The organism is Paenibacillus tyrphae, from assembly GCF_024158745.1.
In the GTDB taxonomy this organism is placed as follows: domain Bacteria; phylum Bacillota; class Bacilli; order Paenibacillales; family NBRC-103111; genus Paenibacillus_G; species Paenibacillus_G tyrfis_A.
Map to the genome: position 1 here is coordinate 173,014 of NZ_JAMZAW010000010.1, position 113,464 is coordinate 286,477.

99 protein-coding genes and 2 pseudogenes (1 of these 101 cut by a window edge) are annotated in these 113,464 nt (G+C 52.7%); 22 read left to right on the top strand and 79 right to left on the bottom strand.

Annotation, left to right across the window (positions count from 1 at the left end; all coding sequences use genetic code 11):
• Positions 1-126: pseudogene (locus NI000_RS37320) on the top strand (IS4 family transposase) (its annotated part extends 10 nt beyond the left edge of the window); the annotation flags it as partial.
• A 293-nt stretch (positions 127-419) separates the two neighbouring features.
• On the opposite strand, the gene NI000_RS16760 reads toward NI000_RS37320, so the two are convergent.
• From NI000_RS16760 to NI000_RS16830, 15 genes are all read right to left on the bottom strand, one after another.
• Complete coding sequence (locus NI000_RS16760) at positions 420-1,211, bottom strand: hypothetical protein (RefSeq protein WP_253412434.1); 792 nt, start codon at positions 1,209-1,211, stop codon at positions 420-422.
• Positions 1,212-1,334: 123 nt separating this feature from the next.
• Positions 1,335-1,625, bottom strand: a complete 291-nt coding sequence (locus NI000_RS16765; protein ID WP_253412435.1) for a hypothetical protein — start codon at positions 1,623-1,625, stop codon at positions 1,335-1,337.
• Between the two features lie 36 nt (positions 1,626-1,661).
• Positions 1,662-4,475, bottom strand: a complete 2,814-nt coding sequence (locus NI000_RS16770) for an RHS repeat-associated core domain-containing protein (RefSeq protein WP_253412437.1) — start codon at positions 4,473-4,475, stop codon at positions 1,662-1,664.
• A gap of 42 nt (positions 4,476-4,517) precedes the next feature.
• Positions 4,518-6,722, bottom strand: coding sequence for a DUF6531 domain-containing protein (locus NI000_RS16775; protein WP_253412439.1), 2,205 nt, complete (start codon positions 6,720-6,722; stop codon positions 4,518-4,520).
• A gap of 188 nt (positions 6,723-6,910) precedes the next feature.
• Positions 6,911-7,420 carry a DUF6630 family protein gene (locus tag NI000_RS16780; RefSeq protein ID WP_253412441.1) on the bottom strand — a complete coding sequence of 170 codons (510 nt, stop codon included), beginning with the start codon at positions 7,418-7,420 and terminating at the stop codon, positions 6,911-6,913.
• Positions 7,421-7,438: 18 nt separating this feature from the next.
• The gene (locus tag NI000_RS16785; RefSeq protein WP_253412443.1) at positions 7,439-8,293 is read right to left on the bottom strand and encodes a hypothetical protein; all 855 of its coding nucleotides are present in this window, start codon (positions 8,291-8,293) and stop codon (positions 7,439-7,441) included.
• 64 nt (positions 8,294-8,357) lie between these two features.
• Positions 8,358-13,928, bottom strand: a complete 5,571-nt coding sequence (locus tag NI000_RS16790) for a DUF6531 domain-containing protein (protein ID WP_253412445.1) — start codon at positions 13,926-13,928, stop codon at positions 8,358-8,360.
• 75 nt (positions 13,929-14,003) lie between these two features.
• On the bottom strand, positions 14,004-14,405 hold the full coding sequence (locus NI000_RS16795; protein ID WP_253412447.1) for a DUF4280 domain-containing protein: 402 nt from the start codon (positions 14,403-14,405) through the stop codon (positions 14,004-14,006).
• Positions 14,406-14,682: 277 nt separating this feature from the next.
• A complete protein-coding gene (locus NI000_RS16800; protein WP_253412449.1) occupies positions 14,683-15,174 on the bottom strand; it encodes an imm11 family protein in 492 nt (163 codons plus the stop codon).
• Between the two features lie 29 nt (positions 15,175-15,203).
• Positions 15,204-16,370 carry a pentapeptide repeat-containing protein gene (locus NI000_RS16805; protein WP_253412451.1) on the bottom strand — a complete coding sequence of 389 codons (1,167 nt, stop codon included), beginning with the start codon at positions 16,368-16,370 and terminating at the stop codon, positions 15,204-15,206.
• Between the two features lie 9 nt (positions 16,371-16,379).
• On the bottom strand, positions 16,380-17,861 hold the full coding sequence (locus tag NI000_RS16810; RefSeq protein ID WP_253412453.1) for a hypothetical protein: 1,482 nt from the start codon (positions 17,859-17,861) through the stop codon (positions 16,380-16,382).
• Positions 17,862-17,864: 3 nt separating this feature from the next.
• Positions 17,865-18,497, bottom strand: a complete 633-nt coding sequence (locus NI000_RS16815; protein WP_253412454.1) for a hypothetical protein — start codon at positions 18,495-18,497, stop codon at positions 17,865-17,867.
• 240 nt (positions 18,498-18,737) lie between these two features.
• Positions 18,738-18,863, bottom strand: a complete 126-nt coding sequence (locus NI000_RS16820) for a helix-turn-helix domain-containing protein (protein WP_301292550.1) — start codon at positions 18,861-18,863, stop codon at positions 18,738-18,740.
• Between the two features lie 12 nt (positions 18,864-18,875).
• A complete protein-coding gene (locus NI000_RS16825) occupies positions 18,876-19,199 on the bottom strand; it encodes an AraC family transcriptional regulator (RefSeq protein WP_253412456.1) in 324 nt (107 codons plus the stop codon).
• Positions 19,200-19,293: 94 nt separating this feature from the next.
• Positions 19,294-19,908, bottom strand: a complete 615-nt coding sequence (locus NI000_RS16830; RefSeq protein WP_253412458.1) for a superoxide dismutase — start codon at positions 19,906-19,908, stop codon at positions 19,294-19,296.
• 237 nt (positions 19,909-20,145) lie between these two features.
• On the opposite strand from NI000_RS16830, the gene NI000_RS16835 reads away from it, so the two are divergent.
• Positions 20,146-20,628 (top strand): nitroreductase, encoded by a 483-nt coding sequence (locus tag NI000_RS16835; RefSeq protein WP_253412459.1) that lies wholly within the window; start codon positions 20,146-20,148, stop codon positions 20,626-20,628.
• Positions 20,629-20,918: 290 nt separating this feature from the next.
• On the top strand, positions 20,919-21,422 hold the full coding sequence (locus NI000_RS16840) for a fascin domain-containing protein (RefSeq protein WP_253412461.1): 504 nt from the start codon (positions 20,919-20,921) through the stop codon (positions 21,420-21,422).
• A 197-nt stretch (positions 21,423-21,619) separates the two neighbouring features.
• On the opposite strand, the gene NI000_RS16845 is transcribed toward NI000_RS16840, so the two are convergent.
• The 12 genes from NI000_RS16845 to NI000_RS16900 form a co-directional block, all read right to left on the bottom strand.
• Complete coding sequence (locus NI000_RS16845; RefSeq protein WP_253412463.1) at positions 21,620-22,252, bottom strand: GNAT family N-acetyltransferase; 633 nt, start codon at positions 22,250-22,252, stop codon at positions 21,620-21,622.
• 394 nt (positions 22,253-22,646) lie between these two features.
• The gene (locus NI000_RS16850) at positions 22,647-23,834 is read right to left on the bottom strand and encodes a 2OG-Fe(II) oxygenase (RefSeq protein ID WP_253412465.1); all 1,188 of its coding nucleotides are present in this window, start codon (positions 23,832-23,834) and stop codon (positions 22,647-22,649) included.
• Positions 23,835-24,001: 167 nt separating this feature from the next.
• Complete coding sequence (locus tag NI000_RS16855; protein WP_309247907.1) at positions 24,002-24,514, bottom strand: DUF4358 domain-containing protein; 513 nt, start codon at positions 24,512-24,514, stop codon at positions 24,002-24,004.
• Positions 24,515-24,534: 20 nt separating this feature from the next.
• Positions 24,535-25,683 carry a DHHW family protein gene (locus NI000_RS16860; protein ID WP_253412467.1) on the bottom strand — a complete coding sequence of 383 codons (1,149 nt, stop codon included), beginning with the start codon at positions 25,681-25,683 and terminating at the stop codon, positions 24,535-24,537.
• A gap of 16 nt (positions 25,684-25,699) precedes the next feature.
• Positions 25,700-27,106 (bottom strand): MBOAT family O-acyltransferase, encoded by a 1,407-nt coding sequence (locus NI000_RS16865; RefSeq protein ID WP_253412469.1) that lies wholly within the window; start codon positions 27,104-27,106, stop codon positions 25,700-25,702.
• A gap of 27 nt (positions 27,107-27,133) precedes the next feature.
• Positions 27,134-27,784, bottom strand: coding sequence for a GDSL-type esterase/lipase family protein (locus NI000_RS16870; RefSeq protein ID WP_253412471.1), 651 nt, complete (start codon positions 27,782-27,784; stop codon positions 27,134-27,136).
• Positions 27,785-27,833: 49 nt separating this feature from the next.
• On the bottom strand, positions 27,834-28,625 hold the full coding sequence (locus tag NI000_RS16875) for a polysaccharide deacetylase family protein (protein ID WP_253412473.1): 792 nt from the start codon (positions 28,623-28,625) through the stop codon (positions 27,834-27,836).
• A 118-nt stretch (positions 28,626-28,743) separates the two neighbouring features.
• Entirely contained in the window at positions 28,744-30,567 is a 1,824-nt protein-coding gene (locus NI000_RS16880) for a sensor histidine kinase (protein ID WP_253412475.1), read from the bottom strand.
• Positions 30,564-31,241: a response regulator transcription factor gene (locus NI000_RS16885; RefSeq protein WP_253412476.1), complete on the bottom strand. Its 678-nt coding sequence runs from the start codon at positions 31,239-31,241 to the stop codon at positions 30,564-30,566. The genes NI000_RS16880 and NI000_RS16885 overlap by 4 nt, the downstream gene beginning before the upstream one ends.
• Before the next feature lie 127 nt (positions 31,242-31,368).
• Positions 31,369-32,487 carry an FtsW/RodA/SpoVE family cell cycle protein gene (locus NI000_RS16890; RefSeq protein ID WP_253412479.1) on the bottom strand — a complete coding sequence of 373 codons (1,119 nt, stop codon included), beginning with the start codon at positions 32,485-32,487 and terminating at the stop codon, positions 31,369-31,371.
• A 148-nt stretch (positions 32,488-32,635) separates the two neighbouring features.
• Positions 32,636-33,016 (bottom strand): DUF1634 domain-containing protein, encoded by a 381-nt coding sequence (locus NI000_RS16895; RefSeq protein ID WP_253412481.1) that lies wholly within the window; start codon positions 33,014-33,016, stop codon positions 32,636-32,638.
• Positions 33,013-33,843, bottom strand: coding sequence for a sulfite exporter TauE/SafE family protein (locus NI000_RS16900; RefSeq protein ID WP_237763141.1), 831 nt, complete (start codon positions 33,841-33,843; stop codon positions 33,013-33,015). Before NI000_RS16900 ends, NI000_RS16895 begins: the two co-directional genes overlap by 4 nt.
• Positions 33,844-33,986: 143 nt before the next feature.
• On the opposite strand from NI000_RS16900, the gene NI000_RS16905 reads away from it, so the two are divergent.
• On the top strand, positions 33,987-34,442 hold the full coding sequence (locus NI000_RS16905; RefSeq protein ID WP_253412483.1) for an Lrp/AsnC family transcriptional regulator: 456 nt from the start codon (positions 33,987-33,989) through the stop codon (positions 34,440-34,442).
• A 30-nt stretch (positions 34,443-34,472) separates the two neighbouring features.
• On the opposite strand, the gene NI000_RS16910 is transcribed toward NI000_RS16905, so the two are convergent.
• The 4 genes from NI000_RS16910 to NI000_RS16925 are packed head-to-tail and all read right to left on the bottom strand — an operon-like array spanning position 34,473 to position 38,459.
• A complete protein-coding gene (locus NI000_RS16910) occupies positions 34,473-34,676 on the bottom strand; it encodes a hypothetical protein (protein WP_253412485.1) in 204 nt (67 codons plus the stop codon).
• The gene (locus NI000_RS16915; protein ID WP_301292534.1) at positions 34,673-35,725 is read right to left on the bottom strand and encodes a GerAB/ArcD/ProY family transporter; all 1,053 of its coding nucleotides are present in this window, start codon (positions 35,723-35,725) and stop codon (positions 34,673-34,675) included. The genes NI000_RS16910 and NI000_RS16915 overlap by 4 nt, the downstream gene beginning before the upstream one ends.
• A 38-nt stretch (positions 35,726-35,763) precedes the next feature.
• On the bottom strand, positions 35,764-36,963 hold the full coding sequence (locus NI000_RS16920; protein ID WP_253412486.1) for a Ger(x)C family spore germination protein: 1,200 nt from the start codon (positions 36,961-36,963) through the stop codon (positions 35,764-35,766).
• 5 nt (positions 36,964-36,968) lie between these two features.
• Complete coding sequence (locus NI000_RS16925; protein ID WP_253412488.1) at positions 36,969-38,459, bottom strand: spore germination protein; 1,491 nt, start codon at positions 38,457-38,459, stop codon at positions 36,969-36,971.
• Between the two features lie 214 nt (positions 38,460-38,673).
• On the opposite strand from NI000_RS16925, the gene NI000_RS16930 reads away from it, so the two are divergent.
• Complete coding sequence (locus tag NI000_RS16930; RefSeq protein ID WP_253412490.1) at positions 38,674-40,386, top strand: alkaline phosphatase; 1,713 nt, start codon at positions 38,674-38,676, stop codon at positions 40,384-40,386.
• Positions 40,387-40,393: 7 nt separating this feature from the next.
• Here the strand turns inward: NI000_RS16930 and NI000_RS16935 are convergent, their stop codons facing one another.
• Complete coding sequence (locus NI000_RS16935; protein ID WP_253412492.1) at positions 40,394-41,203, bottom strand: DUF817 domain-containing protein; 810 nt, start codon at positions 41,201-41,203, stop codon at positions 40,394-40,396.
• 316 nt (positions 41,204-41,519) lie between these two features.
• Here NI000_RS16935 and NI000_RS16940 point away from each other — a divergent pair, with 316 nt between their 5' ends.
• Positions 41,520-42,434, top strand: a complete 915-nt coding sequence (locus tag NI000_RS16940; protein ID WP_253412493.1) for a class I SAM-dependent methyltransferase — start codon at positions 41,520-41,522, stop codon at positions 42,432-42,434.
• Between the two features lie 93 nt (positions 42,435-42,527).
• On the opposite strand, the gene NI000_RS16945 is transcribed toward NI000_RS16940, so the two are convergent.
• From NI000_RS16945 to NI000_RS16955, 3 genes are all read right to left on the bottom strand, one after another.
• A complete protein-coding gene (locus NI000_RS16945; protein ID WP_253412496.1) occupies positions 42,528-42,806 on the bottom strand; it encodes a DUF2277 domain-containing protein in 279 nt (92 codons plus the stop codon).
• Between the two features lie 172 nt (positions 42,807-42,978).
• Positions 42,979-43,395, bottom strand: coding sequence for a VOC family protein (locus tag NI000_RS16950; RefSeq protein ID WP_253412498.1), 417 nt, complete (start codon positions 43,393-43,395; stop codon positions 42,979-42,981).
• A 104-nt stretch (positions 43,396-43,499) separates the two neighbouring features.
• On the bottom strand, positions 43,500-43,835 hold the full coding sequence (locus NI000_RS16955; RefSeq protein ID WP_253412500.1) for an ArsR/SmtB family transcription factor: 336 nt from the start codon (positions 43,833-43,835) through the stop codon (positions 43,500-43,502).
• 203 nt (positions 43,836-44,038) lie between these two features.
• Between NI000_RS16955 and NI000_RS16960 the strand changes: the two genes are divergently transcribed.
• From NI000_RS16960 to NI000_RS16970, 3 genes are all read left to right on the top strand, one after another.
• Positions 44,039-44,449, top strand: coding sequence for a VOC family protein (locus NI000_RS16960; RefSeq protein ID WP_253412502.1), 411 nt, complete (start codon positions 44,039-44,041; stop codon positions 44,447-44,449).
• Positions 44,450-44,770: 321 nt separating this feature from the next.
• On the top strand, positions 44,771-45,049 hold the full coding sequence (locus NI000_RS16965) for a hypothetical protein (protein ID WP_253412504.1): 279 nt from the start codon (positions 44,771-44,773) through the stop codon (positions 45,047-45,049).
• 145 nt (positions 45,050-45,194) lie between these two features.
• The gene (locus tag NI000_RS16970; RefSeq protein WP_253412506.1) at positions 45,195-45,482 is read left to right on the top strand and encodes a hypothetical protein; all 288 of its coding nucleotides are present in this window, start codon (positions 45,195-45,197) and stop codon (positions 45,480-45,482) included.
• A 104-nt stretch (positions 45,483-45,586) separates the two neighbouring features.
• Here the strand turns inward: NI000_RS16970 and NI000_RS16975 are convergent, their stop codons facing one another.
• Together NI000_RS16975 and NI000_RS16980 are read right to left on the bottom strand one after the other, a co-directional pair.
• Positions 45,587-46,219, bottom strand: coding sequence for an HXXEE domain-containing protein (locus tag NI000_RS16975; protein ID WP_253412508.1), 633 nt, complete (start codon positions 46,217-46,219; stop codon positions 45,587-45,589).
• A 21-nt stretch (positions 46,220-46,240) separates the two neighbouring features.
• Entirely contained in the window at positions 46,241-46,825 is a 585-nt protein-coding gene (locus NI000_RS16980) for a TetR/AcrR family transcriptional regulator (RefSeq protein ID WP_253412510.1), read from the bottom strand.
• Between the two features lie 231 nt (positions 46,826-47,056).
• On the opposite strand from NI000_RS16980, the gene NI000_RS16985 reads away from it, so the two are divergent.
• Positions 47,057-48,574: a M36 family metallopeptidase gene (locus NI000_RS16985; protein ID WP_253412512.1), complete on the top strand. Its 1,518-nt coding sequence runs from the start codon at positions 47,057-47,059 to the stop codon at positions 48,572-48,574.
• 68 nt (positions 48,575-48,642) lie between these two features.
• On the opposite strand, the pseudogene NI000_RS16990 reads toward NI000_RS16985, so the two are convergent.
• Both NI000_RS16990 and NI000_RS16995 read right to left on the bottom strand, forming a co-directional pair.
• A pseudogene (locus NI000_RS16990) lies at positions 48,643-48,900 on the bottom strand (NUDIX hydrolase); the annotation flags it as partial.
• 150 nt (positions 48,901-49,050) lie between these two features.
• The gene (locus tag NI000_RS16995; RefSeq protein ID WP_253412514.1) at positions 49,051-51,843 is read right to left on the bottom strand and encodes an endo-beta-N-acetylglucosaminidase; all 2,793 of its coding nucleotides are present in this window, start codon (positions 51,841-51,843) and stop codon (positions 49,051-49,053) included.
• A 444-nt stretch (positions 51,844-52,287) separates the two neighbouring features.
• On the opposite strand from NI000_RS16995, the gene NI000_RS17000 reads away from it, so the two are divergent.
• Both NI000_RS17000 and NI000_RS17005 read left to right on the top strand, forming a co-directional pair.
• A complete protein-coding gene (locus tag NI000_RS17000; RefSeq protein ID WP_253412516.1) occupies positions 52,288-52,569 on the top strand; it encodes an ArsR/SmtB family transcription factor in 282 nt (93 codons plus the stop codon).
• A 74-nt stretch (positions 52,570-52,643) separates the two neighbouring features.
• Positions 52,644-53,834, top strand: coding sequence for an MFS transporter (locus NI000_RS17005; RefSeq protein WP_253412518.1), 1,191 nt, complete (start codon positions 52,644-52,646; stop codon positions 53,832-53,834).
• A gap of 57 nt (positions 53,835-53,891) precedes the next feature.
• Here NI000_RS17005 and NI000_RS17010 read toward each other — a convergent pair whose 3' ends face one another.
• The 3 genes from NI000_RS17010 to NI000_RS17020 all read right to left on the bottom strand — a co-directional run bounded on the left by NI000_RS17010 (position 53,892) and on the right by NI000_RS17020 (position 56,580).
• Positions 53,892-54,656 carry an SDR family oxidoreductase gene (locus NI000_RS17010; RefSeq protein WP_253412519.1) on the bottom strand — a complete coding sequence of 255 codons (765 nt, stop codon included), beginning with the start codon at positions 54,654-54,656 and terminating at the stop codon, positions 53,892-53,894.
• A gap of 118 nt (positions 54,657-54,774) precedes the next feature.
• Complete coding sequence (locus tag NI000_RS17015; RefSeq protein WP_253412521.1) at positions 54,775-55,968, bottom strand: hypothetical protein; 1,194 nt, start codon at positions 55,966-55,968, stop codon at positions 54,775-54,777.
• 105 nt (positions 55,969-56,073) lie between these two features.
• Complete coding sequence (locus tag NI000_RS17020) at positions 56,074-56,580, bottom strand: DinB family protein (RefSeq protein WP_253412523.1); 507 nt, start codon at positions 56,578-56,580, stop codon at positions 56,074-56,076.
• 382 nt (positions 56,581-56,962) lie between these two features.
• Here NI000_RS17020 and NI000_RS17025 point away from each other — a divergent pair, with 382 nt between their 5' ends.
• Complete coding sequence (locus NI000_RS17025) at positions 56,963-58,933, top strand: hypothetical protein (protein WP_253412525.1); 1,971 nt, start codon at positions 56,963-56,965, stop codon at positions 58,931-58,933.
• 98 nt (positions 58,934-59,031) lie between these two features.
• On the opposite strand, the gene NI000_RS17030 is transcribed toward NI000_RS17025, so the two are convergent.
• Both NI000_RS17030 and NI000_RS17035 read right to left on the bottom strand, forming a co-directional pair.
• Entirely contained in the window at positions 59,032-62,337 is a 3,306-nt protein-coding gene (locus NI000_RS17030) for a DEAD/DEAH box helicase (protein WP_253412527.1), read from the bottom strand.
• Between the two features lie 24 nt (positions 62,338-62,361).
• Positions 62,362-63,048 carry a serine/threonine protein kinase gene (locus tag NI000_RS17035; protein WP_253412529.1) on the bottom strand — a complete coding sequence of 229 codons (687 nt, stop codon included), beginning with the start codon at positions 63,046-63,048 and terminating at the stop codon, positions 62,362-62,364.
• Between the two features lie 245 nt (positions 63,049-63,293).
• Between NI000_RS17035 and NI000_RS17040 the strand changes: the two genes are divergently transcribed.
• Positions 63,294-63,599, top strand: a complete 306-nt coding sequence (locus tag NI000_RS17040; RefSeq protein ID WP_253412531.1) for a hypothetical protein — start codon at positions 63,294-63,296, stop codon at positions 63,597-63,599.
• Positions 63,600-63,686: 87 nt separating this feature from the next.
• On the opposite strand, the gene NI000_RS17045 is transcribed toward NI000_RS17040, so the two are convergent.
• From NI000_RS17045 to NI000_RS17100, 12 genes are all read right to left on the bottom strand, one after another.
• Positions 63,687-64,340, bottom strand: coding sequence for a FusB/FusC family EF-G-binding protein (locus NI000_RS17045; protein ID WP_253412533.1), 654 nt, complete (start codon positions 64,338-64,340; stop codon positions 63,687-63,689).
• A gap of 313 nt (positions 64,341-64,653) precedes the next feature.
• Positions 64,654-65,100, bottom strand: coding sequence for a DUF6376 family protein (locus NI000_RS17050; protein ID WP_253412535.1), 447 nt, complete (start codon positions 65,098-65,100; stop codon positions 64,654-64,656).
• Positions 65,101-65,165: 65 nt separating this feature from the next.
• Entirely contained in the window at positions 65,166-65,636 is a 471-nt protein-coding gene (locus NI000_RS37135; protein ID WP_253412537.1) for a CPBP family intramembrane glutamic endopeptidase, read from the bottom strand.
• A gap of 650 nt (positions 65,637-66,286) precedes the next feature.
• Positions 66,287-66,856, bottom strand: coding sequence for a YdeI/OmpD-associated family protein (locus tag NI000_RS17060; protein ID WP_253412539.1), 570 nt, complete (start codon positions 66,854-66,856; stop codon positions 66,287-66,289).
• Between the two features lie 115 nt (positions 66,857-66,971).
• Positions 66,972-67,487 carry a DinB family protein gene (locus NI000_RS17065; protein WP_253412541.1) on the bottom strand — a complete coding sequence of 172 codons (516 nt, stop codon included), beginning with the start codon at positions 67,485-67,487 and terminating at the stop codon, positions 66,972-66,974.
• Between the two features lie 82 nt (positions 67,488-67,569).
• Positions 67,570-68,487, bottom strand: coding sequence for a helix-turn-helix transcriptional regulator (locus NI000_RS17070; protein WP_253412543.1), 918 nt, complete (start codon positions 68,485-68,487; stop codon positions 67,570-67,572).
• A gap of 208 nt (positions 68,488-68,695) precedes the next feature.
• Positions 68,696-68,974, bottom strand: a complete 279-nt coding sequence (locus NI000_RS17075; protein ID WP_253412545.1) for an acyl carrier protein — start codon at positions 68,972-68,974, stop codon at positions 68,696-68,698.
• Positions 68,971-70,029, bottom strand: coding sequence for an HAD-IIIC family phosphatase (locus tag NI000_RS17080; RefSeq protein WP_253412547.1), 1,059 nt, complete (start codon positions 70,027-70,029; stop codon positions 68,971-68,973). The genes NI000_RS17075 and NI000_RS17080 overlap by 4 nt, the downstream gene beginning before the upstream one ends.
• A 19-nt stretch (positions 70,030-70,048) precedes the next feature.
• A complete protein-coding gene (locus NI000_RS17085; RefSeq protein ID WP_253412549.1) occupies positions 70,049-70,534 on the bottom strand; it encodes a GNAT family N-acetyltransferase in 486 nt (161 codons plus the stop codon).
• Between the two features lie 14 nt (positions 70,535-70,548).
• Positions 70,549-71,712: a bis-aminopropyl spermidine synthase family protein gene (locus tag NI000_RS17090; RefSeq protein ID WP_253412551.1), complete on the bottom strand. Its 1,164-nt coding sequence runs from the start codon at positions 71,710-71,712 to the stop codon at positions 70,549-70,551.
• 5 nt (positions 71,713-71,717) lie between these two features.
• Positions 71,718-73,703 (bottom strand): endonuclease MutS2, encoded by a 1,986-nt coding sequence (locus NI000_RS17095; RefSeq protein WP_253412553.1) that lies wholly within the window; start codon positions 73,701-73,703, stop codon positions 71,718-71,720.
• A gap of 438 nt (positions 73,704-74,141) precedes the next feature.
• Positions 74,142-75,857 (bottom strand): ABC transporter ATP-binding protein, encoded by a 1,716-nt coding sequence (locus tag NI000_RS17100; protein WP_253412555.1) that lies wholly within the window; start codon positions 75,855-75,857, stop codon positions 74,142-74,144.
• A gap of 282 nt (positions 75,858-76,139) precedes the next feature.
• Here NI000_RS17100 and NI000_RS17105 point away from each other — a divergent pair, with 282 nt between their 5' ends.
• The gene (locus tag NI000_RS17105; RefSeq protein ID WP_253412557.1) at positions 76,140-77,123 is read left to right on the top strand and encodes an ABC transporter substrate-binding protein; all 984 of its coding nucleotides are present in this window, start codon (positions 76,140-76,142) and stop codon (positions 77,121-77,123) included.
• Between the two features lie 124 nt (positions 77,124-77,247).
• Complete coding sequence (locus NI000_RS17110) at positions 77,248-78,909, top strand: ABC transporter substrate-binding protein (protein ID WP_253412559.1); 1,662 nt, start codon at positions 77,248-77,250, stop codon at positions 78,907-78,909.
• A 103-nt stretch (positions 78,910-79,012) separates the two neighbouring features.
• Here NI000_RS17110 and NI000_RS17115 read toward each other — a convergent pair whose 3' ends face one another.
• From NI000_RS17115 to NI000_RS17190, 16 genes are all read right to left on the bottom strand, one after another.
• A complete protein-coding gene (locus tag NI000_RS17115; protein ID WP_253412561.1) occupies positions 79,013-79,855 on the bottom strand; it encodes an alpha/beta fold hydrolase in 843 nt (280 codons plus the stop codon).
• A 430-nt stretch (positions 79,856-80,285) separates the two neighbouring features.
• The gene (locus NI000_RS17120; protein ID WP_253412563.1) at positions 80,286-81,251 is read right to left on the bottom strand and encodes a helix-turn-helix transcriptional regulator; all 966 of its coding nucleotides are present in this window, start codon (positions 81,249-81,251) and stop codon (positions 80,286-80,288) included.
• Positions 81,252-81,437: 186 nt separating this feature from the next.
• Complete coding sequence (locus NI000_RS17125; RefSeq protein ID WP_253412565.1) at positions 81,438-83,174, bottom strand: ABC transporter ATP-binding protein; 1,737 nt, start codon at positions 83,172-83,174, stop codon at positions 81,438-81,440.
• Positions 83,171-84,976 carry an ABC transporter ATP-binding protein gene (locus NI000_RS17130; protein ID WP_253412566.1) on the bottom strand — a complete coding sequence of 602 codons (1,806 nt, stop codon included), beginning with the start codon at positions 84,974-84,976 and terminating at the stop codon, positions 83,171-83,173. Before NI000_RS17130 ends, NI000_RS17125 begins: the two co-directional genes overlap by 4 nt.
• Positions 84,977-85,749: 773 nt before the next feature.
• A complete protein-coding gene (locus tag NI000_RS17135) occupies positions 85,750-86,388 on the bottom strand; it encodes a rhomboid family intramembrane serine protease (protein ID WP_253412568.1) in 639 nt (212 codons plus the stop codon).
• A gap of 153 nt (positions 86,389-86,541) precedes the next feature.
• Positions 86,542-89,049 (bottom strand): excinuclease ABC subunit UvrA, encoded by a 2,508-nt coding sequence (gene uvrA, locus NI000_RS17140; RefSeq protein ID WP_253412570.1) that lies wholly within the window; start codon positions 89,047-89,049, stop codon positions 86,542-86,544.
• Between the two features lie 448 nt (positions 89,050-89,497).
• Entirely contained in the window at positions 89,498-90,343 is an 846-nt protein-coding gene (locus NI000_RS17145) for an SDR family oxidoreductase (RefSeq protein WP_253412572.1), read from the bottom strand.
• A gap of 28 nt (positions 90,344-90,371) precedes the next feature.
• Positions 90,372-91,523: a GNAT family N-acetyltransferase gene (locus NI000_RS17150; RefSeq protein WP_309247911.1), complete on the bottom strand. Its 1,152-nt coding sequence runs from the start codon at positions 91,521-91,523 to the stop codon at positions 90,372-90,374.
• Positions 91,504-92,847: a F390 synthetase-related protein gene (locus tag NI000_RS17155; protein WP_253412576.1), complete on the bottom strand. Its 1,344-nt coding sequence runs from the start codon at positions 92,845-92,847 to the stop codon at positions 91,504-91,506. Before NI000_RS17155 ends, NI000_RS17150 begins: the two co-directional genes overlap by 20 nt.
• The gene (locus NI000_RS17160; RefSeq protein WP_253412578.1) at positions 92,847-93,731 is read right to left on the bottom strand and encodes an MBL fold metallo-hydrolase; all 885 of its coding nucleotides are present in this window, start codon (positions 93,729-93,731) and stop codon (positions 92,847-92,849) included. The genes NI000_RS17155 and NI000_RS17160 overlap by 1 nt, the downstream gene beginning before the upstream one ends.
• Positions 93,721-94,725, bottom strand: a complete 1,005-nt coding sequence (locus NI000_RS17165; RefSeq protein ID WP_253412580.1) for an NAD-dependent epimerase/dehydratase family protein — start codon at positions 94,723-94,725, stop codon at positions 93,721-93,723. Before NI000_RS17165 ends, NI000_RS17160 begins: the two co-directional genes overlap by 11 nt.
• The gene (locus tag NI000_RS17170) at positions 94,722-95,993 is read right to left on the bottom strand and encodes a hypothetical protein (RefSeq protein WP_253412582.1); all 1,272 of its coding nucleotides are present in this window, start codon (positions 95,991-95,993) and stop codon (positions 94,722-94,724) included. The genes NI000_RS17165 and NI000_RS17170 overlap by 4 nt, the downstream gene beginning before the upstream one ends.
• Complete coding sequence (locus NI000_RS17175) at positions 95,983-96,981, bottom strand: beta-ketoacyl-ACP synthase III (RefSeq protein WP_253412584.1); 999 nt, start codon at positions 96,979-96,981, stop codon at positions 95,983-95,985. Before NI000_RS17175 ends, NI000_RS17170 begins: the two co-directional genes overlap by 11 nt.
• Positions 96,982-97,207: 226 nt before the next feature.
• Positions 97,208-97,771 carry a DUF1700 domain-containing protein gene (locus NI000_RS17180; RefSeq protein ID WP_253412586.1) on the bottom strand — a complete coding sequence of 188 codons (564 nt, stop codon included), beginning with the start codon at positions 97,769-97,771 and terminating at the stop codon, positions 97,208-97,210.
• Positions 97,768-98,109 carry a PadR family transcriptional regulator gene (locus tag NI000_RS17185; protein ID WP_050900535.1) on the bottom strand — a complete coding sequence of 114 codons (342 nt, stop codon included), beginning with the start codon at positions 98,107-98,109 and terminating at the stop codon, positions 97,768-97,770. The genes NI000_RS17180 and NI000_RS17185 overlap by 4 nt, the downstream gene beginning before the upstream one ends.
• Positions 98,110-98,263: 154 nt before the next feature.
• Positions 98,264-100,909, bottom strand: coding sequence for a metallophosphoesterase (locus tag NI000_RS17190; RefSeq protein WP_253412588.1), 2,646 nt, complete (start codon positions 100,907-100,909; stop codon positions 98,264-98,266).
• 200 nt (positions 100,910-101,109) lie between these two features.
• Here NI000_RS17190 and NI000_RS17195 point away from each other — a divergent pair, with 200 nt between their 5' ends.
• Positions 101,110-101,976, top strand: a complete 867-nt coding sequence (locus NI000_RS17195) for a helix-turn-helix domain-containing protein (protein WP_253412589.1) — start codon at positions 101,110-101,112, stop codon at positions 101,974-101,976.
• 27 nt (positions 101,977-102,003) lie between these two features.
• On the opposite strand, the gene NI000_RS17200 is transcribed toward NI000_RS17195, so the two are convergent.
• The 3 genes from NI000_RS17200 to NI000_RS17210 form a co-directional block, all read right to left on the bottom strand.
• The gene (locus NI000_RS17200; protein ID WP_253412591.1) at positions 102,004-102,555 is read right to left on the bottom strand and encodes an RICIN domain-containing protein; all 552 of its coding nucleotides are present in this window, start codon (positions 102,553-102,555) and stop codon (positions 102,004-102,006) included.
• Between the two features lie 572 nt (positions 102,556-103,127).
• Positions 103,128-103,469 carry a hypothetical protein gene (locus tag NI000_RS17205; RefSeq protein WP_253412593.1) on the bottom strand — a complete coding sequence of 114 codons (342 nt, stop codon included), beginning with the start codon at positions 103,467-103,469 and terminating at the stop codon, positions 103,128-103,130.
• A 236-nt stretch (positions 103,470-103,705) separates the two neighbouring features.
• On the bottom strand, positions 103,706-104,638 hold the full coding sequence (locus NI000_RS17210) for a VCBS repeat-containing protein (protein ID WP_375540979.1): 933 nt from the start codon (positions 104,636-104,638) through the stop codon (positions 103,706-103,708).
• A 303-nt stretch (positions 104,639-104,941) separates the two neighbouring features.
• Between NI000_RS17210 and NI000_RS17215 the strand changes: the two genes are divergently transcribed.
• Complete coding sequence (locus NI000_RS17215) at positions 104,942-105,397, top strand: hypothetical protein (RefSeq protein WP_253412595.1); 456 nt, start codon at positions 104,942-104,944, stop codon at positions 105,395-105,397.
• A gap of 3 nt (positions 105,398-105,400) precedes the next feature.
• Here the strand turns inward: NI000_RS17215 and NI000_RS17220 are convergent, their stop codons facing one another.
• Positions 105,401-105,871, bottom strand: a complete 471-nt coding sequence (locus NI000_RS17220; RefSeq protein WP_253412597.1) for a hypothetical protein — start codon at positions 105,869-105,871, stop codon at positions 105,401-105,403.
• A gap of 852 nt (positions 105,872-106,723) precedes the next feature.
• Here NI000_RS17220 and NI000_RS37140 point away from each other — a divergent pair.
• A complete protein-coding gene (locus NI000_RS37140) occupies positions 106,724-106,861 on the top strand; it encodes an FDLD family class I lanthipeptide (RefSeq protein ID WP_375540980.1) in 138 nt (45 codons plus the stop codon).
• A 322-nt stretch (positions 106,862-107,183) separates the two neighbouring features.
• A complete protein-coding gene (locus tag NI000_RS17225) occupies positions 107,184-107,510 on the top strand; it encodes a hypothetical protein (protein ID WP_253412599.1) in 327 nt (108 codons plus the stop codon).
• A gap of 166 nt (positions 107,511-107,676) precedes the next feature.
• Here NI000_RS17225 and NI000_RS17230 read toward each other — a convergent pair whose 3' ends face one another.
• Entirely contained in the window at positions 107,677-107,916 is a 240-nt protein-coding gene (locus tag NI000_RS17230) for a hypothetical protein (RefSeq protein WP_253412601.1), read from the bottom strand.
• A 138-nt stretch (positions 107,917-108,054) separates the two neighbouring features.
• On the opposite strand from NI000_RS17230, the gene NI000_RS37145 reads away from it, so the two are divergent.
• Positions 108,055-108,336 (top strand): tyrosine-type recombinase/integrase, encoded by a 282-nt coding sequence (locus tag NI000_RS37145; RefSeq protein ID WP_375540981.1) that lies wholly within the window; start codon positions 108,055-108,057, stop codon positions 108,334-108,336.
• Positions 108,337-108,631: 295 nt separating this feature from the next.
• On the opposite strand, the gene NI000_RS17235 is transcribed toward NI000_RS37145, so the two are convergent.
• Complete coding sequence (locus NI000_RS17235) at positions 108,632-109,837, bottom strand: MFS transporter (RefSeq protein WP_253412603.1); 1,206 nt, start codon at positions 109,835-109,837, stop codon at positions 108,632-108,634.
• 439 nt (positions 109,838-110,276) lie between these two features.
• Here NI000_RS17235 and NI000_RS17240 point away from each other — a divergent pair, with 439 nt between their 5' ends.
• Positions 110,277-111,728, top strand: coding sequence for a DUF5050 domain-containing protein (locus tag NI000_RS17240; RefSeq protein WP_253412605.1), 1,452 nt, complete (start codon positions 110,277-110,279; stop codon positions 111,726-111,728).
• A gap of 91 nt (positions 111,729-111,819) precedes the next feature.
• On the opposite strand, the gene NI000_RS17245 is transcribed toward NI000_RS17240, so the two are convergent.
• Positions 111,820-113,274 (bottom strand): MFS transporter, encoded by a 1,455-nt coding sequence (locus NI000_RS17245; RefSeq protein ID WP_253412607.1) that lies wholly within the window; start codon positions 113,272-113,274, stop codon positions 111,820-111,822.
• Positions 113,275-113,464: the final 190 nt, after the last annotated feature.

Here is a 113,464-nt window from a genome sequence, read left to right on the forward strand (position 1 = left end):
ATTTGCGTTGCGATGAAGTTGGCATCATCGATTGGGATTTAGCATTGCAGTAATTTGGTCGATTGGATCTGCGAGGTCGCTAAGAAAGCTGGAAAGCGATTCGCGATACTTATCCAACGTCAACTCTAGCAATGGATCGCCAGTTTGCCCAATTATATCAAGGCTTATGCTGCGAAAGTTGAGTTATTAAAATTACTACTACCAAATTCTTCCATGGGATTATTTTGAGATTCTTTAAGATGTCATCACTTGTATCCATCCCATACTCCACCTTTGTACTAGGTAATATCATCAACAAACTAATCAGGGACTACGTTCAAATCTCCCATTCATCTAATTCAAAAAACAGGTCTATTTCATGCAAATGCATAAAATAGACCCTCCCTTGTAATTTTTATTTTAGGGATTTAAAAATTATACTACTCTGGCAAAGTAAAAATAACATCTATCGGATCCTTATCTTCAAAAAACTCTGAATACAGTTTCCTGATTTCTTCCAATTTTGTATTCGTATCACTTCTTAATAATTTTCCTAATTTAACCAATACTTCAGCCTCTTTGGGAGTTATTATTTTTTTTTCTACTATAATTTCTGTGCTTTTTGAAGTCACCCACGCCCAATCATTCACAGCTGCTTCAGTAAACGGATACCCAAAAGATAACGAACTAATATGAGCATATTCTGAACACAAAGGGTGGACAATTAACAAAAAAGAGGCTATTATTCCTGAACGATATCTTATTCTTTGTGCTATTTGAAGCTCCTGAGCGAATGACTTTAGGTGGTTTGGTACATCCCCCCATTTAGAGCGTCCCATTGAAACTAGTACTTCAATGGCAAATTCTTTATCTAAGTTTTCGGTTATTTTTAAGAATATTTGGTGGTCAGTAATGCCGGAAGCAGTAAATGCACCCAAACATCTTGCTGCTTCTTTAACGCTTGTCGCACCTTGTGATAATAGTTTTACATATTCATCTAACAGTACATTATCGTAAACATACTCCGGAGACTCAACAATAGTCTCGATTAAAAGCGCTTTTGTACTTTCGTCCTTAACCAAAGGAAGCATATTCGCAAGCTGAATATAGCAATCTCCTTCCAATTCTTCTAAGTTACAATCATTCTTTAATAACTTTAAACCGGCTACTAAAATTCTATTATCTTCATTTAACAAAGCAGTCATTATTAGTTCAATAATTTTTTTAACCACGTATTCTTTCTCCTCTTATTAAACTATCTCTGTCAGATATTATGAAGAAAGGTCTTTCTTTAATTCTTTTTCGCTAATCTTAACATAAGGCATATCACTTTATTTAATAATTCGTCTTACACTTTAATGATTCTGAATAACTATCCACTCTATACCGTCAATTACTTCCTTATAAAGTAACCTCATTTTATTTGATATCCCTGAATTTTCTTCAACGAGATCAAGGCTCATCCATCCATCCTCACGAGGATGCTCTCTAAAGTTAGATAATCTTTGTGCTGCGGCAGAATCTCCACTCTTGCGAGCTGCAAGGTCATTTAGATGCTGATGAGCTAATCTCTTTTCATCCCTAGTAAGATGTCTACGTTCAGGATTCTGTGTCTTTTTAGCAATTCTTTTGTCTAAACGAATCAAATCATTAAGTGACCCCCTCGGACTCACATTAGCATGCTAAATTCCTAGCAATTGTTCAGGTGAAGGATTTCCGATCTCCTCGATGGGATTACAACCTTGTCGACGACGGTTAAGTCCAAAGATGTCTACCCATGCATTCGGGTCAGAAACATACCCATACAATCGTAATCCGCCAGCTAAGCGAATCGGATCCTGCTGCGTGTACATCCCTTCATCTGGCGAGTAGTATCGGAAACGGTTGTAATACAGCCCCGTCTCCTCGTCCTCATACTGCCCCGGATACCGGAATGGGCATGCGCTGCGCTCACCTAAAAGATCTTGCCGCCGAACCTTCCCGTAAATGTCCAGTTCACACGACCACACCTTTTCCCCTGTATCGTCGTACATCTCAACAGGCGTACTCAAATGGTCTGTTATGATGCTGTACGAGCCCTCTGGTGTAATCTTCGCGGTCGGATGAAACGTTCCGTCTTCAAAGATCCATGTGATCAAGCCGCCAGGATTCAGCGCTTGTCCCAGCCGCTGCTTCTCCTTCGGCTGTTCGCCAACCCATTCTGCACCGTTTTCAGCTTGGATTTTCTCCGCTTTCCACTCATGCAGGATGGTATTTCCATCCCATACATAACAGTGTACTACACCGTTAAAATGCTTCTCAATCCTGCGACCGAGGCTGTCATACGTAAACGTTACTTCCTGCCCGTCCGGCCGCACAACCTTGCTCATCATATTGTTGCCATAGTACTCATAGCACCAATGCGTGCCGTCCGGTTCTATTTTCTCCGTGAGATTTCCTTCTTCGTCGTAGCTGTACTTCGTCCCATTGAACTCCAGCAGTCGCCCGCCGGCTCCGTACGTCCGGTCCGTCTTGTGTCCGTCGCTGTACAAATTCCCGACATTGTCAGCCATGCGGAAGATTTTGCCGAAGTCGTTCGTGGCCCCGATCAAGGTTCCAAAATCGTCGTATCCATACTGCGTTTTCTTGCCTGTCAGCTCGTTGAGCACGGATTTTAGACGGTTATTGACGTCCCACGTATACTTTCGTTTGCGCGTTTCCCGTCCGCCTGCTTTTACACTGTGCCGTTCAGGCCGTCCTGCGACATCGTACTGCCAACTACTGATTACGCCGCCGGGCAACAGTCTCTCGATTTCCTGTCCAAGCGCATCGTACTTCATCTGCGCCATCCATGGCGTGCTATCGTTCTGGGCTGCGTCGCCTCCGCGCTGCTGCTGCGCCTGCATCTGGCTAACTTGCCCCAAGATATCGCGCTCCATCGTCACTTGAGCGCCAAGGCTGCTGCTTACTTCCGTCCGGTTGCCCATCTCATCGTATTGGCTTGCTACCCAGTACGCATCCCGCCATTCCTTAATGACACGACCAGCCCGGTCATAATCCAGCTTCACCGCCGCAAAAGGATTGGCTGTCTCCAGTAATTCCCCCATCCGGTTATACCTAAACGTCTCCACAAGACCATCGTTGTATTCCACTTGCGTTACGCGTCCCATGACGTCATGGCTGTAAGCCGTCCATCGTCCGCCCGGGCGCCCTACCTTCTGTAGCAAACCCGCGGGGCTTCGCACGTATTCCCGCACGATTCCGTCAAAGCCCGTCACGCGAACGATACTTCCGTTCGCATCGCGTTCCAGCACATACCGCTCCCCGCGCTCGTTGATGACTTCGGTCAGTTCTTCTTCCTTGTTATAACTCAACTGGACACGTTTGCCCCGTTCTTCACGCCAGGTCAGCTTCCCAAGCGGGGTATAGCCGAAAGCGACGCGATGCTGGTTGTCTTCTGCGAGGATCACTTCGTCGTAGGCGTTATACTTCAGCTTAATTACATTGCCATCCGGCAGCTCGGAGCGCACGACTCGGCCGAGCGCATCGTAGACCAGCACTTGCTTCGCTCCAAGCGGATTCGTCTCCTGCAGGCATTCTCCCCGGTGGTTATACGCCCACTTTCCACTCGTCCCGTCAGGCAGCGTGACCTCGATCAGGTTATCCTGATCGTCGTAAGCGAGCCGCGTTACCGCGCCTTTCGGATCGTGCACTTCACTGATCCGATGCCGTTCATCGTAAGCAAAACGCGCCGTCACCGTCTGATCGGGTCCGACAATTCCCTTCACCCGGCCCTGCTCGTCAAATTGCCATGCCCGGATACCGCCTTCCGGGTCGATCACCTGCTCCAATCTTCCGTCTTCACGGTACGTATACTTCCATACGCCTCCATCCGGATGCACTTCCTCGACGCCCCGCCCGAACTCGTCGTACGCATACCGCGTGACCCGGCCTTCCTCGTCCGTTTCGCTCAGCAGCTCGCCCAGCTCGTTATATTCATACTGCACAACGCCGCCCAGCGGATCGACAATCCGAGTGCAGTAATACTCCGGGTTATATTCGTACGTCTTCATATGCCCCTGACTGTTTGTCACTTCGTTCCAGCCGTCGTTGTACGTGATGCGCCCTTCCAGCAGCCCGTCGTCCCCGTACGTATGAACGCAGCGCGCTCCGGTTGTCTGGCCGTCATAATGCCAGTGGAAGCTGTACCCGTTGCGGTCCGTCTTCTTGAGCATCAGGTGACCTTCATAAGACATGCGGGTCGTCTGCCCCAACGCATCCGTTACCGTTATTAGGTCCCCTGCCTCGTTGTAGCCGTACTGCACCAGCACCTCGCGCTGCTCTCCGCGGTAGACATGGGTCACTTTCGTGATGCGTCCAGCTTCGTCCGTCTGGATATCCAGCCTCCGGCCTACACTGTCCGTCACCTGCTGCAAATATCCGCGGTCATCGTACGAGAGCACGATGGAATGCCCCCATTCCTGCCCGATCCGCTTCAGATGGAATTTCGTTTCCATCCCAGTCTTTTTTCCAAAATGATACGTCAGACGGCTGTCTTCCTAGAAAAGCGCATACCCGTTTCCCTCCCGGCGTAAAACCATCCGTTCCTTCGGGTTTCGCGTTTCCATCAGGCCCCGATGCAAACGTTCGAACGAAACCGCCCGCCCGTCCGTGAGCAACACACCGATGCCATCATCCAGCACTTCCAGCCGCATATCCAGATTGTGATGCACACCATGGCCCAGCAACCCTCGATGACCGCTATCGCTGATCCAGCGCCGATTCCATTGGAGCGGCAGCGCACCTGGAAATGCGAAGTCGGTCGCTTCGCTCATCATCCGTCCGGTGATCGGATCGACCGGTTCAAAGCCCCATTTACAGAAACGGTCGCTGAGGCCTTTTGTCCGATCAAAGTTTTTTAGCACTTTATGGTTCAACCACGTGAGCGCTTTGTGTGCACCGGATTTCTCCAGCGCTTTCTGGAGCAGCGCCTTCCCCTTCTCCGCCAGCTTCTGCTGCATCTCCTGCAGCTTCTTCTGCAGCAGCTCCCGCAGCTCCTCGGCCTTCTGCTTCAGCTTCCGGGCTCCCGTCATTACCTTGTTGAGCGTATTTTTCCCGAACTGTACCGCCTTCTTCGCCGCGGCCCGGCCGATCTTCCCGGCCATCTTGCTGCCTGCCTTCGCCGCCGCTTTGGCTGCGACCTTCGCTGCGCCGAACGCCGCGCCCCCGATCGGCAGCATCGAACCGATAGATAAGGCCGCACCGAGGAAGTCTCCACGGCAAATGCTCACGACCGCGCTCGCCGCTCCCGCGATAATGCCAAGACCCGGCACCATGCTCAGCACATCCAGCGCCGTCCCCAGCTTTTCCAGGAAGCTGTCCTTCTCCTTGTCGCTCTTGGCCTGCTCCGCTTCCGGGTTGCTGAGCGCCTCGAACGACTGCCGCTCGCTGCCCGTCATCATCACCTGCTGGCCCGTCACATCGGTCATGTCGGTCAGCATCATGCTGCTTTTGCCGCCTGCGAGCCACAATTCTTCTTCAGCCTCGGCCCGGAACGTTTTCAGCTCGCTAAACGATAGTTCCTGCTCCGCCATCAGCACGAGGTCTTTATCGCTCTGCAGGGTGATCCCATCTTCTTCGCCGATGGTGATAAACAGAGCGCCTTCCTTCGCCGTGAACGAAATATCTTTCGTCCCCAGCTCGAATTCCTTGCCTCCGCCCGTGGAGAACGACTTTACGGTCGTATCGGCCATTTTCTTGTTCGCCTTTTCCGCCGCCTCGCCCTGCGGGGAAAACGGTGTCCGCACCGATTGGATCAGCATCGCTTCCGCTTCGTCATGCGTCGGAAAATACAGCTTGATCCGCGATCCGACCGGCGGCATGGCATGGAAAATATGGCTCGTCGGCGACGAATACGGGAACCAGACCGCTTCGTGCTCCGGCTGGTTTTTGTCGATATCCAGATGTACTTTCGCCTTCTTGACGCCGATCGCTAAAATTTTCCCATCCATCGCCAGACCCGGCAGGTTCTCATTATACCGCTTGTTTTGCCGCAGCCCTGCGGGGGTGGTACATAGGTATTCGAATTGCAAAATGCCGTGAACCAACGCTCCCTGAATGCCTGCAACGACAAACAGACGGCCGTTTCTCTCCACCTCGGCCCCGAGCTCCAGCCATTGGTCCTTCGCAACGATAAAGCGCGTAAAATCTTCCTCCTGGAAGCGTTCGACCTTCGTTTCCACCGCGGTCAGAAACGACTGCACGTCATGCCGGATGCGGTAGGCGCCCTCTTCTAGCTTCACATGCTGCCTGCCCGACGGCGTTCCGATCCATAGACGCGGGGCATGGGTGCTGACGTCCGGCGTCACCACCGCGCCCGCATGGGAAGCGATCCGCTGAATAAACTCCCAGTCGGTCTCCTCGTATTGGAGCACCAGATCGCCGAGCGAAGCCCCGCGCTTGAACGCGTCGGTTTCCAGAAAATTTCCACCCGGATACGCGTGGATCACTTCAGACAGCACATCCGTATAAAGCATGCCCGCATGCTGGAAGGAACGGCTTTTGCGCTGCACATCCAGTTGATATGTATGCGAGATGACATCCACTCGGACGTTGTATACGCCATGGATGCGGTCGAGTTGGATTTCATGCAGTTGACCGAGGAATAACGGCTCCTCCGGCTGCCCTTCCCGAGCCGCATACAGGCCGATCGGGTCGCGGTAGCTGCCTTGCCGCACTAACGCTTGGCTGTCTTCCTCGCTCATAATGCCCCCGAGCTGCATGCAAACATAATCTAAGATGAACTTGTTATATCATTTGATTGGCCAAGTCTATCACTTCGTTTATCTATCCTCTTGCAAATGCTTTTCAAAAAGATAACCACAACGCTGAAGGTTGTGGTTTCCTAATCGTTGCCTATATTTTTTTACTGGAATAAAAATTATACTTGCTTTTAAAAATAATCGCTAATTACTACTCCGGCTTCTTCCGATAACCGTTTAATCTCATCAAGATCTGCAGCAGGGACCGTTATCAATACATAACTATCACTATCAATGTCCATGTAAGCCAAGGATACGCCAGCTTCTTTCATTTTCTTAGCGATATGATTCAAAAATTCATCTGTCGGCATTTCGCTGTAATGATCGCTTTCGAACTCTTTCCAATCTATTGGTGCTAGTTTTTTTCTATCCAATAACTCATCTATTACGTCACAAACATACAGTCCTGTCTCTTTCCAGTCGATCTCAAATGCTAATTGATGCTCCAGTAGGACATCTACTAGCGCAATCCAAGCTAACTCCTCTATCGGCTCGTTTATGCATCTTTCGTCAAGACGATCCTTGTATTTCTCGAAATAAACTAGTGGCTGCTCGATCGCTAAGGCAACATCTTCAAGAACTATTCCTTCTACATCAAAAGATAACTTTCGGCTAAGCTCCAGTAATGCCGAGTTATTCATTCTTTTCGTTCCTCTCAATTAGCGTATGATACGTTGCCAGTCTGGCACTTTCTCGTTCTTCAACACATATTGAAGAATCTCGTCCGATTCCGGATCATACCCGGGTCGATCTTTTGGAATCTGCCCCAATGGATTTTGTAGCAACGGGTGCTCTATATTCGGTGTATCTAGCCCTTCCTTGTCTCTGACCAGTTTAATGCAGTAATAGTCATAAGGAATATAAACAAAAGATAATATTTCTTTAGACTTTTGAGGAGTATCACTTGCGCTATAAATATGAAAATCACATACCTCGTATAAAAGCTCCTTCAAATTCTCTGAGCTACGCCAATTGTTCATTAACCTTACGTATACGTTATCCTGCGGTAATATTTTAAATAACTCGGGCATTTCTCCTGTCTTCCACTTGTGAGATAAACAAGCCATAAACACGTGATGTGTTTTGTTTTCCGAATAATAGTCCGGATCTTTAGAGAACATTTTAGCTGCATACTCGGTAACGAGTTCAGCAATATCATAATGATTCCAGTGCAAAGATAACCCTATAAGACCTCCTAATTGCCAATGCATTACGCTCCCACTGTTCGGAACACTTTTAATGATTTGAGCGAGCCAAAAAATCTGTTTCTCTATCAAAATCCAAGCTGTCGAGTCCCCATTTAATATTTTATTTTTTGCATTTCGTTCCAGTTGAACACCCATTTGATATTCAAGACCTAAAGCTAGCTCGTTCTTTTCTTTATTTTGAATCATTTCGTCAATATCTTTTTTTACCTCATCTAATATCTCTTGTACTTCTTCTTCTGTAATCACTTTTTGCGTGTACTCTTTAATATTTCTATTAAAATATTTCATATACTTTGAATAATCCATATATTTCTTAATCTCTCCTTTGTCCAACTGTCACCTTACTTGGTAGTTAATCTCTTAGAACAGACTATGGCCTCGCTTGACACCATTTTTTTATAGTATCATAAGTAGCATTTAAAGCACTGTCTACTTTATAACGCACTTCATAACTTGACATACCATAATTTTTAATTGCTTTATTTATATCTTTCACTGTATTTTTCATTTTAACATCAACAGTTTGTCCTCTTAACTTACCATCAAGTAGAATTTCTTTAAATATTTCTTTGATATAATCCTGTCCTTTTTGTTTTAAAGAGAGCCTTGATGAATTTGCTTTTATTTCAAATATTAAAACTTTTTTTGTAAGAGGGTGCTGTGCAATAATATCAGTTCCATGATTAGAATTATTTTTTATAGTCATAAAAATATTATATCCATATTTTTTTAGAACATTTTCATATGCTAGCTCAGCAGCATCTCCTTTTAGAGTATTTGAGGATACAAGTCCAAAAACATCAACCCAAGCAGTCGGATCATGTACATACCCGTACAATACGAGACCACCATTGAGCCCAATCGGGTCCTGCTGCGTATAGATTCCTTCATACGGCGAGTAGTAACGGAAACGGTTATAGTACAGCCCTGTTTCCTCATCTTCATACTGCCCCGGATACCGGAACGGACACACGCTGCGCTCACCTAAAAGATCTTGCCGCCGAACATTCCCGTAGATGTCCATCTCGCACGACCAAACTTTTTCCCCTGCATCGTCGTACATTTCAACAGGTGTACCCAGATGATCCGTTACAATACTAAAAGAGCCCTCGGGCGTAATCTTCGCTGCGGGATGAAACGTTCCGTCTTCGAAAATCCATGTAATCAAGCTGTCAGGATTCAGCGCTTGTCCCAGCCGCTTCGGAGACTTTGACCACTCCTCATTCCATTCTGCCCCACTCTCGGCTTGTGCCTTCTCCGATTTCCATTCATGCAGGATAATGTTTCCATCCCACACATAACAGTGTACCACACCGTTAAAATGCTTCTCAATCCTGCGGCCGAGGCTATCATACGTAAACGTAACTTCCTGTCCGTCCGGCCGCACAACCTTGCTCATCATATTGTTGCCATAGTACTCATAGCGCCAATGCGTGCCGTCCGGGTCTATCTTTTCAGCGAGATTTCCTTCTTCATCGTAGCTGTACTTCGTTCCGTTAAACTCCAGCAGCCGCCCGCCGGCTCCGTACGTCCGGTCTGTCTTGTGTCCGTCGCTGTACAAATTTCCTACATTGTCGGCCATGCGGAAGATTTTGCCGAAGTCGTTCGTAGCTCCGATCAAGGTTCCGAAATCGTCGTATCCGTACTGCGTTTTCTTGCCTGTCAGCTCGTTGAGCACGGACTTTAGACGGTTATTGACGTCCCACGTATACTTTCGTTTGCGCGTTTCCCGTCCGCCCGCTTTCACGCTATGCCGTTCAGGCCGTCCTGCGGCGTCGTACTGCCAACGGCTGATTACCCCGCCGGGCAACAGTCTCTCGATTTCCTGCCCAAGCGCATCGTACTTCATCTGCGCCATCCATGGCGTGCTAGCGTTCTGGGCTGCGTCGCCTCCGCGCTGCTGCTGCGCCTGCATCTGGCTAACTTGCCCCAGTATGTCGCGCTCCATCGTCACTTGTGCGCCAAGGCTGCTGCTTACTTCCGTCCGGTTGCCCATTTCATCGTATTGGCTTGCTACCCAGTACGAATCACGCCATTCCTTAATGACGCGACCGGCCCGGTCATAATCCAGCTTCACCGTCGCAAAAGGATTGGCTGTCTCCAGTAATTCCCCCATCCGGTTGTACCTAAACGTCTCCACCAGACCGTCGCTGTATTCCACTTGCGTTACGCGTCCCATGACGTCGTGGCTATAGGCCGTCCATCGTCCGCCCGGCCGCTCTACCTTCTGAAGCAGACCTGCGGGACTTCGCATGTATTGCCGTACAATTCCGTCAAAGCCCGTCTCGCGAACGATGCTTCCGTTCGCATCGCGTTCCAGCATATACCGCTCGCCGCTCTCATTGATGACTTCGGTCAGTTCTTCTTCCTTGTTGTAGGTCAGCTTGATACGTTTGCCCTTTTCTTCACGCCAAGTCAGCTTTCCAAGCGGGGTAAACCCGAATGCGACGCGGTGCTGGTTATCTTCTGCGAGGATCACTTCGTCGTAGGCGTTATACTTCAGCTTAATTACATTACCATCCGGCAGCTCGGAGCGCACGACTCGGCCCAGCGCATCGTAGACCAGCACTTGCTTCGCTCCAAGCGGATTCGTCTCTTGCAGGCATTCTCCTCGGTGGTTGTATGCCCATTTCCCGCTCGTCCCGTCAGGCAGTGTGACCTCGATCAGGTTATCCTGATCGTCGTAAGCGAGCCGCGTTACCGCGCCTTTCGGATCGTGCACTTCACTGATCCGATGCCGTTCATCGTAAGCAAAACGCGCCGTCACCGTCTGATCGGGTCCGACAATTCCCTTCACCCGGCCCTGCTCGTCATATTGCCATGCCCGGATACCGCCTTCCGGGTCGATCACCTGCTCCAATCTTCCGTCTTCACGGTACGTATACTTCCATACGCCTCCATCCGGATGCACTTCCTCGACGCCCCGCCCGAACTCGTCGTACGCATACCGCGTGACCCGGCCTTCCTCGTCCGTTTCGCTCAGCAGCTCGCCCAGCTCGTTATATTCATACTGCACAACGCCGCCCAGCGGATCGACAATCCGAGTGCAGTAATACTCCGGGTTATATTCGTACGTCTTCATATGCCCCTGACTGTTGCTCACTTCGTTCCAACCGTCGTAGTACGCGATTCGCCCTTCCAGCAGCCCGTCGTCCCCGTACGTATGAACGCAGCGAGCCCCGGTGGTCGGGCCGTCATAACGCCAGTGGAAGCTGTACCCGTTGCGGTCCGTTTTCTTGAGCATCAAGTGACCTTCGTAGGACAATCGGGTCGTCTGTCCCAACGCATCCGTTACCGCAATAAGGTCCCCAACCTCGTTATAGCCGTACTGCACCAACACCTCGCGCTGCTCCCCGCGATAAACGTGAGTCACTTTCGTGATCCGTCCAGCTTCGTCCGTCTGGATATCCAGCCTCCGGCCCACACTGTCCGTCACCTGCCGCAAGTGACTGCGGTCATCGTACGTAAGAACGATGGAATGTCCCCATTCCTGCCCGATCCGTTCTAGGCGGAATCTCGTTTCCATCCCTGTCTGCTTTCCGAAATGGTACGTCAGACGGCTGTCTTCCTCGAAAAGCACGTACCCCGTCCCTTCCCGGCGCAAAACCATTCGTTCTTTCGGGTTTCGCGTTTCCATAAGTCCACGGTATAAACGCTCAAACGAAACCGCCCGTCCGTCTGCGAGCAGTACGCCAATGCAGTCATCCAGCACCTCCAGCCGCATATCCAGGCTGTGATGCACGCCATGACCGAGCAAGCCCCGATGACCGCTGTCACTGATCCAGCGCCGATCCCATTGGATCGGTAGCGGGCCCGGAAATTCGAAGTCGGTCGCTTCGCTCATCATCCGTCCCGTGATCAGATCGACCGGCTCAAAGCCCCATTTACAGAAACGGTCGCCAAGGCCTTTGGTGCACTCGAATTTCTTCAACACTTTATGGTTGAACTTGGTAAGCGCCTTCTTCGCCCCGGATTTCTCCAGCGCTTTCTGAAGCAGCGCCTTCCCCTTCTCCGCCAGCTTCTGCTGCATCTCCTGCAGCTTCTTCTGCAGCAGCTCCCGCAGCTCCTCGGCCTTCTGCTTCAGCTTCCGGGCTCCCGTCATCACCTTGTTGAGCGTATTTTTCCCGAACTGGACGGCCTTCTTCGCCGCTGCCCGGCCGATCTTCCCGGCCATCTTGCTGCCTGCCTTCGCCGCCGCCTTGGCTGCGACCTTGGCAACGCCTTTTGCCGCCAGCTTCGCTGCACCGAACGCCGCGCCCCCAATCGGCAGCATCGACCCGATAGACAAGGCCGCGCCGAGGAAGTCCCCGCGGCAAATGCTCACCACCGCGCTCGCCGCTCCCGCGATAATGCCAAGACCCGGCACCATGCTCAGCACATCCAGCGCCGTTCCCAGCTTTTCCAGGAAGCTGTCCTTCTCCTTGTCGCTCTTGGCCTGCTCCGCTTCCGGGTTGCTGAGCGCCTCGAACGACTGCCGCTCGCTGCCCGTCATCATGACCTGCTGGCCCGTCACATCGGTCATGTCGGTCAGCATCATGCTGCTTTTGCCGCCTGCGATCCACAGCTCTTCCTGAGCCTCCGCACGGAACGTTTTCAGCTCGCTAAACGACAGTTCCTGCTCCGCCATCAGCACGAGGTCTTTATCGCTCTGCAGGGTGATCCCGTCTTCTTCGCCGATGGTGATGAACAACGCGCCTTCCTTCGCCGTGAACGAAATATCTTTCGTCCCCAGCTCGAATTCCTTGCCTCCGCCCGTGGAAAACGACTTCACGGTCGTATCGGCCATTTTCTTGTTCGCCTTCTCCGCCGCCTCGCCCTGCGGGGAAAACGGCGTCCGCACCGATTGAATCAGCATCGCTTCCGCTTCATCGTGCGTCGGAAAATACAGCTTGATCCGCGATCCGACCGGCGGCATGGCATGGAAAATATGGCTCGTCGGCGACGAGTACGGGAACCAGACCGCTTCATGCTCCGGCTGGTTTTTGTCGATATCCAGATGGACTTTCGCCTTCTTGACGCCTATCGCTAAAATTTTCCCGTCCATCGCCAGACCCGGCAGGTTTTCGTTATATCGCTTGTTTTGCCGCAGCCCTGCGGGGGTGGTGCATAGGTATTCGAATTGCAAAATGCCATGAACCATCGCTCCCTGAATGCCTGCAACGACAAACAGACGGCCGTTTCTCTCCACCTCCGCCCCAAGCTCCAGCCACTGGTCCTTTGCGACGATAAAGCGCGTAAAATCTTCCTCCTGAAAGCGTTCAACCTTCGTTTCCACCGCGGTCAGAAACGACTGCACGTCATGCCGGATGCCGTAGGCGCCCTCTTCCAGCTTCACATGCTGCCTGCCCGACGGCGTGCCGATCCAAAGACGCGGCGCATGAGTGCTGACGTCCGGCGTCACCACCGCGCCCGCATGGGAAGCGATCCGCTGGATAAACTCCCAATCGGTCTCCTCGTATTGGAGCACCAGATCCCCGAGCGAAGCTCCGCGCTGGAACGCATCGGTTTCCAGAAAATTACCACCCGGATACGCGCTAATAACTTCGGACAGCACATCCGTATAAAGCATGCCCGCATGCTGGAAGGAACGGCTTTTGCGCTGCACGTCCAGCTGGTACGTATGCGAGATGACGTCCACTTGGACGTTGTATACACCATGGATGCAGCCCACTTGAATTTCATGTAGTTGCCCGAGAAACAGCGGCTCCTCCGGCTGTCCTTCCCGAGCCGCATACAGGCCGATATGGTCGCGGTGGCTGCCTTGCCGCACCAAGGCTTGGCTGTCTTCCTCGCTCATGATACCCCTGAGCTGCATGCGGGCATGGGCTCCGGGAAACCGCGTCATTTTTATTTCTTCAAGCCGCAGCTTTCCGTACGGCCATTTCAGCATAAAATCCTGTATAGTCAAGCCCGACAGGCGATCCGATTCGTTGTTTGACACGTCCATCCCCCTCAAATCTGTTGCAAGTAAAAGATGGCTTAAGACTCATTTAAACCCAATTACTGCCGACGGAAGCTATTCTTTCTTCTGCCCGTCATCAGCAATATAGATGACACCGCTGGCATGCTTCATGCACATGATGTAGGAGTCGCTGGTTAACACGGGCTTGCCGTCGATGAGCACGTCCGCTTTTCCGTTCATCCACTCCATGTTCACCTGCGGCTCGCACGGCGCACCCAGCGCTTCGCATACGCCGAAGGTCGCCGGAATATTGACGACGGGCTTGCTGTCCCCGACAATCATAAGCGGCTGCCCTTGAATATATGCGCCATGGCACGTCGGCAGATTGAGCAGATTCGGATTGCTGCCGCATTCGCACTCCAGCATCGCTCCCCTTACGACATAGCTGGCTTCCTGCCCCGCCGGTGCTTCAACGGCAGGCCCCGCGGGCTTTATGAACGATCTGACACTAGGCATTCGTTTCCCTCCTCAGGGCTTTGCTTTAGTAAAACTTAGAATGTTGGGAAAGTGGTTTTGACTAGAATAGAAATACATACGGAAGTGGGGTATCTACTGGAGGAGCGATAGCGTGCGCCTTTGTCTGCGGGAAATATCCGCTGCTAAGCGGCTTCCAATAAAAATTTCCTGCAGACAAGAGCGACCGGAAGTAGATACCCCACCCACTCGTACATTCTATTACCTCAATCTGGCCTCTTTCTCAACATGCTCAAGGCTATGCTTTAGCAACGCTCCCCTAATCCAACTCCACCGGGGTCAATTGAAGCCCCGTAAACGCCCGTCTAAGCAAGCTTTCCGCGATGTCCAGCCGGACGATCAGCACATCCTCCTGCAAGCCCGCCACGCGAAAAATGCGTTCCCGCCGCACGTTTGGCGCCTCCAGCACCAAGCGTCGGCAAGTCCCGCCAGCGTCCACCTGCGTCTTCCCGGACAAACAATCCAGCTCGCCCGGCTCCATAAACCAGTAAATGTCTTGACGCTGCGTGCTGCGTCCGGTCACGATAGCCGACTGAAACCGCAGCCGGTCGTCGTATTTTTCAAGCAGCGCTTTCAGCCGGTCCGATACGAGCCGGCGCGGATGGTCGATGAAGTCGAGGTAAACCGGCTTGTCTCCGTCCTCTTTCACAAAAACGATGTTCCGCTCCTTAATCTCCATATCCCGGCTGACCTGCTCCAGCCGCAAGCCGTCGATGAACCGCTTGTCCTGCTGCAAACGAAAATAGTACATATGCCCGTTCTATCCTCCCCGGCATCGGTCTAGTTCCGAACCTCAACCAGCCGCCCCGTTTCGTCTTCCTCCATCCATCGCACCTGCCGCTTCTGCTCCTCGCTGAGCGCAAACTTGGCCGCCTCCTGCAGAATGATTTTGGCTCCCCGCAAATCGGCTCCTCGAAAATCCGCATGCTCCAAGTCCGCAAACATCAAATTCGCCCCTTGCAGATTCGCTCCGGCAAAGCTGACGCCGAAGGTGCCCATGACTTGCCCTTCATGAATAAGCGGCTCGCCGCCGACGGCTTCCTGAAAATTCGCCCCCTGCAGGTCGCAACGGCTGAAGTTGGCGTCATACAGCACGCTTTGGCTCAGATCGACGTCCCGCATGCGGCTGCCACAGAAATCAACCCCTAAGCAGACGCTTTTGTTTAAGCGGCTTCCCGTCAAATTCGAGCCTGTCAGGTGGCTGTAAGCCACATCGGCCCCTTCATAGCAACCGCCGCTCAAATCGAGCTTGCGCCAGTCCTCATAGCGGTGTAGCGTGCCGTCCTGCCGCTCCAGCGAGGCGCGGATCGCCGCCGCATCCTTTTCCTCGCGTACTTCCACCCAGACGTCTTCGCTCAGATCAAGGTACTCGCCCGCGCGAATGCGAAACGTATTGGCCCGCTGGATCCGTTGAACCTCCGGCAGCTCCACAATACGCGAAGCGGCCGCCCGGACGAGGCTGACGACATAATGGCCGGCGATAGACACGTCCTCCATCCATACGCGGTCGCTTTCCAAGGGCAAAATGTCGGTGCCGTAGCTTTTGCGCGCCTCGTCTATGTTTTTCCGGTACCTTTCCAAATGATCATACAGCCATGGCAGCTCGTGCAGCTCCATGCAAGCCGCCCGGTCCAAATACCAAGTATCGTCGTACGCTTCCAGACTGCACATGAGCTTTCCTTGTCCAAGCCACGAGCGCAAATAAGAGACGTGGATATAGGCAATGGGACGCTTGTTACCGGCCTCTTGCATCGCATGAATGCGCAGGCAAAGCTTACGGAACGGCTCGATCCACTCCCGAATGCGGGCTTCGGCCTGTTCCCGGACCTCCACGCCCATGCGCTTGATCAAGGCCTCCTGCTGCGGTGCGACCTCCTGCGACAGCCATCGTTTTAACGGTTCCTGCTGCAATCGTTTCTCCTCCCCCGCGTTTGTCCGCTTGCGCAAGCGCGCGTGTTAGTTGTTATGAACCTGGGTGCCTTTCACATCGACGCGGTCCTCTAGCACGACGGAGCTGGCCTTGCAGGTTAGCTCGATTTTTTCTTGAGCGGAAATCGTTATTTTTTTCGAGGTCATCGTCACTTCCTCGGTTGCTTTCACCGTTACGTTTTTGCTGCTGACAATCGAGATGCCGTCCGCATCGCTGAGCGTGATCGACACGCCGTCGCCCGTGATGAGAATATGGTCGGGTGCCAGCACGATCATTTTGCCGTTCTTGGTCTTGATCGTTTTGATGCTCGGGTCTTCCATCGGATCGCTTCCGCCACCGCCTGCAGCCCCCGACGCTCCGCCTCCTCCTGCCACCCCACCGCCGCCTGCGGCTCCCGCCTCGGGCTTCGGCTTCGGCACGGAGCTGACTGCAATCGCATCCTCTTCCTTATGCGTCGGAAAATAAATGCGCACATCGTCCCCGTTTTCGGGCATGCAATACCATCCGGCATTGTCCTCGGAAGCATAGATTGTCGAGTAAGGGAACCAGAACGCTTTGCCTGTGTCCTGCGCCGGATCGATGTTTAAATGCGCTTTGATTTTGTCTTTGGTCACGGCAATTACTTTCCCTTGCAGCGACGCCCCGACGATGGCCATGTTGTACTGCTTCCGCACGCTCAGACCCGGACGCGTGGTTAACAAGTACTTATATTTCAGAAGCCCGTTGAGCATGCTCACCCGGACCTCGTAGACAACGAGCCGCTGCCGGTCAAACGTCACTTCCATCCCAATCTCGAACATTTGATCCGTTTTCACCTCATAAAAGATGCAATCGCTCTCGCTTAATTCTGGAATCAGCCCTTGCACTGACTGCTGATACAACTCCATCCGCTTGTGCACGCGGTAATGATAAGCGTTCACTTCCCCTTTAAAGCCGAGGTCCGGAACGCCGAAATGGACTCTCGGGGTATCGAAGGCAACGGCAGGCACCAGTCCGGTGTGAAAATGGGAGGCCAACCGTTTCAGCAATTCCCAGTCCGTCTCCCGGTACTGCAGAACGACTCGGCCAATCGCTGCGCCGTTCGAGGCCGCATCCATCACATCCGCGCCGTCATAGTCCTGCACGACCTTGTCCACCAGCTGCGAATAGGCCATTCCCGCGTCCTGAAACGTGCGTTCCTTCCGCGTCACATCGAACTGGTACGATAGCGACACGGCTTCCAACTCCAGCTGGTAAACGTCCCGCACCTGATGAATTTGCATGCTCATAATCATGCCTTGAAACAGGTGGACTTTCCCGCCCTGTTCGGTCTTTTGGGTAACGGCGATATTCGTCCGGGCATGGTTCATCTCCATGTAACTGGTTTTCAGCTCTTCCGGAACGATGCCAGTCAAACGAAGCGTGGCATGCTCGTTAATTTGCTTGACGATCGCCAGCTCTTGGATCGATTCGAACGTAAACGGCGTAACTTCCAGATCCTGATAAGTCGCATAAGACCGTTCTGCCACCCTTTATTCCTCTCCTTCCCGCTTCGGATTGATTTGCAGGGCGTCCATGATGCCGTGGGCAATCGGTCGCCACTGCTCCGTATATTTCTCCATGCAGTTCAAGCCAAAAAAGACGCCTTTTCCATCCAGCTCAATGAAAAAGATGCCGTTATACATAACCCCGTCCAGCACCGGCACGGAAAATTCATAAAAGCCCATCTTGCGGCCGCCGACCTCGCGGACGCCTTCGCCGATCCATTTGGCATTCGGCTGCATCCGCCGGATCATGAAGCTGAGATCCTTGACAAACGTGTCCATTTCGTCGTTCACCATCCGGTTGGCCGTCGGATTGACCGTCAGGTTAATCTCCAGTGTCGGGTCGGTATAGATCAGCTTCGGCCGGCGGTCAGCCGGATATTTGATCTTGGCATAATCCTCCGGCATAGGCTCGAAGGAATCCGGAACAAACATGAACACTTGCCCTGGGATCACTTCCGTTCTGGAAAACGTGATCGTCTCGTCGCCCAGCACAAGCTCGCCCGCTTGAATCGCCCGGCTGACGTTCTCCGCCGCCAAGGCCGACTTCAGCGCCTTCTGCCGTTCTTCCTGCTCCTGCTTGCCTATCAGTTGCAGCCACTGCTCGTCCATATGCTCCATCGTTCAGCCTGCCTTCCGTTCCGTCTCCATGATCCGCGGAATCTTTGATTTTCTGCAAATTCATTCCAGATTACACTTTTCATTGTATATCGGACAGAACGACTGAGATTTTTAGATATTTTTAGTAATTTTTCCATAAGTGTGTTAATACTCACAATTTTGAGACCACAGGCGGCAGCCAAAACAAAAAAGCAGCTCGTCCTCCATAGAATAGAGGCTAGCTGCTTGTTTTGCATCGTATTAAGATTTGCGGATCTCGCTCGGGTTATAGCCGAACGTTTTGCGGAACAGCTGGGAAAAATGGCTTAAATTATGGTAACCGACCATCCATGCCGCTTCGCTGACATTGACTTTTCCCTGCTCCAGGAGACTGCGCGCTTAGTTCATCCGCAGTGCACGTACATAGCCGAATACCGTCGTGCCGAACAGCTCTTTGAAGCCGAGCTTAAGCTTGTAGTCGTTGAGACCGGCCATTCGCGCGAGCTCAAGCAGACCGGGAGGCTCTCTCCACGTGCGGGACAAAATGTCCTTAGCCAAGTGCAGGCACCGGATATCGTCCGCCTTCAGCTTCGATTTCGCCTGATGCTGCGCCGCACCCTCTGTCGCCGCGTCCAGATGAAAGGCCAGCAGCTCGAACGCCTTCCCTTCCAGATAAAGGTTGCGAAGCGCTCCGCTATACGGACACTGCCTCATTTGCTCCACGATGAGCGAAGCCTGCGGTGCGCCGGCCGTTTGTCTGCAGTAAAACCGATTATCCGACCTCCCTGTCCATTACTGCCCCGGCCAAGACCGCAATTTAACGGATCGCTTCGTTATATCTGCGGTTGACTTCTTCCCAGTTGACGACGTTCCACCAGGAAGACACGAAGTCCGGCCTCTTGTTCTGATACTGTAAATAATAGGCATGCTCCCACACATCGACGACCAAAATCGGGGTTTTATTTTCCATAAAAGGAGTGTCCTGATTCGGCGTACTGGTCACTTCCAGTTTGTCTCCATCGACAACAAGCCATCCCCAGCCCGATCCGAAACGGCTAATTGCCGCTTTCGTCAGCTCGTCCTTCATCTGTTCGAAGCTGCCAAAATGCTTCTCGATCCCCTTCGCAATATCTCCGTAAGGGGCCCCGCCCCCGTTCGGACTCATGATGGACCAGTACAGGCTATGACCGTAATGCCCGCCCCCGTGATTCCGGACGGCCATCCGAATATCCTCCGGCACATCGTTCAGATTGCCGATCAGTTCTTCGACAGTTGCATTCTTAAACTGCGCATGGCCCTCCAGCGCCTTGTTTAAATTCGCTACATACGTTGCATGATGCTTGCTATGATGAATTTCCATCGTCCTGGCATCCAGATAAGGCTCCAGCTCGTCATATCCGTAAGGCAGCTCCGGCAAAGCAAATTGTTCCATTCGACAATCTCCTTTCGACAATCTCTTTTTTCCAATGGTTGGATACACCCCAAGTTTACACGATAAAAACATTTTTGTATATAACCAATTATTTTTACCTAAGGAAACTTTTCAAGAAAAACGTTTCTTCTCCCGGCTTTCTTAAGTTGCACTCCGCAGGAATAATCTGCTGCCCCAAGTAATACGATGGCTACAGAACGACGGGCTTCATGCACGTGGCACAGGAGGTAGGCGCTTATGCTGAATTTTGCGCAGATTTTCATCGAAGGAATGCTGCTGTCCGTATTTTTTTGCTTCGTTATTCTGGGAATGCTGGTTTATAACCCGCGGCTGCTGTTAAACGATTATCCCCAAAGCATTCGGCTCTCCGTCCCCCCGAAAACGCCCAAAGAAACGAAACTGTCCAAAGCGATCGGGACGCCGTTTGCTGCCCTGCTCGTCATCGCACCGTTTATCTCCACGCTGTACTACGATGAAATCAGCTTTATTCACACTTTTCTGCATCCGTTTCTCGTGTTTACCATCGTCAGCCTGGTGGATCTGATCGTTCTAGACTGGCTTATTTTTTGCTTGATTACACCGGATTTTGTAGTTATTCCGGGAACACAAGGTATGAAGGATTATAAAAATTACCGATTTCATTTGATTGCTTTTCTGAAAGGGACTGTGGTATACGGTGTCTTGTGTACCATCGTAGCGGGCATTCGCATGCTGATCTGACGAGCGCCTCCGCGGTCGTGACCCGCTCACATATCATTAAGATTGCCGCGCCTCCGGCCTTTCGCGCCAGAGGGTTGGCAATCTTTTTCATTTCATAGTTCTAATCATTAGTTTTAATAACATATATTGTAATAATTTACATCAAAAGGAGGTGAATGAGGTGGCACGGATTGTCCCGCGCAAGGATCGTCTGCGGACGACGGGTTTTTACCCTTAACTCCAAGAGCACGGCACTAAGCGCGAAGAAGTCAATAAAACGAATAAAAAAGAAGCAAAAGGAGAGATATCATATGAAAATGTTATTGAAAAAAGTTCCGCTTTTCCTGTTCGCTATCGTTATGGCGTTTTCCTTCTCGCTCGCCGCAAGCGCGGCTCCGTCCGCCGATCAAGCCGCTGCAGCGCCTGTCGTCAGCTTCCAGTCGGCCAATGGATCGTGGATTAAAGTCAATGGAGACGGCAGCGTAACGGCAAACGCAAGCTCGGCGGATCAAGCGGCCAAATTCGATCTGATTCCGGTGGACGCGCAATATTTTGCCTTAAAATCCCGTACCAACGGCAAATTTGTTTCCTTCAAGGCCGACGGCACCGTAGTGGCGACTGCCGCTTCGATCGGCACGACTGAAAAAGTAGCCATCACCTATGTCGTTAACACGCCTCAAGAAAAAGCGATTCAGGCCAAAGCTTTAAGCAACGGCAAATATGTCAGCGCCGTCAACGGCGGCGGCGGAAAAGTTGTCGTAAACGTTGCCGTACCGTCCAAATTCGAAACATTCAAAGTGAAAAACTGGCAATAAAGCCGCATCCTAGACCGTAGAGGCGACGATTAAATAAAGAAAGGCGCCAAGAAGTCGTGAACGCGACCACATTGGCGCCTTTTTCGGCTGAAAAATTCGGAATCGCCCAAGTCCCATTTTTCCAATTCGTCACCCAGACAATAAGTCAAGCTCGTCATCCCGGCGCCCCGATTCCGAAATATTTTGCTGGTGAAACGTTAATACATAAACGGCTGCTGGAACCGGATGCGGTCGAATTGCTCTATGGACGTCAACGGCACATGCTTGCCGATGCGGACCAACAGGCAATTGGCCGGATGGGAGCAAATCTCCGGGTCATCGGTTGCGTACCAGACCATATCGACGCATTTCATCAACCGCTCCGTCATTTTGCGGTACTCCCAGACGCCGAGCTTGCTATTCGGCAAGTCCCAATACCCGCAATATTCGGTGGCAAACACAATGGCGTACTCCATCTGACCTCCGGCAAAAGCAAGCTGAAGCATCTCCTTGCCCAATCCAAGCGAACGATACGAGGCTGCTACCTCAATAGCGCCGAATTCCAGCAGATCGTCCATCTTCCCTGCCGACCACGGTTCGCTTTCGTCCGGATAATGAAACGTGACATAGCCGACGATCGTGACTTCATGTCGCGCCACCACGATCCTGCCCTCGGGCAGCGCCGCGATGCCCATAAGCGCTTCATGCTGCTCCTCGGGCTTGCGGAACCCTTTCAGCTCCGGGTGCATGCCTAAGCTTTGCAGCCGTTCCGCCGAAACAGGCCCTTCCACTACAAACGTGTTATTTTGCCGTTGCAAAGTCTTGGAGTGATAAAGCTTGGGATGCTCCATAAGTTCTACTCCTATTGTTCCGATCGGAGGTATTCGCAGCCCTCCGGTTTGGAATAATATTCTATTTTATCTATCATTCACCTCGCTATCCATAGGTGTCAAGTTTATTTTTAAAATAAAAAACTATCATGAGCGTTCATGATAGTTCAGAGTGTTGAGAAAGAGGTTTTAATTGAAAAAGAGATACATACGGAGGTGGGGTATCTACTGGAGGAGCGAAAGCGTTCGCCTTTGTCTTCGGGAAATATCCGCTAATAAGCGGCCTCCAATCAAATTTCCCGACGACAACAGCGACCGGAAGTAGATACTCCCCCTCGTACACCTCTATTGCCTCAATTGACCACTTTCTCAACAAGCTCAACTAACAGGAGCATTCATGATAGTTTTGGGGCTGCTAACCGTTTGTTTTGATATGAGCAAAGCTCCCGCTAACAGGCTGCGGGTCGGTCAATAGATGCAAGCTGGGACAAAACCTCTCAACCGCTTTATGCAGTCGCAGAATCTCGTCGGTCGAATGCGGCGACAGGATGTTAAGCTTGTAAGAAATGTTACGTATGGCCGCGGGAGCCCATGCGTCATCCGTGCTCAACTCGCCCGTGATTTCCACGTCCAGGTATTGCAGCGTAATTCCTCTGGCAGCGGCAAGCGACAAAGCGATCTGGGCGAGTCCGCTGCCCAGCGCGCCGAGCATCATCTCCGCCGGACCGGGTCCCAAGCTGTACTGTTCCCCGGCTTCGGCTATGACATCCGTTGTAACCTGAAAGCCGCGCATTTGGATTTCCCGCTTCCCGGAGCCTCCCATCGCTACGACTTTGGCTTGTAGCTTGGACGACTCGGCCGGGCGGGGCTGCTCCTGTTTCCGGTCGGCCACAACCTCTTGCAGCTTCCTGACTTCCACTTGCCGATCCGCCTTCGCAGGAGGCAGCATAGCTGGAACGGACAGAGAAGCCTCTTGCGGATCGGACACCTTCTGCCGCGGCACGTACTGCGCCCGCTCCCGAAACCATAATGTCGCGATCCATTTTTCCCCCTCTCTCAGCTCACGGGAGCCGTGTAAAGAGAGCGGATGCCGTTCGTTGGTGCCTCTCTTGCAGTTTTCGAATACGATCAACTTGCCTTCGGAAGGCGTAATGTCCAGATTCAACTCCGGAAAAAAAGTTTCTCCGCCGGCATCGACGGTATTTAAATACAGGAGCGCCGTGTATAGACGCTGGCCCCCTTGATCGTAAAACTTTTTACCCATTACCGTATTTAAATCATACGTATCGAAATGCGCTCCGAACTTGCCTCCGACCCCGTATCTTGCAATCTGCAGATTTTCCGCGTAATGAAGGGGCTGCCCCACCAGGGCCGCGAGCCGTTCGGACACTTCCCGTACGAGCGGATGCGAATCATGGTGAAACCAGGCAAATTCCGATTTTCGGAATTCAGAGGCGATGACTTCCTTTTCCCCGATAACCTTGGCGGGCTCCAGCTGATGTCTGGCCAATTCGATCAGCTGTCTGCATTCCGGCCCGGATACGGCTTGCTCATAGCTTGCCACAAGCGGTTCTTCATGAAAGACGACCGAAGGTTCCCTCACCGTTTCTCTCCTCCAGTGGTTTGATATGCATGCGGATAAGTATCATCCTTCCTAACATATTAAAAGACGCTGTACGCCGTGTGGACGAATGAGAAGGCACATAAGCCTTATTCAAAGCCATATCGCAACAAGCTCCGGACACCATGAGAATAGGGGCAACAGCGCGGTCAATCCCGACGAAGAACCTCCTCGAAAACTTGCTCCAAACGGTCGGCGTCCTTCGAGACCGCGAATAGAACAAAGCGGCCTTCTCGCTTTAAGACATGCTTTTGGATTAAACCGTACTCCTCCGGGCGGTAATCTTTAAATTTCGCCGTCTGCGCATCGATCCTTTTCGATACGTTTTGCTTGACACGTTCCGCTTGGGCCGCATCCTTCGCTTGAATGACAGCCACTTCGTCCGCTTTCACATTCGATGCGGCCGTGTACAGGACGAAGTCCTCGACTTCGTCGTCGCCAAGACGATACAGCCGCTGGAGCGCCTCCTTGTCCCGCTGCTTCAGCTCATCCAGCTTCACTGCTTGCATCAGGCGTTGTCCCAGCTCGCCGGCCGTCACATCGTTGCGGGCACCCTCCTGTTTGCCGGAGCATCCTGTCATAACGGCGGCGAAAACGACCGTAATCGCCAAGAGCAGGATCAAACATTTCCTATTCGCAACTGCAAACAAACTTAGCATCATTATCACTCCTCCTCATCAGCTCATTCCGTCGGCTCAGCCAGTCGGTTCAACGACGGATCTTCAAAAAACGTATTGGCGTTATACAGCAGCAGCACGTCACGGATTTGACGCTCTTGAATGAGCGCCTTCAAGTCCTTCTCGTAATATCTCGGATCGACGACATATATTTCGCTGAAATGCGCCGTTAGAAAAGGAATGAGGCTGTTGGCATACGAGTCCTTGACCACCAGCAATTTCGTTCCGTCGCGAAGGCCCGTCGTGATTTGGATTAACGAATGATTGCCGTCAAAAAACACAGTGTACTTATCCTTCTTGCCGAGATTGTCCATCGCATACATGGAATCCGCGGTTCGCCCCTCTTCGACGTAGGCTACGGTACAGCTCCCGCCCGCCTTCGGCATATAAAGCTCGATGCGGTCGGGCTCGACATGTCGGAAGCCGCTTTTCGAATACAGCGAACCGTAGAACTCGTCCGTTACTTGGCGGATCGTAAAATCCTCTTCCTTCTTCGGGGTCAGCCCCATCCGCTTGCTAAGCTCCTGATAAGCGTAGAATGCACCTCTTGTCGTCCAATGGTGATCGGTTTTATAGTAAACGGACCGTTCCCGCTGCGCACGAAGCGCGGGATACACGTCGACGAAGCGGATATCCCGGCTGAGCGACTGCCTCACTTGATCGAGATACGCCAGCTCCTCGCCGGCCGGGGCGTAGTCCGGAAGCTTATCCGCAAGCACGCTGGCGGCGGTAGGTACGAGCATGACGAACGTGCGCAGTCCAGGCGCGGCCTTAGCCAGGGAATGGACCGCATTTACTTTCATTTCCAAATCCCCGTCCGCAGGCAGGGTAAATTTTTGAATGAGATAGCCGTCCTTCCCGAGATAAATTCCGTTGCTCTCCTTCTTCCCCATCGCCCGGTCCGTATCGGATTTCACGCCGATCCAGAAATCTCTGGCCATAAATTGATCGGAGATATATTTCTCAAAGCCGGAAGTAAATTTCCCCGAAAAGAGGCTGTGCAACGTAAGCTGCGGAAGCTGCTCCAAGCTTCGATTTTCCGCTTCGGAGAACGATTTGCTCGGCTTGAACAAATTTACAATCAGCACGCCTCCAAGAAATAACAAGAGCAGCATAGCGATAATCGATTGCGATCGTTTACCGTATTTGTGCATAAATAAGTTCACCCCTTCAAAATCTAAAGTAGAGGAATGGGTTGTAGGTGGCATTGACCAAATATGCCGTTGACAGAAACAGCATGACGAAATACATCGCAGGAACGGCGATAACGCCTGTCTTTTGGAACCTTTCAGTAAGCCAGGCGAGAGCTTTACTCGGAAACGGAGTCGAGCATATAGCCAATACGATCAACAGGAGGAGATTCGCCGACAGCTCGTACCATGTACGGTTATCCGCGAAGCCATGCGACCCGAAGCCGAACATTGTCCCGATATACGCAGTAGCCGACGATAGCTTCTCGAACTCGAAAAACACCCAGCCGACCATGACGATCACCAGTGTATACGCATGCCCGACAAAGCCGGGTTTATTTTGCAGCCATCTTAACAAGAACAGCTTTTCGGCCGTGACGAAGAACCCGAAATACAAGCCCCAGACGACGAAATTCCAGCTCGCTCCGTGCCATAATCCGGTTAAAAACCATACGGCCAGCAAATTACGGAATTGCTTCAGGATGCCCATCCGATTGCCGCCAAGCGGAATATACACGTACTCCCGAAACCAGGAGCCTAACGAAATGTGCCACCTGCGCCAAAACTCCGTGACACTTCTGGAAATATACGGGTAGCTGAAGTTTTCCATAAAATCAAACCCGAACATTTTGCCGAGGCCGCGCGCCATATCCGAATAGCCGCTGAAATCGAAATAAATTTGAAACGTAAAAGCGATGATGCCGAGCCAGGCGGAAGCCACGGTGAGCTCGTCTGCGGGCGTCGCTTTCACACTTGCCCACAGCAGCCCGATGTTGTTGGCCAGAAGCACCTTTTTGGCAAGTCCTCGGACGAACAGCTCCGCTCCTTCGCCGAATCGGGTCAGCCTCACGCTCCGGCCCGCGAGCTGATGCGCAATATCGCCGTACTTGACGATCGGACCCGCAACAAGCTGCGGGAACATCGTAATATAGGCGCCGAACGACAGCAGATTGCGCTGCACCGGGATTTTGTCCCGGTACACGTCCACCACATAAGACATGGTCTGAAACGTATAGAACGAGATGCCGACCGGAAGCGGGAGCGCCGCCGCCTGAATTGACAAGCCGAACAGCTGATTGAGATTGTCCACGAGGAAGCCGTAATATTTGAAGAAGCCGAGAATCCCCAGATTGACGGCGATGGAGCCGATGAATATCGTCCGGGCGACGCCTTTGCGGCTTCTGTACTTGTCGATCAGCAGCCCGTTCGCATAGTCGAACAGCGTTGAAAAGACCATGATGACGATATATACGGGCTCTCCCCAGGCATAAAACACCAGACTGACGAAGAGCAGCACAGCATTGCGAAGTCCGGCAGGCGACACATAATAAACCAAAATCGTCAATGGCAGAAACAAGAACAGAAAGATCAGACTGCTGAATACCAATGCCCGTTCACTCCTTGCCGGAAGCTTCTATTTCACTTGATCCTGCAAAAGCTTCAGCAGCTGTGTATAATATTCGGCCTTCATATGGATGCCGTCCGTATCGTGCAGGTCCGGATGAGCCTTAAAAATCGGGGATACATCGGTGTACTCCACCTTTTCCTTCGCAGCAAGCTCGCGGAGGCCTTGATTATAATCCGCAATGTTTTTATAACGGGGCTCGCTTTTCTCAGCTTCCGCCGTCACCGGAGTGACTGATAATATCGTGATTTTGGCTTTCGGCAGCTTTTCCTTGATTTTCCCGACCAGCTTCGCATAGTTCGTCAGCGAAAATTGCTTGGGATTGTCCGTAGGCCATAAGAGATCGTCCGACCCTAGTTGGATGAAAACATGCTTCGGGTTTCGGCCGGCCAAGTCGTCCACATCCTCCAAAGCGAACATCGCGGTCGCCCCTGCTTTGCCCATCACGTTATCCAGCACTCCGTGGAACGACAGCCCTTCCGTAATCGAATCCCCAAGAAAGACGCTTGAGCTAAACATTGATTTATACGAAGAAGCTTCGGCGGTCGCAGCAGCCGCTTCCTTCTCTCGGGTCGCAGCGGCCAGGCCCTGCTCCCGTTCTTGATTTCCGCAGGCCGCCAACGTTAATGCGATAGCTCCTGCCAACACGATTGCTGTCATTTTGTTTCCTATTTTATTTCCCATCTCGATTCCCACTTTCCTTATTGATTTACAAGCGATGATCCTTCATGAAATTCAGGTGAAAATGCTTCGTTTCGTCATAGACGGCGAATTTGTAGCCCTTTTGCTTATAAAAATCGATAACTTCCTGCAGCACTTTCAGCGTTTGCGGCTTTTCGTGCATGAGCACGACTTCCAGATCCGCCTTCGTCTGCTTCTTAATGTTGTCGACGATCTCGCTCGGGCGGTTTTTGAGGTTCCAATCGTTCGAATCAATGGTCCAGTCCCACACCTTGATTCCTGCTTGCACAATTTGATCGCGGAGGCGCTTATCGTTTAATCCCGGCGCCGAACCGTACGGCGGGCGCACCAAATGCGGGTTCTCGCCCGTGATCTGGTGGATAAGCGACAACGTTTGCTTCATTTCCGGCACGAATTGCTTCTCTTCGTACAGCTTCTTATATTGATGCGTCATGCTGTGGCCGCCGACGTAATGCCCTTCCCGTACGGCACGTCTCACTTGATCTTGCAAATTGGCGCGTTTTAAATTGCTCCCCTGCATAAAGAAGGTCGCCTTGATGTTATTCTGCTTCAGGACGTCCAGAAATTCCCCCGTCCACTCGCTCGGGCCGTCGTCAAACGTTAAGTAGACGACTTTCCCTTTCTGCCGGTCATCGGCAGCCGCTGCTGACGCTTTCGCAGCCACAGGCACTCCATCGGATTTCGGGACCTCCTTTTCAGGAAGGACCGGCAACTCCGACAGTCCGAAAAATAGTAGCCCTGCGGCAGCCAGTATGAAGCCCCATCTTTTTGCTCTTTTCCTGCTTCCCACTCCATCCATCTCCTCTCTCTATCGATAGATTAATAGAGAGAGATGAAGATGAAGTGCAGATCGCATTCAGATGAGTTAAAGAATAGCAAGCGCTGCAAGCACACAAAAAAAGTGCAGAACCGAAGTTCTACACTTTCTTATTCAACCGGAAAAAGAACAACACGCCGTCCGCCGTATTGGTCACGCCATAAGATACCCCGTGCAGCTCCAATATTTTTTTGCAGATCGCAAGCCCCAGCCCAGTCCCTCCCGTAGAGCGGTGACGGGAAGGCTCTGCGCGGTAAAACCGGTCCCAGATTTTTTCCAGATGCTCGTCCGGGATGGAAGCCCCTTTATTTTCCACACGGATCATCACCGTATCGCGCTCTTCGACGGTCGAGACGTAAATGGATTCTCGTTCCGGCGTATGCCGAATGGCGTTGGTCAAGAAATTGACGATCACCTGTTCGATCCGATGTTGATTGGCAATCACGATAGCCGGGGACAGCCGGAGGTTCAGCTGCAATTGCTTTTGCTCGATTTCGATGGCCAACTTCTCGCATACCTGCCCGATGACGGCATCGATCGCGAACGAGTCCATCTTCATCTTATACGTCCCCGACTCGTATTTCGCCAGATCGAGCATATCGACGATCAGCAGATCCATCTTTTTCACTTCGTTCTCCATGGCGGCGAAATAGTGGTCTCGCTTGTGGCTCGCCACCCCGTCCCTCAGAATCGACAGACAGCTTTGGATCACGCTCAGCGGTGTCTTCAATTCGTGCGATACGCCGGAAATAAATTCTTTCCTCGTATGCTCCAGCTGCTTTTCTTTCTCGATATCCTGCTGCAGCTGTTCGATGTAGGAATGCAGCCGGTCGGAAAGCTCGTTAATATTGCGCGACAGGTCTCCGATCTCATCCATGGTTGTGATCGGAATTTTTTCGGAAAAGTCCAGGTCCGCAATTTTTCTCGTCGTATGGTTAATGCGCAGCAAAGGACGGGCAATCCCGCGGGAATAATAGAACGATGCCAGAAGCACGAGCAGCAGTGTGGCGATAATGATATACACATAGTAATCCTGCATCACCCCCGCGGCCTCATCTACAGGCTGCAGTGACGTCATCGCGAAAATGTATGTGGGATTCCCTGCCGGATCTTCGATACGGTCCACGAATATTTTATAATTCACATGGTTTTCTTCATAATTCATGATCCGATTCGCATTCGAATCGCCGTCATAGTCTCCGTAAAGAAGATGCGCTTGAAAAGCTTTGACCCGTTCCAGAAACAAATGGTTCGTATAGCGCGAAACGCCTGCCCCTTCCGGCGTCCGGACTTTCGTAATCGTTCCGGTGACAAGATCGGTGGGATACTTTTCACGATACTTGTTCGCATTCTCGAACCGGGGGACGACTTCATACTCCTTCTTCACCAGCTGCTGATTTTCCAGCTGGTTTTCCTCTCTCAGATTGGATGCATTCGGCCCCATCCGCTGCGGAAACAACCGATTTTTCACCATGATGCCTTCTATAGCAATCGGCTGCCCCTCTTTAATAAATGGTTCAAGAAACGGAATGCCTTTACTGAAATCCTCCACATTCATGACACTGTACAGCGGGATGGTCATCGTTTTGCCGGAAAGGGTGGGTGTGTCAGTAGAGCGCTCCAAGCGGACCTCCATGTAAAAATCGTCCGTATATACTAAATTGCCCATGGCGTCCAATGCCGTGATCCAGGTGCTATGCTTTCGATAGAAATCTTGCTCCAGCTTGGCCATGGCCTGTGCGTCTCCGGCATTTTTCAGGTAGTCCTGTTTATAAGCTTGAAGGGCTGTCTTTACATCCTCCTCTTTTTGATACACATAAAATTGTTTAAAAAATAAGGCTTGTCCGCCAAAAATGATCGTCAGAATAAGCACGCATAACGCGGTCGTCAACAAAAACAGCTTAAATACGATGCCGATCTTCATGCGTGATCCTCGAATTTATAACCCGAGCGCACGACCGTCATGATGCATTTGGACTTGTCCCCTAATTTGTGGCGCAGATTGCGGATGTGGCTGTTGACGGTACGGTCGTCGCCTACGAAATCGTAGCCCCAAATTTTTATAACGAGCTGCTCTCTCGTGATGACGATCCCTTTATTTTTCATTAAGTACGTTAATATTTCGAATTCGGTATGCGTCAAATTGCAGTTCGTCCCGTCTACCGTCACGGTGCGGGAGGGAAGATGCACCGCAATGCCGCTGCTCTCCAACCTATCGCCCGCAAGCTCGCGAACTACCCTGCTGTCCAGCAGCCGCTTCGCTCTGGCCAATAAAATGGGCGGGCTGTACGGTTTAGCCACATAGTCATCCGCGCCCAGTTCAAATCCGAGCAGCGTATCGTCCTCATCCACCCGGGCCGTCAGCATAATAATAGGGACGTTCGAACTCTTGCGGATGCGCAGGCACACGGACCAGCCGTCCAGCTCCGGCAGCATGATATCCAAAATAATCAAATGCACTTCGCGTTCCTGAAAGAGCGACAGTGCTTCTTTCCCGTCCCCCGCTTCCAGCACTTCATATCCTTCATTGATGAAATAGTCCTTCATAATTTCGCGTAAAATAGGTTCGTCTTCTACAATTAATATCGTTCTGTGCATCGATTGCTCCCCTATTGCCATCGTTGTCCCTATCATTCTATTCCCCTCCAGACTCCGCTTCAAGAAAGAATAATAGGAAAAAGTGAAGATAAAATGCAGATCCGGTGCAGATCAGGTCAAGAACGCCTCATTCGAACGGACCCTGATGAATTTTAACGCTTAAAACAAGGCCGAGCGCAACCATATTGGTGAGCAGCGAGCTTCCTCCGTAGCTGATGAACGGCAGAGAGATCCCGGTCAACGGCACCAATCCGATATGCATCCCGATATTCACGTAAATCTGAAAGACGAGCATGGCCGCCATTCCCGCAACGAGGTAGGAGCCCGCTAGTTCCTTCGTCTCCACAATAATGCCGACCATCCGGTATACCAGCAAAAAATACAGCATGAGCAGAATCGTCGCGCCCAAAAATCCGTACTTTTCGCCGACAACTGCAAAGATCGAATCGGAGTAGGCGTAAGGAACAAACCCCTGCTGCTGGTACAGACCGTTATTTCCATGCAGTTGGCCCGAACCGATGGCGATCCGCGCTTGTTCATAATGCCACGACTTCTGGGGATCGCTTCCCGGTTCCAGGAACGTCTGGATTCTCGCCATCTGGTGCGGCTTGACGATCTTCGACAGCAGTTCATGGTCGGCATAATACAGCCACAGCACTGACCCTACCGCAATCCCGGCAACGCCAACGGCGGTCAGCATATACGACAATCGGATGTTGCCCGTCCACAGCATCCCGAAAAAGATGCCGACAAAAACGAGAGCCGTGCCCAAATCGGGCTGTTTCAAAATAAACATGATAGGCAAGGCAAAAACGGCACAGACGGGAAGGAGATCCTGAACGAAGCGCAGCTTCTCTCCCTCCCGCTTTTGCAGTAAATGTGCAGCTAGCAAAATCGTGAACAGTTTCACCGGCTCGGAGGGTTGAATTTCCACGGAGCCGACGCTTAACCACCGGGCCGCGCCGTTCACGACCTGTCCCTTCCAATGGACGTAGGCCAGCATTCCGATGCCGAAGGCGTACAAATAATATGCCAGCTTGCCTGTGAGCAATCGGTAATTGAGCACCGTCACCAACAGCATCGGAATGCAAAAGACGCCGAAATACATCATGCTGCTGATATGCAGTCCATCCAGTTTAGTCCCCGCGGTGGCCCGGTAAACCGCCACTGTACCGGCGGCCATCAAGCACAACATAAGCACAACGATGCCGCGGTCTATTTTTTTCAGCTTATCCAAAAATATCATACGGGTACCTCGACCTTCGATTCTTGGGATTTGCGCAATCGTTCCGCCAAAAGCCCTGCAATATAAAGACGATCAGCATGGCAAAAAGTAGCAAGGCGCATTCCCGAGCTTTCAGAATAGCCCGAAGAGAATCGAAGCCGTCACGCGCTTAAGCCTTGCCGAGAAAAAAACTGACGATCAGAATGAGAAAAACAAGCAGGCTGATGCCCGCGTATAAATAATCTTTTTCCTTCAGAAAGACGAGGATCGAAATCCCTACCCGAAATACCGGCGTTAGGATTAGCATCAGCAGGCCCGTCAAAATCACGGCGTACGGTTTAAGCTGCAGCAAGCCTTGGCCGATTTCCGGCAGACGGGCCGGAAACGTCCGTCCCGGATATCCGCTGTCTCCCAGAATCAGGAAGAGTACCAGCCCCAATAAAATGACGGTCGCGCTGAGAAGCACTCCCGCCCGCAAATATTGACTGATCCTAAGCTCCACAACGGCGATCGAACGCCTGCTTGCTTCACGCCCATCCCCCTGGCTCATACGATAACCCCCGTTCCTTGCAAGATCATTTGTACCGCAACGTACGTCAGGACGGGAATGAACCATTTGCGAATCGTCGTGCTTTTCATCCGCTGCATGATTCTGGCCCCGGCCGTCGCTCCGATCAATACGCCCAAAGCGACGGGAGCGGCTATCCCCGGATCGATGTCTCCCCTGAACAAATACACCCCTGCGCTGGCTGCTCCTGTCACGCCCATCATAAAATTGCTCGTCGCGCTGGACACCTTGAGCGGAAGCTTCATAAACACGTCCATCGCCATCACCTTGAAGCTGCCGCTTCCGATCCCAAGCAAGCCGGATACGACGCCGGCGCCATACATGACTCCGAAGCCGCCGTACACATTGTCGACGTGATAAGAAACGTTTTCGTTCAACGCTTTGTCATAGTAAGCGCCTTGCAATTTCAGCTTCCGGGCTAACGGATGGAGCGGAACGTCTTGGGGCAGCTCGCTCTTCCCTTTCTTCAGCATCGCCAATGCGGAATACAGCAGCAGCAGCCCGAAAATGATATACAGGATCGCAGGAGACATCAAGCCGCCCAGGAAAGCTCCCGTAATCGCCCCAATCGTCGTTGCGATCTCCAAAAACATGCCGACTCTGACATTGGTGATCCGGTCTTTGATGTACGCAATCGCCGCTCCGCTCGAAGTCGCGATCACGGAGATGATGCTTGCCCCGATGGCAAGTCTGATGTCTACGCCGAACAGAAGCGTCAGCGCAGGCGTCACGACAATGCCTCCTCCGAGCCCAAGGACGGAACCGACAATGCCCGCCAAGATGGAAATCAATAAAATTTCCGCTGCCATGATCGTCAAAACCACTCACTCCTTTCGTCTACCCACATACATATGTATACTACATAATTTACTTTCGATCAATATATGTACATATTCACTTTACATTGTATATGATATAATAAGCGTAAAGTTTCCGCGAAAGGTTGAAGCGAATGCAATTTAAACATTTGGACGAGATCGACACCCAGATTTTGAAGCATCTATCGGAAAATGGACGGCTGAGCAACGCGGAATTGGGCCGCCTTGTCAACTTGACCCGCGCGGCAGTCCGCGACCGGATCAACCAATTGGTCAGCAGCGGCATCATCGACCGGTTCACGATTACCGTGAACCCGCTCAAAGCAGGCAAAATGCTGTCGATGTATTTTGACATTGAAGTCACGTGGGAAAGTATGCGGCAGGTGATCGATGAGCTGACGGCAGACGAGGAAATCACGAACGTGTACCAGATGAGCGGCAAGCCGCATTTGCATGTTCACGCTCTGCTGGACGATCCGGAGCATGCCGAGCGGTATATGAAGAAGCTTCAGTCGATTCGGGGGATTACTTCGGTTCACAGCGAGATTGTCATCGCTCGCCATAAGGAGCGGGGCGGGTTATTAATTTAAGGGGGACGGCGGCTTGGCCGTTCGGGACGCTTATAAGCCTGCCCGGTCGAGCATCCAGCTGAGCCACCGGAGCGGATTGATCTTGTGATGGACAAAAATGCTTATCCAGACGATGCAGCCAAGACAGGACAAGGAGACGAACAGTCCAATTTCCTTTAACGATTTATGACTGCGCAGCATCATGGCAAGGCCGCCGCCGAGCGCTGCGAGGAAACCTAGGATGAACCCGGTCACGCGGCCTCCCTCCCTCTGCGAGTCCAAGTCAGGATAAGAAGCAGGACGGGGAGCACGACTCCGTATATACTGGCATATTGAAAAATATACCGTTTGTCCCACTCGATATTTTCTACGACGTTGTCACTGAACGTAATCGCAAGGCCGGAAACCAGCAGCATGAGCGGAATGGCAACCCATGTTCGATCGCTCAGCCGAAACAGTTGGCAGATGCCGGTCACCGCGCAATGATACGTGATGCACAGCTTGACGAATATCCATACGAGCCATACGATCACAATCGTCGTTTCCACGCGTTCGATAAATTCCGCAATCCGCAGCTCTTGCGCGATAATAAACAGCGGATACGTAAAATGGGAAGCCCGCGTCACGCCAAGCACGCCGATCGTCACAAAAATAATTCCGCTTAAGAAAAGGGTCGCCAGTCCAATGCCAAGCAGCAAAGCGGTCTTGATCCTGTTCTTCACATAAGGAACCAGCATCATCAAGGAGATGACTTCGAGAAAAGGGAACCCGATAATGGCTTTTGTCTCCTTCATCGTCTCCCACACGTTTAACTTAAACATGGGCTCGAATCGTTCCCACTTCCATTCGGATACCGCAAACAAGCAGATGGCGACCAGCATGAATACGACCGCCGGGCTTAGAAGTTCGTTGACCCGTGCGATGCTCTCTACCCCTTTGACGGACGCGTAGCATACCACGATCAAAAACATAAAGTGAAACACGGAAATCGGCGTATTCGGCATCAGAGTCGATTTCATAAAGTCCCCCAAATTGCGGGTAACCCAGCTTGCGGTTTGGATAAAAAACGAGATATACAAAAGCGCGATAAACCCGCCGATTTTATTTCCCGCCGCCTTGATGCAAATCTGGACGAGGCTCAGCCCGGGATTTCTTTTCGCCAGAATGAGCCACAGGCAAGCGACCAAGACGACGGCAGACCCCGCCCACAGCGGCACGAGCCAAGCATCCTGCTTGGCCGCGGCAATCATCCCGCCCGGTCGAAGAAAAAAAGCGGTGCCTATCGTAAAGTTAAACACCAGCAAAAAAAACTGCCAACCGCCGATGCGAGCGTTTTCCAGTACTATCCCCTCTTCTCTTTATACGGATCGATGGTCGTGCCCATGGATCGGATGATGCAATGGACGGCAAGCTTAAGCTCCGTTTTTTTCCAAGCCCCTTCTTCCTTCTTTATATCCGCCCATTCTTTACCCGATTTGCGCTTCATTTGCGCTTCGATCCCGAGCAGGTCCCACCCGAGCCGTTTTGTTTTCTCGTAAAACTCGGAAGCCTTTTTCTCCACTTGCTCGTTAAACTGCGCTTTAATCTCAGCCAGATTTTGTTCGGTTAATTTTACATTCTGATCGTTGTCGTAAATCTGCGCCTCCGCGTAAATATCGATTTTTAATACCGGTTTACGGGAAACTGTCGCCAGTTGCCGGCGGACCTCAGGCTTCGGAGCTTGAAGATCGACGTGCTCTCCATTGACGATCAGTGGTTCGTTCAAAACGCCGATCTGGCCGACCAATAAATAAAACCAAGATAGATCGGACGGTTCCAGCCGCCCGATCATCCGGTCGTGCTTGAATACCGCGCCTCCCTTCATGATGTAGTTCCCTAGATTGGCATCAATTTGGTCGTACCGCTCGGTGGTCGGCATCGGCTTGGTACCGGATAAACTGACGATCGGCAGGACGGTTAACATGGAGCCCTCCATATTCTCGACCAAATCTTTGACACGGGATCGCTTACTTTCCCGGCCGGAGTATTTGGACTGGAACTCGATCATCGAACGTTCGACCCGGCCCGGCAGCCTTTCAAGCGGAATATACGTCTTCATCATATCCGAGAGCGGTGAATCCGTAACGAGCACATGAATCGTAGCCCTTCGGTCGGGTCGTTTTTCAAGAAAATTAAGCATTTCCCTTAATCCGTCTTTCGCAAACCGTTCGGATACAATCAAAGCTTGGTAATGATCATAGAAGGGTCGTCTCGGAACGATATTGAACGTTTTTTCGGCCAAGTCCACTGCCGAGAATCCTTCAACCTTGTACGTATATACCGGAGCTTTAATGCCTACTCCCTTTTGCACGGCTACTCCCGGAGGGTTTATCACTTGATAGTACCCCGTGTATTTCCCCTTACCGGGCTCCCTGTCCATACCGACCAAGTCTACGATGGCAAGCTGATTGACCTCCACCATATCCCAACAGCCCGCAAGACTGCAGCAAGCTGCCGCCAGCGCCAGCAGCTTTCCTGTACGAACGAATGTTTGAAGAATCATGCGGCTCACCTTTTTTTCCGTTTGGTCCGGTTCATGCGAGGGAAGGTTGTCATCCACGGCCGCGGCACCCGCACCAAGATATCTTTCCAGTCCGAGAAGAACGTCGGCGCAACCGGAGCCAAGTAAGGAACGCCGAACGACTTGAGCGAAACCAGATGAACAAAGGTGAACAACACGCCGCATAAGATACCGAAGCCGCCCATAAACCCGGCCAAAATCATATATCCGTATTGCAGAAACCGCTGTGCAATCCCGAAGTTGTAGAAAGGAGCGACAAAATTGGCAATCGCGGTGACGGCTACCACAATGACCATCGCTGCCGATACGAGGCCGGCATTGACCGCCGCTTCGCCCAAGACGAGCGCTCCGACGATCGATATGGCTTGACCGGCAATCCGCGGCATGCGCAGGCCGGCCTCACGCAGCACTTCAAAGGTGACCATCATCAGAAACGCCTCCACGTAGGAGGGGAACGGCACCCCTTCCCGCTGCGCGGAAATATTGATCAAAAGCGCAGCCGGCAGCAGTCCTTGATGGTATGAAGTTACGGCAATGTAAAGCGAAGGAACGAATACGGCAAGCAGGAACGCCAGGAACCGGATCCATAACAAGAACGTCGCGATATCTGCCCTCTGGTAATAATCTTCGGGAGACGTAAAGTATTGCATAAACGTGAACGGACCGATCAGCGTCAGCGGGCTGCCGTCCACCATGACCGCAACCCTCCCTTCCAGCAGATGAGATGCCGTGACGTCAGGCCGTTCCGTTCTCATTAAGGTTGGAAAGATCGTCAACGTTTTATCCTGAATCCATTCCTCCACATAAGTGCTGTCCAGAATACTGTCGGTATGCATCGATTTGATTCTTCGCTGGAACTCGCTAACCACTTCCTCCGGCGCGAGATCCTTCATATAGACGATAAGCACCTTGGTTTCGGTTGCCGTGCCGATCTGCAATGGCTCGAAACGCAGAGCGGCCGTACGGATTCTTTTGCGGATCAAGCCGACATTCGTCGCAATGTCCTCGATAAATGCTTCGTGCGGTCCGTGTACGGTGTTTTCCGTTTTGGGCTCCGTCACCGCACGCTGGTAAAATTTCGCCGTATCGAGCACGAGCACGTGCTCCGACTCCGGGATGACGAGCAGGCACTTTCCATCCAAAAGACCTTGCGCGCATGACTTCAATTCCGACGAGGCCGAAATCGCGGCGACCGGGATCCGGCGCCGGAGCAGGTCTCCAAGCTCCAACTCGCCGTCCCGAGCGGCAGACAACGTTTCCCCGGTAAACGTACGAAGAACGTTATCTTCGATTTTTCTCTTATCTGCCAAGGTCTCAATAAATAAGTAGGTGCCTTCCAGCTTGGGGCCGAAGGTAAACGATTGATGAATGAGGTCCGGCGGATTTCCAATCGTATGGATCAGCAGATCGACGAAAGATCGGGTGTCGCTTTTGTCAAATTGAGGGTTGCCGTTTGGCGGTCTGGTCCCTTCGATCATACGAAACCTCCAGCTTTTCGTTATGCTTCATTTATTTCCATTCCATGGAGGAGTAATACCAGAGCCTAAAAGAAAAACACCGCCGAAAGGCAGTGTTGGATTGAAATAGCGTCCTCAGCTCGGTCTGATTTTCCTAAATTATTTTACTAATAACATATATTTACTTATACTATAATAAGTTGGGATATTTATGTGCCGATGGGAGGAATCGATGATGAAAAAGAAAGCCGCAGGTCTTTTTATGGCATCCTTCTTATTATGCAACCTGATCCCGGCTTCACTACACGCTGGGAATGAGGCAGCGAAGCCGGGGTCCAAAAACCTGATCGTACTGATCGGGGACGGTATGGGTCCCGCCCAGGTCACGGCTGCGCGGCTTTACTCCAAAACCATTCTGGGAGCGGAAAGCTTGCATCTGGACGATTACTACGTCGGCCAAGCCAGTACGTTTTCGGAACGCGGAGAAGTGGACGGCAGCGTCGAATCCGGCATGATCACCGATTCCTCGGCGGCAGGAACCGCTTTGGCTACTGGCCGCAAAACGTACAATTCCGCGGTCAGTCTCTCCAACGAAGAGGTGGCCATGCCCTACGCCTCCGTGATTGAAGCCTCGGAAGCGAAAGGAAAAGCGACCGGACTCGTCTCCACGGTAAGAATCACGCACGCGACGCCGGCCGTGTTCGCCTCCCACGTACGCAGCCGCAAGAACGAAGCGGCCATCGCTTCGCAAATGCTGGAAAGCGGCGTCGATGTTTTACTCGGCGGAGGCGCGGATTATTTCACCGGAAAGGATGCCGGCGGGAAGCGTCCGGACAAAACGATTGTTCCCGATTTCGAGGCTAAAGGCTACTCCGTCGTCAAAGACTTGGCCGGCCTTCAGGCGCTGACCGCCAAGCACGATAAAGTGCTCGGCCTGTTCAGCCGGTCGCACCTCGACTACGCCATCGACCGCGACAGCTCTTCCCCAAGTTTGGCCGCTCTGACGGGGAAAGCCATCGAGCTGCTTTCGGCCAAGCCCGAAGGCTTCGTGCTCATGATCGAAGGCGGTCGGATCGACCACGCCGCGCATGCCAACGATTTGCCGACCATGGTCAAAGAAGTGCTGGACTTCGACGCGGCCGTGAAGACAGCGATGGATTTCGCCAAGAAAGACGGCAGCACCTCCGTTGTCGTAACCGCAGACCATGAGACGGGCGGTCTGTCTCTGGGCCGCGATAATATTTACGAGTTAAATATCGACCTCTGGAACCGGCAAAAGCAATCTTCCCAGGTGCTGAATGCAGCGCTTGAGCAAGCCCGCACGCCGGAGGAAATCCGGAAGTTCGTTCAAACGAACACAGCGATCGCGGATCTGAGCGACGAGGAGGCCCGTTTCATTCTGAAAGGCGACGGTACGAACTACGAGCGCGAAGGTGCGTATAACGCCGTCATCTCCAAGCGGCTTCTGGTCGGATGGTCCGGCCACGGGCATTCCGGGGTGGACGTGGGCGTCTGGGCCTACGGACCGATTGCCGAGCTGGTGAAGGGAAAAATCGACAATACGGACATCGCCAAGGCAGGCGCCCAAACGATTGGCGTCGATCTCGATGCCGTAACCGCCGGGCTGCAGGCCAAGTACTGGTATCCCAAGTTCAAGATAACGCCCGATCGATCGGTCGTCTATCCGGCCAAGGCGCTCGCCGCGAAGCTGGGCGCATCGGTGGACTGGGACTCGACTTCCGGCACCGTGCGGATGTCCAAAGGCGGCACAACCATTCTCGTGAACCTGAAAGACGGCAGCGCGACGCTGAATGGTCAAGCGGCAGCCTATGCCGTCCATGTCGAGAAAGGCACACTGTATTTATCTCTGGATGCATTCAACGAGCTCAGCGGGCAAAGCATGACTTGGGACCCGCTTTCCGAGCGTCTGGTGCTGAAAGCTGGCTGACCTTCCCCTACCCTTTGCGCTTCATGCTCGTATCAGCGGAATTCTTTTTGGGGAGGAGTTCCTTTACATGCTTTAACTGGGCGACAATAATAAAGCTGACGATCACCAGCAGAAACCAGGAGCTGAATTTGCTCCACGACACCATGCTCCAGCCGGCTTGTTGATGGGGGTAACGCCATGCCCCCAGCCAAGTTCCGATATTTTCGGCGATCCAGATGAAGAAGCCGACCAGCGCAAAACCAAGCGTGAGCGGCATCCGGTACACGCTATCTCCCACCTTGAAATACAGCGTCGTGCGGAAAAACAGCACAAATAGCAAAGCCGCAAGCAGCCAGCGCAGATCGGGGATGAAGTGGTGGGTCATAAAATTCAAGTAGATCGCTGCCCCTAGCGTTACCGTCCAGACGGAAGACGGCCACCGCTCCAACCGGATGTGAAGCCTGCGCCAGGCTTGGCATAAATAGCTGGCCACACTCGCGTACATGAAGCCGCTATAGAGCGGAACGCCGCCGATTTTGGTCCAGCCCGGCTGCGGGTAATCCCAAGAGCCCATATGTACCTTATACAATTCAAGCGCCAGACCGATGAGATGAAATACGCAGATCACCTTCAGCTCGTCAATCGTTTCCAGCCCTGCCCGCACCATGATGATTTGTACTGCGATACAAATGACGAGCATCCAGTCATAAGCCGGCATTCCGGGAAGCGGTGCGATTTTCAACAAGGCCAACGAAAGAAAAATGCAAGCGGGAAATATGCAGGACATCGCTTCCTCGTAGCCAAAAAGCAGCAGTTGTTTGCCCCATCTCCAACTCATGCCATTCCCCTCCGTTTGTATCGATTGGCAGCGTTGTCTGGATTGCTGCCTCTGCATTTATTGTAATTTGAAAAATAAGAACAAAAAGAGAAATGTGGAAATCAAAAATTTCATATTTTTAAAATAACATGCCGGAGCTGAGCGATTTATTTGCTCTACAAGGGCTTCCCCATTTTCGCAAATTGAAATTAAGAGAAATTACCTATTGACAAAATTATAAATTTATGCTATAATTTACATTTAAATAAATCGTGTGTATAATAAGATTCTCCTGGCCAGGGGAATCTTATTTTTGTTTATGCTGGAGGATAATTGAATGAAGCCAAATGAGTCGAGTTTAACTTCGTTGGTATCCGCTTTTGGTCGAGCCTATCACAGCCAATATGACACGCCTAAAATTTTCGATGATTTTCTTGCAATCGATCTCATTTCCCCACAAGAGTTTTCGGACATTAGAGAAAATATGATTCAAGGCATTCCGTTTTTCAATCCGGATATGGCTCAAAGATTTCAGGATGATCCGGATGAAATTTTAAAATGGATTGTACAAGTCCAGCTTTCCCCGACGCCGTTGGCACGTTCTGCGTATTGCGAAAAAGTATTGCTCAACGAAGTTAGGTTGGGATTAAAGCAGTATGTCATCCTCGGTGCCGGGTTAGATACGTTTGGTTTCCGTCATCCGGAATTGAAAAATAGCTTGGACATATTTGAAGTTGACCATCCGGCTACCCAGGAATGGAAAAAGCAAAGGTTGGATCATGTCAAATTTGAAATTCCGAGCCATCTTCATTTTGTTCCTATGGACTTCACCCGCCAGTTCTCATATCAGCATCTGATCGATGAAGGGTTTGAAAACTGCAAAACGTTTTTTAGCCTGTTGGGGGTTTCTTATTATTTAACGAAGGAAGAAATCTCAAGCTTGATCCATCACTTATTTGCCAAAGTCCCGGCAGGCAGTTCTATCGTTTTGGACTACGCGGACGAAAACCTGTTTGAAGAAAAGGGGATGTCGAATCGAGTTGAAAATATGGTGAAAATGGCCTCCGTAAGCGGAGAACCCATGAAATCGTGCTTCACCTATGACGAAATTGAGAAACTGTTGGAACAATCGGGCTTGCTCATTTATGAACATCTAACGCCGGCTGCGATCCATGATCTTTTCTTTCGTCATCGGACGGATTATTTGTCTGCGTTCGAAACGATTCATTATATTCACGCAATAAAAAAATAATATTTCGGTTAAAAGCAGAATTGCCTCTCAACCCTCGCCGAGGATTGAGAGGCTGTTTAGTTACGCCCGCTTCTCCCGCTCGACCACGCCACCTTATTTCTCCCCAACGCCGAACCGTTTCGCCGATCGAATGCGGGCGCGTTCGATTTCCACTTCACGGTTGCGGGGCTCGGCTTGGGTAACCAGCGAGTCCAGCAGCTTACGGGCAGCCGCAGTAACCTCCTCGACGGCCAGTTGGAACGCTTCCTCGTTCGCCTTCGAAGGCTTGTTGAAGCCGGACAGCTTCCTCACGAATTGAAGCGAGGCGGCTTGAATCTCATCCTCGGTTGCGGGAGGATCGAAGTTGAACAGCGTCTTAATATTTCGGCACATAGCTTTTCTCCTTTGGACATCCTTTTTGTGGTCATCTTACTACACTCTTCTTCCGTACGCCAGCTGGCGCTAGTCGCCCAGTCGGAGGCTCAAGTCCCAATGAGCTCATGACAACGTCATGCTTGTGAAAAAACCTCCCAAATTTACGGGAGGTTTTTAGCAGCTATAACGATTACGCTTGTTGAACCGCACTTGCATCCATGTAGATTAATTCCCACAAATGACCGTCGATATCCTGGAAGCTCCATGCGTACATAAAGCCATGGTCTGCCGGATCGTTCGAAGGCTTGCCGCCGGCGGCCAAAGCTTTATTGACAAGCTCATCCACTTGTTCCCGGCTATCGGCGGATAAAGCGACGATGACTTCCGTGCTTTTGGCGGTATCCGAAATGTCTTTCTTCGTAAACGTTTTGAAGAAGTTTTCAACCAGCAGCATGACGAACGTGTTGTCGTTGACAATCATGCAAGTGGCGTTTTCGTCAGTAAACTGGGGGTTGAACTCAAAGCCGAGCTTCGTAAAAAATTCGACGGATTTGTTCAAATCTTTAACCGGTAAATTAACAAAAACTTTATCTGCTGTAAATGCCATGACCGATCACCTCTTCGAGAATTTGCAATGCTTTTGTGAAACCCGGAGTGACGCCCCTCCTCTCCCACGTTTTACCATCAGCGCACGCCGCCATCGCGACGCGGCTACGGCTTGTCGTCATGCTTCTGTTCTAACTTTTGCAGTTCCAGCAAATATTCGTCCAACCGGTCGAACCTTTCCTCCCAAATACGGCGGAACGACGCGAGCCACGCATCCAGCTCCATCAGCGGTTGGGGCCGCAGCCTGTAGATCCGGCGGTTAGCGACCGGCTGCATCTCGACAAGACCGGCTTCGCTAAGAACGCGGAGATGCTTGGAAGCTTGCGGCTGATGGAGCCCAAGCCGATCGGCGATTTCCCCTACGGTGAGCGGGCCGTCACGCAGGAGCTCGACGATATGTAAACGGTTGGGCTCCGCAAGAGCACTCAAGATCGAATTCATGAATTAAATGTACCCGAATTGGAATATTCCTGTCAAGGTATATTCAAGAGGCTCCTTTGGAATCTCCTTTATTCTAGCATACGAACCAAGCACCAATTTCTTATGGATTGCTATCGTTGCATTATTTTAAATGATTGATCTGGATCGTTTACGTCAATACTTTTGATAGGTATAAGCCTATTGAATAAAGGAGTTGGATCAAGATGGGAAACGCGAAGCAAAAAATCACCACGTTCTTCATGTTCGAAGGCAAAGCCGAAGAAGCCATGAACTTCTACATCACTCTATTTGACCGATCGGAAATCATCAGCATGCGGCATTACGGACCGAACGAAGCCGGTGCCGAAGGAACTGTGGTGCAAGCTTTATTTTCACTGAACGGTCAAGTGTTTATGTGCATCGATAGCAGCGTGAAGCACAATTTTACGTTTACCCCTTCCATGTCATTATATGTAACATGCGACACGGAAGCGGAGATTGAGCGGGTGTTCGGGAGGCTATCCGACGGGGGATTCGTTCTTATGCCGCTGGGAGCTTACCCGTTCAGCGAAAAGTTCGGCTGGGTTCAAGACAAGTTCGGCGTCTCCTGGCAGTTGAATCTTGAGAAAAAATAATGCAGCCGGACGGCTCTCGATCAGGGATCCAGCGGTTGTCCGAACGTTAACAAATGTTTACGAATCATGGTCAAAAGGTGCCAAGAACCGCCGCCGGAAGGCAGCGGTTCTTGCCTTTTTTGCTCCAAAGCCAACGCTGAACATCGACACAAAATGACGCTAAACAACATTTTACAAAAAAATGACTTGAATTTACCTAAAATATCGCATATTATTTTCTATATGAGCAATATATTAGGCATAATATTAGTTTTTTGTAATATTTATCGTACACCTTGAATGTCTATTGCTCAAGAAACTATGTTTAGGGGGAACCTCCAAGTGAACACAAATGTAAATCCCGGGGCAAACGTGAACTACGCGAATCAGCCTCAATCCGCGCCGATCATCACGGTGAAAGATTGGCTCGTTACGTTGCTGATTTTGATTATTCCGGTCGTAAATCTTATTATGCTGTTTGTATGGGCCTTTGGCGGCGGAGCGAATCCGAGCAAATCGAATTATGCAAAAGCCGCACTGATCTGGATGGTCATCGGATTTGTCTTATATTTGATAGTCGGTGTTCTGTTCATAGGTCTTATCGGCAGTTCAATGAAATAAGTTCATTCAGTCAAGCGAGCCTGTGCTAAATCTCAAGAAGATTTAGTACGGGCTTTTTATTTTGCCGCCTCCGCATAGGACAAAATCCGACGGCCATACGTTATATCGTAGGTCGGCTATATCCGACGAGCAGGAGGACATACGATTGCATATTTCAAAAACCAAGCCCAACCCCTATCCGTTCCTTGCGATATCCGCTTCGGATCTCAAGAAGGCCGTTGTGATTGATTTTATCTCCAGCACCGGGATTTACGCGATCGTCCGTAAAGTAACGGCTTCGGATCTGCTCGCCCTTGCAGCCAGCATGGCCGCGAGCACCGTTCTGCAAAAATGGTCGGGGCGGCGTCGGAAGAAAACATTGCCGGATCTGCGGCCTGCCAAAGCCATCCCTTGGCCCAGTCCGGGGAACGCAACGCGAACTCGCCTAACCTAACTGCTTATATCGGCAGGTTCGGTCCAATTTTTAAGGTTTTTCCAAATAAAAAAACAGGCCCGTGTGCAAAAGTCGCATGGGCCTGCTCCGCATCGCCGTTTGCTTTACATCCCCTTCGGCTTATACGGTCCTAACTGCTGGGGAGAAAATCGGTAACGGGAGTTCGGGTCCTTCATCCACATATTCCCTTTGATGATCAAAATATAAACGGCGATGACAAAGTAAACGGTGCCCGCAATCCAGTCCGTCGCGCTAGCTAGCCCCTGCGTCACGATATGGTGGACATACCATCCGCCCACAGGAATATGAAGAAACACGACGGCGAACAAACCGGGATTATAAAAGGTTCTTCCTTTCAGATTGGCGAAAATGCCGTGCCAGATCAACTGGAAAAAGCCCATAAGCATCGGAGCGAGACCAAGCCAGATGACATTCGGATACAGCAGGGGAAGCAGGTAAAAGACGTAGGCGATGACCAGATTAATGACCATGGCCGATTGCGGATTGAGCGGATACCGGTCCGGCTGCCCGCTTCTAAAAATAAGGGCATTGAACAAGCCTCCGAAATAGCCCGGCCAGCGGTACTCCTCGAATTGATGCACCAGAATCGCAACAAAACTCAGCCATAGCATCACGTTTATTTTCGGAATCCCGCTTCCGCTCACGATCAAGTAGAAGCACACGGCCAGAGCTACAAGCATCCCCAGGTCCTGCCAATACTTTCTCAAGAAATTCATGGCTTCTCTCCCCTATCCTCTTCATTTTTCGTGAAAATAGCGTTCAAAGAACCAATCGATCTGCTCCCCGATCGGCAGCATCTTCACTCCGGCTCCCGATTCGAGAATCGGCTTCATGAGAGCGGGAAGGAAAATCGCGCCGAACAGCTGCGTAATCATCATCATTAATTTGTCCGAACTGTCCTCCTGCGTAATCTTCTGTAAAACGGCTTGAATTTTATGAAATCCCATCTCGCGAAGGAATTCGCCGTATTCGACTTGGGATGCGAACATGGCGGTTCCGGTGGCGATGATTCGGGAGACGAGCTCCGGATACTGCTGAATGACCTGCACGTAAAGCGTCAGAAACGTTTTTAGTCTCTCTTTCGGCGGCACGTCAGAGTCGTCCAACACATCGAACGTCCCGCGAAAGCCGAGCAGCATAATTTTAATCGCCTCGCTGATTAATTTTTCTTTGGAGCCGAAATAGTAATTGATCAGCGCAATATTGGTGTCCGAGTGGGCGGCAATTTTTCTTATCGTGACGTTCTCGAAGCCTTCCTTCTTAATCATGTCCAAGGTCGCTCGCAAAATTTTGTCTTTGGTTTCCACTTGATCCGGCGGCATAGAGGCCCTCCTCTTCATAACCTGAAATTAGGTTAATCGTTGTTTTAAACAATGTTTTAATCATTGTTTAAAACGATTGTACCATCCTTTTTATTCCAACGCAATGGGTCAAACGCTGCCGTCTGTGCCTAAACCGTGACATAGCCCAAGCCCCTTATGACTGTCATATATTACAAATAAAGTAATATAATGAATTTCGTAACATATTCCCATCCTAATGGAGGTGTTTTTATGTTCAAGCGTCACAAGCTTTGGAGTACGGTGGCCGCTGCAATCGTACTCACCCTGGCGGTCCCTACGGCTATGGCCGAAACGGAAGCCCCGATCAGCGCCGAGCAGAAGCAGCCCGCCGATGCCAAAGCTGCCGCAGACCGGTATCTGAAGGAGCACGCCAAGCAGTATCAGCTCAAGGCCGATTTATCCGACTTGAAGTATGTCACCACGATTCAAACCGATGCAGGCCATTATGTCCGTTATCAGCAAATCGTGAACAACGCCCCGGTGTTTAACCGGCAGGTAACCGTCACCTTGGACCGTTCTTTCCGCAACCCTTTGGTCATTTCCGGTTACGAGCCCTACACCACGGTTCAGCAGGTGTCGCAGCTGCTGCCGCCCGGCGATTTAAAGGCCAAAGCACTCCAGTTCGTCGAAGACCAGGCCCAGGGAGAATGGGCGCCATCCTCCGAGGAGTACGGCTATACGATACAGAAGGGCGTCGCTACGCCTACCTACCGTGTCGTCGTCCATAGCAAGGCCCCGTACGGCGCATGGGAAACCTACATTCATGCAGGCAGCGGAGAGCTGCTGCGCAAACGGAATTTGAACCAGCGCGTGAACGGCACCGGCAAAGTTTTCCTCCCCAATCCCGTCGAATCCCAAGGCTCCGTCGGCAAGCTCAAAGATAGCAACGACCAGGATTCCTCCGAATTGACCAAACAGCTGAAACCCGTTACCCTCCAAGGCTTGGACGGCTCCGGTTACCTGCGCGGGCAATACGTCAACATTAACTCCGCCGCCAAGACGTATTCTGCCTCCAACCAATTCAACTATACCCGTTCCAACGACAGCTTCGAGGATGTCATGGCCTATTACCACATCGATACGCTGCAGCGGTATTTGCAGCAGCTTGGCTTCAAGAATGTCAACAACCGTACCATCAAAGTAAACGTCAACACATCTCCGGACGACAACTCGTACTATCAGCCGTCGACAGGCGAATTAACCTTCGGTACCGGCGGGGTAGACGATGCGGAAGACGCCGGCGTCATTGCCCACGAATACGGCCATGCGATTCAAGACAATCAGGTGCCGGGCTTCGGCGATTCCCATGAAGGCGGCTCGATGGGCGAAGGCTTCGGCGATTTTCTCGGCGCTACTTATGAAGACACTGCCTCCTCCCCCGGCTTCGGCAAAGCGTGCGTAGCCGAATGGGACGCCACGTCGTATTCCAGCACCAACCCGCCATGCCTGCGACGCTTGGACGTCAATAAAGTGTATCCGCGCGACCTTCAAAATGAAGTACACGCAGACGGCGAAATTTGGTCTCAGGGATTATACGATATGGCACAATCCTTCGGACGCGACGTAGCCACCAAAATCATCATCCAGTCCCACTTCTCTCTCACGCCCACAGCCACCTTCAAGGACGGCGCCAAAGCGATCAAACAAGCCGATCTCCAGCTTTACGGCGGCCAGCATGCCGCAGAAATCGACCGGATCTGGAAAGCACGCGGCATTCCCACCAGCTAACGCCAAAAAGACAAGAGCCTGCAGTCCGTCGTACTCGGCGGATTGCAGGCCTTTTTATTGTAAAGCGCATCCCAGAGCGGATTATCGCTATGGTCGACGATGATGTATCCCAACAATTCGCATTCTCCCTCTACATAGCCTTCTTCCCGTGCTTCCCGTTTAAAGCATTCCTCCGGCGTTTCATCCGCTTCCTTGTGTCCTCCTGGAAAATCCCATCCTCTATCGCGTAAATCGACTAATAATAATTTTCCATCTTGTAAGCAAAAGCCGTGTACACTTGTAATCAAATCGTTTTGCGGAAGCTTGCTGCTTTTCTCCCAAGTCAATTTAACTCTTGATCCTCCCTAGTTTACATGAATAGTCGTCATTTTACCCCTCCCATGATTCGATTCCGCCCCGCCAAAAAGACCCCTCGTCACCTTGGACGAGAGGCCTTGTCGTACCGCACGCTTGAACGAAACGCGCTTTGTCTTGAACTATTGGAACTGGAACCAGTCTATATCTGCGATGCCGTTATCGCGGACGCTCCACTTCGTATAGTTCGGATTTTTAAAGGTCACATGAACGTTCTGCTTGCCGGTAACGGGCTTTTTCAGATCGACGGTATAGTTCTTGTAGAACGGCGCCAGTTGCTTCGCCTCCACCGGCAGAGCCACATCTGCGATGAGTTCGCCCTGCGGGCCGCCCAAGCGTACTTCCACCCGGGTGTCCTTCGCCAGAACGGCAGCCCGAACCGTTAACTTCGATGCTGCTTTTGTCCCGAAATCGACATCCTTAAACGACAGCCAATCGGCAAAGTTCAAGTCACGGACATTCACATAAGTGCCCGGCACGAACAGACCGTTGGATTGATCGTATTTTTCCGCCTGCAGGACGACGCCGTTCTGAGGATTTTCCGGCGCCACGACCTTCACGCGGATTTCCGTCTTCACGCCAGGCTGGCCGTTGACCGGCCCCGTCTGCGCTGTCAGTACCGCATCCCCCGGGCCTACCGCAGTCACTTTGCCCCGCGCATCCACTTTGGCGACAGCTTCGTTATTCGATGTCCAGGTGACATTTACATTTGCTGCCGTGGAAGGCATGACGCGGATATTGACATAGTTCGTCCATCCGGTTTCCATCGTCAGCTTGTTGTCCTGCAAGTGCATCGCATGAATGGAAGCTGCGGCAACCGGACCTTTGTTGAACTGAACTTTCTGCCCGGTCCCCCATTTCCAAGTCAGCGCCTGCGGCTCGCTTGCCGTTCCATCTTTGCCAACAGCATACAGCTCCAGCTTCACATCATTCTCGCCGAGACGAGGAAGCGACTTGATGTAATACACTTCGTCGTAAATACGTCCGACCCATTCACGCTTGCCGTTTGCCACGCGCATGAGGTCGTAATACCAAACATCCTGCTGCTTCGCATTGAAGTCCCACTTCACGAACATCGCGGCTTGATTGTCGTCGAACATTGCCTTCTCGACCCGGAAGCCCGTCGGGGCGACAGGCGCCTGCGGTTTCTTGCCGTCCGTCAGCTTCAACTCGCCGATGTTGGCCTTAAAGGGCACGTCATCCGCCGATTGCGAACTGATGCGCAGACTAATTGCTGCGATGGTGCGTCCCTCGAACGGCTTCAGCTTGGCCGTGGCCGTGGTCCAATCGTCGCTTGGTCCGGCTTTCAAATCGACGGCGGCCGGATGCTGCGGGTCGTCCTTGAACGTAAGCAGCGCCTGAATGTCGGCTGCCTTCTTCAGATGCCCTTGCGCCTGGCCGTTGCCTTTCTTGTCCGGCAGCTGGACGTCCGATTTGTACGTCAGCGACAGCTCCACGTCTTTGGTCACCGGCAGCTCGGTTTTGTACAGATGAATATCCGCAGCATGGCTCGAATTCAGCGTACCTTCCACTTTCAAGGAAGAGCCGCCGTTCCATGCGGTTTCGTAGTCGTATCCGACCGTCAGCGGCTTGCCAGCGGACTGCGTCCACCACTGCCATGTCGGCAGGATGTCCTGCGCCGCCATGTTGTTCCACTCCGTATCACTGGACTTCCGGCCGTTTGCGAAGAAGTCGAGCCCGTGCCCGTTGTTGAAGCGAGTCACGAACGGATAGGAGCCGATGACGGAGCGCTCCGGTATGTAATGGGCAATTCCCGGCCAGCTCTCATATTCGGTGCCGACCGCCCGGCCGCTCTCCGCAGGATTGCCCTTCGGTCCCGACCAATAGGCCTGCTCGCGCTTCTCGATTTCCGGCTGCATGCGGATATCGAACGGATTAGGACCTTTGTTCCAGACCATATCCGTGCCGAAAAGCGCTACGCTCGTCCGGGGCGTGCGGGAGGCGTCGTTTTTGAAAATCGCATCAAGCTCCAAGCCGCGGTCGAAGCGGAATTTGTCATTTTCGATGCCCGCGAAGAGCGAGGCATACGGATCAAGACCAAGCTTACGCGCATGGTCGGCGCTGCTCTCCAAGCCTTGCGGCGTATACGCGTAGTTCATGAAAATGCTGTCGTGGGCACGCTTTCCGTCACGTTCGTCCAGCAGCCACGGCGAGTTTTCCTTGTTGAATCCGTTTACATAGGAGACCTTGCCGTCCACGGTCAAGCTGTCGTACCAACTCATATACAGGCCCTGGCTGCGCATATATTTCAGCATTTCCATCAGCAGAGCCGCATGCTCCTTGCTGATCGTCGCTTCTTGGTTGATAAAATATCCGTCGAAGCCGAAATACTTCGCCATTTCGATCATTTTATCGGCCACCGGGAATTTGCCGTCCGGCGTCTTCTCGACCAGCTCCGCGAAATTGATGTTGCGCGGCCAGAACCAACCGCCCAGACTAATAACCCCGTTCCGGTGCGCCGCATCGGTATAAGCCGGATTGGGCAAGTTCACCACGCCGTAATCCCGCTTGCCCTCTTCGGTCGGAGAACCGTAAACCGGCAAACCGTGCCAGGAGGCATAAATGTCCTGATACTGCCAATATTTCAGCACGTTGCGGCTGAAGCTGTCGTTATAGCGGTACCCCTCGAACCATTCTTCCTTATCGTAGTCGGCGGAAAGATTCATGACCTGGGCCGTGCCCGTTAATTCCGGGTGCGCCTGCGTCGGCTGGAACGCTCCGATCCGCTTCGCTAGCGGAACGCGGGAACGAAAATACTTCGCATACGGGTCGCTCTCCGGGGTCCATTCCTTAATCTGCTTGGCGTTGTAGCCGTACAAATAAGGCTGCTCCGGCCCTTTCGGCGTTTCCATCGCCAGAGCCGCTTTCGGCCCTAACATCAGAGTGGACGCCATAACGGCCGTCAACCCTATTGATACCGCTTTCGTAACGGTTCGAGAGAAAGATTTTTTCCGTTTTTTACGTTCTGACATAACGCACCTCTCTTCGTTTGTTCCGGCCTGGTACCATCCTAGCAATTGCTGCAGCTGCCAATCCAAGGAAAAGAAACGACTCGTCTATTCCACCCTAACACCGGTTTGCGGCAGCAGTAAAGTGGCCAAACAAAAGATTTCATGGACATATTAAATGATTGTAAGCGCTGTAATAACATTTTATGCTGGCGGAGGAAATTCCCAATAAATCCGACATTTTCGTGACCATCCTTCTTCCGTTTCCTCTCCGGCACCGGCATGTAGTCCGCTTATATGGTCAAATTACCTATTTACATTCGCGGAGAGGTGTGCTATTTTAAATTTCGATACATATAGAAATAATACACTGGCAAGGATGAGGCTACGATGGAGCACAATAACGCGGAACTGCAGCAAGCTGTCAAAATATACAAAGCTCTCGGAGAACCGACCCGGCTTAAAATCGCCCTGCTGCTTACGGAAGAAAGGAATCTGTGCTGCTCGGATATCGGGAGCAAGCTCGAATCCGTTGCGGGCTCGACGCTGTCCCATCATTTGAAGCAGCTGACGGATTGCGGCCTGCTCAAGCTCCGCAAGGACGGCACGTATATTTATTACAGCGTGAATCGCGAAATTGCCCAAAAGTATGCGCCGTATTTGCTGGAGTAGTTTTTTTTGGCTTTATTTCTATATTTGTAGAAATATAAAAATAATATGGAGTGGAGAGAGGAGTATCTACCATCATGTCAAGCACATGGAAAATTTACATGCTGGCCGTCGTCAGTTTTCTTGTCGGCACGTCGGAGTTTATTATCGCCGGAATTTTGGATAAAGTAGCGGCGGATATCGGGGTCCCGGTGTCCGCGGCGGGTCAGCTCATTACCGTGTTCTCGCTGGCCTACGCTTTTGGGACCCCTATTCTTATGGCGGCGACCGCCCGTCTGGAGCGGCGCAAGCTGCTGCTCTACTCTCTCGGCGTCTTCGTCGTTGGAAACGGGATGGCCGTGGTGCTGCCGGGATTTGAATTTCTGATCGTTTCCCGAATTATTCTTGCGCTCAGCACCGGGGTATTCGTCGTGACCGCCTTGACCGTAGCTTCCAAGCTGGCCCCGCCGGAGAGACAGGGACGCGCCATCGCGACGCTCGTCATGGGCTTCAGCACCGCCCTGATCGTCGGTGTCCCACTCGGGAGGGTCGTCGCCTCCGTTTACGACTGGAAGATGACCTTCGCCGGAATCGGCGTGCTGGGGGTTCTTGCCATCCTGGCCGTCTCCTGGACGATTCCGCAGACGGACGGCGAAGAACCGGTACCGCTGCGCAAACAGCTCGCGCTGATGAAGGAGCCGAGAATCGCCGTCGCATTGCTCGTCACCTTCTTCTGGATTTCCGGCTATTCGATCGCTTACACGTACATTTCGCCGTTCCTGCTCACGGTGACCGGCATGAGCGAGCAAGGCGTGAGCGCGGGCTTGTTCGCCTTCGGAATCGCCAGCCTGATCGGCTCGAAGCTCGGAGGCTACGGCACCGACAAGTGGGGGGTTCCCCGTACGCTAATCGGAGGCATGCTGCTTCACGCAGCGTCTCTCATCCTGCTGTCGTTAGCCGCCCACTCCTCGGCAGCCGTCTTCCCGCTGCTCATGCTCTGGGCCTTCTCCGCATGGTCGTCGGGTCCGACCCAACAGTACTATTTAATGACGCTTGCTCCCGAAGCGTCCGGCATTATGCTTAGCTTGAACAGCTCCGTGCTTCAGCTGGCGATGGCGGCCGGCGCGGGGATCGGCGGTGTTGTCGTGCAGCAGGCATCGCTGACCTCCATCAGCTGGATCGGGGCGGCAGGCGTCGTCGTCGCGGCAGTGACGGCTGCCACTTCCCTTGGCATCACCCGCTCCCACCGCCTGGCGGAGGAACGGAAGCTTCAGCAAGCCGGAGCTTAAAAAACGGCAAGCCGGTCATAACACGGAATGACGTGTTGGACCGGCTTGTTTTATTGCTTACAGATGCGTGCCCCCGCTGACATCGATACACTGGCCGGTAATCCACCGGCTGTCGGGAGAAGCGAGGAAAGCTGCAACGTCCGCAAGATCCTCCGGCTGCCCCCATCGGTCAAAAACCGAAAGACCGGCGGCAAATTTCCGACCCTCCGGGTCCTGCTTGGTTGCGGTGTTCATATCCGTATCCGTAATTCCGGGCATGATCGCATTGATCGTGATATTACGTGATCCCAATTGCTTGGCTAAGGTGGAGGTCATGGTGTTGATCGCACCTTTGGTCATACTGTAGCCGAGAAGATTGGGAAAAGCCACCCGCGTTACCGACGACGAGATGTTGATAATGCGTCCCTCGTCTTTCAGCCGGGGCAAAGCTTCACGGATAAGGAACAGCGGCGCTTTGACGTTGATGGCGATCTCTTCCTCGAAAAGCTCCTCCGTCAAATCCTCAATGAAGGCGGTTTGAGCGATTCCGGCATTGTTCACGAGAATATCGAAGCGGTTATCGCCCGTGCGTGCCCGCAGCGCTTCATCCATGACTCCCATCAGTTCATATACGCCGTTGGCCGATTTGAAATCCGCCCCAACCGCAAAAGCCGCCCCGCCCTTTTCCCAAATCTCGCGAACGACCTCTTCGGCAGCCTCCCGGTTCTTGGCATAATGTACGCCGACCAATGCCCCTTCCTGCGCGAGACGCAGCGCGATGCCGCGTCCGATCCCCCGGCTTGCTCCTGTCACCAAAGCTATCTTGCCTTGCAATTTCCCCATATTTTACAACCCCTCATGCTCGATTAACAGGTTCCCCTGCTCATCCTAGTTATAGCACAAGGCGGTTTTTGTTATGTTGCTCTCTCATTCATCGAACCGCAGCCAAGAAGCCCGCTGCCTACTGCTTCACCCACTCGGTACCGCTGAACGTCTTGATGTGGTACCAGACCGCGCCTTCCGGCGACGTCCACTTTTCGAACGCCTGCACCTCCTGCGGAGCAAAGAACCCTTTAAGGTGGCACATTTCGCCCGTCGCAGGAAACCAATACGTCTGCGTCTCCGCCGTAAGCTTCACCGTCTCTTCAGTCGGTACGATGCCCTCGGGCCGCTCCAAAAGAGCCCGCTTCAGATTTACCCACTTCAAGCCTGCCGGCGTTTCAAGCTGCGTCCATTCGCCTACGATCTGCACGGCTTTATAAGCTCCCGGCTCCAACCAAACATTCCGATCATAGCTGGGCATCCGCTCCTCAAAATACCGCGTTTTCGTGGTCAGCTTTACAGGCTCGTTTGCCGGTTTATAGTCCTCCAATACCTCATGCTCAGGCTTTATCCACCGCTCGCCTTGCGGGAGACTTACTTTGTACCAGGTGAAGAGGAAGAAAGCTTGCGGCGAATACTGCCATTTGGCGATGGCGTGAACGATGCCCGGTTCTACCGCTTCCCCTTTCCCCTCTTCATACGGAACTTCATAGGCGGTTTCGGCTCCCGACAGCTTCAGATCATAGTCCACTGTCTTGGCATGGACATTTTCCATGAGTGCCGGTTTAAGAATCCATTTTGGACCCATCCATGTTGTCTCCACTTGGTACCACGTACCGCTCTTTCCGCTGGCACTTGTTGCATTGATCACGTATTTCGGTCCGTAACGGAGCTCTGCGGTAGTCATAATTTCCTGCGGGGCAAGAGACTGCCCCGTGTCCGTCTCGACGTCAGGCCGGTCGAACAACCGCGCGGTGCCGATGAGCGTAAGCGTCTTCTTCCGTTCCTCGTAGGTCCCGTACAGCACTCTCTCGTCGTCACGGATCCACCGGTCTCCGAGCCAGGTCCGCACCTTGAGCCACTCCTCCGGCTTCCGCTCGTCATAATAACTAAAAGGCGCGCCAGGCGCAAGCAGCACGTTCTGATACGGCGAAATCGAGCCTAACGGACGGCCTCCGCCTCCTTCCCGAGCGTACAGGTCCGTTTCCCCGATAATCACGAAGCTCCTCGGGGACTCCTCGGCGTAAGAGATGGCAGGATAGTTCACTGTAGCGGGCAGCATCAGCAGCATGGCTGCACATACCGGGGCAAGCTTCCTCATCGCTTTCCTCATCCAATGTCAATCCTTTCCTGTTTTCGTAACAGACGCGCGGCAGACAGGAAAGTTGCGAGGCTTCATGAAACTTCATCGTACGGCTCGGCAGCAGGCAAGCCTATCTTAAGCTTGATCCTGATACCAGAACAAGGCATACTCCGTCATGACCGAGGCGTGACCCATCTGACGCAGCATCGCCGAAATATTGCCGCGGTGATATGTGCCATGATTCACGACCTGCATTACGATTTCCGATAGACGGGTTTCCCGGATTCCAGCGTACGGATTATCCAAAACGATCGTCTTTTCCAAGTCGGCTTGCTGTCTGAAGAATGCTCTATACTGCTCGGACAAAGCGGCGAACATCGCCTCCAGCCCCTCGATGCTCTGCCTCTCCGCTTCTTCCGTCACTTGCTCCGTCAGCTTCATCGCTTCTTTCATTTCTGTGCCGGAAGCGATCTCCAGCCATGAGCTGTCGACGGTATAAATATGAGCCATTGCCTTCGATACGGATGGAAAAATACTTACAATCTCCTGCTTGTATACGTCTTGCGGAAGCTCCTTCAGCAGGTTAAGCATCCTTTGATTCGCCCACACATGGTACTCATACATCGTTACGGCATTTGACATAAGTGATTCCCCTTTGCTTTTTTTGATTAGCTGTTATGGTTAGTATACAAAAAGAAGTATGACAACAGGGTGTCATACTTCGTAAAAAGCACTTTTATTTTTATTTCAGCAGTTCCAGATCCGTCCACGTTTTGGAGCGGTTCTGGGTCCAGTTCGTCAGCGTATTGCTGTACCTGTGAATCGTGTAGATATCGCCTTGGCCGTCACATCGTCATCCCCTCATTCCTGCCATCTGATGCATTCACGAACATAGACGCGGTTCTTGTGAAAAAGTTACAATCAATCTGACACCGCTTGCCGAATAAAACGTTTCTTCCGCTTCAGGAAGCTGCTAGAATATGGTATTATAGCAAATTGAAAGATTGGAGAAGGAGACTGTGCTATGCGGAATAAATCAACTCTGGCCTTCCTCTTGGGAATAGGCCTGTCGCTGGCCGCGGCCGCTCACGGGAACGCCTCGGAATATGCGGATACCCCAACGGAGCCTGCCGATGCCGTTCGCATTCCTCGGACCTTGACGCTGCTTGAAGATACCCCGTATTATGTCATTCCGAACGCGCTGGTGAACAAAGCCGAGGGAGCCTTCTCTCCGCAAACGGTTGAAGTCATCGAAGCCGAAACGCGCTGGGCGGAAGTGCCGAATTGGTGGAAGATTCGTACGACCCTTGGCGATAAATGGATCAAGATCGATCCCGGCAAAATTGACGTGCCCCCTCCCCCGAAGATCACCTTAATGGAAAATACGCCGATCTATGCCAAAGCCAGTACCCATCTACAGCCTTCCGCCGTTTTGTCTCCCCAGCAAGTGGAGGTGGTCGGCGCGGAGAAGCAATGGTTTTACAGTCCGAAGCATGACGAAAACGAATTAAAATGGCTGAAGATCCGCACGTCCTGGCTCGGTGACCAATGGATTCGGCTTCCGCTCAAGCAAATCGGCTCTTATTACAGCCATACCAAGAAAAAATATTATGGAACCGCCGAATTTAGCAGCGTTCCCCTGTGGAACCATATAGCGGATTCTTCGGCCTCCCCCCGCCAGATCCGGGATCAGCTATTTACGGAAACAGGAGAATTCCAATCTCCCTTAGGCAGCTTCTATCAAGTGGAGACCCCGGAGGGAACAAGATGGACACGTTATCCCGGCGAGTTTGTTACGGAAGCGAACGAGACGATCACAAGGCGGCAGCCGGCCCCTTTGTATCCTTCGCCGTCTCCCTATAGCGGTAAGCCCCATATAGCCGTTCCACAGACGCTAACCGTTTTTGAGAAAATCGAAGCGAATCCGGTCCGAGACTGGGAAGGAACCTGGTACCACGTCCGGACAAACGAAGGCGAAGGCTGGTTCAATCCAAAATACGCAGATCCGGAAGACGCCAAGCCGGACAACACCGAAATCGATCTGCGGTCGGATACGACATGGCTTTACCAATATCCGGACAGCTCTCAGCTGCTGAACTACGGGGTTCTCGGCCCGCAAAAGATTCGTGCCTCCGCTGCCTGGACGGCCCCCAACGGAACACGGTGGTTTCAAATCCCCACCTTCCTTGGAAACGCATGGATTAACCTAAACCCTATCCGCGACCGGCTTCAGCTTCCGGGCCGAGAACAGGATATGCAAATCGTTGGCGAGATAAGCCACAAGGGAGCTATATACAAAACAGAGAACGCGCTTACGTTCGGGGATACGAAAGTAGGATATGAGCGCGACGGAGAGCTGTTTTTCCACACCGGCGTTGTGGCGAAAATGTACCAGTACACCGTTACAGGTCCGGATCGGGAGAACGCATGGACCTTCGCCCATCCTTCGGGTTACTCCTTTCGGATGAAAGCCGGGGAGAAGAAGGCCGTGGTTTCGTGGAAAGGCGAAGCCCGCCGCAGCGTCATTTTATCGGCGGCTCCGGTCGCTTCCGCAGATCAGGAAGCGCCGGATCTGCGAATTGACGAAATGAGAGCGTTGTTTGGCGCCTCGACCGAAGTTACGCCGAATCACAGTTCAGTGTATCTTAGCTCTGCCGAATATACACTTGGCGCTTTTAACCCGCCTGCGGAAGTAAAGGGGAACCTTCTGCATCTATCCGCCCTATGCTACGATGCGGGAAGCCCGCAGCCGAACGAAGTCAATAACCGGTTGAAGATCTATGTGTATGACCGTTCTTCCGATGCGCCATCTGATTCATTCGCTGGCGCGGCCGTTGCGTCGGAAGAGATGCTGTTTTCCCTTAGCATGGATCGGGCGTTATACGACCTGTCCTTAAAGAAGCAACTGCAGCCTGGAGTCAACCGTCTTACCGCTGTATACAAGGTCGGCGAGCGCATCATCTTTGAGCAGGACTTCGATGTGACGGCCGGATAAGAAACTATCCTCTTATCCAATAAAACAGGACCCTGCGCCTCACTGGCGTCGGGTCCCTTTCTCGTTCCTTCCATCCCGGTTCCATTGCGGAACCCTGCTCATTCGAGCATCAGCAGCTCCCGGACGTCCCGTTCCGTCAGAGCGGACAGCCCCTCTTCGCCCGGCTGAATGACTTCGTCGATCAAATGTTTCTTTCGCTGCTGAATCTCGTACATTTTGTCTTCTACCGAGCCTTGAGTGACGAGCCGGATCACTTGAACCACCTTCTTCTGCCCGATCCGGTGGGCGCGGTCCATAGCCTGCTGCTCCACGGCGGGATTCCACCACAGATCGTACAGGATAACGGTGTCCGCTCCGGTCAGATTCAGACCGGTCCCCCCGGCTTTTAGGGAGATCAGGAACAAATCCCGCTCGCCTTCGTTAAACCGTCGGCAGCGCTCGACACGCTCGGCGGATGGAGTTTTGCCATCCAAATAAAAATACGGTACGCCCCGGTAGCCCAGCTCCCGCCCGATCAGCCCCAGCATCTCGGTAAATTGCGAGAAAACCAGCATCCGCCGGCCTGCGCTCCGGCATTCCTCCACCAGCTCCAGCAGCTGCTCGAATTTCGCCGAGCTTCCGGTATACCCTTCGACGAACAATGCAGGATGACAGCACAGCTGGCGCAGCCGGGTGATACCCGCCAAAATTTTGATCCGGTTTTGCTGAAACGTATCCGCGTCCAGATGCTTTAGCGCTTCCTTTTGCAGCTTGGCCAGGTAGGCTACGTACAGCTTCTTCTGCTCCGGCAGCAGCTCCAAGGCTTGCAGCGATTCGATCTTCTCCGGCAGCTCTTTCAGCACATCGCTCTTAACCCGCCGCAGCAGAAACGGACGGGCGCGCTTCGCCACGGTCTCGCGGGACAGCTCGCCGAAGGCTTTGCGATCCGGGAACAGCTCGGGGAACACCGCGTCAAAAATGGACCACAGCTCCTCCAGCGAGTTCTCGACCGGCGTTCCGGTCAGCGCGAACCGGTATCTGGCCTGGATTGCCTTCACCGCTTGCGCCGTCTGCGTCGCGTAGTTTTTAAACGCTTGGGCCTCGTCCAAAATGAGCGTATGAAACGCATGCCCGGCATAACGTCCAATATCTCTGCGCAGCAGCGGGTACGAGGTGATCACGACGTCCGCATGGGACAGTTCCTTCAGTACGCGGGCGCGTACCGCGCTGCTGCCGTCGGCAATAACGGCCCGAAGCTCCGGCGCGAACCGGCTCAGCTCGTTCCTCCAATTATACAAAAGAGACGCGGGAGCGACGACCAGCGCAGGCTGCCCCTGGTCTCGGATCTCCGACAGGACGGATACGAGAAAGGCGATGCTCTGCAGCGTCTTGCCAAGCCCCATATCGTCGGCAAGAATGCCGCCGAAGCGGTAGTGGGCTAGCGTCTTCAGCCAGCCATATCCATATTTCTGGTAATCCCGCAGCACAGGAGTCAGCCGCTCCGGCAGCGGAAAATCCAGATTGTCCGGATTCCGCATGTTTTCCAACAGCCGGCGAAGCGATTTGCCCAGACTGACAGCACGGCCCTGCTCCCGCGCATCGATCAGGTGCAGTCCACGGACAGCCGACAGGCGCAGTTCCGTTCCTTTCACATCCGCTTGGCGGATGCCCATTTCGTTCATAAAACGGACGATCTCCTGAAACTCCTCGCTTTCCAGCGGCAGCAGGGCGCCGGTCGGCAGCCGGTGGTATCTGCGCTTCTCTTCCAAAGATTTCAGCACTTTGCGGATTTCCGCTTCCGGGATTCCGTCTATATCGAACTTGATTTCCAGCCAATCGATCCGCTCGTCCACATCCACCCGGATCTTCGGCGGAACGTGGCCGGTATGAAGCCTTACTTTTACGGCGGAGGTGGCATATACCTCGACCAGCTTTTCCAGCTGGGGCAGGACGCGGTACATAAACTCGTATTCCTCGTCTTCGCCATCCAAGAAATAGCCGCTTTCCGTCCTCACGAAGGCGCTTTGCTCCAAGAGCTCAAGAATCGCCCGCTCCTTCTCCCCGTCCCGCACCAGGATTCGCCCTTCGCCGCGCTGGGTTTTTCCCTCTTCCAACGGATTAAGGACGATGTCGCCGTAATGAAACTCTAGCCCGGCAAGCAGCCGGTCCCTCACCCGGTCCAAATACAGCTTGGCCTTCAGCGATATGCGCATGATACGGTCGGACACGGCTTGGGCGACATGGACGGTTCCCAGCTTCATCAGACCGGGAATCGCCGTCTCGATGAAAGGCTCGATCTGATCTGCCGATATCCGAAGCTGGCGCGTACGGGCCGAATCCAGCATTTGTTTCAGCTCTGAAAGGCGCTGACTGCTATCGGGCGACAGTTTCAGCAGCTTCCCCTCGGCAAGGACCAGCCCGTACATTTCCATAACGATGATCTCGTTCAGCCCTTGGACGTCCAAGCGATATCCATCCCCCGGCGCTTGGTCGAAATCGAAGCGCAGCGGGATCGGCTCGTCGGAGATGCGAACTCCCTCGTAGAAGCGGCCATCCTGCTCGAGCTGTGCGGAAGGAGCCGCCGCCAACAAGGGAAGCAGCGCTTCCCACGAGAACGGAGGAATCAGCAGCATCCGCTCGCCGCTCATACGGTTGAGCTGAACGGCAAACGTACTCGACGTTTCACGGTACATCTTCTCGTTGCGGCAGATTAGGAATAACTGGCGAAGGATGGCGTCGTCCTCGATTTTAAAGCTGTGAAGCTCCGGGTCGTAAGTGAAATGCTTGGTAAATACGTAAGCTTGTCTCCGTTCCACCCGCTCCAGAAACTCTCTTATATTCTGTACGATGTACAGCCGTTTGGGCCCTACTTTAAGCTCGATTCCGAACATGTACTTCCGGTAACCGTAAGCAAAGGGCGTGCAAGTAAACTCCACCTCAAGCTGCGTTCTTGTATCGAAGCGCGGCCGGGAACCGGTCGGGATCACCGGCTTGCCGACGAACAGTCCTAGCACGCTGTTCGTCAGTCGGAGATCTCCTGCGGGAATCGCGGAGGCGCTTGCTGCCGCTCCGTCTGACGGAGGGGTCACAGATAATCCGTCCTCCGATCGAAGCCGCCCAACAGGCAAGCTGCCGGCCTGCTCCGTATCGTGAATATACAACAGCACCGCAGCGACATGCTTACAGTATTTGTCGTAGGAGCCCAAGGTAGGGCACGTGCACGCCGCTTTTACCTCTCCTTCATGCCCGATTTCGACGGTCACCCGGCAGCTGTCGGCGCTGCCGACCGTCGCTTCGTAGCTCGCAGCTTCGGGATCGCAATGCGTGAAGGCCACTTTTCCGGCGCGGCAGTAGGCTTCTCCCTTTTTGTAGGAGAGCTCGCCGCACAATGATTTAATGACCCGTGGTGTCAACGGTGCGTTCATTGCCTGAGACCTTCCTTACTTCATCTATTTCAAAAACCTGGAAAACAACTGACTGACTTTCTGGGCGAAATCATCAAGGCTCACATTCGCCTGATCCAATCTGGCGTAGCCGTTCTTGATCGCATCCAGCACCCAGGCGGGAATTTTGATTCCCTCGATGCCGGGATAAACGACGCGGTACGCCCAGACCAGATGCTCCCACCGGTGGTCGTCTCCCTCCAGCGCATATTCCGATACGTCCAGCACCTTGCCCCGGCCCGATTGCAGGATGATATTTTTCAGATGAATGTCGCGCGGATTCAAGCCGCGGCTGCGCACCAGCGCGCGCGCTTCTTCCACGTCGAGGATCGCCTGCTCCGGTACGGGAATACCCTCCAGCAGGCAATCCAGCAGCGTGACTCCGGATTCGTGGCTCATGACCAGATGGCGCTCTCCGCATCCGAAATATACCGGAAAATAAGGAATCCCTTCCAACCGTTCGTACACTTGCTTCTCCATCTCCCGTTTCCCGAGCGCCAGCGCAAGATCCGAGTAGATTTTAAACGCATAGCCCGGCGTCCGATCATAGGTGAACACAGCCGCATCCGTTCCGATGCCGATGCAGTGAAGTCCTTCCGAATAGCCGGATACGATTACAGGCTCATTCTCTTCGCTGCCGGTTACCGTGATGCTGCGCAGCGCCTCATCGGCCATAGTCCAATCCATATTCATCCTGGAGTCCCCCCTTGTACCGTCTATTGGCAGACTAACTCATGTAAGATATTTACGCGAATCAAGCATCCAGGGTGCAAAATGGGTTAAGGTCATTAGAGCGATTATACCACAGAACAACCGTTCGCCAAAATAAAATGCGCTTCTCCTGCTTCAAAAATTATCCATACGGGTAACTATGGTTAGCTGGTTCCGATACCAGAATGATGAAGGCGCATAACTGCAAAGAAAAGGAGTGTTGATGTATGAAAAGCATACTGAAAACAAAAATCACGGTACTCGCTTTGTGCTCGGCTTTCCTGCTGCCGGCCGCAGCTTTCGCCCAGACGCCGGACGAACCGGCCGCGAACTCGCCGACGACTACCGTCACCTTTCCTAATCTGAACCTGACGACTGCTGTAAAGGTAACGAATATAGACGGGGTATTGGTTCCGGGGGATTATGTGGTCACCAGCGATTCGAGAGTGGCTTATATCCCCCAAGGCGTCGGGCTCGTCGTCGTCAATAAAGAAACCATCCTGCCGAATGGGGCGTTTTATTTGAAGGATTAGCCCCTGGGACTTCTTCGGTGACTATCCCAATCTAAAGCAAAAAACCATTGAATCCGGAAAAAGCCGCAGATTCAATGGTTTTTTTGTCTAGCCTATAACCGTGTTAATAAAGTTCTCCAAAGATGAAACATCCGTAATGTTCTTATTGCACTCGTGACCATGCATGCACAAATAATTGCCAACCGCTTTATAATAATCAGCTGAAGCTTTCGCCGGCCTTTTTTTGGATATCGCCGAAAATAAAGCAAGATCTTCATACTTATTGCATACGAAGCAATAGCTTTTCTTGTTGGTGGGAGTATATTTGCCTTCTACACCGACAAATTGCCCATCCAGATGATACACGATGAACAATTTATTCGTAGAGATATCGATCCAACTGAGATAAGTGACGTAACGATGGTCTATCTCGGATAAATTAGGAATCTTTAGCTTCTTATTCTTGGGAAACAGCTTCTGAATCTGCTTTTCCGTAATATGCGGAAATTCCACGATGTACGGCTCTAACGTTCTCAGATACTTATGGAAATCTTCTGACGTTTCCAAGGTTACAATGCTTTCCAGCATCTGTTTCTGAAGGCCGGAAGCGTCGGGAAACAGCTCTACGATTTTGGCTGCCGTACCCTGCCTGACCGATTCCAATACCTTCCGATCGGCAATCGTTCTGAGAGCGTGCTGCAGGTTCCCTGCTTGCTTCTTGATATCGTTATACTGATGGTTTCTAATAAATGGTCCACACATGGAGGTCAGCCCCTTATTTTATAAGATTGAAAATAAGGTGCAAAGCCATATTATTAGAAACGATAGCTGCTCATCCGGGCGATTTCGTGTTGCTCTCTTTTAACGCCCATGCAAAGTATCGCCCTAAAAATAAGGCTTTGCATGAGACTGGCCAATCCGGCAATCGCGAATTGCCATCCGTACCAACTCCCTCGTTCTTACTTACGATTAGTATAAACAAAACAAATGTCTGTAGCAAGAACAAGACTTCATTCCAATCCCCGCCGATACAAAAAGGATGCCTTCACCTCATGTGAACGGCATCCATTATTTCTTAAGGAGTTAAGCTCTGGACTTTATCCTGAATTTTAGTAACCTGGTTCAGCGTGTCGATGAACTGGGAATTTTCGATCGCCTTCCAGTCGATAGCGCCGTTGTTGATCTTCTCCAAGTATCCGTTAATCTCCTTCGTCAGCGTTTCGTTATAGCCGACCAGCTGCCCATGAACGTCTTTGGCAAAATCGGGAGCTTGAAGCGCATTGAATTTTGCAATCCGCTCCTTCATACCGGTCAACTCGTTCTTCAATGTCGTTCTGGCTTCGGGATCGGTAACTGCCTGCCCGGCAAGCGCCGGCAATTGTTCCGCAAGCCGCGTAGTGTCATTGATAAAGTTGGTAGCTTCTTCCACATAGTTTAACGTATTGTTTACTTTGTCGACGAGCCCACAGCCTGACAACAGACCGACTGCAAGCACAAGCAAAAGCATGATTTTCAGTTTCATCCTCCGGACCTCCGACTTTTTTTACAAGGTAATACTGATCTAAGCCCGCTCCGGTTTCAAAAAAACTATAAGGACCGCGGTTCCTGAACCGGCCGTTCGCCTTTTCCGGGAAGGGTTCGAATGATCGTCCATTGCTTTCTCGTAACCATGAACGCCACCGCCAGCAAAGCAAGGGCAACGAAAACACCAGACTCTCCCGTCCACAGCAAAGCCGACTCCCCTTTGGTAAACAGGTCGAAGACGTTCTGGGTAATGGCATTCCATGAGGCATGCAGCAAGACGGCCGGCCAAATACTTCCCGATGTCAAACGGAGATACGCCATCACATACCCGAAGGACGTGACCGTGACCATAAACAGCAAGATCGACAAAAGAAGGAACGGACCGGCGTAATATACTCCGGCTACCATGAGAGGCAGATGCCACGCGCCCCACACCAGTCCGCTTACAAGAACAGGCCGGGGAACCCGGGCATCGATCAGGCGCGTGAGCATGTAGCCGCGCCACCCCACTTCCTCACCAAAGCTTCCAATCAATCCTCGAATCGTTCCGAGGGTTGCATTCGCTAGCAAAAGGAGGACAAACAAAACAAGAGGAGGAGCGTTTAAATACGTAGCGGGTGCGGCAAATTGCGCGAGTCCGGACATCCATGCTATGCCATAGGCCGCCAGATCGACCGCTATCGGCAGGAGAAGCACGATCGGTATGAATTTAAGAGTACGTCTTCCCCCCAGGCGAAGTGAGATGTCGGCTAAACCTTCGCGCAACACCAAACGCGATAATAAAGACGCCAAGGCGGGCGTCCACATTAGAAAAAGCACCCATTTGCCGTCGTGGAGACTCAGCCAGTAACCCACACATGAAAGAGGAACGAGCAAAGCAAAAAAGACCGTAAGCCCGCGTCGGGCAGACCGAACGCGATGTTGCGCCATCTCGCTATTTGAGGTTGTCATCATCAAACACTCCTTGTCGTCGCGGCTCCCACAGGAACCTAAAGTCAATAATTACATTTATGTAAATTCAATCCTCATTATAACATCATCTCTCGTCTATAGAACGGCCTGAAGTCTAACCAAGACCTAGGGTACTGCTGGCCTCTGAACGGAAATTACAAGTCGGTCGCCTCGTGAAGGATAACGGTCATGATATGGCTGGCTTAAAGGCTTGAAACATACCCTGGCGCATCTTAATAATCTAGTAGGCGTCCATGATCATGCCATTGACCGTACATTTTGTTTTCTCTAGTGTTTGTTATGAATTTGTCTAATCTGCTCCTAAATAATTCCGGCTGATTTTTAATGCTTTGTATCGTATCGATCCGAACTCTTTTATAAAGAGCTGGAAATGCCATAAAATTCTCATGCACTTGCTTTTCCTCTTTTAGCCTTTGCTCTATATCCCTATCTATTTTAAAAGAATCGTAGTCCATATCAGGAAGAACCTTTCTCCCTTCTTCCCTCATTAACCCCAACTTTTCGAGGCGTCGGACACGTTCTTTATTCAATTCAGTCCATGAACTTTTTTTGCTTCTAGGAGACAGTCTCTGCGCCAGCTCAGTTTCAGACATTTTCTTTTTAATTCCATCGATCCATCCAAAGCACAGAGATTCTTCGACCGCGTCCAAATATAGTAACGTTTCTGGATTTGGTGTCATACTAACGACTACCCAACAAGATTTTTGGGTTTTACAATTTTCCTGTAGCCAGACCCTCAAATCTTCTCTCGATTTTACTGGAATTAGATTTTCAATTTCCATAGATAAAATACATTCTCCCTTCTAGGTATGGAGAGTAATTGTAAAAAGGTCGATTTCTCCGTTCTCGGAAATATCGACCTTGTTATATCACAAAATACTCTTTCGACGTCAGAGATTAAATGGATTCCGCAGATTGCTGATACCAAAAAAGTGAATAATCGTTCATCGTGGATGCGTGGCCCAGTTGGCGCAGCATGGTCGAAATATTGCCTCGGTGGTAGGTACCGTGGTTGACCGCTTGCAGCACAATTTCCGATAATCGAGTGTTGCGTGTTCCGGCGTACGGATTCTCAAGCACAATAATTTGCTCCAAGTCGTGTTGGTTTCGGAACCATGCTCTGTATTCTTGCGCTAACTCACTAAAGGCATTCGCGAAATCATCGACAGAGTACCGAAGTGTTTCTTGTTGAAGTGGAAGGCACTCTTCCAGCGCCTTGGGCATACTGGTACCTTTCAGAACCTGAAGCCAACACTTGTCGATCGCATAGATATGCGCGAACGCTTCGCCAATGGTGGGAAACGAGGTGTTTACTTCTTGTTGCAGTACCGAGGACGGAAGCTCCTTGATTCGTCCCAAGAGGGTTTGAGTAGCCCACGCATGGTAGTCGAACATTTGTACCGGGTGATTCATTTGGATCGTCTCCTTTTGACTTGTCATGGATTTGATTTTGTTCCTGCAGTTATAATAAAAAAAGATGTATGACAACAGTCTGTCATACATCACCATAAAGTTTGAGCGCATTCTGAAGTTGTTCTTTTACGATGCCACGCAGTGCAGGGGGTTCGAGAACTTCGGCGCCGCTGCCAAAACTCAGCAGAATTGTCCAAAGCCATCGTGCTTGCAATGGCTGATAAACAGGAATTCGCAGCGTCATGCTCCCATCATTATGAAATTGCTTATCAGCCTGATGAAACTGATCCATCACTTCCGCCAAAGCCTCCGGCCACACCCGGATCACCACATCCTCCAACTGATCTTGCCATCCCTTGTTTGACAAAGCAGCCTCTTCCGGCACCTCATGATGCGGCTCGAAAGTTTCCTGAGTCAGGAACAAGTTCAACATCCGGGATAGTCGGAACTCTCGATAATCCCTTCGTGTTCGGCAAAACCCATAAACGTACCAATTACGATATTTAAAATGAAGCCGCAGCGGTTCCATATCACGGGTCGTACGTTCATTCTTTACATTGATATAATCAAAGCGGACGATATTTCGCTGGGTAATGGCCATGCGTAAATGACGAAGCGCGTCGGGCTCCGTGCGGCGGGTTTCCAAGTCCACGGACAGACTCGTGGTCCGATGCTCCGGTCCGATCGTCTGCAGTCGTTCGATGGTCCCCTGCGCACGCTCGTCTTCAAACACGGTGGTGAGGCTTCTGAGCACGGTAATCAGGGAATTGACATCGTACGAACCGAGCAGGCTTTTATCCATTTTGTATCCGTCCATCATGCCATATCCGCCTTTAGCTCCCTGATACGATACGACCGGGAAGCCTGCAGCGCAGATCACATCGATATCCCGATAGATGGTTCTTTGGGAAACTTGAAACTCTTCAGCCAGCATGGAGGCAGACAAAACTTCGTGATTCAGCAGCTTGTAGATTATGGAGATCAATCGTTCCAATTTCATGTATATCCCCGCCCGTTAGTCCATTTCGTATTACTGCTCATTATTGTATCACGCTTCGCCTGATGCCGCCGAACCCGCGTTAGTAACCATCACCTAGCCCCACTAGACATGATAGGCACCAAAACTGGCCTAACGACCGTTTAGCATCAGGAACATGTTCAGTAGACAAAAAAGAGCCGGCCATCCGCACGGGACGTCGGCTCATGTTTCAATGTTCCATTCCGGAATAAGTCCCGTACGGCAAGCTCCTGCTCTCTTCGATAAACGAGACGATACGGTCTACGCTCGATAACGACTCGATCGTCAGGTCCTCCTCATCGAATGATACTTGAAACTCCTGCTCCAGCCAGGCGATCAACCGGACCACCGTAACGGAATCCAACACGCCCTGAGGGCCCAGCAACCATGTAGACCGCTCCACTTCCGGCGTGCCGAGCAATTGAGCTACGATAGCCATAACCTTCCGTTCAATTTCTTCACGATTCATCCTAAGGTTCTCCCTTCCGCTTGCTTAAAATGTCCCGTTTTTACGGCAATCCAATCCGGTGCGCAATACGCGGACGGCAACGGCAGCGCGTAGATCGAATCACGCTCCCGCTTCTCCTTCCGGGTAAACCCAAGCAGTTGCAAAAGCATCAGCGCCGGCCGGTTACGGCCTGTGGCTCGGTAGGTGCAGAACGCTTCATGTATTGCCGGATGCTCCTGCTGCGTCAGATTCAGCACCGTCCCGAGAAACGCGGTTCCAATGCCGCGCCCTTCGATGCGGCAAGAGATGCCGAACAACCGGATGTCCAGCCGTCCTTCCCCATAGTCAAGCATGGCTGCCCCGACAATGCCGTGGTCGCCGAACCGGTCCTTCAGCTCCGCGACATAAAGCCCTTTCGCAGGCGATTCCAGATAAGAGCGGACGACGTCCTCCGACATCCGCTCCGTGAAATTATTGAATTGATTCGTTCTCGCTGCCAGCTCGAAGGCCCGGTCAAGATCCTCCTCGCATGCAGTGCGTACCTCCAGCTCCATAAAGCAGGAGCGCAAAAAGTCTTCCCGCGACCCGGCAAACGTCTGCTCCGCCGTTGTCCGCTCGAAGCGGGAAAGCATCATCTCGCGGCGTCTCCCCGCCTCCCGCGTCAGCTTCCCAGCTTGGAACTCGGGGTGTCCGGCGAGCTCCAGCGCCTCATGCGCGCCGTAGACGGTCAGCTCCGGCAGATACGTTCCCGCCTCATAGCGTTCGAACGGATTGTCGTCGATGAACGCTACCGCATCCAGCCCAATATTCAGCTCGCTTGCGATCCGCCGGATGCCTTCCGCCTTCGCCCCCCATCCGATCTGGGGATACAGAAAATAATGGCCGATACCTAGTTCCTCCAATTTCGCCATCGCCAGCTCATGGTCGTTGCGGCTCGCTACGCTCTGCAAAATGCCGCGCCCGTCCAACCGCTCCAGCACCTCGCGAATGCCGGGACGCAGCACTACTTCTTCGTCGTCGGCTAGCGTTCCGTACCATAACGTTTCGTCCAAATCCCATATCAGACATTTGATCATGCCACCTATCCTCCGCAGCCTAAGCTTCCTGATCCTGCACCTTGTACTCCATCGTCAGATGGGTCGGTGCAAAGCCGTAATTTTTATACAGCACGCGCATGGGCAGATTGCTGACGTGCACATGCCCGACGATGCGCCGGGCTTTCTGCCTGCCGGCATAAGCCATCCCCGCCTCGAACAAAGCCGTCACCGCCTCCGTACCGCGGCATGATTCGGCGGCGTAAAAGCTTTTGAACTGGATGTAATTTTCTTTCGTCACAAAATTCTCTTTGAGCGTCATCCAGAGCCAGCCGGCCACCCGGCCTTCCAGCTCCAGGACGAGCATGCCTTCCTGTTCGCGAGGTATCGCTTTTTCCAGCTTACGCCGGTGGAACTCCAGATCCGTTACCGCCTCGTCGCCAAACGAAATGACGGATATTTCCTTCTCAAATTCGGCTACTGACGCCAAGTCCTTCTGCTCGATCGGCCGGATATTCATCTTGTCTTCTTCTCCTTTTTGAGCCATGATTCACCTCATGCTTACACGCTCTTCTTTTCGATCAATTGAAACGTATCGTTCTTGCAGCGGGAACATCCTTGATTTTTGAGCTGCTCGATCGTGGGCACGTCGCCTTGGAAGCCGACGTAGACCGTTTCCCCGCACTGCTGGCAGCGGTAAGTACGCAACGTCCGCTTGACTTCGCCCGTATACAGCGCATCTTCGAAAGCGTCGGCGTATTCGGAACGAGTCTGCTCCGTCGTCTTCAGAACGATCATTTGACTCCGATTCGCGATCATTTCCGCACCTTCGTACTCGTTAAAGCGCGGGAACGTGGCGCTGACCATGAGCCCCATCCGCACAAACTCCCGCTGCATCGCCAGCATGAACTCCGGAGATTTATGGGCGAAAGACAAGAAGATCGGCGCCCCTTTCCTCTTTTTCAAGCCGCTGATGCCGCGGGAAAGGAACAGTGTCATGCCCTGCAGCGTATAAGGCGGATCGGTGAAGAAGCAGTCGTATTGTCCTTGCCATTCCTCGGCCAGCGGCTGCCGCAAATCCCAGCGGCGGCATTGGATGGGCAGCCCTTCTCTGGCTGCGGTCTCTCCGATATAGCTCAGGAACCGCTCGTCGATATCGACAACGTCGATCCTCGTTTTCGAATGTCCCTCCGGAAAGAGCTTCCGGAGCAAAAAGCCGAGCGACACGCTGACCAGATCGTCGTCCCCGATGCAGAGCACGCGCTTTCCGATCAACGCCTGCTGCTTCAAGCACAGGACGGCGCGGCGCAGACTCGTTTCTGCGGTGCATTTCGATTGATCGATCCGGACGTCCACCTGCGGCCGCAAGCGAAATAGTTCCAGAAGCTCGCTTAGCACGTCGGCCAGCTCGGCCTTCCAATCCGCATCGGCTGCCGTCAGCTTCAGGTACAGGCTCTTGTTTATTCCGCCGTATCCCAGCTCTTGCTCAATCCATGCCGTTCCCGCCTTGCTGCAGCGCGTCCCGTTCTCTTGCGTCAGCGCACCTGCTTTGACGAGCTCTTTCTTGATGGCGGCGGCTACGGGAACGGGCAGCAGCGTCTTACGCGCCAGTTCCTTGGTTGAAATGCCCGGGCTGAAATAGCATTCCAGCAAAAGCTGCTCGATGACGGCGGAACCTTCTTCCAAACGGACATTCGCGCTGATTTCATCCAAATAATTTTTCATTCCGATCACTCCTCCGATTTCGTCTCGATGGTAACGCCCGGTGCGTGCTTGCGGCCCATCAGCTTGCGTTTTTTGCGGTTTTCTTTCGTCTCGAACACGATGTCCAGATCGTAATTGTCCGGATACAGCTCCTTGCTCTCGATGTGCAGCTTCAGCCGCTTCTGGTTGATTTTGAACTTCTGGTTCTGGATCATTACCCCGACGTTGCCCCGGGCATCCTCGGTTTCAAACACAATGCCGGTACGGCCCAAATAAGCGATGTACACGCAATCGCCGAACTGGAAGCTTCTGGGACCCTCCTCAGGGATCGGCTGAGCGCGGTCCTCCGGCTCCTTCTCCGAATGTGGCAGAGGCTCAGGCTCCGTTGTCGTTTCTTCCTGCGGATCGACCGTATCCGCCGCGGAGGCTTCGTTCGGCTCCGGCTCAGACCCGGCGGCCTGTGTCCCCTGCGGCAAGCTTTCCGGCAAGCCGCGCGCGGTAATTTCGCGGGACCGCTCAATAAGGCCGGCAGGCAAGCCCAGCTTCAACGCGATCAGGAAGGCGTAGCTCTGGCCCGCTTCCCCGATCCGCAGCCGATACAGCGGCTGAAGCGTGTCCGTATCGAACTCCATGCGGGCATTCTCGAATCCCGGCGTCACGTCGGCGAAATTTTTAATTTCCGTAAAATGGGTCGTCGCTACAACGGTCGCTCCTCTTCGGTGCAACTCTTCCAGAATGGCCACCGACAAGCCGACGCCTTCCCCCGGATCGGTTCCGGAAGCCATCTCATCGATCAGGATGAGCGTCGAGCGGTCGGCAAATTGCAGCATTTCGTTGACGTTCCGGATATGCGCGGAAAAGGTGCTGAGCGCGTGCTCGATGCTTTGTCCGTCCCCGATATCGACGGCGAGATGGTTGAATACGGAAAGCAAGCTTCCTTCCCGAACCGGAATCAATAAGCCCGACTGCGCCATGACGGTCAGCAGACCGACCGTTTTCAGCGAAAGGGTTTTGCCTCCGGTATTCGGTCCCGTAATAATCAGTGACTTGTATCGCCGTCCGATGACGAAGTTCAAGGGAACCATCGGCCGGTTCAGCAGTGGATGCTTCGCTTCGCGTATGTCGATGATCCCTTGGTCGTTCAGCTCCACATTGGAGCCTCCGATAGCCAGAGCGTATTTGGCCTTGGCAAATATGAAATCGTAGGTGCCTACCGTCTCGACGTTCGTCAGAAGCTGCTGATCGCAGCTTTCCGCCAGTGCGGTCAAATCGCTCAATACTTTCAGCTCCTCCCGCGCTTCCTCCGCTTTCAGCCCCGTAAGCTCGAACTGAATCGTCATGACCTCGGCCGGCTCGATATAGACCGTTTGGCCGCTTGCCGACTCGTCGAGCACCGTCCCCTTCACCAGCTTGCGGTGCTCTTTCTTGACCGGCAGCACATACCGTTCGTTGCGCGTGCTGAGGACATGTTCTTGCAAAATCGAGCGGTGGCGGCTCATCAAGGAGTCCAGCTTGCTTTTCAGACGTTCCTCGAATACGGCCAGCCGTTTGCGGACTTTCATAAGTTCCTTGCTGGCGGAGTCGGCGACTTGCCCGTGACGGATGCACCGTTCGATCTCCGATTTCAGGGCATCCATCACATACATGGAAGCCGCGTAAGAGCTAATGTGAGGGGCTATCCCGCTTTTTGCGGCCATATACCTCATGAGCTGCGCGCAGCTGGTCAGGAATTGGTGGATGTGCATGAAGTCCTTTTCACTGAACACGTAGCCCGTTCCCAGCAGATCCAAAATATTTTCCATGCCTTCCAGCGAAGGAATCGGAACGCTGGCGCCATACTGGAGCAAGGACTTCGCTTCCGCCGCCTCGTCCAGCTTCGCCCGCACGACGGGCATCGCCGTCAAAGGAAGCAACTCGGCAATCTGCCGTTTGCCTAGATACGATACAGCATATTCCGCCAAAGCTTCTTTGATTTTGCCGTATTCCAGACGTTGCAATGCTTTTTCATTCATGGGTGATCTCTCCTTGTAGGAAAATAAAAAAAGGACAGAGAATGAACGTACGTCATTCTCTGCCCTTTTGTGACCATGCCTAATTAAAAGCGCCCGATAAAACAGAAAATCCGCGCTGAACTCAGCACGGATGATAGGCGCAATGAATAGGCATGTACCTATGGCATTGTATGATATCCGTTGTTCTTAACTAATTCCAAGGTGACCGTAAACCCATGGCAAAATAAACCTTGCTTAATAGCAAAATTTAGCCATGAATTTCCAGAAACCTCATTATGGAATTTGATTAGTTAAGAACGACCACCGACATCAAAATCTCTCCTTAGGTAACAATTATTTTTACTGTACCTTACTTCCCCGTTGAATGTCAAGTGCTGTAAAATTTCGCAGCCTGTCTTGGCTGATTCAAGCCGGTCAATACCGGCCGTACCTCAACCGTCATGCCCCGAACTGCGCCCGGTGCAAGCGGCTGTAAGCCCCCTCCGCAGCAAGCAGCTGCTCGTGATTGCCCTGCTCGGCAATGCCTTGGTCCGCGACCACCACGATCCGGTCGGCGTTCTTTATCGTGGCCAGCCGATGGGCAATAATCAGCGTCGTCCGACCTTCCGACAGCTCGGCCAGCGCCTGCTGAATCGCCGCTTCCGTCTCCGTATCGAGCGCCGAGGTCGCTTCGTCGAGTATGAGGATCGGCGGATTTTTGAGGAACATGCGGGCAATCGAGAGCCGCTGCTTTTGCCCGCCGGACAGCTTCACCCCGCGCTCGCCGATGAGCGTATCCAGCCCCTCGGGCTGGGACAAGATCAATTCTTCCAGCTGCGCCCGGCGCGCGGCCTCCCAGATCTCCTCATCCGTCGCTCCCAGTTTGCCGTACGCAATATTTTCGCGAATCGTCCCATCGAACAGAAATACGTCCTGCTGCACGATACCGATGTGCGAGCGCAGCGATTGCAGCGTCATCTGCCGGATATCGATGCCGTCGATCGTGATGCTTCCTTCGTCGACCTCGTAGAACCGTGGCAGCAGGCTGCACAAGGTTGTCTTGCCCGCGCCGGACGGGCCGACGAGCGCTACGGTTTCCCCCGCGCGAACGGTAAGATGAACGTCCTGCAGCACCTTCTCCTTGTTCTCGTAGCCGAACTTCACGCCGCTGAAGCGGATATCCCCCTTCAGATGCTCGACATGACGCGCATCCGGCGCATCGTCTACATCCGGGGCGGTCTCCAGCAGCTCCAGATACCGTTTGAAGCCCGCAATGCCTTTCGGATACGTCTCGATCACCGAGTTGATCTTCTGGATCGGCCCGAGGAAGACGTTGGACAGCATGACGAAAGCGATGAACTCCCCGTACGACATTTTCTGCTGGATCACGAACCACGTGCCGCAGACGAGCACGAACAACGAAACGAGCTTCATCAGAATATAGCTGAGCGACGAATTCCACGCCATGATCCGGTAAGTCAACAGCTTGGTCATCCGAAAGCGGCTATTGTTTTCCGCGAAGCGGGCGATTTCATGCTTCTCGTTGGAAAACGCCTGCACGACGCGAATTCCGCTTATGTTGTTTTCGACCCGGGCGTTATAGTCTGCGATGTCTGCGAACATGCGTTTGAAAGCACGCGACATTTTTTGGCTGAAATACAGGGACAAATAGATCATCAGCGGGATGATAATAAAGGTCAGCACGGCCAGCTGCCAATTGATGTTCAGCATAATCCCGAAGGCTCCGGCCAGCGTCATGACGGCAATGAACAAGTCTTCGGGGCCGTGGTGGGCGATCTCCCCGATGTCCATCAAGTCGTTGGTCATCCGGGAGACGAGATGCCCGGTCTTGTTGTTGTCGAAGAAGCGGAACGACAGCTTCTGCACATGATCGAACAGCCTCTTGCGCATATCCGTTTCGATGTTGATGCCCAGCATGTGCCCCCAATATGTCACCACGTAGTGCAGCGCAGCGCTGACCGCATAAATGCCGAGCAGGCCGACGCAACCCCACAAAATCCAATCCCATTTGCCGCTTGGCAGCAGATCGTCCACCACCCGGTTGACGGCAATCGGAAAAGCCAGCTCCAGCAGCGCCGCGATGATCGCGCAGGAGAAGTCCAGCAGGAACAGCCCTTTATATGGTTGATAATAAGCAAAAAAACGCCGGAGCATAAGATAACCCTCTCTCTATCGATACTTTCGTGCCGAGGTAAATGAGACTGATTCTCATTTCCACACCTCATTGTAGGCGGCTTACCTAGAGATGGCAATGGACAAACACGACGGTTTTTTTGTACAAATTGAAAGGGCTTAGCCGAAGTTTTGTACAAAATGAAGCGGCCGTTTTTCGTTTGTCCATTGAGAATCAGATAGGTTCCCTATATGATGGTTTCTAAACGATAATGAGAATCATTATCCATTAACTTTTACAACCTGTCGAAGGAAGGTAACCTCATGAAAGCGGCAAGAAAAGTCATTCATCTGTTCGTCATCGTCTTAAGCTTGGGAGCACTGTTGGCTATGGCAGCATGCGGCGCACCAACCGGAGCTCCTCCCGCTTCTACTGGAAAAACCGCAGACGCTGCTCAGGACAAAGCGCCCGCTACACGCAAGTACACGGATTACAAAGGCAACGAAGTGCAAATTCCCGTGCAGCCGCAGCGCGTCATTTTTGCCGGAGAGACGTTCGGCGATTTGCTGGTTCTTGGAGTCGACGCCGTCGGTGCACAGTTATCTTCGATCAAAGATCACGTCTTCGAAAACCGAGCGAAGCCTATCGCAGATGTCGGCTTCCCGATCAATCTGGAAAAGGTGCTGGAGCTGAAGCCTGATTTGATTCTTGTGGCCAGCACCGACACGAAGCAGTACGAGCAGCTTTCCAAAGTCGCTCCAACCGTCATGTTCGATACGTTCGCCCCGTTGGACGAGCGTATTGCGCTGCTGGGAGATTTGCTCGGAAAGCAGCAGCAGGCCAAGCAGTGGCTTGCGGATTTCAACGCGAAGGCGGAGGCTATGTGGAAGCAGCTAAGGGCGGACGGCATGAAAGACGGAGAAACCGCCTCGGTGTTTACGTATTATCCCGGCGACCGGCTGTTTGTCATGGCGCGCGCCGGGCTTCCGCAAATGTTGTATCATCCAAAGGGCTTCAAGCCTACCCCGATGATTCAGGAAGTGCTGAACGGCAGTCAAGGGTTCAAGCATATCTCGCCGGAGCTACTGCCGCAGTACGCCGGAGACCGCATTTTCATTCTCATTCCGGCCGCCGGTCTGGAGGATGCGCGCAAATCGACGGACGAATTGATGAAAAGCCGCATTTGGCTTGATCTGCCTGCCGTCAAGAATGGCCGCGTCTACTCGATCGATATTTCAAAATCCGACAGCGACGCCTCGACGAGGGAATGGATGCTGGAGGAACTGCCTAGAATGCTTCGGAAATAAGATTACCGATTTATGCGGGAGGTTCCCGGAAGCTTTTCAAGCTGTCATTGAAAAGCTTCTTTGTTTTTTATACAATAGACTTTAATTGATAATCATTCTCAATAACTGAAGGAGGAATGAACGATTGGGCTGCGAATCGGCGAACGCCTCTCCCCTGCGCTCTCTGCTGTTCCATCTGACGGATATCGAGCGAATCCATCGGCCAGTCGGATGGAAATCCGGGAAACAAACGGCCGCTCACCATACGATGCTGATCTTTACCGCCGGACAAGGCCGCTTGGATGTGGACGACAGCCGCTATCACTTCACTCCCGACAGGTGCTTTTTATTCGCTCCCGGGGCTTCGTATCAACTGGAGAACGAATATGACGACGCGCTCCGCTTTTACAAGATCAAGTTTACGGCCGTACGGATTGGGAGCTCTTCGCACGAAACGTTTGCCGGGGAGCTTTTTCCGGAGCGTCGCGAGCTGACCGCGTATCCGTTCTCCCGGCTTGTTCGGCTGACGGAAGAGCTGTACGCCGGCCGGCCCGACTCATGCGATATCGCTTGGTTCAAGCAGCAGCTGCGGTTTCAGGAGCTGCTGGGCTTTGTCATCGAGCACAATCTCCATTCGGAGCGGCCGCTCAGTCCGACGCAGGCGGTCGAAAGCACGGTCCGTTACCTACAGAACCGTTACATGGATAACATCACCGTCAAGCAGTTGGCCCTTCTGGCTCAAGTGCCGCATTGGCAGTACACCCCGATTTTCCAGGAGCTGACCGGCAGGAAGCCGCTCGATTATTTGACCGAGCTGCGGATTAACCGCTCCAAGCAATTGCTGCTGGCTTCGACAGCCCCCTTGAGGGAAATTGCCCAGCAAGTCGGCTTTCGGGACGAGTACTATTTCAACCGGCGCTTTCGTCAAACGACGGGCATCGCGCCGAAGCAGTATGCCCGTCTGGCAAACCGTACCGTTCTGGTCAGGGATTGGACGGGGCACGAGGTCGAAATTCCCGAGCGGCCGGAGCGGATCATTTATTACGGGGAAACGTTCGGGGACCTGCTGGCGCTAGGCATTAAAGCGATTGGCGGCGGCATCTCTTTCTATAAACAATCCTTATTCAAAAACAAACTGCGGGACGTGCACGACGTTGGCTTTCCGATGAGGACGGACGTCCTTGCGGCGCTGAAGCCGGATTTGATCATCTTGGCCAGCTCCGACGAAGCGCAGTATGCCCGCATTGCGAAGATAGCTCCCACGCTGACGTTTAACTCGTTCGCGCCGCTCGATCATCGTTTGCAGACGCTCGGCCGCTGGCTCGGGAAAACGCGCGAGGCGGAGCGGTGGCTGAAAGTCTACAACGCCAAAGCGGCCGCCATGTGGCAGCAGCTTCGCTCCACGATTGAACCGGGGGAAACGGCCTCCGTGTTTTTCTACGATCATGGCAAGCGCTTATTCGTCATGGGAGCCGTCGGTCTTTCGTCGGCGCTTTATCACCCTTACGGCTTTCGGCCTGCCGGGCACATTCAGGAAGTGCTGAATGCGGGCCAAGGATTTACGGAAATATCCGAGGCCAGCCTGCCCGCGTATGCCGGGGACCGTATTTTCATGCTGCTCCCAGCAAGCCCGGAGTCGGGACAAGCGGCGGAGAAGCTGATGAGCAGCCCGCTTTGGCGCAGTCTGCCCGCCGTTCGGAACGGCCGCGTCCATCTGGTGGATGCGGCGCAATGGAACTTCGGCGACGCCTTCACCAGAGCGAAGCTGCTTGAGGCGCTGCCCCGCTGGCTTAACAAAACCTCGTAGGATTAGCCCGACCGACGCAAGTGGGGTATCGGTGCCGGGCATTCGAAACCAAAAAGCGGCGGTTCGGAGCCAAAAATCAAGCTCCAAACTGCCGCTTCCTAAATTATTGTGCTCTCGCCGTGTGGTTTATGATCGCGTCGATCATACGCTCCCAATCGTCACGGTGAAGCTCATGCCCGGTCCCTTCCAGCGTGAGCAGGACGGCTCCCGGAATTTGGTTCGCAAGCGCCACCCCATGCTCGTAAGGCAGGATCGGATCTTCCGTTCCGTGAATGACCAGTGCCGGAGCTTCGATCTCGTGAACCCGGGCGATGTCCGATTCCCCGCCTGTCAACAAGCCGTGATTGAACATGCTGGACAAACGGCTCGCCCTCCTGACTTCCTGGATAGCCAGACGTCTGATTCTCTCCTCATCACACGGATGCTTGGAGCCTTTTAAGATTTTCCATTTTTCTACAGTCTGATCGACGGCCGCCTGCTCGTTCGTCAGATCCACGTTGGCCGCAGCCGCAAAGAAGGCTTCCACCTTTTCCTCCATCGGCGGCAAACCTGGCGCGAAAGCCGACGTCATTACCAGCGTAGCTGTAAGCACTTTTTGCGGGTGCCGCACCGCCGCAAGCATCGTAAGCAGCCCGCCGAGCGACATGCCGACAAAGTGCGCCTGCGAAATCCCGTACCCTTCAAGAACGCGAATCGCATCGTCCGCCATATCTTCCAAGGTATATCCCGGCTGCCCCGGTTCATACGTCGTCGAGCGCCCGACATCACGGTTATCGTAGCGGATCACGTACCTCCCCTGATCCGCCAGACGTTGGCAAAACTCGTCCTCCCACCAAATCATCGATGCGGTGGCTCCCATAATCAGTAAAACGGCCGGGGCGTTTGGATTTCCGAAGCTTTCGGTACATAATTCGATTCCGTCTACTCGCAGCATCTGTTCGTTCATAGTCTGATTCCTCCCAAGATTAAAAATAAAACACAGACTACTGCCTGTGCCTGGAGTCATCGGAAAAGGACGTACGTATCCCCTTAAGAAGATCTTTCCCCGTTCCAACGTACGTCAAAATCAGGGCAGTCTTCAACGGATGGATTATTGGCCTCGGTATTACGATTTGCGGGCATGACAAAAAGAGGGTCAATTCGTCCCTCCCTCTTATAGCTACATAATGTATAACTAAACAGGGTTACCCGTATATGCAGGCAGACCAATCCCGATCACTCTGTACACAGACAGAGCCTTTGAGCACTATTTAATTCGTGAACTCAAGTACGCCGGAATTGGAATTGTCTAACACACGTAACCCTCCGTTCTGCTAAATTTATCCTATCGTAACACGGCATTCGGATTTTCGCAACATTAAAGCCTCCGAAGTGCGTTAATAAGCGGCATCTCTGGCATAATCGCTTGGATTTACGCCATACGTCTTCTTGAATAAAGCGGCAAAATGGCTGAAGTTATTATAGCCTACCAGAGACGCGGCTTGACTGACATTCAGCGTACCGTTCTCCAGCAGCAGTCTGGCTTTCTCCATCCGCTGCTGGCGGACGAATTCGAAGACGGTCATCCCGAACACTTCCTTAAAGCCGATCTTCAGTTTGTAGTCGTTGAGGCTGATTTTGCGCGATAAGGCAAGCAGACTTGGCGGCTGGGCCAACGTCTGCAGCAAAATATCTCTGGCGCTGTAGATCTTGTCGATATCTTCCGTTTTCAAGCTGGAGCTTTTCCTTGCCCGGCTGTCGTTCGCTTCGTAAATAAACGACGCGAGCAGCTCGAGGCACTTCCCTTCCAGAAAAAGCCGCTTGGCCGAGCCGCTATACGGACAGCTCCGCAACTGCTGCACCAGAACTTGAAGCTTTGGACCGATCAAGTCTTCAAAGCAGAAGAAGGGCTTCTCCATCCGGACATCAAGCTCTTGAAAAAGAGGCTGCCAGAGCCGGGCGTCCAAGCGCAGCTCCGCATGCACGATCCGTTTATTTTTCCTGTGCTCTGCATGAATACGGATATCGTTAAAGTAAACAAGCTGCGCAGAGCCGGACTCGCTCGATACTTCCCCCCGCTGCCCTTCCGCAGACCAGCAGCCGCTCCCTTCGATATTCAGCGCAAGTTCCAGATGCGGATACCGAACGCCCATGTCGAAGGTCACATCCTCCCGCCAGATCATATCGCTTAACTGAAGCTCCATGCCGTCCCGAAGCCGAATGCAGCTAAATTGCCCTTCGCCGTATTCCGGCGGGAGCGTACCTGTCTGCTCATACGGCTCCGTCTGCGGAGCGGCGTTCAAATAGCTGAACACGTTCGTCGTCATATCATTAAGCTCGGCAAACTCGGCCTGAATGTTCATCGGTCCCCCCTGGCGAATCTCTACAATGATACAGGATCGCACACATGTATATGATATTGATAATCATTTTCATTAAGGTACAGTATATCATAACCTCTCTTTGATTCAACAAAAAAATCCAGCACAAGGCTGGATTAGAGATTGCAAAAAGCGGCCGGCACACGGCTACGCCTGCTACGTCGCCGATCAAGAAGAGATGCTCCAGCCTCCGGTTTGCTGCTGCAAATTCCAGAGCCGGGCGTATAAGCCTTCGCGCTGCAGCAGGTCGTTATGCCGCCCCTGCTCGACTAAGCGGCCGCTGTCCAACACGATGATGTTGTCGGCATTCTTTATCGTTTTCAGACGATGCGCGATGACAATCACCGTCCTCTCTTGAACCAGGTGATCGATCGCGCGCTGAATCTCCACTTCGTTTTCCGGGTCCAAAGAAGCCGTCGCCTCGTCCAGCAGGACGATCGGCGCGTTTTTCAGAATCGCCCGCGCGATGGAGATCCGCTGCTTTTCGCCGCCCGATAGCGTGCTGCCTCCCTCGCCCACCATCGTTTCGTAGCCTTGCGGCAGCTTCATAATAAACTCGTGGCAGCAGGCCAGCCGGGCCGCTTCCTCCACCTCCTGCTGCGTCGCACCGCTCCGCCCGAAGCGGATATTGTTGCCAATCGTATCCTGGAACAGGTAGACGTCCTGGAACACCATCGACACCTTGCGCAGCAGCGCTTCCGGGTCCATGCTCCGCATATCCTGCCCTCCGAGCAGCACCTTTCCTTCGACGGGATCGTAAAAACGGGCGGCCAACCGGAGAATCGTGCTCTTCCCGCTTCCCGACGGGCCGACCAGCGCAGTGAACGAACCGGCAGGCATCCGAACGCTGATGTTTTTGAGCGTGGATTGCTCGTTGTATCCGAAGGTGACCTGCCGCAGCTCGACGTCGTGCTCTTCGGGAGGAAGCTCGCTGCCCGTCATGACAGGTTCCTTCAACAATTGGACGATACGCTCGCCGGCCTGCTCGTGATAGCGGAACTCTGCATAGTTCACGAGTGCGGTCGTGAGAGGATCGAAAATCCGCGTTCCGATGAGCAAAAACGTAACAAGCGTCATCACGTCGAGCTTGCCGCCCAGCAGCAGATGAACCCCTACGATCACCATAAGGGTCAGTCCGGCTCGAATAAGAGCGATAGCGCTCAGTACAATCGGCCCAAGCAGACCTTCGATCCGGATGCTGTGCCGCATCAGGTCCTTGAACGATTTTTCCAGCCGGACGAAGCGCTCGCCCGTGATATTGTAAGCTTTAATGACCCGGATACCGTTCAAATATTCCTGAAGACGGTTCGCGGCGTCAATCTTGGCCCGCATATGGTTCGCCCCCAGCCTCCGCTGAATTCGGGAGGTGAGAAGCACCAGCACAATCGCCACCGGAAAAGCGGCAAACATCGCGGCCGCCATGCGCCAATCCAGAATGGAAAGCCCGGCAAGGGCCAGCACCGGCATAACCAAAGCGCCGAGCATCTGCGGTACGAGATGCGAGATGCCGTGCTCCACCAGTGTAAAATCACCCATCATCATATTCGCCAAATCGCCGGGGTCGCGTCGGTTCAAGTAGCCGAGGGAAAGCTTCCGCAAATGCTCGGCCAGCTGAGCGCGCCCTTCGGCCGCAGTCTCGTAAGCGCCCCGGAACTGGGCGCGGTATGCCGGCACTTCGCAGAAGAACAAAACAATCAGCGTGGCCGCCATGCCCCCGCACACCCACCAAAGCCCAGTTACATCCAGTGGCGCTCCCGGATGAACGAACGGCTCGAAGATCAGTCTCGCGCCTCCGACCAGCAGAGCAAAAGGCGCGATCGCCATCAGGTTGGCGAGCGTCGTATACAGTACCGGCTTGATCAGCTTCTTCGGCTGGCCCGCCGTGATGTTATGAAGCAGACTCATGTCCTCACTCCTCCCGTCTCGATCTGCCATTGCCCTGCATCCGTGTACGCCTTCCACATTCTGGCATACAAGCCGTTTGCGGCAACGAGTCCGTCATGCGTTCCCCGCTCATCGAGTCGTCCGGCGTTCAGCACGATAATTTGATCGGCATCCCGGATCGAAGACAGCCGGTGCGCGATCACGATAACTGTTTTTCCCTGCATCAGCTGTTTAAGCGCCTGCTGCATCTCGTACTCGTTCTCGGGATCGGCGAAAGCAGTGGCCTCATCCAGCACCAGAATGGGGGCATCCTTCAAAATCGCCCGGGCCACCGCAACCCGCTGCTCTTCGCCGCCCGACAAGTACACGCCGCCTTCCCCGATCAACGTGTCGTATCCTTGGGGCAGCCTGCCGATAAACTCATGGCACTGGGCCGCCTTCGCTGCGGCGTACACTTCCTCCGGCGACGCTCCGGGACGCCCGACGGCGATATTGTTGTAAAGCGTATCGTAGAACAAGAACGTTTCCTGAAAAACAAAAGCAACGGTGTTCATCAGATCGGCTGAGGCCATCTCGCGGATGTCTACGCCGCCGATGCGGATGCTTCCTTCACCTACGTCCCAGAACCGGGGAATGAGATTGGCGACGGTGGACTTGCCGGAGCCTGACGGGCCGACCAGCGCCGTTACCTTGCCCTGCCGCGCGTTGAACGAAAGATCGGACAGCGCCTCGCTCCGGGAAGATCTGCCTTCCGCCCCATAGGAGAAGGAGACGTTATGGAACGTCAAATCGTATGCATCCGGTTTTCTCGGTATCTCCGGCTCCTTTACCGGCTCCTCGGCCAAAATGCGGTCGATCCGCTCGACCCCCTCGTTAATATCGCGGAGCGAGGAGCTGATATTCATAATTTTGAACATCGGGGCGGAGATGCCAGGGGCCATGATCAGAAAGAACAACAGGACCGAGGCGAACGCCACGCTGCCCGGGTCCCGGGCCAGCAGATAGACGCCGACCGGCAGTATAAAGGCCGCAAACGAGCTGAGAATGACTTTAAAGATCAGGAATCCGTTCTGAAATTGATCGGTAAATTTGACGCAATAATCGCGGTAGCGGATCATGTCGTCGTAAAACTTACGAAACGAATGGACCGTCTGCCCGAACACCTTCACCGCCGGCATCCCCCGTACATATTGAACCGCCGATCCGCTCATCCGTTCTAAAGAATCGTAATACAGCTTGACGTTCTTCTTGGACTTTTCTCCCGTCGTGAGCAGGATTTGCACGGTGAAGCCGATTGCTATCGGAATGACGCAGGCCAGCGCCAGCCATCCGTTCAAGGCAAACATTGCAACGATCATCACCAAGGTAGACACCACCACATGGATGAGATCCGGGAGCTGATGCGCGACGAAGGTTTCCACCTTTTCCACATTTTGCTCCAGCGTCTTCTTCACGACGCCCGTCGAGGTGCCGTTCAGCCAGCCGAGCGGCAGCCGTCCGATATGATTGGACAGCTTGACGCGCAGACCGTACAAGATCCGGAACGCCGCCATATGGGAGAACATCCCTCCCGCATACATCAGCAACAGGCTTCCCAGCAGCCCTAGCAGCGCGACGATCCCCCAGCGGATCATCCACGGCCCGTCGGCGGAAGCCGGGTCCGTCGCGTGCTCCAACAGCTCGCGGATAATAAAATATACCGATACGTAAGGAATCAGCATGCAGACTGCACTCAGAGCCGACAAAATGCCGGAAACGATCAGCAGCCCGCGCTTCTCGCCCGCAATTTCGAGCAGTCTTGCGATTCCGTTTTTTTGGTTCACATCTATCCCTCCCCTTCGTTGAACTCGTTCATTGATAAAGATTATCACCAGGGCTTTTCTTTGTCTCCCGGAGGACGGATTATTTATGCGGTTCTACGGATAACTCGCAAAGTTGTTAAGCGGAGTACGAGGAAGGCGAACAGGCACAGCATTATTCGTTTTTGTGGGGGGTATAAGGTAAGGAAGGACAAAGAACTGTAGCGCCTTTTATGAAAGCGAATTCAATTTGAGAGCAGCGAAGCTAAAAAGCTATCCACGTAACTCCCAAAATTACACTTCTTTTTATTTACCGGGAGACTAGTCTAGTGCTCAGGAGCCCTTATTTTCGGGTTAATTTGAAAGGTTGTAGAGGATTGGGTTTCGAAATGTCGAGGAGTGATTTTAGAAGACTGGTTTTAGAGGGGGGGCTTTTAGGATTGATTTTTAGGATTGATTTTTAGGATTGATTTTTAGGATTGATTTTTAGGATTGATTTTTAGGATTGACTTCGAGGATTAAATCGATGGGCTTGTGCCCTTCAAGGGGCAGAGTAATTCGCAAACTTAGGGGAACTGAGATGCGCTACACCGGCCGAAATCGTCGAACGGCCCAATATAGAGAACCTGTGATGCGTTATCGAGCCGATCAAGGGGAGCATTAACATTTTTCGACACACTTAAATGCTCCCCAGTTCCGCTATGCTCCTATCACCGTCTTCAAACTCTGTTTAGCGCACCGGCGTTCCTCTATTCCCCAACCAATTCAGACCACACAAGATTATCGAGCCGGTTGCATTACTCTGCTCCGTGTTCCTCCCAGCTCTCCCTACGCCGTCTCCGCTTGACGAACAAGGTCATCAGCGCCGATACGGCTAACCCGCCGACGAAGCCGCCGGCATGAGCGTAAATGTCGACATTCGGGATGATGAACGAATAAACGAAGCCGATGATTACAATGGTCCATACCGTTTGTTTCGTCTGGTAATCGATCAGATCGCGCCGGAATACGGATAAGTATAGATAAGCGGCATACACGCCGTAGATCGCACCCGAAGCCCCCGCTCCGATATAGTAGTCCGAGTTCAGCCAGGCACTGGCCATATTCCCCGCAATTCCGCTGGCTAGATAGAACGCCGCATAGCGCCAGGCCCCCAGCATACGCTCAAGCGGAGCCGCGAACACGTACAAGGCGAAGCTGTTAAAAAGCAAATGCTGGAACCCAATGTGCACGAAGATGGCCGTCACATAGCGCCACGGTTCCGGCTCGAAGCCCGGAATGCCGAACATGGCGCCGAACCGGAGCAGCGTTTCGCTATCTTTGGACGATCCGTACCACTCCATTGCCGCCATCACCAGCAATTGAATCAAGATGATGGCTGTTGTCACCGGATAAAGCCGAACGTATTGACCTAAGCTTTCCCTACGCGCAAACATGTACTCGCTTCCCTTCCCTGCGATGCAAAAGTATCTCCTAATTATAGCGGCTTCTGCGCTTATTGTGAAATCGGCGCATAAAAAAAGGAGATGCCCAAATGAACGGCACCTCCTTCTACAGACGGTTTATGACGGACGTCCTACCTGCCTCCTTTACAAGCGCAGCGCTTGTCTCAAGTAGCGTCCGGTGTGGGAAGCTTCGCATGCCGCCACTTCCTCCGGGGTTCCCGCTGCGACGAGCGAGCCGCCCGCTTCTCCCCCTTCCGGGCCGAGATCGACGACCCAATCGGACTCGCGAATGACGTCCACGTTATGCTCGACCACCATCACCGTGTGGCCCGCATCGACCAGTTTGTTCAACAAAACGAGCAGCTGCCGCACATCACCGGGATGCAGGCCGGTAGTCGGTTCGTCCAGCAAATAGAGCGTGTGCGTCTTCGTTTTTTTGCTCAGCTCCTTGGCCAGCTTGATCCGCTGACCCTCTCCGCCCGACAGCGTCGTTACGGACTGGCCCCACTGCAAATAGCCGAGCCCCACCTCGCAGAGCAGCTCAATCGTTCTGGACATTTTGTCCTGATCCTTCAGGACGGAAAGACTTTCTTGAACCGTCATTTCGAGCAGGTCAGATATCGTATAGCCTTTGTAGGTAATGCACAGCACGTTATCCTGAAACCGTCTGCCACGGCAGGCGGGACACCGCACTTCCAGATTCGGAAGAAAATGCATGTGCAGCAACAAAACGCCAAGTCCCTGGCAGTTCTCGCAGCGGCCGCCCGGCGTGTTGAACGAAAAGTGCTTCGACGTCAGCTTGCTCCGCTTCGCCTCCGGCAAGCTGGCGAACAGGTTCCGAATCGAGGTAAACACTTCGGTATAAGTCGCAATGTTCGAACGCTGCATCCGCCCGATCGGCGACTGATCGACGGTAATCCAGTTCCCGATATGCTCCAGACCGGTAATAGCTCCGCAGCCTTCGCGTTTCCCCGCTTGCTCGTCCGGCGCGAGCAGATCGAACAGGAGCGTCGATTTCCCCGAACCGGACACGCCGGTCACCGAAATCAGGCAGCCGAGAGGAAACGAGACGGTAATGTGCTTTAAATTCCGCGCATGAGCATCCCGGATGGTCATGAAGTTCCCGTTGCCCCGCCTTCTGACCCGCCCCGGGCCAAGGCGGCTCTCGTCCCGCAAATAAGCGCCCGTGACCGAGCTCTCATATAACTTCAGAGCTTCCAACGGACCCTCGCCGACGACGGTACCTCCCATAGCGCCCGCCCCGGGCCCCAAGTCAATGACATGATCCGCCGCACGCATCACCTCGACGTCGTGTTCGATGACAAGCACCGTATTTCCCAGATCACGCAGCTGCTTCAGGACGTGAATTAACCCTTCCGTGTCCCGCGGATGCAGCCCTGCCGAAGGCTCGTCCAAAATATACAGCACTCCGGTGAGACCGGAACCGAGCAAGGAAGCAAGCCGAATTCGCTGTGCCTCTCCTCCGGACAGCGTCACTGTCTGCCTGTGAAGCGACAAGTACCCTAAGCCGACATCGATCACCCGTCTCAGCCGCTCCGGCAAATCGTTCAGCACCGGCTCCAGCATCTCTCGACCGGCCGGCGGCAAACTTCCCGGCAAACTGTTCAGCCACGACAGTACGTCATCCAGCGACCAAGAAGATACCTCGGCAATCGACGCTCTGCGTACCGTCACCTGGCGGCTCTCCTTGTTCAATTTCGTTCCTTGGCAGCCGCCGCACGTTTGCTGACGGAAAAACGCACCTACGGACGCCGAGCCGTTCGGGTCGCCGTCTTTTTCCAAGTAGCGCCGCCACAAGCTTGTAACGACGCCTTCGAATTTTCCTCTGCCGACCGTTTTAGGAGGCTGGACGTTCGGGAAGTGTCGCAGGAAGTCTTCGCTTTCCACGCCGTAGAACAACAGATCGCGCTGAACCTGACCGTATTCTTTCAACGGCTGATCCGGATCGAAGACAAAGCCGTAATGCCTGGCGGCCGCCTGCAAGATGCTGTTCTGGTAGTCGATGAGTGACTCGTACCAAAAGGTCACGCATCCCCCGCGCAGGCTCAGCTCTTCGTCGAAGACTGCCTCCAGATTCAGGCTGGCTATGCTGCCGAGCCCATCGCACGTTCCGCAGGCGCCCTCCGGCTTGTTGAACGAGAAATGTCCCATCGTCAGCTTGGGAAGCTCGGCCGCACAATTCGGGCAGCGAACGTATTGCAGTTGGCCGGACGCTTCGTCTTCCTCGGTCAAGCCGCCCGCCTCTTCGAACGAAGGCGGAACGGTCGTGCCGCAGGACGGGCATGGCCGCTCCCCGAGCTTGGCGTACAATAGCCGCAAATACGTGTAAATGTCTGTCACGGTGCCCACCGTCGATCGCGGATTGCGGTTCGTGACGTGCTGTCCTACGCTGATCGATGGAGACAATCCGGCGATGGAATCCACCTTCGGCTTGCTGATCGAATCCGTGACCATTCCCATGGATTCCATATACTGCCGCTGGCATTCCTTCTGCAGTGTATCCATTGCAAGCGTCGATTTGCCTGAGCCCGATGGCCCGGTCAAGACGACCAATCGATTTCTGGGAATCGTCAGCGAAATGTTTTTCAAGTTGTTTTCACGGGCGCCCCGGATAAGAATAGCTTCTTTCAACTATACTCCTCCTTTATCGTTGATCTTACAAACGAGTATCTTTTTTTACAAACGCGCCGCTCCATGCAGCGCTCTTGCCGACGAAAGCCCTCTTTCCCGATTCCATACGGGACTCACCGTCTGCACAGGCTGCGATCGGCATCTATATGATCGTTCGACTCCTTTCCTCATTCGAGCTTCACCCCCATCATACTACATTGATGCAAATGCGAAGGTTCAAGAGTTTATATCCCATGTAAATAAGCTATTTCATCCCGAACATTCGACACGTACTTTAGAGTTTTAAATGAAGTATACGAAGAGGGTCACCCTGAATGCGGAATCTTCGGTCGGAACGTCCACCGAGCAGTTCCGTCACGCTTCGGGAGAAGCACGGTCAAGAAGCCGATAAACAAAAAATAGGCCGCTCCCGCGGATCTCCAAACCGGGAACGGCCTACCTTATGTTTTCATTTATTGAGCAGACGCAGCACAATCGATTCGTACCATCGCCATGAGAGCAGCGCCTTGCTCCCCAGGCTCAGTTTAGCCCCTCTGCCGAGCGGATAACGCAGCTTGGGATGCTTCGACCGGACGACGCGGACAATGGTATCCGCAACCTCCGCCGCGTCCGGGGCGGTAGCGGCGGCTTGCTTCGAGTACCGCAGCACCTTCTCCAGAAAATGCCGGTAAGGCGAAGCTACGGAGGTGCACATGGAGGCAAAGCCTTTTTGCCAAATGTCCGTCTTGTAGGCGCCCGGCTCGATGAGCACGACGTGAACGCCGAAGGGCTTCATTTCGAGCCTTAACGACTCGCTGAAGCCTTCCACGGCGAACTTGGACGTGCTGTAAGGCGCGTAGCCGGGAAAACCGCTGCGCCCGCTGACGCTGCTGACGTTGACGATGCACCCGGACCTCCGCTCCCGCATATGCGGAAGCACGGCCTTGGTTGCCGCGATCACGCCGAATACGTTCGTCTCCAACTGCTGCCTCCACTGCTCCATCGGCACATCTTCTACATAACCGCCGACGGCAAAACCCGCATTATTCACGAGCACGTCGATCCGGCCGTACGTTTTGACAATCGAACCGACGGTTTGCCCGATCGCCTCATGATCGGTAACATCCAGAGGCATGATATCGATCAGCTCCTGGACCCCGCTGCGCTCCGCCCTCTCCAGAAGCGCTTCGCATTTGTCCGGATTGCGCATCGTCGCAACAGTTCTATAGCCGGCGCGCGCAAGCGCGACCGACGTTAACAAACCGAAGCCGCTGGACGCACCTGTCACCAAGGCTACCGGTTGGGCGTTGTCCATCGAAATCCCTCCTTCTCCTGCTCCTATCTCAAAATTTATATTTTTTCATAAGCGGGATGCCGATGCCGTTCAGCGTCTTGTGCAGCAGCATCCAGCCCGAACGCCGACGGAAGGGCAAATGACGGTCGTAAACGGCGCTGTATTCGATATCCGCGACCGCTCCGCGGTTGCGCTTGAACTGCGCGGCCCCAGAGCTTTCATGGAGCAGATGGCCGTTCGTCCGGGCAATGCCGATTAGTACTGACGACAGCATGCGGTACAAGCCGACCTCCTGCGGAAGCGACGTATCGTAACCGAAGATCGGCGTGGTCATGACCCCGTTGCGGCAAAAGAAGCCGAGCACCGCATCCAGCCGTCCCGTCGGCTTGTGACGAAGCGCATGAAGCTCCAGCAGCCCTTCCTTCCAAGCCAGCTTGAAAAAACTCGTACCGAACTGCGGATTATGGTACGAATATTTATCCAAATAAAGCGCCCGGTACAGGTCCGCCAGCCGGGGCATATCCGCCTCCGTCAGCTCCTCCGGACCGACGGCTTCGTAGTGGTGTTTGTCCATCAGTCCGTAGTCCCGTTTCAGCAGCCAGCGGGCTTTGGCATTCATCCAGGCATCGTCCGACGGCTTGAGCAGATAGATCTGACGGCTCGGAACCATGCGGAAGCCCAGCTTCTCCAGCGCATCCATCATCGTAGCGTTCGTCGTCCGGTCGAGCGACCGGAAAATCAGCGTATGCTGCGGAAACGAACGGAGCAGGAAACGGACCGTATCTTCCATTTCCTCGTCAGCCAGCTCGGGATACAGATTGGTCGACAGCAGCCAGTTGTTCACTTGCACCGTGCGGTTGAACCCGCTCCCCTTCAGCAGCCAGCCCATGGCGGTAAGCAGCCCGCTGAGCGCAAGCTGCGCCGGGCGTGACTTCAGCAGATACAGCTCCTGCTTTGCATAGGTGACGTAGTGGGTGTACGGAGAACAGACATATGAATTGTCGTACTCCGTCTCATTGACGGTCACCGGCAAAACCTTGTCGTTCAACTGAAGCACGTGCAGCTTTGTTGACAGGTTCGGCACGAAAGTTTCGACTGGCTGGCGGAGCAGCGGAAGCAAATAACGCTTGGCATAGCTGCCGTCAGCCGTATCAGGCCATTCGAGATGCCCGATCGATTCGCTATCGAATAAGCGCAGCATCGAGGTCAAGGCCGAACCTCCTCTCCACCCTCCGAAGCTTCCGGTCTCCCGGCTGAAAAGCATACGCCGTAAATTCGAACCACGGCGTGCGGCAGCCGACCCGATCGCAAAGACCGGTCAATGCGTTCGCCACGGCTGTCTCGGTCTCCGCCCGCTTGCCGTCCTCTACTTGCAGGGAAACCTCAAGCCGGTTCGGTGTGTGGAGCACAACGCGATACGCTTCGATGTCGCCGGAGGCCGCAAGCAGCGCCCGGCTGACAAAATCGGGAAATACACGTACCCAGCCTTCCCCATCTCGAGCCGGAAAATAGAACAAGTCGTCGCAGCGCCCTTCGATCGCTTCAATCGCCATAAACGGCGATCCGCAAGGACAAGGCTCCGAACGTTCGGTCAACACGTCGTTCAGACGGTAGCGGATCATCGGCTGTGTCATTCTGGAAAAATCGGTAATAATAGGAACAAACTTCCGCAGCTCAAGGTCCACATATTCTTTCTGGATGACTGCGATATCTTCATTCATATGCAGCGTACCGTGAGCGCATGTAGCGGCAAGAAAACCTTCGGTACACTGGTAAACCTGATGCAGCGTTTGGCCGAACGTTTCCTCGATATACCGGCGGTCGAGCGGGTCCAGCACCTCGGCCACCGACACGATGCGCCCGGGCGCGATCGATAACCGTCCCTCTCTTTGCTGCTCCGCAAGCAGCCGAAGCATGGAAGGCGGCGCGACGAGCAAGGTCGGCTGCTGCTCCCGGAGCCGGTCCAGATGGCGCTCCACAGGATCGAGCAGATCGTAGAACCAGAATTGCAGCCGCCGACTGCCAACCGCCGCATACAAGTTGCTGTTGGCGCGCAGAAAAAAGGCGATGCGGTGCTTGCCGAACAACGATCCCGGCAGCACCTTGGCCAGTACGGCGCCAGCCCAGGCCAGCCGCTCCTCTCGGCTGACGAGAAACAGTCCCCGGTGCCCCGACGTTCCGGACGATAGGCCGATGGTCGTCCCCCCGATCATCGGAGTGAAATCCCGTGTTTGTTCCGCGCGGAGCGCCAGAGCAAAGGCTTCCTCTTGAAGGATTCCCGCCGTATTCAGACGGTCAAATTGCTCCATCATGATTTGTTTGTCGATTATTGGAAACTCCCGCCACTCCGACAGCGGTCGATTCCCCCACCATTCCCGGTAAAAGGGGGATTGCAGCTGCACCCGGCCCAAATGGTTCCGGATGCGCGCTTCCTGCCACCGTTCGAGCGAAGCCCGGTCCGTCCATCGGCGTCCGTGGCGGGTAAGCCAATAACGGGATAAAATGCGCAGCAAATCGGTAAGCATTACAGCGGTTCCCCCCCTTGAATCCACTTCTCCCAAATCTCCGGGCAGTGGGAGGGAACGATACGCAATGCCGGATACCGCTGCTGCAGCCGGACAAGCCGTTCGAAGCTGTCCCGGTACTGGCGCCGGTTCGGCATGACCAGTCCGGCAAGCGGGTGCGGCGGGCGGTTCTCGCGGATCGCCCGGCTCGACCAGGCCGCATCGGCACAGAGCAAATAATCATGGGTCTCGGTCGACAGCAGCAGCCCGATCTGCCCGTCCGCATGCCCGGGAAGGTCGATCGCAACCAGACTGCCGTCACCCAGCACATCGATGCCGCTGGAGAACGGGAAGTCCGCTGGCAGTTCGACCTTCCGGTCCCGGAGAATCGGCTGCGAGCGGCGTTCGAACGATTCCGGCAGCAGCCCGGGCAGGTACGCCCTGCGCAGGGCCGCTAACCCGCGCAAGGACTTCACCGCGTTGTACGCCTCCGGAACATACAAAAATCTGGCGTTCGGGAAATCGTGCAGACCGGCCACATGATCGGCATGGAAATGCGTTACGATCACCGTCTGCACCTGCTCCGGAGTCACGCCGCAGACCGCAAGCTGCCGCACCGCGCTTTCCTCCTCGCGGAATACGACGGGCGTAATCATACGGTACAGCCGCTCCGGCAGCCGGTTCGTTTCCTGGATGAACCGCTCCGAATATCCGGTGTCGACGACAATCGTGCCGAACGCCGGATGCTCGATGCAGGCGAATATCGCCGGAATGCGGCACGAACGCAGCGAGCCGCCCCGAAGTGTTACCCATTCGGGATGCGTGCAATAGCCTGCCGCGAACAAGCGCAGCTTGACCTTGGGGATCGGCAGCCCTCTTTCTTCTCTCTGTTGTCTATATGTCATGCTTACTCCTCCACCACTGAGCAAAAGCTTCCATTCCTTCGTCCACGCGAAATTTGGGCGAATAGCCCAGCTCCCTTCGGGCCGCGCTAATATCCAGCGTCTGGCTTCTCCCGATCATGCCCGCGACCGCCCGGGTGAGCATTGGCTCGCCCCGGCCGGGAAGCAGACGTGCGGACAGCTCCATCAGTGCGGCGACGCCGTAAGCGGCGGCATAAGGCAGCCGTTTGAACCGGACCGGAACGCCCAGTTTCCCGAACAGCTTGGTTACCGCTTCGGCAAAAGGCATCGGCTCGCCGTTCGTAATATTGTAGACGCGTCCCGCCACGGAAGCGGCCGGGGCCGCTTGGCACAGCAGCAGCGCATCGACGGCATTGTCGACATACGTCAAGTCGATCAGCGCCTTCCCTCCTCCGATCAGCGGGATACCCTGCACCGCATTGGTTTCGATCAGCCGCGGCAAAATCGAAGCGTCTCCCGGACCGAACAAGGCGCGCGGACGCACGATAACGCTCTCCAGCCCCGCCGCCCCGGCCCGCGCTACGGCCTCCTCGGCCAGCCGCTTCGTCGCGGCGTACGGGCTGGCTTGACGACGCGGCAGCGGGTCCGATTCCCGGGCGCCTAGCCTGTGGGAACCGCCGAAATACACACTGGGCGTCGACACGTGAATAAGCCGGCCGACCTGATGCCGCAGGCAGCCGGCGATAACATGTTCCGTCCCGAGAACGTTGCTATCGTAAAAGTCGTTGTATGGTCCCCACGATGCCGATAACGCGCCGCAGTGAAATACGGCTTGTTGACCGGCACAAGCGGCATCCATCCGCTCCCGGTCCCGCAGGTCCACCTGCACGAAACGGATGCCCTGCCGCCGAAGCTCCTCCCCGATCGCCGGTTGTCTACCTAATGCGGTAACGTTCCAACCCTCGTCCCGGAGCCGGAGAGCAAGCCGTCTGCCCAGAAAGCCTGTTCCTCCGGTCACTAAGGCATTCCTGCTCATGATGTCCCTCCGTTCCATTCGATATCGCCGGTCGAAGCTTCCATAAGCGTCTGTTTGCTGGCGGACGCGGCTCTCCGAAGCTCCAACAGCAGAAAAAGCTGCTCTGCAAATGGTCGCGGGTCGCTCCAGCGGAACACGACATCCCGGGCTGCGGCATACTTGGATAGCCATGCCGCGAAGGCCCGCCACGAGCGGCTTCCCGTAAGGCCGCAGGCCAGCATGGGCACCCCCAGCATCCCCCGCGAGGCCGGCTGCGGCTCGATCACTGATGCCCCCGGCGTTTCCGGATGCAGCAAGGCCGAGGCCAGCCTATCCTCCGGCCGGAACAGATGGATGCCGCTAGTCGTCCGCGGATTGCATTCGATGGCGTACAGCTCTCCCTGCTTCGTCTCGATAAAATCAAATGCGATTTGCCCGGTGAACCGTTCCATGCGGACAAACTGCCGTACCCATTCGAGAAGGCCGGAATGGTACAGCGGTTCAAAATATACGCTGGCCCCGCCGCGGACGGCGTAATCGGCAGCGTAGGCGGCATGAGCCGCGAGTCTGCCTTCGTACGCGATGCTGTAGGTGCACAGGGTTCGCCCGGAGATGAACTGCTGAACAACCCATGGATAGCTTTCGGCTTCCAGTCGGACTTCGGTGGGGGTTTCCCCGGTAATCCGGGTCCTCTCCTTCGCTGCCTCCCCTGCTTCCCGGCCGCCTGGCTTCACGATGCGAACCTTGGAAGCGAAGCGTGAAAATTCCGGCTTCACGACATAGCCGTCCCGGAATACTTCCTCCGGACTAGAGGCAATTCGCTCCGTGAATTGGGCCAACTCCTGCGGAGAGCGCATCCGCTCCGTATGCGGAACGGACAAGCCGAGCTCTTGAGCCCGGCGGATGAACTCCCATTTGCTGTGCAGCCGCCGGAGCTGTTCCAGCGGCGGAGCAGCGACGCGGCATATCCGGCTGAGCCGTTCCAAACCGGCCGACACGTAAAAAATCTCCTCGCACGTCGGGATCAACCAAGCGATGTCTTCACGCTGTACGATCTCTTCGAGCGCCGCAATGAAGCGTTCCGGTTCGCGTGCCGGACCGGGCACCGCATGGCTGCGGGCAACCGACTTCGATACGCGGCACAGGTGATGCCGCACGCTTTCGGCCGCGTGTACCTCGCAGCCGGCTGCAGCGAGCAGCCGAGCCAGCTCCAGAGCTGCCGGAGCGCGGCCGCCGGTAATCAACACCTTCAGGCGTTCAAACGAAGCGGCACGCTTTTCAGTAGTCAAGCACAACGCCTCCCAGCGTCAATCCTGCCGAAGTGCCGATCAGCAGTACGCGGTCGCCCCGCTCGATTCTTCCTTGACGGATCGCCTCGTGCAGGCCCATCGGAATCGATGCGGCAATCGTATTGCCATGATCGGGCGTAATGTACAACAGCTGCTCTTCGGAAATGCGCAGCTTGCGGCTGAGCAGCCGCATCGCCATCGCGCTTCCTTGATGCGGAATGACCAGCTTGATGTTCGCAATGGAGCACTCTGCCCCCGCAAGAAGGCGGTTCATGAAATCCGGCAGCTTCTTCGAAGCCATCCGAAACAAGGGCTCTCCCTGCATGTCGAACAAGTAATGCTCTGCCGCCTCCGGAGCAAAAGCCCCTGCAGGACGGCCGCTGCCGCCTCCCCGAATTTCGGAGAGATGGGCTCCTTCGCTGTACGTTTCCATGCAAGCGGAGAGAATTCGCGAACGCTCTTCCGGCCCGGACTTCGCAATGACGGCTGCCGCCGCCCCGTCGCCAAAGAGCGCTGCGCTTTCCTTTTGCTTCCAGTTCAAGCCTTTGGAGGCGATCTCGGTCGACACCAGCAGGACGCGGCGGTACCGCCCGGCGTCTACCATATAGGACATCACATCGAGGCCGGCGACAAAGCTCAGGCACGTCGAATTAATGTCGAAGGCAGGAACGCCGGAATGCTGCTGCCCCATCGCTTCCTGAATTAAAGCAGCCGTGCAAGGAATCGGCTGCTCCATCGTCCCGCTCGTGCATACCAGACAATCGATATCGTTGAACGTCAATCCAGCCGCTTCCAAAGCGGCATAGGCCGCTTTCGCTCCCATAAAAGAAGCCGTTTCGTCCTCTGCGAAATGGCGGTGAACGACGTTTGTTTTTTTGCGTACCCAGCCTTCCGGCACGCCTAAGGCCCGATCCATCTCTGAATCGGTGACCCGGCGCTTCGGCATATATTTACCGGTTCCGATAATTTTTACATGACGAGTTTGCATACGTATCCTCTGCTTTCCGTGTGTGCGTGTATGATTCAAGCCATATTTTTATTGTAAAGAAAAATCGGCCGGAACATAGTACTAACTTTGTCTAATACCCCTTAAAGCCTATTATCCATTCGCGACAGCCCCGCCGTATCCCTTTTCGAAACGCAAAAAAACCGCATATTCCGACACGGAATGCGGTCATTTCACTGCTTAACTATGGACATTTCGTCGTACAACACTACGCTGCTCTGCTGGCGGGCAGCAATTTTTTGTAGCTCGCGGAAAGGAAGTTCATATAGATACGCAGGCCTCTCCAGCTTAAGTAAGCAATCCCCCCAATGATACCCCCGGCGATAGTGGAAACTACCATGCTCCACTCGGTCGGAACGTCTATACCGGGTCCGAGATTCATCTGAATCCCGGGAACGCCGAGTGTGCGGAGGAATCCGGCTATGAAGACGAGAACCGCGCTAAACCCAAACCCGCCGGCAATTGTGGCAAGCACAGGGATGACCATGATGCTCAGCAGCCCTGTCGAGCAATAGAAGCCGGCCATCATCAGGACATTCGCGAATGACCTTTTTGCCGGGCCCTTTTCCATAATATATTCGCTCCGGTACGCTTTCGCCAGCATGCGCGGGTCGCCGAGCCGGGCCAGAATGGCGTCCTCCGACTGGCCATTGGCCACGCCTTCCGCAATATGGCTCTCGATTTCCCGGATCGCGTCCAGCCGCTCGTCTTCCGGCATTTTCTCCAATAGTTGATACAGTTTTTCTAAGTACGCTCTCGTCTTCGGACTCATAACGGTTCCTCTCCCCGATACAATTGAATTTGATAAACTGCCGCGTCCAGTTTGTTCCATTCGCGGGACATCGCCTCCAGCAGAAGGTGTCCGTCGGCAGTCAGGCTGTAATATTTGCGCGGCGGGCCAGCTTCCGATTCCTTCCAGAAGGACTCGATATAGTTCTCTTTAAGCAGCCTGCGCAGAAGAGGGTACAGCGTCCCTTCCGTCACGGCAAGGGGCTCCCATCGATCTAATAGTGTCACCAGCTCGTAGCCGTATCGCGGCTGCTTGCTGACCAGCAGCAAAATACAGTACTCCAAAATTCCGCGTCGAACCTGGGAGGTCCACTCCGTCATATCCATACGATCTCCCCTTCCACTACTATGCTAGCACACACTACCTTGTTTTGCAAGGTACTTGGCGTAATGTTTTTCCGGATCAAAAAAAGACCCGCGCCCGGGCTCCTTCGGTTATCGAAGAAGCCGCGTGCACAGGCTGCGATCTGTTATATCACGGATTCGTTGCCGTACTTGCCTCCACCGGCTCGGAATTCGATCTTGCGCCGACGGCTTTGATGACGAAATCGTACGTTTTGGCCGGGTCCGCGTTATTGACGGTGTATTGGTATGCGCTCTGCCCTTTCACTGCCGGAACGTATACGCTCCAGTTCGTGCCGGCTTTGTCGTTCTTTTCGTAAATCCGGTAGCCTCTGACCGGTTCGGACGTGGACGCGGGAGCGTTCCAGGAGATGACGGCGCTGCGGTTTTTCAGCTCGGCCTTGGCATTCTCCACCTTGGACGGCTTGCCGTCCGTCCGCTTGATGCTGTACTGGTCGTAAACGGCCAGCGGTTCGTTTTTGGCGGCGGTATATGAGGTGAATTTCAGGATGCCGTCCGTGACTTGAACGTCCACGAACATTTTTTTGTTCGGCTGGGCGTTTTTCACGGAGAAGAAGTCCTTGATGTTCGGATTGATCTTGTAAAACTTGGCGGCCGCCGAATTGCCCATCAAATACACCGAGCCCTTCGGATTCACCACATTGCCCTGCTCGTCGACCACAACGTCTTTGATCGCCTTGTTGCCCAGCATCTGATGCGATCTCATATACAGGTGGTCGTGGCCTTCCAGCACCATATCGATGCCCAATTCGTCGAAGACGGGAATCAAATATTTGCGGTAAAATTCCACGCGATCCGATTCCGCATCCGCATTATCCCCGGAGGAATACGCTCCCTTGTGCATCGCGACAATTTTCCATTTTTTATCCGACTTCGCCACTTGGTTATGCATCCAATCGACCTGAGCTTTAAAGCCGGCATCGGCCTTGTACGGATCGACCTTGCCTTCATACTGCGTATTGATCTGCATGAAGAGCGCATCGCCGTATTCGAAGGAATATACCGTGCCGTCTTCGGTGCCGGTGCCGACGCTTTTGGGCAGGTTAAAATGATAGTAGAAGTTGTTGTTCGGATGATCCTCGATCTCATGGTTGCCGACGATCGGAGCGAATGGCACGTTCGCAAATTCTTTCTGCGGGATCCCCAAGAACCACTGCCACTGCTCCTCCAGATCCCCGTCATCGACCAGATCGCCCGTCAGCAGCATGAATTTCGGGTCGCCGATATGATCGATCGCTCTGCGGAACGTATCCTGCCACAGCTCAAAATTTCCTTTGCTGGAGCCTTGGGTGTCCGTCGTATAAATAAAGTGAAAATCGTGATTGTTCGCATGGTCGGTCGTGAAGGAGCCGACCGGACTCCAACTGTCCGCCCTTCCGCTGCCTGCGCGGTACTTGTATTTCGTGCCCGGCTTCAGGTTGTTCGCCGTCACCTTGTGGTTCGCGAACGAGGTCGTTTTATTCGAGCTTCGGTCGCTGCTTTTCATCAGCGTCTTCACGATTTCCGTCGTTCCCGTGAAGGTCATCGCCTCTTGCTCGGGGAAGGTTCCCCCCGGAGCTTTGGAAGCCTCGACGATCTGGACGACGGTCCCTGTGACGTCCGTACCGGTATACCAGTCAAACGAGAGGCTGGTCTTCGTATCCCCGTTAAAGGTCATATTCAACAAGGTCGGCGCGCCCGCCGCAGAAGCACCTCTCGTTGTGAAGCTCCAAACGATCGGACTCGTCAGAGGCACATTATCTGCGGCTCCCCGGACAAGCTCCTTCGGCACGGTGACCGTATACGATTTGCCCTCGGCAAAATCCGGGTGGTTAATCGCCAGCGTATCGCTGCTGCTGACGCCCACGGACACATTGCCCAAGGAGGTGTTGTTCTGGTCGACGATGCTTACGCTCGGGCCGCTGTTCAAAGCGATCGCTTTGTTGAATTTGACGGAGACGGCCGCGTTCGGCGCGACATCGCTCGCTCCGTTGGCAGGAGCCTGCAGGACGCCTAAGGTCGGAGTCGGACCGCCGGTTTTCCGGTCGCCCTTGACGATCACGTCCTTGATCCGGCTGGAGCCGGAGCTGGACACGGTCCCCCCGCTCACGCTCTTCGTCGAATTCACGACCCAACGGATGTACAGCAGGTCGTTGTCGTCGGCCTGGCTCGGAAGCGGAGCGTCGATCAGCTTGCAGCTGTTGTTATTGCAGTTGAAGTTCGTCTGCTCCAGCACCAGAGTGCCCCCGGGAAGGTCGGTCCAGTTCGATTGGTCCGTGCTGAATTGTACCTTGAAGTCGCGCGGACCCGTGCTGGAGGACGTCTGCTGGGACGATAGCGTCAAGTTTTCGAAGCCCTTGGTGGATATCGTGGCAAGCCAATACTTTTTGCCCGTTCCGTCGTTCCACCCTTGATTGCGGATACTGCGCTCTCCGGAGTCGTAGGTGTATTGATTCGTGTTCGTACCTACGTCCCGGAATGTCGATGATGTCTTGTACACTCCGCCCGTTGCAGGGAACACGCCGTCGGTTCCTTTATCCTTGAAGATCCATTCCGCAACAGTTTCTTTGGCCGCAGCTGCCTGGCTGTCGGCTGCCTCTTCCGCCCCAGCGCTGCCGGCCCATTGGAACGCAAATAATAGAGAGGCGAGCAGCAGAGATACGGCTCTGCGCCACATTCGTTTCGGATACCCGTTCTTTGATTCGTTGTTCACTTGATCTACTCCTTCCCCATGTGTGCTTGTAACCGTAAATTCCGCCGGACGACCCGGCGGCTTCATCCCTGCGGGGACCCCTCCTTTCATCTCCTTATTCGCGTTCGCGGGCTAACCATCGTTATGCCTGCGAAGCCCCCATTGCGGGGCTACCCCCATCGTATCGAAAACCGGCTCCCTGCAATATGTATATCTGTAACTTTTTCATGGAATATCCTATCTTCCCATTCCATGGTATACTTTTGCTTGGAAAGGGGTATGTCAAGATGGGCGGAAACCAGAACGAGATCATTCAAAATTATTTCAAAACGCTGCAGCTGGAGCTTATTGTCGCCAGCTACTGCGAAAGAGTCACCCAGAATTGGAAGAGGCCGTTAAGGACGGACGGCTTCAACCGCTTTTATTTGATCCTGGGCGGGGAAGGCTGGCTTCAAGTCAAGCAGCAGGAGTTTTATCCCGTTTCGGGGCAGCTGTATTTTTTGCCGTCGGACACCCCTTTGGCGTACTCGATCATTAGCGCCAACACCTTTCACAAGTACTGGTGCCATTTTTCCGCGAACGTTGGCAGCTTTCATCTCTCCCATCTGATCGACTTTCCTTACTATATCGAAGTGGATGACATGCCCTATATGCAGCAGTTGTTCGAGCAGCTGACGAAAGTAAATCAAAAGAGCGACGACATCACGTCCCCGCTCAAAGCAAATATGATTTTATATGAAATCTTGTCGTACTATATGGACCGGCTCCCGCCGCAGGCGATTCGGCTGTCCTCCTCCCCGGCGATCAGCCGGTCGAATCAAATTTTGCAGTATATCGAAGAGCACCTTGCCGAGCCGTTGACGCCGAAAGCGCTGGCCGAAGCGTTTCATTACAGTCCGAACTATTTCTGCCGGTACTTCAAAAACTTGTTCCATGTCACGCCGATCGAATATATTAACAAGGTCCGGATCGAAAGGGCCAAATGGCTGCTCACCCATTCGAACCAATCCATCGAAAAAATCGCAAGCCAGATCGGGCTGGAACGGTTTTATTTCTCGAATCTGTTTAAGCGGTCCACCACGCTGTCCCCCAGCGAATACCGGCAAGCCGTTCGTTCGGCCCCCGGCCGGGAGGCGGATCTGGAAGAAGGCTGATTCGTTGGAGCGGGGACCCGGACAAGCTTAATTCACTCTTTGAAGAAACCATTTTTGATTGTCCGTGTTTTGAAAAGGCCATTGGTGCAAGAACGCCGGGTCTTCGTGCGAACCGTATTTCACGTCCAGAACTTTGCCGCTATGCTTGGCGGTAATTTTGTAAGAGCCGTCGCCCAGGGGCTCGATGCTCCACCTTTGATTATTCCCACCGCTATCAGACCATTGAATGATATACGCCCCGTCAGCGTAGGAGTTATCGGCAACATCGAGCACTTTACCGCTATGTAAGGCAACAATCTTATAGAATCCGTCGCCAGCAGGAACAATTTTCCACTGTTGATTGCTCCTATTATTATAAGTCCAGGTTTGGATGGCCGCGCCATCGTCTGTAGAACCATTCCTTACATCCAGCGCTTTGCCGCTATGCTTGGCGATGATGTTATAAATGGCCGAAGGGTCAATGTCGACCGCCGCTTCTGCAGACTTGGCTCCTGTACCTACGATGGCTAACAGCACGAAGCAAAAGCTTATACCTAACGCGATCACCCAATTTTTGCGAGATTTCAGAGATTGAAACACGTTCACCACTCCTCATTTTTGATGTTCGAAACATTCCGATTTTGTTCAAGACATCTCCAGAACCGGCAGCCCGTGCGTTCAACTAAAATTTAAACCAATAAAATCACCTCAATTAGTATATTCTAGGAAACTTCTATATTATACCATATTACATGGTAAATTTATACATATATTTTTTGGATTAGTTCTCCGAAACATCGGATTATCGAACAAATAATTCGAAATAAAAAACAAGCAGGTCGTCTTTAAATGACAACCTGCCTACTTCCAAATTTTTCGTTATTACGGATTGACGGTAATAATCTGATGCAATGGTCTGCTATCCCCTTTAATGTTTTTTAGCTTATTATTATTGTCATAGGCTCTCATTTGAGAAGAATTGCCTCCAATTGATGAGATTGAAATAAATGCGAAACTTCTCCACAAAAATTAATTTCCTACGTTTACAGAACCCTCCTTTATTTGAACTAAGAACCATTTCATTCTTTATCTTGGTACAAAAATTGTCGAATTACAAATACGCGAATAGGAAAAGCACCCCGGTTGGAGTGCTCAAATCTTTCCTTAAATTGTTATTCACAAGAAACGTTATAATATTTAACTGCTTTTCCATCCTTTAGCTGAATCATCAAAGCTGTCCCTTCCTCTTCACCTTTAATATAAAACTTGCCGTTCTTCTTAGAGATCGAAGCACAAGCACTACCTTCCGGGTCAGTTGCGGCAATATCATAATCGTAACCTTTTGCCGAGTACAGTTCCTTTGTCTTGCCAACTTTTATAGTATACGGATCGGTGGGGATTTTTTTCTGAACGACATTATTTGACTGCTCTGCCGCTTGGGTGGCTGCTCCTTGAAATCCTAATAATAGAGGGATAGCCAATACTGAAGCCACAACAAGATTTTTCACTTTCATATCATAAACCTCCTATAATTTGTGTTTCATGTATATCATACCTTTGTTGTTATTATTTGTGTATATTTAGTATTAACCCGCAGAAAAACGGCATTATCTGGCGCAAAAATTGTCGAATGCCATTTTCCTCATCCCAACGCTGTCGTTTAATTTTGTTTTTTCTCGCAAATGAAAAGCACCCCGGCTAGAGTGCTTCTCATTCAAGACTTTTTAGAATCTCTTAAACTTTTCAGTAGCTATATTTCCCCGCCAAAGATGGCCACATTTTGCCGGTCAGGACCAAACACTTGCCCGTTCCATTTCAATACGGTCTGTACAAATCCGAGTGAGTCAGCATTGTACCTCCCGGCTATCCTCTGATACGCTTCGAGCTCATATGTGCCGTCTCTGTTAAAATCAACCGGATATAAACCAGACAAAGGATTTACCCAACCGTTTATCGGTGCCTTCAAAACACCTTGCTGGGTATAAATTTCAGATAAATATTCCTTACCCTTACAAGTAAGGTCAAGAATATACTTTTCTTTTAGATAATAACTGATCACCGTTGCTTTGTATTGATTTTCATAAGTCACATCGTACTTATAGGTTTCATTGAATACATCCGAATTAAAAATCTGCCTGAGTTGACCGTTAATATAAGAAAATACATACGCATAAATAGCACCAGCGCTTCCTCCAGTATCAATGACCACTAAAATATCATCCACCTTGTTGCCTGTAAAATCACCAAGAAAAAGTGTCGGATTGTATCCGGCGTTATTTTTTAAGAGGATTGGCTTATAGTGATGTGTTTTCCCATTTTGGACGACCAAAGTTATATTTCTCCAGAAAGGACTATCAGGGGTTTTATTTGCGGTAAGAAGGACATTGTCTTTTATCCCGTCCCCGTCAATATCGCCCCGCTTTGTAGTCACTATGGAAGGTCTGATCGGATTCATTTCTCTTGGAGGAACAGATTGGAGGCTCACCTGCATTTCTAGCAGTGCCTGCTTTGAAGGGTAAGGATTGGGAAACGCCAAGGCGTTATCAATCGTTTGCAGTGCTTCGCTTGTTAATCCGGCTCTTGCCTGTGTATCAGCCAAACAGTACCAATAATAAGGGTGATTCGTTTCTCGTATTTTTGTGTAATAGTTTTGGATCGCTTTTCTGAATTCATACGTGTCCATCTTCATCCCACCTGTATCTTTATTCCCAATGTAGAATTATATGCAGGAATGCGGGGTAATATGGCCCAATACAAAAATAAGGAGCGCAATTCTTGTTAAAGAAAAGCAACCGTTACTTTAGGTACACAAACTTTATAATTAATATTATGGTGTTTACACTACTAAGCTCAAAATATTTTATTCATCTAGGGGGCGTGTATTGTATAAAATGATGAATTACAAAAATATCATTTTACAATATAAGGTATTTAGATTAATATATAAATTAAGCAATTATATTCCATATAAAGGAGATGTTTGGAATTGAACAAATTGGTTGTTAATGGTTTGCTGGCTCTTTCACTTACAGCCGGGATTGTGGCCTTACCTATCGACGCTCCTGCAAAAGTATATGCTGCCGATGTTCAGTCAGCACAAGCGCAAGTACAGCCAGCTGGGTACAGCTCTATTTGGTTCGATCACGACTATTTATCAAAAGACGATTGGTGGGTTACAGCGCCAGAAAAATTAACAGTTACTAGCAACACAAACTACACTCTTCAAGTGAAACAATACACCTATGACAATACAAACATTGATGAAGTAGAGTATATGGTACTTAATGAAACACCGGGCGGCTCGGGTAATTATTTTTTCAGATTTAAAGGAAATGGAAAACATGTAAGAAACTTCACGCTACCACCAGGAACCTACAAAGTCCAATACAGAAGTCACCATAATACCCCTGTCAAGATTAAAGGTGACCTCTTCCCCTCATAGTCCCTACTGTCTCCCCCACATGTTTAGTGGGGGAGTCGTCATTTTCTTATGTGCCAATATCAGCCTGCAGCAAGTTCGGGCACGGGCAATAGTAGTCCGCCTTCCCTGAATTTCCGCCTCGGGGAATAGCGATGCCTCGGGACTGACGCCGGTGATTTTCGAAAAAGCATCTTTCAAAACAATAATTTCTTGTTTCCCGTACCTCACAACAAAATTTCCAGTGTGATGCTTCTGGTAAGAGATAGTCTCCGGTGTCGGTGTTGTCCTTTCCTCTTTGCTCGAGCTCACCATTATCTTGCCATTTCTTCTAAGCTCGATAACCTCATCAAATATCCGCTGTATGTTGTCCACTGTTGACGTCTGGTATGTGGCCAACCAACACAAGGTTTGCTTTTCGGCCCTACTCAGTTGCCGGCTAAGAACTTGCTCTATAGAAATAAGCCGTTCCGCGCGCTCGATCCATGCTTCGATCACTTCGTGTTTCGTGCGCGGATAGATGCTAGTAATGTGTTCCCTGACGTCAAACATTCCGGCTCACTCCAATCTTCTTTTATTTCCTGAATCACGCTTCTCGTTCCGTCACTTCAAATGTAAATTCGTCTTCGAAAAACAGGCTCATGAGATATGCAGCCGGCTTCTTTATGTTCATGCTTCGGTTCCCATGACCCTAAGATAGCTTTGATGTGTCGCAGCGCTTTCTCACTGGCTAAGTCTGCACGCGGGGTAACATTAAGTTTATTAAGCCCCAAGAAAAACCACTTTCCAATAAGGTCATTCCACTTAGCAGTTTCTTCATGTCCCCGCAAAAGGCCAATTGCACATCACTCACATCAACTGGTTTGCTCTAATTTTTCATTTAAAAATACCTCCTAATATTTCCTAAAACCACTTTAATACGAATTACCTTCCAGATGTCTCGGACATGATCGTCTATATCCCCGAAACTCCGAATTTCCAACTCGACGGGCGAGTCTTCGCCTTTGAAGTACAGCAGCACCTTCATGCTATTCACCGCCTATGCCTTCCATGCTTCGCTGTTCTGCTCCTGCAGCTGCTGGATAATACCATCCCACCGAAACGGCCCCGGCGTTGTAGCTTCTCTCGCCGTCTGAACCTCTGCCAGCAAATCCTCAATATATACATAAACAACATTGTCCTATTACCGAAGTTGGGATACCTCTCCCCGAGCCCACTTTGCAAAGCCGTGAAGAAGACAATGCCGATTCGTTTTCAACGTATTGGCCGGATATTCAAGATTTAACCATTTATTTCTTTTAATTGTAAATATAGGATGATATAATCATCTTAAAGAAAGGAGGTTCCGTAATGACAAACGAAGATTTTGATTTAGACGTTCAAGTACTGAAAGTGAAATCATCCGTCAATCATCCTCAAGTAACAACTATGTTCTTCCAGTGCACGTACCAGTGCACAACACACTGTCACCATAAGGAAGTTAAATAATTTTTATAGTGCAAATTTTTCGGGCTATGAATTCCACAGGATCATAGCCTATTTTTTTTAGGGTTGAAATAGGCATTATGATTCTCCTGAGCTTTCAATACGCCTTCCACAAAGATATGCGGTTCACCAACAGCGATCCACTCATGTACAAGATCCTCTGCGAATTGCATTTCCAGGCGGCTACAACCTGACTGTCTATTTCGACCGGCTGGTTAAGAAAAAAGTAAGATGATTAAGCTCATTTTTTTAGATGGATAGGTGCCCAATCCCTCCTCTCTGACATATGGTGGAGTATGTTCTAATCAGAGAGGAGAAATCAAATATGTCTCAAGAGACGATAATCGAAATCGAAACCGCAGAGGAGTTCGAACACATCCGTCCGTATCGTCAGCCTTATTCGTACCCATACGGTCATCCTCCGCACTTTGGAACTCCGCCATATTGGCCGCTTTACGGACAGCATTATCACCAATATCTCTATCCAACGCCTCCTCAAGGCTTCCATCCCCCCGGCTTCCATCCGTTTGGATTCAATCCGTTCCATCGGCACAACTATCCGCACCACCATCATGATATGCATGGGCATCATTTTTACCATCATGCCCGCTGGGTACAGGATTCTTGGACCGGCGAATGGTACCTCGACTGAAGAAAGGCTGCGCGACAACAAGGGGCTATCGTGAATCAGCTTCTTCTTCCGCCAAACAGGTGTTCATCGTGAAGTAGATATTCCTTTTGTGCTTCGTTTAGTTTCATGCCGAGAGCCTTCTCAATGAATGGGATCACCAGTACGTTGATTTTCATAGCTCACCTTCTTAGTACAAAATGTGCTTTGCGAGTGGATCAGGTGCGCAGTAATCTTTCGGTTCTTTGTCGGCTTTGCGAGCTCTGGAGAGATCGTTAAGTGCTGCTTGAATGTATCCATCGGACACCGTGTGCAGTACCGGACGCTCTCCAGACGCGATGATTTTCTCGGCCTGCTCTTTTGTAATAATCTCACCGTTGTAGTTGATGTTTTGCCCCGGACGTAACTCCGACATTTTAATTGTTTTCATTGATAAAACCCTCCCGTATAGTTCTGTATTCATTAAAATAATTCCATCTGTCCAGATTCCAAGTCTTGTAGCCGCACATTAGATGCCGAACTCCCCGTCTTCCACCGCACAGTTGAACAACTGGAATCAGAAGATGAATTGCCGGAATATCTAGAAAAAGAGGAACTAGTTGCGCTCCTTAGAGCAGCTAAGGAATACAGTAGTGTTCAAGGATATAGCATCCTTTTCACCCTTGCACATACTGGTTTAAGAATAGGAGAGTTGCTTACCCTTAAAACTTCAGATATTGATTGGACTAATCGGCGAATTAATATTACGAAAACACTATATGCCCCCACCTTCATCCATTCGCAAAGTAGACATTGGAGATTCGGTAATACGTGTATTAGAAATGCAAGAAGCGTGGAGAAAAGAATATAGGATGTCGGTCGCAGATCGCTTTTACACCAAAGAAGAGTTCGTTTTTGTAAATCCCCAAAAAATTTCAGGATACCCAGAAACGATTCTTCGTGTAGAACTTCCTGCGATACAAAGGCTACTCGGCCATGTTAACGATGATATAACACGTCGAGTAGATCTACACGTAACAAAAGCAAAAAAAGAGAAGCTGTCGACAAACTCGACATACTTCTCATTTGGTTATTATAAAGGACCCTTTGTGGGTAATGCGCGGGTAACGACTCCAAAACTCCCCGTCCCAGAAGAAATATCATCATTATCCCTGCGCCTTATTTACGTCCACCTCGCGACGTTTCCCCATGAGTGGAACCAATATTAGTGCGCCGATGAAGAACAATACTCCGCTAACGGTATACACCGTGTGCAGCGCAAGCGCATCCTTCAAGTACCCCGCCAAAGACATGCCGATAACCATCATGCCCATGAACATCGGCGTCAGCACGCCTCCGACCCGGCCGATAAACGACCCTTCCGTATTTTGCATGATCAAAGTATTAATACCGATGTGGATGCATGGGAAGCATAGCCCGTTGGTGGCTTGAAAAAGGAGAGTCAACGGGATGCTGGTTGACCAGCCGATGCCGGTCGCGCCGAAGGTGCTGACGAGCAGACCCGCCGCAAGCAGCGTTTGCGGCTTTACTTTCTTGGATATCGTCATCACAAGAGCTCCGCCGACCAGCATGGCGGCGCCGTTCGTCATCAGAAGCCATTGCAGAAACGATTTGTCCTGACCCAGGTTTTCCATGGCGACAAAGATCGTAAGCGGCGTGATCAGTCCGACAGCCAGACCAGAGACGGCAAAAGTCCCTCCCAAGGTCCGGAGCGGGCGGCTCGCCCAGACATAACGAAGCCCGTCCCGCAGCTCGCGGGTAAAGCTCCGGTCCTCTGCAGCCGGAGTCTTGATATCCCGCGGGAGAAAGGACAAAATCAGCGCCGAGGCAAGAAGCATCGCACCCATCACGCAAAGTGAAATTTCGAGGCCGAATCGCTGGTAAACGAACGTCCCGACGATCGGCCCGACCACCATAAACACGGCCATCAACGACTGAAACATCGCCATGACGCCCTGCAGCTGCTCTTCCGGCACATGCTGCTTGAACAGCTTCATCGCGGACGGCTGGGAAAACTGGGAAAGCACGGCGGAGATAAATGTTGCCAAAAACAGCGTGTACCACGAGCCATTGTGTACGACCAGCAGCACAACGAAGGCGGAGACGGCGGATAAGAGATCGCACCAGACCATCGTTCGCTTGGGCAGCCATCGGTCGGCAAACGTCCCCCCGATGGTCGAGAACAAAAAGATCGGCGCATATTCCGCTACCGAGATAAGGGATACATATAGCGGGTCGTTCTTTGTCATTTCGGTTACGTAAAGCAGAATGGCAAAGTTTCTTACCCAAATGCCAAGCTGCAGAAAAACTCTGGATAAAATAATCGTTTGAACATAGCGGTTGTTTAACACGGGTTTTACTTCCTTTCAAGCTTTGATGATTGTGCTGTTAGATCTGCCCGGACGATGGCAAGATCTCGTTGGATTTGTCGCTGCAGAAGGGTTGATCCGGCTCACCCCCCCACAATAAATAGACGAAAATGAATTTCGTTTATTTATCTATAGACATATTATTATATCGTTTGTTATTAATCAAGGGGGGTTATGATAAAAATTATAGACATACTCCATAAACGTCTATTTATAAACAGACATTCCAACAAAGCGTCCGCATTTTCACAGAGGCGCAGCTACCTTTCGCACTCTCCTCAAAGTTACTGCCCGCAAACTTCCCATTCCCTGTAAATGCACGCAACAAACGGGCGTTTTCGGCGTTAATAACAACGTCAGCTTTTTCCTTCAAACACCACAAAGCTTTGTCCAAAGCTCTAGCCGGAAAGGAGTTTTGATCATGCCTCGAATTTTGAAAGCCTGGACCGCGACGGCAGCCGCAGCCATAAGCCTAACACTTGTTTGGCCGACTCCCGTTTCCCGGGCGGCAGCTTCGCCGGAAGTTCAAGCATCTTTTCCTGCGTTCCCGGTGACCGTGAACGGCACGGTTACCGACCAAGCCCATAGTCAATACCCACTGCTGCTGTACCGAGACATTACCTATTTTCCGATGACTTGGAATTATACGTCTTCCTTGGGCTTGGCCGTTTCTTGGAGCAAGGAGAATGGACTGTCTCTGGATAAAAAAGACGGCTGCGTTCCTCTGGCACAAGATCTGACCGCAGAGGTCAATGCCAACAGCGGCGGTTCGCAAACTGCCGTCCCCGCTCCTTTTCCCGTGAAGGTGAACGGCAAAACGATCGTTAATGCGGACGAACCTTATCCTGTTTTGCTGTACCGCAATATCGTTTATTTCCCGATGACTTGGAGGTTCGCTCACGAGGAGTTCAACTGGAAAACTTCTTGGGATAACGTACGCGGCTTTGCCATCCAATCGTGCACCAGACCCGACGATGAGGAACGCACTCAAGCGGAGGCGTTAAACCTGGCGAACGGCGGTCAGCTTGCCGTCAAGGACGGCTGGGTGTACATGAATCCGTACCTCTGGTCGGAGGGAGCGCACCAGTTGGTCAAATCCAAGCCGGACGGCTCGAATCGGACCAAGCTTTCAGACGATAAAGCCACCTCCATCAATGTGGCTGGGGATTGGCTGTACTACATCGCATCCGAGCCTCGCAAGCCAAACGCCATCTACAAAATCAAAACCGACGGAACGGACAGGTCGCTTGTCTCTCAGACGAATGCCAGCCGTCTGTGGGTCCGGGACGGATGGATGTATTACCTTCGCCTTGCCGAACGCAGCGGCAACGATAAAGCCCCCTACTACACTCCGGGCGGCATTGAGCGGATGAGAACGGACGGTTCGGAGAAACAGACGCTGCTTTCCAGTATGGACCACATCAAGTATTTTTTTCTGCAAGGCAAACGCCTTTATTATCTGACCAGCGAAGGGGAGAAGAAGAAGCTTTACGTCATGGGGAACGACGGATCGGGACAAACAGAGCTGCGGGATAATGTGACGGAGTTCAGTATCATTGACGGGTGGATCTATTATGTGAAGGACGGCAAGCAGCTGCGCAAAATGAGCGCTGACGGCTCCGTCGATATTCCTCTGCACGAACCCGCGAGGACTCCGATTTTCGGACTGAATTACCGAGATGGCAGCGGCAGCTTCGGGATCTCGGGATACGCTTCCATGGAGCGTATTCGACTGGACGGCACCGGACGTCAAGCACTGGCCGAAGCGCGGGCAACGGCGTTATATATAGCCGAAGACCAGCTCTACTTCCCCTATTGGTCGATGGGCGACCGCACGATGTATCATATGAAAATTGACGAGCAGCAGCCTTAAACGACCTTCTGTCCATGCCAAACAAAGCAAGCCCTCGAACCCTGCAGTTCGAAGGCTTGTTTGCTTGCTCAGCACGACCGGGAACATGCTCTCACACCCTCCGCTTGGGTAGGAGGCACAGACAAAGAAATGCGGCAAAAGCAAGGCATCCGGTAACGGCTAAAGAGGCGGAGAATGCCCATACATAATCCGGCAGGTCCGCTGCCGCCAGCGGCTTACTCAGCACGGCCGAGAACAAAATGCCGATCAGCGCGACCCCCAGCGAATTGGCCAAATACGTGAAGGTCGTGAACAAGCCGGAGCCTGTGCCCGCATTTTTCGCAGGCACGACGCTGAGTGCTACATTGACAAGCGGCGTGCCGGCCAATCCCAGACCGAGACCGTACATCAGCAGGATCGCCATATTCCGCATGGTCAGCAGTTCCACCGCATCGGCGTGCAGTGATCCAATGAGCGCAAAGCTGCAGACCGCCATGACCAGCGCACCTATTTTCAGCACGACTTCTCCCCATCTCCTGACGATTCCGGAAGATACCAGGGAGCTCAGGAAAGAACCGATGCTGATCGGCAGAAAAACCAGACTCGTAGATTGGACGCTATAATGCAGGCCGTATTGCAGGAAATAGCTCAGGATAAAGAAGAAAGAGAACATGCCGCTGTAGAACACCGTTACCGTGATCATGCCGACTCGGAACGAAGGCAATTGGAAAATGGACAGGTCGACAAGCGGAACGGCGCCCTGCTTGCTTTTGCGGAGTTCGACGGCGATAAAGGCCAACAGAACGGGGATAGCCAGGACCAGACAGCTCCACGTCCAGAGCGGCCAGCCTCGCTTCTGCCCCTCCGACAACGGATAAATAAGCAGAAACAAACCGGCGATCAGCAGTATGGCGCCGCTCCAGTCTATGCTTTGAGCCTGCCCCCCGCGAGATTCGGGGATGATCGGCAACAACAACAGAACAAGCACACCGATCGGCACGTTGAAAAAGAAAACGTTCCGCCAACCGAGCGCGAACCAATTCCAATCGATCAGCAGTCCACCCAAAATCAGGCCGAAGGTGAAGCCTACGCCGATCAATGCGCCGTAAATTCCAAAAGCGAGTGCCTTCTCCTGCGGCGGGAAGCTGACTTGCATCGTCGACAATACCTGCGGCTGAATAATCGCTGTGGACAGCCCCTGCATGACCCGAATGGCGATCAGAACCGACGGATCGGAAGCCAACCCGCCGAGTGCAGCCATAAGCGTAAAGCCGGCCACGCCGATGACTAGCATCCGTTTTCTGCCGTACATATCGCCGAGTTTACCGCCTATAATCAAAGCCAGCGCCATGCCAAGCGAGTAACCGGCGACAATAAACTGGGCTTCGGAGAAACCCGCATGCAGGCTATTCTGCAGGGACGGCAGCGCGACCTGAATCATGAACGTATTCAATTGGATCAGCAAAATGGGCAGCAAAACCACCGCAAGCGCATACCAACGGCGGCGGTCCGTCTGCTGCTTCGGGGAACGATCGGATGTGAATGTTTCGGAGATCAGATTGGACATGGAATTTCCTCCTACAGTAAAATCTAAGCTTTTCGCGTTGGAACAGGCGGCCGTCAGCCCGTCAGTCCAGCGTTTGATAATGATTATCATTCGAAAAGCCATCGCCGCGCTACCTGTGGAGGAAGTTTTTATCCCTGTACAAGGAGGGTGAATTGAACACTCCCACCACCTGCGCTAATGGCGCTAAGGT

Bases quoted from the DNA above. Each gene is read 5' to 3' on its own strand.
- NI000_RS17180 (WP_253412586.1), bottom strand. From the start codon at position 97,771: ATGAGTCCGAAGACGAGAGCGTACTTAGAAAAACTGTATCAACTATTG.
- NI000_RS17195 (WP_253412589.1), top strand. From the start codon at position 101,110: ATGGGCGGAAACCAGAACGAGATCATTCAAAATTATTTCAAAACGCTG.
- NI000_RS16785 (WP_253412443.1), bottom strand. From the start codon at position 8,293: ATGGATTATTCAAAGTATATGAAATATTTTAATAGAAATATTAAAGAG.
- NI000_RS17040 (WP_253412531.1), top strand. From the start codon at position 63,294: ATGAAAAGCATACTGAAAACAAAAATCACGGTACTCGCTTTGTGCTCG.
- NI000_RS16840 (WP_253412461.1), top strand. From the start codon at position 20,919: ATGAAAATGTTATTGAAAAAAGTTCCGCTTTTCCTGTTCGCTATCGTT.
- NI000_RS17020 (WP_253412523.1), bottom strand. From the start codon at position 56,580: ATGTCAAATGCCGTAACGATGTATGAGTACCATGTGTGGGCGAATCAA.
- NI000_RS16950 (WP_253412498.1), bottom strand. From the start codon at position 43,395: ATGGCATTTACAGCAGATAAAGTTTTTGTTAATTTACCGGTTAAAGAT.
- NI000_RS17080 (WP_253412547.1), bottom strand. From the start codon at position 70,029: ATGATCAAATGTCTGATATGGGATTTGGACGAAACGTTATGGTACGGA.
- NI000_RS17205 (WP_253412593.1), bottom strand. From the start codon at position 103,469: ATGAAAGTGAAAAATCTTGTTGTGGCTTCAGTATTGGCTATCCCTCTA.
- NI000_RS17135 (WP_253412568.1), bottom strand. From the start codon at position 86,388: ATGTTTGCGCGTAGGGAAAGCTTAGGTCAATACGTTCGGCTTTATCCG.
- NI000_RS16960 (WP_253412502.1), top strand. From the start codon at position 44,039: ATGGGAAACGCGAAGCAAAAAATCACCACGTTCTTCATGTTCGAAGGC.
- NI000_RS16870 (WP_253412471.1), bottom strand. From the start codon at position 27,784: ATGACAGCAATCGTGTTGGCAGGAGCTATCGCATTAACGTTGGCGGCC.
- NI000_RS16925 (WP_253412488.1), bottom strand. From the start codon at position 38,459: ATGATCGAAGGGACCAGACCGCCAAACGGCAACCCTCAATTTGACAAA.
- NI000_RS17005 (WP_253412518.1), top strand. From the start codon at position 52,644: ATGTCAAGCACATGGAAAATTTACATGCTGGCCGTCGTCAGTTTTCTT.
- NI000_RS16890 (WP_253412479.1), bottom strand. From the start codon at position 32,487: ATGATATTTTTGGATAAGCTGAAAAAAATAGACCGCGGCATCGTTGTG.
- NI000_RS16880 (WP_253412475.1), bottom strand. From the start codon at position 30,567: ATGAAGATCGGCATCGTATTTAAGCTGTTTTTGTTGACGACCGCGTTA.
- NI000_RS17175 (WP_253412584.1), bottom strand. From the start codon at position 96,981: ATGCAAACTCGTCATGTAAAAATTATCGGAACCGGTAAATATATGCCG.
- NI000_RS17210 (WP_375540979.1), bottom strand. From the start codon at position 104,638: ATGGACACGTATGAATTCAGAAAAGCGATCCAAAACTATTACACAAAA.
- NI000_RS16885 (WP_253412476.1), bottom strand. From the start codon at position 31,241: ATGCACAGAACGATATTAATTGTAGAAGACGAACCTATTTTACGCGAA.
- NI000_RS17085 (WP_253412549.1), bottom strand. From the start codon at position 70,534: ATGGCTCAAAAAGGAGAAGAAGACAAGATGAATATCCGGCCGATCGAG.
- NI000_RS16935 (WP_253412492.1), bottom strand. From the start codon at position 41,203: ATGAGTTGGAGATGGGGCAAACAACTGCTGCTTTTTGGCTACGAGGAA.
- NI000_RS16770 (WP_253412437.1), bottom strand. From the start codon at position 4,475: ATGGAAACGAAATTCCATCTGAAGCGGATCGGGCAGGAATGGGGGCAT.
- NI000_RS17160 (WP_253412578.1), bottom strand. From the start codon at position 93,731: ATGACATATAGACAACAGAGAGAAGAAAGAGGGCTGCCGATCCCCAAG.
- NI000_RS17015 (WP_253412521.1), bottom strand. From the start codon at position 55,968: ATGAGGAAAGCGATGAGGAAGCTTGCCCCGGTATGTGCAGCCATGCTG.
- NI000_RS17030 (WP_253412527.1), bottom strand. From the start codon at position 62,337: ATGAACGCACCGTTGACACCACGGGTCATTAAATCATTGTGCGGCGAG.
- NI000_RS17230 (WP_253412601.1), bottom strand. From the start codon at position 107,916: ATGAAAACAATTAAAATGTCGGAGTTACGTCCGGGGCAAAACATCAAC.
- NI000_RS17050 (WP_253412535.1), bottom strand. From the start codon at position 65,100: ATGAAACTGAAAATCATGCTTTTGCTTGTGCTTGCAGTCGGTCTGTTG.
- NI000_RS16905 (WP_253412483.1), top strand. From the start codon at position 33,987: ATGCAATTTAAACATTTGGACGAGATCGACACCCAGATTTTGAAGCAT.
- NI000_RS17115 (WP_253412561.1), bottom strand. From the start codon at position 79,855: ATGAACGAACAGATGCTGCGAGTAGACGGAATCGAATTATGTACCGAA.
- NI000_RS17025 (WP_253412525.1), top strand. From the start codon at position 56,963: ATGCGGAATAAATCAACTCTGGCCTTCCTCTTGGGAATAGGCCTGTCG.
- NI000_RS17225 (WP_253412599.1), top strand. From the start codon at position 107,184: ATGTCTCAAGAGACGATAATCGAAATCGAAACCGCAGAGGAGTTCGAA.
- NI000_RS17125 (WP_253412565.1), bottom strand. From the start codon at position 83,174: ATGAGTCTGCTTCATAACATCACGGCGGGCCAGCCGAAGAAGCTGATC.
- NI000_RS17165 (WP_253412580.1), bottom strand. From the start codon at position 94,725: ATGAGCAGGAATGCCTTAGTGACCGGAGGAACAGGCTTTCTGGGCAGA.
- NI000_RS16780 (WP_253412441.1), bottom strand. From the start codon at position 7,420: ATGAATAACTCGGCATTACTGGAGCTTAGCCGAAAGTTATCTTTTGAT.
- NI000_RS16940 (WP_253412493.1), top strand. From the start codon at position 41,520: ATGAAGCCAAATGAGTCGAGTTTAACTTCGTTGGTATCCGCTTTTGGT.
- NI000_RS16830 (WP_253412458.1), bottom strand. From the start codon at position 19,908: ATGGAACAATTTGCTTTGCCGGAGCTGCCTTACGGATATGACGAGCTG.
- NI000_RS16955 (WP_253412500.1), bottom strand. From the start codon at position 43,835: ATGAATTCGATCTTGAGTGCTCTTGCGGAGCCCAACCGTTTACATATC.
- NI000_RS16795 (WP_253412447.1), bottom strand. From the start codon at position 14,405: ATGCCTAGTGTCAGATCGTTCATAAAGCCCGCGGGGCCTGCCGTTGAA.
- NI000_RS37140 (WP_375540980.1), top strand. From the start codon at position 106,724: ATGACAAACGAAGATTTTGATTTAGACGTTCAAGTACTGAAAGTGAAA.
- NI000_RS16875 (WP_253412473.1), bottom strand. From the start codon at position 28,625: ATGGATGGAGTGGGAAGCAGGAAAAGAGCAAAAAGATGGGGCTTCATA.
- NI000_RS17185 (WP_050900535.1), bottom strand. From the start codon at position 98,109: ATGACGGAGTGGACCTCCCAGGTTCGACGCGGAATTTTGGAGTACTGT.
- NI000_RS16930 (WP_253412490.1), top strand. From the start codon at position 38,674: ATGAAAAAGAAAGCCGCAGGTCTTTTTATGGCATCCTTCTTATTATGC.
- NI000_RS17120 (WP_253412563.1), bottom strand. From the start codon at position 81,251: ATGAACATTCAGGCCGAGTTTGCCGAGCTTAATGATATGACGACGAAC.
- NI000_RS17155 (WP_253412576.1), bottom strand. From the start codon at position 92,847: ATGCTTACCGATTTGCTGCGCATTTTATCCCGTTATTGGCTTACCCGC.
- NI000_RS17105 (WP_253412557.1), top strand. From the start codon at position 76,140: ATGAAAGCGGCAAGAAAAGTCATTCATCTGTTCGTCATCGTCTTAAGC.
- NI000_RS16815 (WP_253412454.1), bottom strand. From the start codon at position 18,497: ATGGAGCATATGGACGAGCAGTGGCTGCAACTGATAGGCAAGCAGGAG.
- NI000_RS16775 (WP_253412439.1), bottom strand. From the start codon at position 6,722: ATGAGCGAGGAAGACAGCCAAGCGTTAGTGCGGCAAGGCAGCTACCGC.
- NI000_RS17060 (WP_253412539.1), bottom strand. From the start codon at position 66,856: ATGGAAATTGAAAATCTAATTCCAGTAAAATCGAGAGAAGATTTGAGG.
- NI000_RS16920 (WP_253412486.1), bottom strand. From the start codon at position 36,963: ATGATTCTTCAAACATTCGTTCGTACAGGAAAGCTGCTGGCGCTGGCG.
- NI000_RS16980 (WP_253412510.1), bottom strand. From the start codon at position 46,825: ATGCCGCCGGATCAAGTGGAAACCAAAGACAAAATTTTGCGAGCGACC.
- NI000_RS16835 (WP_253412459.1), top strand. From the start codon at position 20,146: ATGCTGAATTTTGCGCAGATTTTCATCGAAGGAATGCTGCTGTCCGTA.
- NI000_RS16900 (WP_237763141.1), bottom strand. From the start codon at position 33,843: ATGGCAGCGGAAATTTTATTGATTTCCATCTTGGCGGGCATTGTCGGT.
- NI000_RS16855 (WP_309247907.1), bottom strand. From the start codon at position 24,514: ATGATGCTAAGTTTGTTTGCAGTTGCGAATAGGAAATGTTTGATCCTG.
- NI000_RS17095 (WP_253412553.1), bottom strand. From the start codon at position 73,703: ATGAATGAAAAAGCATTGCAACGTCTGGAATACGGCAAAATCAAAGAA.
- NI000_RS16845 (WP_253412463.1), bottom strand. From the start codon at position 22,252: ATGGAGCATCCCAAGCTTTATCACTCCAAGACTTTGCAACGGCAAAAT.
- NI000_RS17090 (WP_253412551.1), bottom strand. From the start codon at position 71,712: ATGAAAAATTATTTGGATGAAATCAGCGCGAATGTCCGTTTGGAAGAA.
- NI000_RS17145 (WP_253412572.1), bottom strand. From the start codon at position 90,343: ATGGACAACGCCCAACCGGTAGCCTTGGTGACAGGTGCGTCCAGCGGC.
- NI000_RS16800 (WP_253412449.1), bottom strand. From the start codon at position 15,174: ATGTACTATTTTCGTTTGCAGCAGGACAAGCGGTTCATCGACGGCTTG.
- NI000_RS17100 (WP_253412555.1), bottom strand. From the start codon at position 75,857: ATGCTCCGGCGTTTTTTTGCTTATTATCAACCATATAAAGGGCTGTTC.
- NI000_RS17075 (WP_253412545.1), bottom strand. From the start codon at position 68,974: ATGAATCGTGAAGAAATTGAACGGAAGGTTATGGCTATCGTAGCTCAA.
- NI000_RS16995 (WP_253412514.1), bottom strand. From the start codon at position 51,843: ATGGCGTCCACTCTGATGTTAGGGCCGAAAGCGGCTCTGGCGATGGAA.
- NI000_RS17045 (WP_253412533.1), bottom strand. From the start codon at position 64,340: ATGTGTGGACCATTTATTAGAAACCATCAGTATAACGATATCAAGAAG.
- NI000_RS16945 (WP_253412496.1), bottom strand. From the start codon at position 42,806: ATGTGCCGAAATATTAAGACGCTGTTCAACTTCGATCCTCCCGCAACC.
- NI000_RS17035 (WP_253412529.1), bottom strand. From the start codon at position 63,048: ATGAATATGGATTGGACTATGGCCGATGAGGCGCTGCGCAGCATCACG.
- NI000_RS17150 (WP_309247911.1), bottom strand. From the start codon at position 91,523: ATGCTGCGCTTATTCGATAGCGAATCGATCGGGCATCTCGAATGGCCT.
- NI000_RS16860 (WP_253412467.1), bottom strand. From the start codon at position 25,683: ATGCACAAATACGGTAAACGATCGCAATCGATTATCGCTATGCTGCTC.
- NI000_RS17240 (WP_253412605.1), top strand. From the start codon at position 110,277: ATGCCTCGAATTTTGAAAGCCTGGACCGCGACGGCAGCCGCAGCCATA.
- NI000_RS17070 (WP_253412543.1), bottom strand. From the start codon at position 68,487: ATGAAATTGGAACGATTGATCTCCATAATCTACAAGCTGCTGAATCAC.
- NI000_RS17065 (WP_253412541.1), bottom strand. From the start codon at position 67,487: ATGAATCACCCGGTACAAATGTTCGACTACCATGCGTGGGCTACTCAA.
- NI000_RS17000 (WP_253412516.1), top strand. From the start codon at position 52,288: ATGGAGCACAATAACGCGGAACTGCAGCAAGCTGTCAAAATATACAAA.
- NI000_RS17010 (WP_253412519.1), bottom strand. From the start codon at position 54,656: ATGGGGAAATTGCAAGGCAAGATAGCTTTGGTGACAGGAGCAAGCCGG.
- NI000_RS17190 (WP_253412588.1), bottom strand. From the start codon at position 100,909: ATGAAGCCGCCGGGTCGTCCGGCGGAATTTACGGTTACAAGCACACAT.
- NI000_RS16985 (WP_253412512.1), top strand. From the start codon at position 47,057: ATGTTCAAGCGTCACAAGCTTTGGAGTACGGTGGCCGCTGCAATCGTA.
- NI000_RS16895 (WP_253412481.1), bottom strand. From the start codon at position 33,016: ATGAGCCAGGGGGATGGGCGTGAAGCAAGCAGGCGTTCGATCGCCGTT.
- NI000_RS17245 (WP_253412607.1), bottom strand. From the start codon at position 113,274: ATGTCCAATCTGATCTCCGAAACATTCACATCCGATCGTTCCCCGAAG.
- NI000_RS16975 (WP_253412508.1), bottom strand. From the start codon at position 46,219: ATGAATTTCTTGAGAAAGTATTGGCAGGACCTGGGGATGCTTGTAGCT.